92 protein-coding genes (2 of these 92 cut by a window edge) are annotated in these 115,343 nt (G+C 60.9%); 46 read left to right on the top strand and 46 right to left on the bottom strand.

The window, feature by feature from the left end; genetic code table 11:
- Positions 1-111, bottom strand: the 5' portion of a protein-coding gene (locus DCO57_RS23240) for a hypothetical protein (protein ID WP_133192610.1). It extends 96 nt beyond the left edge of the window; the window shows 111 of its 207 coding nt (coding positions 1-111); its start codon is at positions 109-111; the stop codon falls past the left edge of the window.
- Positions 112-153: 42 nt separating this feature from the next.
- Positions 154-498, bottom strand: a complete 345-nt coding sequence (locus tag DCO57_RS01750; RefSeq protein ID WP_133192609.1) for a hypothetical protein — start codon at positions 496-498, stop codon at positions 154-156.
- Between the two features lie 136 nt (positions 499-634).
- Between DCO57_RS01750 and phaC the strand changes: the two genes are divergently transcribed.
- On the top strand, positions 635-2,440 hold the full coding sequence (gene phaC, locus DCO57_RS01745; RefSeq protein ID WP_116697108.1) for a class I poly(R)-hydroxyalkanoic acid synthase: 1,806 nt from the start codon (positions 635-637) through the stop codon (positions 2,438-2,440).
- A 138-nt stretch (positions 2,441-2,578) separates the two neighbouring features.
- Here the strand turns inward: phaC and DCO57_RS01740 are convergent, their stop codons facing one another.
- A complete protein-coding gene (locus DCO57_RS01740) occupies positions 2,579-4,918 on the bottom strand; it encodes an EAL domain-containing protein (protein ID WP_116697107.1) in 2,340 nt (779 codons plus the stop codon).
- Between the two features lie 400 nt (positions 4,919-5,318).
- On the opposite strand from DCO57_RS01740, the gene DCO57_RS01735 reads away from it, so the two are divergent.
- A complete protein-coding gene (locus tag DCO57_RS01735; RefSeq protein ID WP_133192608.1) occupies positions 5,319-5,846 on the top strand; it encodes a DUF6653 family protein in 528 nt (175 codons plus the stop codon).
- Between the two features lie 71 nt (positions 5,847-5,917).
- Here DCO57_RS01735 and speB read toward each other — a convergent pair whose 3' ends face one another.
- A complete protein-coding gene (gene speB / locus DCO57_RS01730; RefSeq protein ID WP_116697105.1) occupies positions 5,918-6,880 on the bottom strand; it encodes an agmatinase in 963 nt (320 codons plus the stop codon).
- A 286-nt stretch (positions 6,881-7,166) separates the two neighbouring features.
- Between speB and DCO57_RS01725 the strand changes: the two genes are divergently transcribed.
- Positions 7,167-8,096 (top strand): cation diffusion facilitator family transporter, encoded by a 930-nt coding sequence (locus tag DCO57_RS01725; protein ID WP_208977735.1) that lies wholly within the window; start codon positions 7,167-7,169, stop codon positions 8,094-8,096.
- Between the two features lie 190 nt (positions 8,097-8,286).
- Positions 8,287-9,609 carry a guanine deaminase gene (gene guaD / locus DCO57_RS01720; RefSeq protein WP_244287854.1) on the top strand — a complete coding sequence of 441 codons (1,323 nt, stop codon included), beginning with the start codon at positions 8,287-8,289 and terminating at the stop codon, positions 9,607-9,609.
- A gap of 197 nt (positions 9,610-9,806) precedes the next feature.
- Here the strand turns inward: guaD and rpsI are convergent, their stop codons facing one another.
- Both rpsI and rplM read right to left on the bottom strand, forming a co-directional pair.
- On the bottom strand, positions 9,807-10,283 hold the full coding sequence (gene rpsI / locus DCO57_RS01715; protein WP_116697103.1) for a 30S ribosomal protein S9: 477 nt from the start codon (positions 10,281-10,283) through the stop codon (positions 9,807-9,809).
- Between the two features lie 2 nt (positions 10,284-10,285).
- The gene (rplM, locus tag DCO57_RS01710; protein ID WP_116697102.1) at positions 10,286-10,753 is read right to left on the bottom strand and encodes a 50S ribosomal protein L13; all 468 of its coding nucleotides are present in this window, start codon (positions 10,751-10,753) and stop codon (positions 10,286-10,288) included.
- A gap of 316 nt (positions 10,754-11,069) precedes the next feature.
- Between rplM and DCO57_RS01705 the strand changes: the two genes are divergently transcribed.
- Positions 11,070-12,278, top strand: a complete 1,209-nt coding sequence (locus DCO57_RS01705; RefSeq protein ID WP_116697101.1) for a GGDEF domain-containing protein — start codon at positions 11,070-11,072, stop codon at positions 12,276-12,278.
- Between the two features lie 60 nt (positions 12,279-12,338).
- Here DCO57_RS01705 and DCO57_RS01700 read toward each other — a convergent pair whose 3' ends face one another.
- Complete coding sequence (locus DCO57_RS01700; RefSeq protein ID WP_208977734.1) at positions 12,339-12,770, bottom strand: PaaI family thioesterase; 432 nt, start codon at positions 12,768-12,770, stop codon at positions 12,339-12,341.
- 181 nt (positions 12,771-12,951) lie between these two features.
- On the opposite strand from DCO57_RS01700, the gene DCO57_RS01695 reads away from it, so the two are divergent.
- A complete protein-coding gene (locus DCO57_RS01695) occupies positions 12,952-13,455 on the top strand; it encodes a hypothetical protein (protein ID WP_116697099.1) in 504 nt (167 codons plus the stop codon).
- A 3-nt stretch (positions 13,456-13,458) separates the two neighbouring features.
- Here the strand turns inward: DCO57_RS01695 and bmt are convergent, their stop codons facing one another.
- Together bmt and DCO57_RS01685 are read right to left on the bottom strand one after the other, a co-directional pair.
- On the bottom strand, positions 13,459-14,487 hold the full coding sequence (gene bmt, locus DCO57_RS01690) for a betaine--homocysteine S-methyltransferase (RefSeq protein WP_116697098.1): 1,029 nt from the start codon (positions 14,485-14,487) through the stop codon (positions 13,459-13,461).
- A 193-nt stretch (positions 14,488-14,680) separates the two neighbouring features.
- Complete coding sequence (locus DCO57_RS01685; protein ID WP_116697097.1) at positions 14,681-17,242, bottom strand: FAD-dependent oxidoreductase; 2,562 nt, start codon at positions 17,240-17,242, stop codon at positions 14,681-14,683.
- 463 nt (positions 17,243-17,705) lie between these two features.
- On the opposite strand from DCO57_RS01685, the gene DCO57_RS01680 reads away from it, so the two are divergent.
- The 3 genes from DCO57_RS01680 to DCO57_RS01670 all read left to right on the top strand — a co-directional run bounded on the left by DCO57_RS01680 (position 17,706) and on the right by DCO57_RS01670 (position 28,836).
- Positions 17,706-19,244: a trimethylamine methyltransferase family protein gene (locus DCO57_RS01680; protein ID WP_116697096.1), complete on the top strand. Its 1,539-nt coding sequence runs from the start codon at positions 17,706-17,708 to the stop codon at positions 19,242-19,244.
- Between the two features lie 590 nt (positions 19,245-19,834).
- Positions 19,835-27,436: a type I polyketide synthase gene (locus DCO57_RS01675; protein ID WP_208977733.1), complete on the top strand. Its 7,602-nt coding sequence runs from the start codon at positions 19,835-19,837 to the stop codon at positions 27,434-27,436.
- Between the two features lie 41 nt (positions 27,437-27,477).
- Positions 27,478-28,836, top strand: a complete 1,359-nt coding sequence (locus DCO57_RS01670) for an aminotransferase class I/II-fold pyridoxal phosphate-dependent enzyme (protein ID WP_116697095.1) — start codon at positions 27,478-27,480, stop codon at positions 28,834-28,836.
- A 30-nt stretch (positions 28,837-28,866) separates the two neighbouring features.
- Here the strand turns inward: DCO57_RS01670 and DCO57_RS01665 are convergent, their stop codons facing one another.
- The 5 genes from DCO57_RS01665 to DCO57_RS01645 all read right to left on the bottom strand — a co-directional run bounded on the left by DCO57_RS01665 (position 28,867) and on the right by DCO57_RS01645 (position 35,485).
- Positions 28,867-29,682, bottom strand: a complete 816-nt coding sequence (locus DCO57_RS01665) for an SDR family NAD(P)-dependent oxidoreductase (RefSeq protein ID WP_208977731.1) — start codon at positions 29,680-29,682, stop codon at positions 28,867-28,869.
- 215 nt (positions 29,683-29,897) lie between these two features.
- Positions 29,898-31,628, bottom strand: a complete 1,731-nt coding sequence (locus DCO57_RS01660) for a hypothetical protein (RefSeq protein WP_116697094.1) — start codon at positions 31,626-31,628, stop codon at positions 29,898-29,900.
- The gene (locus DCO57_RS01655; protein ID WP_116697093.1) at positions 31,625-32,947 is read right to left on the bottom strand and encodes a capsular biosynthesis protein; all 1,323 of its coding nucleotides are present in this window, start codon (positions 32,945-32,947) and stop codon (positions 31,625-31,627) included. Before DCO57_RS01655 ends, DCO57_RS01660 begins: the two co-directional genes overlap by 4 nt.
- The gene (locus tag DCO57_RS01650; RefSeq protein ID WP_208977730.1) at positions 32,931-34,280 is read right to left on the bottom strand and encodes a capsular biosynthesis protein; all 1,350 of its coding nucleotides are present in this window, start codon (positions 34,278-34,280) and stop codon (positions 32,931-32,933) included. Before DCO57_RS01650 ends, DCO57_RS01655 begins: the two co-directional genes overlap by 17 nt.
- A gap of 74 nt (positions 34,281-34,354) precedes the next feature.
- Positions 34,355-35,485 (bottom strand): polysaccharide biosynthesis/export family protein, encoded by a 1,131-nt coding sequence (locus DCO57_RS01645; RefSeq protein WP_165814597.1) that lies wholly within the window; start codon positions 35,483-35,485, stop codon positions 34,355-34,357.
- 230 nt (positions 35,486-35,715) lie between these two features.
- On the opposite strand from DCO57_RS01645, the gene DCO57_RS01640 reads away from it, so the two are divergent.
- From DCO57_RS01640 to DCO57_RS01615, 6 genes are all read left to right on the top strand, one after another.
- Entirely contained in the window at positions 35,716-36,894 is a 1,179-nt protein-coding gene (locus DCO57_RS01640; RefSeq protein ID WP_116697091.1) for an AGE family epimerase/isomerase, read from the top strand.
- Positions 36,895-37,039: 145 nt separating this feature from the next.
- A complete protein-coding gene (gene folD / locus DCO57_RS01635) occupies positions 37,040-37,951 on the top strand; it encodes a bifunctional methylenetetrahydrofolate dehydrogenase/methenyltetrahydrofolate cyclohydrolase FolD (protein ID WP_116697090.1) in 912 nt (303 codons plus the stop codon).
- A gap of 394 nt (positions 37,952-38,345) precedes the next feature.
- Entirely contained in the window at positions 38,346-40,199 is a 1,854-nt protein-coding gene (locus tag DCO57_RS01630; protein WP_116697340.1) for an autotransporter assembly complex family protein, read from the top strand.
- Between the two features lie 5 nt (positions 40,200-40,204).
- Positions 40,205-44,551, top strand: coding sequence for a translocation/assembly module TamB domain-containing protein (locus tag DCO57_RS01625; RefSeq protein WP_116697089.1), 4,347 nt, complete (start codon positions 40,205-40,207; stop codon positions 44,549-44,551).
- Positions 44,552-44,769: 218 nt separating this feature from the next.
- A complete protein-coding gene (locus tag DCO57_RS01620) occupies positions 44,770-45,123 on the top strand; it encodes a helix-turn-helix domain-containing protein (RefSeq protein ID WP_208977729.1) in 354 nt (117 codons plus the stop codon).
- A 341-nt stretch (positions 45,124-45,464) separates the two neighbouring features.
- Complete coding sequence (locus tag DCO57_RS01615) at positions 45,465-46,922, top strand: NAD-dependent succinate-semialdehyde dehydrogenase (RefSeq protein ID WP_116697088.1); 1,458 nt, start codon at positions 45,465-45,467, stop codon at positions 46,920-46,922.
- Positions 46,923-47,138: 216 nt separating this feature from the next.
- Here DCO57_RS01615 and DCO57_RS01610 read toward each other — a convergent pair whose 3' ends face one another.
- On the bottom strand, positions 47,139-47,858 hold the full coding sequence (locus tag DCO57_RS01610) for a glycerophosphodiester phosphodiesterase family protein (RefSeq protein WP_116697087.1): 720 nt from the start codon (positions 47,856-47,858) through the stop codon (positions 47,139-47,141).
- Between the two features lie 426 nt (positions 47,859-48,284).
- On the opposite strand from DCO57_RS01610, the gene DCO57_RS01605 reads away from it, so the two are divergent.
- The 5 genes from DCO57_RS01605 to DCO57_RS01585 all read left to right on the top strand — a co-directional run bounded on the left by DCO57_RS01605 (position 48,285) and on the right by DCO57_RS01585 (position 52,913).
- Positions 48,285-48,863: a YceI family protein gene (locus DCO57_RS01605; RefSeq protein WP_116697086.1), complete on the top strand. Its 579-nt coding sequence runs from the start codon at positions 48,285-48,287 to the stop codon at positions 48,861-48,863.
- 63 nt (positions 48,864-48,926) lie between these two features.
- Complete coding sequence (locus tag DCO57_RS01600) at positions 48,927-49,511, top strand: cytochrome b (protein ID WP_116697085.1); 585 nt, start codon at positions 48,927-48,929, stop codon at positions 49,509-49,511.
- A 24-nt stretch (positions 49,512-49,535) separates the two neighbouring features.
- A complete protein-coding gene (locus DCO57_RS01595) occupies positions 49,536-50,093 on the top strand; it encodes a YceI family protein (protein WP_116697084.1) in 558 nt (185 codons plus the stop codon).
- 189 nt (positions 50,094-50,282) lie between these two features.
- On the top strand, positions 50,283-51,920 hold the full coding sequence (locus DCO57_RS01590; RefSeq protein WP_116697083.1) for a fumarate hydratase: 1,638 nt from the start codon (positions 50,283-50,285) through the stop codon (positions 51,918-51,920).
- 420 nt (positions 51,921-52,340) lie between these two features.
- Positions 52,341-52,913: a L,D-transpeptidase gene (locus DCO57_RS01585; RefSeq protein ID WP_347876544.1), complete on the top strand. Its 573-nt coding sequence runs from the start codon at positions 52,341-52,343 to the stop codon at positions 52,911-52,913.
- 119 nt (positions 52,914-53,032) lie between these two features.
- Here the strand turns inward: DCO57_RS01585 and DCO57_RS01580 are convergent, their stop codons facing one another.
- Positions 53,033-53,401, bottom strand: a complete 369-nt coding sequence (locus DCO57_RS01580) for a DUF971 domain-containing protein (RefSeq protein ID WP_116697081.1) — start codon at positions 53,399-53,401, stop codon at positions 53,033-53,035.
- Between the two features lie 66 nt (positions 53,402-53,467).
- Complete coding sequence (locus DCO57_RS01575) at positions 53,468-54,904, bottom strand: deoxyribodipyrimidine photo-lyase (RefSeq protein WP_116697080.1); 1,437 nt, start codon at positions 54,902-54,904, stop codon at positions 53,468-53,470.
- Positions 54,905-55,196: 292 nt separating this feature from the next.
- On the opposite strand from DCO57_RS01575, the gene moaA reads away from it, so the two are divergent.
- Positions 55,197-56,186: a GTP 3',8-cyclase MoaA gene (moaA, locus tag DCO57_RS01570; protein WP_116697079.1), complete on the top strand. Its 990-nt coding sequence runs from the start codon at positions 55,197-55,199 to the stop codon at positions 56,184-56,186.
- Between the two features lie 55 nt (positions 56,187-56,241).
- On the opposite strand, the gene DCO57_RS01565 is transcribed toward moaA, so the two are convergent.
- Together DCO57_RS01565 and apbC are read right to left on the bottom strand one after the other, a co-directional pair.
- Entirely contained in the window at positions 56,242-57,480 is a 1,239-nt protein-coding gene (locus tag DCO57_RS01565) for a multidrug effflux MFS transporter (protein WP_116697078.1), read from the bottom strand.
- A 366-nt stretch (positions 57,481-57,846) separates the two neighbouring features.
- Positions 57,847-58,998, bottom strand: a complete 1,152-nt coding sequence (apbC, locus tag DCO57_RS01560; protein ID WP_116697077.1) for an iron-sulfur cluster carrier protein ApbC — start codon at positions 58,996-58,998, stop codon at positions 57,847-57,849.
- A gap of 362 nt (positions 58,999-59,360) precedes the next feature.
- Between apbC and DCO57_RS01555 the strand changes: the two genes are divergently transcribed.
- The 7 genes from DCO57_RS01555 (at position 59,361) to glp (ending at position 65,460) form a co-directional block, all read left to right on the top strand.
- Positions 59,361-60,041, top strand: a complete 681-nt coding sequence (locus tag DCO57_RS01555) for an SDR family NAD(P)-dependent oxidoreductase (protein ID WP_116697076.1) — start codon at positions 59,361-59,363, stop codon at positions 60,039-60,041.
- A 91-nt stretch (positions 60,042-60,132) separates the two neighbouring features.
- Positions 60,133-60,723, top strand: a complete 591-nt coding sequence (locus DCO57_RS01550; RefSeq protein WP_116697075.1) for a GNAT family protein — start codon at positions 60,133-60,135, stop codon at positions 60,721-60,723.
- Between the two features lie 204 nt (positions 60,724-60,927).
- On the top strand, positions 60,928-61,386 hold the full coding sequence (locus DCO57_RS01545; protein WP_116697074.1) for a BLUF domain-containing protein: 459 nt from the start codon (positions 60,928-60,930) through the stop codon (positions 61,384-61,386).
- A gap of 132 nt (positions 61,387-61,518) precedes the next feature.
- Complete coding sequence (locus DCO57_RS01540) at positions 61,519-62,715, top strand: benzoate/H(+) symporter BenE family transporter (protein ID WP_279629125.1); 1,197 nt, start codon at positions 61,519-61,521, stop codon at positions 62,713-62,715.
- A gap of 320 nt (positions 62,716-63,035) precedes the next feature.
- The gene (gene mobA, locus DCO57_RS01535; RefSeq protein WP_165814615.1) at positions 63,036-63,668 is read left to right on the top strand and encodes a molybdenum cofactor guanylyltransferase MobA; all 633 of its coding nucleotides are present in this window, start codon (positions 63,036-63,038) and stop codon (positions 63,666-63,668) included.
- Positions 63,665-64,186 (top strand): molybdopterin-guanine dinucleotide biosynthesis protein B, encoded by a 522-nt coding sequence (gene mobB, locus DCO57_RS01530; RefSeq protein ID WP_116697072.1) that lies wholly within the window; start codon positions 63,665-63,667, stop codon positions 64,184-64,186. Before mobA ends, mobB begins: the two co-directional genes overlap by 4 nt.
- Positions 64,183-65,460 carry a gephyrin-like molybdotransferase Glp gene (gene glp, locus DCO57_RS01525; protein ID WP_116697071.1) on the top strand — a complete coding sequence of 426 codons (1,278 nt, stop codon included), beginning with the start codon at positions 64,183-64,185 and terminating at the stop codon, positions 65,458-65,460. Before mobB ends, glp begins: the two co-directional genes overlap by 4 nt.
- A 60-nt stretch (positions 65,461-65,520) precedes the next feature.
- Here glp and DCO57_RS01520 read toward each other — a convergent pair whose 3' ends face one another.
- Positions 65,521-66,168 carry a glutathione S-transferase family protein gene (locus DCO57_RS01520; RefSeq protein WP_116697070.1) on the bottom strand — a complete coding sequence of 216 codons (648 nt, stop codon included), beginning with the start codon at positions 66,166-66,168 and terminating at the stop codon, positions 65,521-65,523.
- A 574-nt stretch (positions 66,169-66,742) separates the two neighbouring features.
- Here DCO57_RS01520 and DCO57_RS01515 point away from each other — a divergent pair.
- The 4 genes from DCO57_RS01515 to DCO57_RS01500 all read left to right on the top strand — a co-directional run bounded on the left by DCO57_RS01515 (position 66,743) and on the right by DCO57_RS01500 (position 70,407).
- Positions 66,743-67,519, top strand: a complete 777-nt coding sequence (locus tag DCO57_RS01515) for an ABC transporter substrate-binding protein (RefSeq protein WP_116697069.1) — start codon at positions 66,743-66,745, stop codon at positions 67,517-67,519.
- 132 nt (positions 67,520-67,651) lie between these two features.
- Positions 67,652-68,365: an ABC transporter permease gene (locus tag DCO57_RS01510; RefSeq protein WP_116697068.1), complete on the top strand. Its 714-nt coding sequence runs from the start codon at positions 67,652-67,654 to the stop codon at positions 68,363-68,365.
- Positions 68,362-69,189, top strand: a complete 828-nt coding sequence (locus tag DCO57_RS01505) for an ABC transporter permease (protein ID WP_116697067.1) — start codon at positions 68,362-68,364, stop codon at positions 69,187-69,189. Before DCO57_RS01510 ends, DCO57_RS01505 begins: the two co-directional genes overlap by 4 nt.
- 51 nt (positions 69,190-69,240) lie before the next feature.
- Complete coding sequence (locus DCO57_RS01500) at positions 69,241-70,407, top strand: PLP-dependent transferase (RefSeq protein WP_116697066.1); 1,167 nt, start codon at positions 69,241-69,243, stop codon at positions 70,405-70,407.
- A 7-nt stretch (positions 70,408-70,414) separates the two neighbouring features.
- Here the strand turns inward: DCO57_RS01500 and DCO57_RS01495 are convergent, their stop codons facing one another.
- Positions 70,415-71,305, bottom strand: a complete 891-nt coding sequence (locus DCO57_RS01495) for a LysR family transcriptional regulator (RefSeq protein WP_116697065.1) — start codon at positions 71,303-71,305, stop codon at positions 70,415-70,417.
- Between the two features lie 382 nt (positions 71,306-71,687).
- On the opposite strand from DCO57_RS01495, the gene DCO57_RS01490 reads away from it, so the two are divergent.
- Positions 71,688-72,569 (top strand): NAD(P)-dependent oxidoreductase, encoded by an 882-nt coding sequence (locus tag DCO57_RS01490; RefSeq protein ID WP_116697064.1) that lies wholly within the window; start codon positions 71,688-71,690, stop codon positions 72,567-72,569.
- A 35-nt stretch (positions 72,570-72,604) separates the two neighbouring features.
- Here DCO57_RS01490 and DCO57_RS01485 read toward each other — a convergent pair whose 3' ends face one another.
- The 4 genes from DCO57_RS01485 to DCO57_RS01470 form a co-directional block, all read right to left on the bottom strand.
- Entirely contained in the window at positions 72,605-73,105 is a 501-nt protein-coding gene (locus DCO57_RS01485; RefSeq protein WP_116697063.1) for a DUF302 domain-containing protein, read from the bottom strand.
- Positions 73,106-73,208: 103 nt separating this feature from the next.
- Entirely contained in the window at positions 73,209-74,282 is a 1,074-nt protein-coding gene (locus DCO57_RS01480; RefSeq protein ID WP_116697062.1) for a hybrid-cluster NAD(P)-dependent oxidoreductase, read from the bottom strand.
- A 4-nt stretch (positions 74,283-74,286) separates the two neighbouring features.
- Positions 74,287-75,522 (bottom strand): aromatic ring-hydroxylating dioxygenase subunit alpha, encoded by a 1,236-nt coding sequence (locus tag DCO57_RS01475; RefSeq protein ID WP_116697061.1) that lies wholly within the window; start codon positions 75,520-75,522, stop codon positions 74,287-74,289.
- Positions 75,523-75,667: 145 nt separating this feature from the next.
- Positions 75,668-77,704, bottom strand: coding sequence for an NADH:flavin oxidoreductase (locus DCO57_RS01470; protein ID WP_116697060.1), 2,037 nt, complete (start codon positions 77,702-77,704; stop codon positions 75,668-75,670).
- Positions 77,705-77,874: 170 nt separating this feature from the next.
- Between DCO57_RS01470 and DCO57_RS01465 the strand changes: the two genes are divergently transcribed.
- On the top strand, positions 77,875-78,525 hold the full coding sequence (locus tag DCO57_RS01465) for a TetR/AcrR family transcriptional regulator (RefSeq protein ID WP_116697059.1): 651 nt from the start codon (positions 77,875-77,877) through the stop codon (positions 78,523-78,525).
- A 73-nt stretch (positions 78,526-78,598) separates the two neighbouring features.
- On the opposite strand, the gene DCO57_RS01460 is transcribed toward DCO57_RS01465, so the two are convergent.
- From DCO57_RS01460 to DCO57_RS01450, 3 genes are all read right to left on the bottom strand, one after another.
- Positions 78,599-79,138 carry a hypothetical protein gene (locus DCO57_RS01460; protein WP_116697058.1) on the bottom strand — a complete coding sequence of 180 codons (540 nt, stop codon included), beginning with the start codon at positions 79,136-79,138 and terminating at the stop codon, positions 78,599-78,601.
- 526 nt (positions 79,139-79,664) lie between these two features.
- Positions 79,665-80,150 carry an Lrp/AsnC family transcriptional regulator gene (locus DCO57_RS01455; protein ID WP_208977757.1) on the bottom strand — a complete coding sequence of 162 codons (486 nt, stop codon included), beginning with the start codon at positions 80,148-80,150 and terminating at the stop codon, positions 79,665-79,667.
- Between the two features lie 174 nt (positions 80,151-80,324).
- Positions 80,325-80,963: a uracil-DNA glycosylase family protein gene (locus DCO57_RS01450; protein WP_116697056.1), complete on the bottom strand. Its 639-nt coding sequence runs from the start codon at positions 80,961-80,963 to the stop codon at positions 80,325-80,327.
- Between the two features lie 132 nt (positions 80,964-81,095).
- Between DCO57_RS01450 and DCO57_RS01445 the strand changes: the two genes are divergently transcribed.
- Positions 81,096-82,652 (top strand): ATP-binding protein, encoded by a 1,557-nt coding sequence (locus DCO57_RS01445; RefSeq protein WP_116697055.1) that lies wholly within the window; start codon positions 81,096-81,098, stop codon positions 82,650-82,652.
- A 30-nt stretch (positions 82,653-82,682) separates the two neighbouring features.
- Here DCO57_RS01445 and cobT read toward each other — a convergent pair whose 3' ends face one another.
- Complete coding sequence (gene cobT, locus DCO57_RS01440) at positions 82,683-83,708, bottom strand: nicotinate-nucleotide--dimethylbenzimidazole phosphoribosyltransferase (RefSeq protein WP_116697054.1); 1,026 nt, start codon at positions 83,706-83,708, stop codon at positions 82,683-82,685.
- Between the two features lie 131 nt (positions 83,709-83,839).
- Here cobT and cobS point away from each other — a divergent pair, with 131 nt between their 5' ends.
- From cobS to DCO57_RS01420, 4 genes are all read left to right on the top strand, one after another.
- Entirely contained in the window at positions 83,840-84,712 is an 873-nt protein-coding gene (gene cobS, locus DCO57_RS01435) for an adenosylcobinamide-GDP ribazoletransferase (RefSeq protein WP_116697053.1), read from the top strand.
- A 33-nt stretch (positions 84,713-84,745) separates the two neighbouring features.
- Positions 84,746-85,933, top strand: coding sequence for an alpha/beta hydrolase (locus DCO57_RS01430; protein WP_165814596.1), 1,188 nt, complete (start codon positions 84,746-84,748; stop codon positions 85,931-85,933).
- 71 nt (positions 85,934-86,004) lie between these two features.
- On the top strand, positions 86,005-86,187 hold the full coding sequence (locus DCO57_RS01425) for a DUF1289 domain-containing protein (RefSeq protein ID WP_116697052.1): 183 nt from the start codon (positions 86,005-86,007) through the stop codon (positions 86,185-86,187).
- Positions 86,184-86,897, top strand: coding sequence for a TIGR02281 family clan AA aspartic protease (locus tag DCO57_RS01420; protein ID WP_116697051.1), 714 nt, complete (start codon positions 86,184-86,186; stop codon positions 86,895-86,897). The genes DCO57_RS01425 and DCO57_RS01420 overlap by 4 nt, the downstream gene beginning before the upstream one ends.
- Positions 86,898-86,920: 23 nt before the next feature.
- Here DCO57_RS01420 and dusA read toward each other — a convergent pair whose 3' ends face one another.
- The 6 genes from dusA to DCO57_RS01390 all read right to left on the bottom strand — a co-directional run bounded on the left by dusA (position 86,921) and on the right by DCO57_RS01390 (position 93,877).
- Complete coding sequence (dusA, locus tag DCO57_RS01415) at positions 86,921-87,925, bottom strand: tRNA dihydrouridine(20/20a) synthase DusA (RefSeq protein ID WP_279629126.1); 1,005 nt, start codon at positions 87,923-87,925, stop codon at positions 86,921-86,923.
- Positions 87,926-88,400: 475 nt separating this feature from the next.
- A complete protein-coding gene (locus DCO57_RS01410) occupies positions 88,401-89,588 on the bottom strand; it encodes a thiolase family protein (RefSeq protein WP_116697050.1) in 1,188 nt (395 codons plus the stop codon).
- Between the two features lie 63 nt (positions 89,589-89,651).
- Positions 89,652-90,413 (bottom strand): SDR family oxidoreductase, encoded by a 762-nt coding sequence (locus DCO57_RS01405; RefSeq protein WP_116697335.1) that lies wholly within the window; start codon positions 90,411-90,413, stop codon positions 89,652-89,654.
- A gap of 350 nt (positions 90,414-90,763) precedes the next feature.
- Positions 90,764-91,828: a TRAP transporter substrate-binding protein DctP gene (gene dctP, locus DCO57_RS01400; protein WP_116697049.1), complete on the bottom strand. Its 1,065-nt coding sequence runs from the start codon at positions 91,826-91,828 to the stop codon at positions 90,764-90,766.
- Between the two features lie 19 nt (positions 91,829-91,847).
- Positions 91,848-93,404, bottom strand: coding sequence for a TRAP transporter large permease subunit (locus DCO57_RS01395; protein ID WP_116697048.1), 1,557 nt, complete (start codon positions 93,402-93,404; stop codon positions 91,848-91,850).
- Positions 93,401-93,877, bottom strand: coding sequence for a TRAP transporter small permease subunit (locus DCO57_RS01390; RefSeq protein WP_208977728.1), 477 nt, complete (start codon positions 93,875-93,877; stop codon positions 93,401-93,403). Before DCO57_RS01390 ends, DCO57_RS01395 begins: the two co-directional genes overlap by 4 nt.
- A gap of 412 nt (positions 93,878-94,289) precedes the next feature.
- On the opposite strand from DCO57_RS01390, the gene DCO57_RS01385 reads away from it, so the two are divergent.
- A complete protein-coding gene (locus DCO57_RS01385) occupies positions 94,290-94,832 on the top strand; it encodes a peroxiredoxin (protein ID WP_116697047.1) in 543 nt (180 codons plus the stop codon).
- Positions 94,833-95,006: 174 nt separating this feature from the next.
- On the opposite strand, the gene cydX is transcribed toward DCO57_RS01385, so the two are convergent.
- The 6 genes from cydX to DCO57_RS01355 form a co-directional block, all read right to left on the bottom strand.
- Positions 95,007-95,126 carry a cytochrome bd-I oxidase subunit CydX gene (gene cydX / locus DCO57_RS01380; protein WP_116697046.1) on the bottom strand — a complete coding sequence of 40 codons (120 nt, stop codon included), beginning with the start codon at positions 95,124-95,126 and terminating at the stop codon, positions 95,007-95,009.
- 12 nt (positions 95,127-95,138) lie between these two features.
- The gene (gene cydB / locus DCO57_RS01375; RefSeq protein WP_116697045.1) at positions 95,139-96,296 is read right to left on the bottom strand and encodes a cytochrome d ubiquinol oxidase subunit II; all 1,158 of its coding nucleotides are present in this window, start codon (positions 96,294-96,296) and stop codon (positions 95,139-95,141) included.
- A 5-nt stretch (positions 96,297-96,301) separates the two neighbouring features.
- Entirely contained in the window at positions 96,302-97,906 is a 1,605-nt protein-coding gene (locus tag DCO57_RS01370; protein WP_116697044.1) for a cytochrome ubiquinol oxidase subunit I, read from the bottom strand.
- Positions 97,907-98,206: 300 nt separating this feature from the next.
- Positions 98,207-99,874, bottom strand: coding sequence for a thiol reductant ABC exporter subunit CydC (gene cydC, locus DCO57_RS01365; protein ID WP_116697043.1), 1,668 nt, complete (start codon positions 99,872-99,874; stop codon positions 98,207-98,209).
- Positions 99,871-101,661 (bottom strand): thiol reductant ABC exporter subunit CydD, encoded by a 1,791-nt coding sequence (gene cydD / locus DCO57_RS01360; protein WP_116697042.1) that lies wholly within the window; start codon positions 101,659-101,661, stop codon positions 99,871-99,873. The genes cydC and cydD overlap by 4 nt, the downstream gene beginning before the upstream one ends.
- Positions 101,662-101,904: 243 nt before the next feature.
- Entirely contained in the window at positions 101,905-103,404 is a 1,500-nt protein-coding gene (locus DCO57_RS01355) for a CoA-acylating methylmalonate-semialdehyde dehydrogenase (protein WP_116697333.1), read from the bottom strand.
- A 275-nt stretch (positions 103,405-103,679) separates the two neighbouring features.
- Between DCO57_RS01355 and DCO57_RS01350 the strand changes: the two genes are divergently transcribed.
- Positions 103,680-104,561 carry a LysR family transcriptional regulator gene (locus DCO57_RS01350; protein ID WP_116697332.1) on the top strand — a complete coding sequence of 294 codons (882 nt, stop codon included), beginning with the start codon at positions 103,680-103,682 and terminating at the stop codon, positions 104,559-104,561.
- A 40-nt stretch (positions 104,562-104,601) separates the two neighbouring features.
- On the opposite strand, the gene DCO57_RS01345 is transcribed toward DCO57_RS01350, so the two are convergent.
- Positions 104,602-105,207, bottom strand: a complete 606-nt coding sequence (locus tag DCO57_RS01345; protein ID WP_116697331.1) for a thiamine phosphate synthase — start codon at positions 105,205-105,207, stop codon at positions 104,602-104,604.
- A 207-nt stretch (positions 105,208-105,414) separates the two neighbouring features.
- On the opposite strand from DCO57_RS01345, the gene DCO57_RS01340 reads away from it, so the two are divergent.
- A complete protein-coding gene (locus tag DCO57_RS01340; RefSeq protein WP_116697330.1) occupies positions 105,415-106,341 on the top strand; it encodes a pirin family protein in 927 nt (308 codons plus the stop codon).
- A 4-nt stretch (positions 106,342-106,345) separates the two neighbouring features.
- Here the strand turns inward: DCO57_RS01340 and DCO57_RS01335 are convergent, their stop codons facing one another.
- Positions 106,346-107,302 carry a DUF6030 family protein gene (locus DCO57_RS01335; protein WP_133192607.1) on the bottom strand — a complete coding sequence of 319 codons (957 nt, stop codon included), beginning with the start codon at positions 107,300-107,302 and terminating at the stop codon, positions 106,346-106,348.
- A gap of 380 nt (positions 107,303-107,682) precedes the next feature.
- Here DCO57_RS01335 and DCO57_RS01330 point away from each other — a divergent pair, with 380 nt between their 5' ends.
- Positions 107,683-108,576, top strand: a complete 894-nt coding sequence (locus DCO57_RS01330; protein WP_116697040.1) for an ROK family protein — start codon at positions 107,683-107,685, stop codon at positions 108,574-108,576.
- 34 nt (positions 108,577-108,610) lie between these two features.
- Here DCO57_RS01330 and DCO57_RS01325 read toward each other — a convergent pair whose 3' ends face one another.
- A complete protein-coding gene (locus DCO57_RS01325; RefSeq protein WP_116697039.1) occupies positions 108,611-109,588 on the bottom strand; it encodes an EamA family transporter in 978 nt (325 codons plus the stop codon).
- A gap of 228 nt (positions 109,589-109,816) precedes the next feature.
- Between DCO57_RS01325 and DCO57_RS01320 the strand changes: the two genes are divergently transcribed.
- Both DCO57_RS01320 and DCO57_RS01315 read left to right on the top strand, forming a co-directional pair.
- Positions 109,817-110,392 carry a MarR family transcriptional regulator gene (locus tag DCO57_RS01320; RefSeq protein WP_116697038.1) on the top strand — a complete coding sequence of 192 codons (576 nt, stop codon included), beginning with the start codon at positions 109,817-109,819 and terminating at the stop codon, positions 110,390-110,392.
- Positions 110,393-110,480: 88 nt separating this feature from the next.
- The gene (locus DCO57_RS01315; RefSeq protein WP_208977727.1) at positions 110,481-110,972 is read left to right on the top strand and encodes an FKBP-type peptidyl-prolyl cis-trans isomerase; all 492 of its coding nucleotides are present in this window, start codon (positions 110,481-110,483) and stop codon (positions 110,970-110,972) included.
- Between the two features lie 105 nt (positions 110,973-111,077).
- On the opposite strand, the gene DCO57_RS01310 is transcribed toward DCO57_RS01315, so the two are convergent.
- The gene (locus DCO57_RS01310; RefSeq protein WP_116697037.1) at positions 111,078-112,499 is read right to left on the bottom strand and encodes an 8-oxoguanine deaminase; all 1,422 of its coding nucleotides are present in this window, start codon (positions 112,497-112,499) and stop codon (positions 111,078-111,080) included.
- 251 nt (positions 112,500-112,750) lie between these two features.
- Positions 112,751-114,151: a Si-specific NAD(P)(+) transhydrogenase gene (gene sthA / locus DCO57_RS01305; protein ID WP_116697036.1), complete on the bottom strand. Its 1,401-nt coding sequence runs from the start codon at positions 114,149-114,151 to the stop codon at positions 112,751-112,753.
- 401 nt (positions 114,152-114,552) lie between these two features.
- Here sthA and DCO57_RS01300 point away from each other — a divergent pair, with 401 nt between their 5' ends.
- On the top strand, positions 114,553-115,343 hold the 5' portion of the coding sequence (locus DCO57_RS01300) for an anthranilate synthase component I (protein WP_116697035.1). 1,390 nt of this gene lie beyond the right edge of the window; only the first 791 of its 2,181 coding nucleotides appear in the window; it begins with the start codon at positions 114,553-114,555; its stop codon lies beyond the right edge, outside the window.

Genomic DNA, 115,343 nt, shown 5'->3' with positions numbered 1-115,343 from the left:
TAGGGCAGGCGGTAAAAATCGATGTGTCGGCGCAAGAACGCAACGCATACTTTCCCAAGGGTCAGGCCAATCAGAACCATCCATGCGATCCGGCGAAATCGTTGCATGCACAAAACGCGCACCCGGCTTCGTGAAGGAAGCGGAACGGAGGATCTATTGCCCGGCGAGACTTTCCAGATATTCCTCGGTTGCCTTTCGTTCCGTCGGGTTGATCAGCCCGGACGATTCACCGGCATAAACCGTCGGGCCGTAGCCTTTCGGCCGGGAAACGCTCGTGCTTCCTTTCCCCGGGCCGGTCTTCAGTGCATCAATCAACGGCGTGCCGGGTCCGACCGCGCAACCTGCAGGCGCAAGAAGCAGCGGCAGACCGCAGATCAAGACCAAAACCTTCAACAATATCGACAAACGCCTCTCCTCCACACCGTTCACACCCACGCGATTGTCACAGGCCTTCGATAACCCGAGGCGCCGACGGCCATGGAATCCAATCGACGCCAACAGAACCTTGTGTCATAAATACCTGATAGTTCAATATATCAGCGGAAATATAACAAGATAACGCATTTGAACGAATAGGGCTCTCTGGCCGCACCAGGGCCGGACGGGGCAGGAAAACCGGAGGAATTCCCAGCTTATGGCTGATGACCGCCAGCATCCCGTGTTGCAATACATCATCAACAATCCGGAAGCCTTCGCCCAGAATCTGGCAAAAACGCTGGAGCAGGCAGGCAAGGCGATGGCTGCATACATCGAGCCCCGCGAACAGGGCAAGATCTCCCATGAATCGACCGATGAACTGACCGGGATCATCAAAACCCTCGCACAGGTGGGGGAATACTGGATCTCCGATCCGCAACGGACGATCGAAGCCCAGTCGCGGCTTTGGGGCGGCTATATAGACCTGTGGAATTCCTCCCTGAAGCGCATGATGGGCGAAACGGTGGAACCTGCGGTGCAGACGCCGCCGAAGGACAAAAGGTTCGCGGATCCCGACTGGGAGAACAACCAGTTCTTCGACTTCATCAAGCAGCTCTATCTCATCACCAGCAAATGGGCCGAGGACATGGTCCACGAGGCCCAGGGGCTGGACGAACACACCCGCCACAAGGCGGAATTCTATGTCACCCAGATCGCCAATGCGGTCTCGCCGTCGAACTTCGTTCTCACCAACCCGGAACTGCTGCGTCTGACCCTTGAGAGCAATGGCGAGAATCTGGTCAAGGGCATGCAGCATCTGGTCGAGGACCTGAAATCCGGCAAGGGCGAACTCAAGATCCGCCAGACCGATCCCTCGAAGTTCAAGTTTGGCGAGAACCTGGCCACCACACCGGGCAAGGTGATTTCCCAGAACGACGTCTGCCAGGTGATCCAGTATTCGCCCGCCACCGAAGAGGTGCTCAAGCGGCCCCTCCTGATCGTGCCACCCTGGATCAACAAGTTCTACATTCTCGATCTCAACCCGGAAAAATCCTTCATCAAATGGGCTGTCGACCAGGGACACACCGTCTTCGTGATTTCCTGGGTCAACCCGGACGAACAGCAGGCGCAGAAGAGTTTCGAGCACTACATGAAGGAGGGCATTCTCAATACCCTCGACGTGATAAAGCGGGCAACCCGACAGGAAGAAGTCAACACCATCGGCTATTGCGTCGGCGGAACACTGCTGGCCGTGACGCTGGCCTATATGGCGCGCAAAGGCGACGAGCGGATCAAGACCGCAACCTTCTTCACCACGCAGGTAGACTTCACCTTCGCCGGCGACCTCAAGGTCTTTGTCGACGAGGAACAGATTTCCCTCGTGGAAAAGCGCATGGCGGAATGCGGTTACCTTGACGGATCTAAGATGTCCTCCGCCTTCAACATGCTGCGTTCCAACGACCTGATCTGGTCCTATGTGGTCAACAACTACCTGAAGGGCAAGGAACCCTTCCCCTTCGACCTGCTGTACTGGAATTCCGATTCCACCCGGATGCCGGCGGCGAACCATTCCTTCTATCTGCGCAATTGTTATCTCGAAAACAAGTTGTCCAAGGGGGAAATGGAAATCGCCGGCGAGAGGCTCGACCTGTCCAAGGTGACGATTCCGATATTCAACCTGGCAACGCGCGAAGACCACATAGCACCGCCGAAATCCGTTTTCCTCGGCTCCGGCTGTTTCGGCGGACCGGTGGAATATGTGCTGGCCGGCTCCGGCCATATCGCCGGTGTCGTCAATCCACCGGCAAAGAACAAGTACCAGTACTGGACGGGTGGAGACCCCAAGGGGACGCTGGAAAACTGGCTCAACAACGCCGAAGAGCATCCGGGCTCCTGGTGGCCGTACTGGGACGAATGGATCCGCGCGCAGGACTCCACCAAGGCAAAGGCCCGCAAACCGGGTGCCTATCGGGTAAAGCTCCTGGAAGATGCGCCAGGATCATATGTGATGAAAAAGGCCTGATCCGGGTAACCGGATCTTCGATCTTCCGGCGGAACGCGAGTGGACGCCCGGGAGCTGTCCGGCTTCGCGGTGCCGGCGCGTCCCCCTCACCTGCAACAGACCACCGCCCGTGCGGGTTGGGCTGGGGAAACGGCGACTTCAGGCGCGTCTTTCGACCGACCCGAAATGGGCATCCAGAGGTGTCAGGGTCATTGCCAGGAGTTTGCCGAACCTATCCGCGTTCATCGGCCGCCCGAAATGGAAACCCTGCACGGTTTCACAACGGCAGCTTGCCAGAAACGCCTGCTGTTTGGCGGTCTCGACCCCTTCCGCGACCACATCCAACCCGAGCTCCCGGCCAAGGGAAATGATTGCTCGTGCTATGCAGCGGTCCCTTTCATCGAAATCGAGGTCGCGGATGAAGCTGTGGTCGATCTTCAAACGGGTCAGCGGAAAGTTCTTGAGCGCCGCGAGGCTGGAATAGCCGGTGCCGAAATCGTCGATCGCGAGCTTCAGGCCGATCTGGCGGAATCTCTCCATGATCTCGACGGCCTGATCGGCGTTCTGCATCAGCAGACTTTCCGTAACTTCCAGTTCAAGATACCCGGCCTCAAGCCCGGTCTCCTTCAAGGCCGCCGTCACGTCGGAGATCAGTCCCGCATCGCGAAATTGCCGGACTGACACATTCACACCCATTGTTATCGGTGTCAGGCCGGCCTCCTGCCATGCCCTGTTCTGGCGGCAGGCTTCGTTCAGGACCCAGCGCCCCAGGGGCGCGATCAGACCGCTTTCTTCCGCAAGCGTTATGAACTCACCGGGCATCATGCGGCCAAGGACGGGATGCTGCCAGCGGACCAGAGCCTCGGCACCGACAATCCGGCCGCAAACAAGGTTGTACTGCGGCTGGTATTCGAGAAGGAATTCGCCGTTTTCGATGCCTGTGCGCATTTCCTCCAGCAAGGTCAGCTTGTTGAGCGATTTCTGCGGCCGGGTCTCTTCGTATATCTTGAACCCGTCCCGGCCGGAGGATTTCGCTTCGAACATCGCCTTGTCAGCGTTTTTCAGAAGCTCCGCCGCGTCTTGCGCATCCTGAGGATAGGAGGCCGCCCCGATGCTGCAGGTCACATGGAAAGACAGATCACCGATATGAATGGTCTTGGTGATGTCCTCGCGCAGAACCGTCATCAGCTCGTGAAGTTCCGAATGGTGGGCCGCATTTCCCTCGGCGATCAGAACGAACTCGTCCCCACCGAACCGGATGGCCTCATGGCTCTCGGAGAGAACCGATTTAATCCGGTCGGCAATAATCGCCAGAACCTGGTCCCCGATCGTGTGGCCGAAACTGTCGTTGACGAATTTGAAGTTGTCGACATCCACAAACACCACCGCCAGCGGATTGCCCGACGTCCTGCTGGTCTCAACCTTTTTTTCAAGCTGGTGCTTGAATTCCTGCCTGTTTGGCAATCCGGTCAGGACATCGTGGTGAGCGAGATAGCGGATCTTGCGTTCCGCGTGATCGCGCTCGACCGCTATGGAAGCGAGACGGGCAGCTTCCGTTGCCAATTTCTCTTCGTGTTTGCTCGGCAGACGAGCTTCCCTGGAATAGAGACCGAATGTTCCAAGGACCCGTGAATCCTTGCTGAAGAACGGCACAGACCAGCATGAGCGCATATCCAGGTCGCCGATGATGTTCTGGTGGTCTTTCCAGAATTCATGCGTGCAAATGTCGTCCACGAAGACGCTTTGACGGGTATGGACAGCCGTGCCGCAGGATCCCATCGCGGGACCGACCGGCAATCTGTTGGTTCGCTCCACATAGGCCCGGGGCAGATTTGGCGCCGCGCCGCGCAAAAGCAATTTGCCGCTTTCATCCACCAGCAAGACCGATCCGACCACGCCGTCCAGCTGGTCCTCAATGGTGAGAACAAGGGTTTCCAGAACGTCGAAAAGCGGCTTGCCGCCGGCAATCTCCTGCAGGATCCGGTTCTGCCCCTGCTGGAGTATTTCCGCCTTCTTGCGCTCGGTAATATCCCGGCAGATGCCGATGATCCCGACGACTTCGCCCTTGGTGGAGGTGACGGGAAATTTCGAGGAGGAGAACCACTTTTTGCACCCGGTCGGCAAAATCAGGAATTCTTCTTGATCGATCTGGGGGACCTTGGTCGCCATCACGGTTTCTTCGATTTCCATGAAGCTGGAACCGACGTCGTGCGTGTGAAGTTCCATATCGGTCTTGCCGAGCAATTCCGAGAACTCGGTGAAGCCGATGTCGAACGCCACCTGGCGGTTGGCCATCACGAATCTGGACTTGCGATCCTTGACAAAAATGTAGTCGGGAACCTGGTCTACAAGCGACTGCAACCATTCCCCGGTCAGATAGAGTTCATCGCCCCTGCGCAGGTGGGGAATGTCATTCAGACGGGTGAGTTCCGAAGCCAGAGACGCTTCATCTTCCGGCCCGATGAGATCCGCCAGTTGCTGACTCCAGTTTAAAACCATCTATCTGCCCTATCCAGTAGATCCGGCGGCCTCCGAAAGTCGCATATATTTACCAATTTCAAGCTAAAAAACCATGAAAACAATTATTCGGATACTCGTGAATACGTTCATGATTAATGGTTTTCCTGCAAGAAACCCGGCCTGCCATCCCGATTTTATTTGAACCGGAAACCACAAGATACGACTTACTGGAATTTCTCCCCAAAACCTTTTGCCCCTGGGGAAGGAACGTCTTCAAATCGCGAAGACCTTACGAAGTCGTTTGCAATATGCCCGGACACCCGGCTAATATAATTTCCTGTCCGTGAGCCAATTCCTGAACATGCAACCGTCTCAGCGTCAAATCCTCCCAAGAACCGGTCCCGGGCAGCTCAATGCCTTCGGGAGCAACACGCGTCTTTTGCGTCGGACCGGTGGCACGGGAAAGTCGCCACGCTTTGTCTCCCCTTACGTGAAACTCGCCGCGCCGGTGCTGCTCACGGCTGCGCTGTGGAGCCACCTCTGGCTTGGCCACACAGGCGCGGTGCTGCTGGCAATCGCAAGTGCGCTTGCGCTGCTGCTGATCCCGAAACCATCCATGGTTTCACCGCGTCGGAACGGCTGGGCAAGACTTGTCGGTTTCGGCGAGAGGATCTGGCTGAACAGACTGCTCGTACCCGTACCGCAAGGTCTGAACCGTCGTCTGACAACACTGTATCTGGTCTTCTGGACCGGGGCGCTTGTTGCCGGCCTCGGAGGCCTGACCGCCTCACCGATATTGACGGCGACGGGACTTCTGGTCGCCTATTGCGCCCAGATCACCGGCTTTCAGAAACTTGTCCAGCTCTACCGCACGATGAAGGACAGCGACCCGCTCTATCGGTCCTGGACCCTTATGGCGGTAAACGACAACCGACGCACCGCCCCGGAGCGCAAGAAAAGCGTCTGATGCCGGAGCAAGGGCATTCGCAACCGCCCCGCCGGACATTTCATTTTCCGTGAGAAGTCCGGGATACGGCCTCAGGCCCGTTTCACCCGTTTTTCCGCCAGAAGACCGATATAGGTCAGGGCAACGCTCGCGCCGGCAATGGAAGTAATGTCGGCGTGATCATATGCGGGCGCCACCTCGACGACATCCCCGCCGACAAAATCGATCGCCCCCAGTCCCCTAAGAACGGAAAGCGCTTCGCGGGAGGACAGCCCCCCGGCCACCGGCGTGCCCGTTCCCGGCGCAAAGGCGGGATCCAGGCAGTCTATGTCGAAGGTCATATAGGCCGGTCCCGGCCCCACCCGGCTGATGATCCGCTCGACGGTCCCCGCGATACCCAGATCATCCATCTCGTGGCCGTAAACAATATCCAGGCCGCAGGTCTCCGGGGCATGCGTGCGAATGCCGATCTGAATGGACCTTTGCGGATCGATGAGCCCTTCGCGCACCGCGCGTCCGGTGAAGGTGCCGTGATCGATCCGGTCGCCCTGGTCCGGCCAGGTGTCCTGATGAGCATCGAACTGCACGAGCGCAAGCGGGCCGTGTCTGGCGACATGGGCCTTCAGCAGTGGATAGGTGACGAAATGGTCGCCGCCGATGGAAAACAGGTGCGTGTCGGTGGCCAGGATTGCGGCAGCCTGGGCCTGGATATGGCCCGGAATATCGCCATTGCGTCCATAATCGAAAACGCAGTCGCCGTAGTCCACGCAGGCGAGCTCCTCGAACGGATCCATGTTGAACGGATACTGTGGATCGCCATCGAAAATCGCGGAGGCACGCCGGACACCCTGCGGACCGAATCTCGCGCCCGGCCGGTTCGAGACCGACGCATCAAAAGGAATGCCCCAGACTGCCAGATCCACCCCGTCAAGGTCGCGGCTGTAGCGACGGCGCATGAAGGACAAGGCGCCGGCATAGGTCGGCTCATGCGAACCGCCCTTCACGGACGAGCCCAGAAAGGCGTTATCGGTTGGACGCGGCAAATCTGATGACATTGCGATGTTCCCTGAAGCTGCTTGATGCGAACCATATCGCGAAACGGCTCTGCAGCGGAACACCAAAGAACGGTGATTGCCCCCATCCGATGGACCGTCCCACCGCGCCGTTCGGCGATTGGGCAGCTTTGCCCTGCCCGTCCTTCCATATGGACCGGCATTTTTACGGTGGACCGGCGCAGTCCGGTCTCACTTATTCGGGGTGATGTCATTGAAATGCCCTGTCAACTCGCCAAAACTCGGCTTCCAGTTCGATTTCCGGGCAAATGACAGGAAGATGAGTCTGATGGGCGAGCCTCACGATGGCGAAAGCGGCCATGTGCATGAGCATTCTCATGCACATGGGCACGATCACAGTCCCAAGGTGAACGATCAAAATGCCCGGGCGGTGGCCTGGGCGGGATTGCTGATCGCAAGCTTCATGGTCGCCGAACTGGTCGGCGGCTGGCTGGCGGGGTCGCTGGCCCTGATGGCCGACGCCGTTCACATGGTTACCGATGCGGCATCCCTCGGGCTGGCCTGGTGGGCGTTCCAGCAGGCAAACAAGCCGGCCGACGCGCGCCTGACCTATGGCCGCGACAGGCTTCCGGTCCTGATCGCCTATTCCAACGCCATTTTTCTGCTGGTCGTGAGCGCCTGGATCTGTATCGAAGCGGCCGAACGGTTCGCCAGTCCGGAACCCGTTCTGGCCGGTCCAATGCTTGTCATTGCCGTGATCGGACTTGCCGTGAACATCGGCGCCTTCCTGATCCTGCAACGTGGGGGCGACGGCTCGCTCAACATCCGATCCGCGATCCTGCATGTCCTCGGGGATCTTCTGGGATCCGTCGCCGCCATTGTTGCCGCCGTGGTCATCTCTTTCACCCGATGGTATCCGATCGACCCGATCCTGTCGGTTTTCGTCGCGCTGCTCATCCTGCGCTCCGCCGTCACGATCCTGCGGCAGTCGTCGCATATCCTCCTGGAGGGAGCACCGCCGGAGATCGACCGAGAGGCCATGAAGGCCGATCTCCTCGCGGCCATTCCGGGTCTCACGGACGTCTATCACATTCACATGTGGTCCCTCGCCGAGGGCAAGGTGAACGCGACCATGCATGCCGTGGTATCTTCCGCAGATCTGACCGAAACGGTCCTTCAGAAGATGCGCGCCCGGCTCAACGACGAATACGGCATCGCCCATGTGACCATCGAGGTTTCCATCGGCGCCTCGCGCTGACAGTCCGCCCCTCGGGCCGGACCGCAGCAAGGCACACGGTGCGCCTGCCCCGATTCTCAAGCTATTGCATTGGCAGGTCAGCTTTTCCAATTCGGCAAAGATGATCCATTGTTCGTTTCGCCCGGCAGACGTAATAGTGACAGGTGCCGGACCGGCGCTTTACAGTCCTCAGGATCAGGAATTTCGTTTCGTGGCAGACCAGAACATCAAGATCCTGCGCGGCAGGCTGCTGAGTTTTTCCGCCGCTCCCCAGGGGCCGGAAGATGTCGACGCCTATTGGTACGAGGAAGACGGCGCCCTGCTGGTCAGGGACGGCAGGATCGCCGCCAGAGGCTCTTTTGCCGAGGTCAGGGCAGCAGCCCCCGAAACTGCCGAAGTCACCGATCACAGGCCGCATCTGCTTCTGCCGGGTTTCATCGACACCCATATCCACTTTCCGCAGGCCGAGATCATCGCCTCCTGGGCGGACCAGCTGCTGGACTGGCTGAACGACTATACGTTTCCGACCGAGCTGAAATTCGAGAACAAGGCACATGGCAAGCGAATCGCCGGAGAATTCTACGATGCGCTCCTGGCCCATGGCACCACTACCGCCGTTGCCTATTGCTCCAGCCATCCAAATTCCGTCGACGCCTATTTCGAGGAAGCGGAGGCGCGCGGCATGCTGATGCTGGGTGGAAAGACCATGATGGACCGCAACGCGCCCGAGGCGCTTTGCGATACGGCCCAGAGCTCCTACGACGACAGCAAGGCGCTGCTGGCAAGGTGGCACGGTCGCGGCCGGGCGCACTATGTGATCACGCCGCGCTTTGCCATTACCTCCACGCCGGAGCAACTCGCGGCGGCCGGAACACTGTTGAAGGAACATCCCGACTGTCACCTTCAGACCCATATCAACGAAAACCACAACGAGATCGCCTTTACCCGGGAGCTCTATCCGGATGCGGGGCATTATCTCGGCGTTTATGAAAGTTTCGGACTGCTCGGCCCCAAATCGCTTCTCGGTCACTGCATCCACATGACGGGGCACGAAATGCAGGTGATGCGCGAGACAGGATCGGTTGCGGTTTTCTGCCCAACGTCGAACCTCTTCCTGGGCAGCGGTCTCTTCGACAAGGCAGCAATGGAAAGCGCAGGCATCCCGACGGCGATCGCAACGGATGTCGGTGGCGGGACAAGCTATTCCATGCTGCGCACCCTGGACGAAGGCTACAAGATCCTGCAACTTCAGCGCCAGCGCATGCACCCGCTGACAAGCTTCTACTGGGTCACGCTCGGCAACGCCGCGGCCCTTTCCATGACCGACAGGATCGGCACCCTGGACGCCGGCACGGACGCTGATCTGGTGGTTCTGAATGCCAGGGCAACGCCACCGATGGCGCTGAGGATGGAAACAGCCGACTCGCTTTCCGACGAACTCTTCATCCTGCAGACCCTCGGCGACGACCGCGCCATTGTCGAAACCTATGTGGCCGGGGAAAGACGGAAGCCCGGTTCGATCAAAGAGCATTGATCGCTCGCCTCCCGGCAGCACAGAAATCCAATTTGCGGACTGGAGCACCGGCAAGGTCCATTGCATTCGCGCATGCCGTCGCAGGGTTCGCTCGCTGCCGGTCCCTCTTCCCGCGAAGATGTACGCGTTCCGGACGCAAAAAACCCGCCGGATCGCTCCGGCGGGTCTTTCGAATTGCCAAACCAGTTTTCCGGCGATTAACGCTTGGAGAACTGGAAGCTCTTGCGGGCCTTGGCGCGGCCGAACTTCTTACGTTCCACGACACGGGAGTCGCGGGTCAGGAAGCCGTTCTTCTTCAGAGCGCCACGCAGCTCCGGCTCGTAGTAGGTCAGTGCCTTGGACAGACCGTGACGTACGGCGCCGGCCTGGCCGGAGAGACCGCCACCGGTAACGGTCGCGATAACGTCGTACTGACCGGACCGGTTGGCCACCATCAGCGGCTGCTGAAGGATCATCTGAAGAACCGGACGAGCGAAATACTCGGTGAAGTCCTTCTTGTTGACGATGATCTTGCCGGTGCCGGGACGGATCCAGACGCGCGCGATGGCGTCTTTCCGCTTGCCGGTTGCATAGGCCCGGCCCAGGCTGTCCAGCTTCTGGACATGGACCGGAGCTTCGGGGGCTGCGGTTTCGACCGCGCCGCCCAGTTCTTCCAGGGATTGCAGCTCAGCCATTGTTAAGCCCTCTTGCCGTCGTTTTTCACGTTGAGGCTCTTCACGTCGACCATTTCTGGCGTCTGAGCTTCATGCGGATGGTTCGGACCAGCGTAAACCTTGAGGTTCTTCAGCTGCTTGTTGGACAGCGGACCGCCCGGCATCATGCGCTGAACAGCTTTTTCCAGAACGCGTTCGGGAAAACGGCCTTCCAGGATGGCGCGCGCAGTGCGCTCCTTGATGCCGCCCGGGTGACCGGTGTGCCAGTAGTACTTCTTGTTGTCGTACTTGCGGCCGGTCAGCACCACCTTGTCGGCATTGATGACGATGATATGGTCACCGGTGTCAATGTGGGGCGTGTAGGTCGGCAGATGCTTGCCACGCAGATGGTTGGCGATGAAAGCGGCCAGACGACCGACAACCATGCCTTCTGCGTCAATCAAGATCCACTTTTTCTCGACCTCAGCCGTTTTGGCAGAGAAGGTCTTCATGAGATTGATCCGTATTGGTCAGTTAAGGAAAAGGTCCGCGCGGCCTGAGCCAGCGAACGGACCCTGAATTCGTTCGGATGCGCTTATACGCCGGGGCCAATGCAGCGTCAAGAAGGTTCTTTATCATCATGCATCATTTTTCTCAACAAAATCAATATTTTAGAAAAACGGTATTCTGTTACCGCATCTTATTCGCTATTTCCCTCACCGCCTCAGGTTCCACAGCCGCAGGAAGTTTCAATTCCCCATCGGTATTTTACCCAAGCTTAAAGAGAAACATGTACTCCTCGGCTGGAAAAGCTTGAAAGTCCGGTAAATGCAGCTGTCCGTTTTGAAAAATCGCCTGAGTGTTCCCTCGGTGATCGTAATCCTTCTGGGTGCGATCCTGTTTATTGCGCTGGCCGGGGCGCTGCATTTTCTTCTCGATCGGCAAGTCAGGTCGTCGATCCTGCGGCATGCCGAAACCAAAGCCACCGAATGGTCCAGCCAGTTCTTCGGCAATATTCCGGAGGCCGAAAAGATTTTCAAGGAGGGGCCTCTCCCCGAAGCCGAGATCAGCCGCCTGAAAAAATCCTTCGCGATGGTCGATATATTGCGTCTCGAGTTTTACGACGAAAAGGGCAAAAGCACTTTTGTCTCGAACACTCCCGACCTCGGTCCGGATGCGATCGGCGAAAGCGTGGCGCAGAGGGTCTATCGGTCCGGGCAGCCGGCATTCGAAATCCACCGCAATGAAGGTGGCAATCAGCATGGCGGGCCGGACACATACGTGGAGGCCATTTTCCCGGCCACTTTACCGTCCGGTGAACGCATCGGCGCCTTCGAGGTCTATGTTGACGTCAGTGTCCTTGAAGACGCGCTTGAGGACTCGTTTCGGGAAATCAGCTGGATCCTGATCATCTCTACCACCATCATTCTGGCTATTCCCGCTGCTGCCTACGTGATCAGGACGCAGCAGCTCCGCAACCGCGACATGCGTCTGCTGGAATTGACGAAATACGATCAACTGACAGGAATCCTGAACCGCAATTCCATGTCGGAAACGATGCATGAGCTTTTCGAAGAACAGGAATCTCCCGAAAACATCGGGGTTCTGTTCGTGGACGTCGATTTCTTCAAGCAGGTGAATGACCGCTTCGGCCACGCATGCGGTGATCTTCTGCTCAAACACATCGCCGACATCCTGCGGCAAAGCGTCAGAAACTCCGATGACGTCGTCGGACGGTTCGGCGGAGACGAGTTCATCGTGCTTTGCCGCAATATCGACAGAGCGGATTTCGAGCGTCTCTACGGCCGTCTCATGGACAAGGTAAACACGCCGCTCCACTATCTGGATCAGACCTACACGCCGAGTCTCAGCATCGGCGCCTATCTGACCCAGCCTGGAGATACACAGAAAACCGCCCTGCACCGCGCCGACCTTGCCGTCTATGCCGCAAAACGTGGGGGGCGCGGTCAGGTCGTCGAATATTCAAACGAGCTTGAAGGACTGTTCAAACAGGACGAGTCCCGGCGAAGGGCCTGAGTTTCCGCAGGAAACGCGCGGTCAATGCGCGTGGACCCGGGCGGCCGCATGCGCCGGGTTTCACCTCGGCGGCACCGAGTAGGTGGCGGTCGCATGCGCGACCAGATCGTCGTCATCTTTCCCGGCCAGACTGCATTCGACGACGGCGAGCCGTTTTCCCAGCTTCAGCAGCCGGCAGGTGCACAGCAGATCACCCTGCCCCGGCTTGCGCAGGAAATTGATGTTCAAACTGGTGGTGACCGCCAGTGCGACCGGTCCGATATGGGCAAGGATCACCACATAGGCGGCAAGATCGGCAAGCGCCATCATGGCGGGGCCGGAAATTGTTCCGCCGGGCCGCAGATGCAATTCGTTGGCGCTCAGCCGCACCACCGTTTGCCCCGGTGAAATGCTGTCGATGGCATAGACCCTCCCCCCGGCATGGATCTGCGGAAATTCCCTGTCCAGCATGTCCATGACTTCCTGGGCATTCATAACCGGCTGCATTTTCACCACAACTCCTCAGGTCAAAGGCTGTTTTTCAGCTCGCCTTACGTAAACGTCAAACCCGGAGAAATGCAACAGGGATCCGTTTTTTCACGCTGCAGCCCATGTCAGTAAGGTCGTGACAACCAATTGGCAGCAATGCTTGCAGAAATTACGAACGCAATCGTTTCTCAACAAGGAGGGTCGGATGATCCAGCTTCCGCGTTTTCGCCAATTCCTTGCCGTTGCCGTGGTTCTGACCACGGCGCTCTCTCTCGCACCAGCCAGAACACTGGCCGATGACTGGTCCTATATGGACGACCGGTCCACGCCGGAAAAACTGATCGAAAGCTACTACTACGCGATCAACAACAAGTTCTATGTTCAGGCCTACAGCTATTTCCAACCGGATATGGCTCCAGCCGATTTCGGAAAATGGGCCAAGGGATATGCTGATACCGAGACTGTATCGGTGAAACTCGGCAGCGCGGATGCCGACCCGGGTGCGGGACAGATCTACTGGAATGTGCCCGTGGTGCTGTCCGCCAGGAAGACAGACGGCTCCAGCAAGGTCTTCACCGGCTGCTACAGGATCCACATGACCAATCTCGGCATGCAGACAGATCCGCCCTACCAGCCGATGGGCATCGTCTCCGCGACCTTGAAGGAAGCCAACACCGCCTACGACAAGGCGGCGCCTGGAAGCTGCTGAGTCTCAGCCTCTGCGGCGGCCGCGTCGGCGACCTGAACCGCTCGCTTCGCTTTCGGCACGCGCCGCATCGGCTTCCCGGTTGGGAGGTGACACAAGCGGGCCGATTTCGGCGAGGACCTGCTCCAGCGCCGGCCGTTGACCTGCCTGATGGGTGTCAAGCGCCCGGCGCATGGCCGCCAGATGGACCGGCGACGTGCCGCAGCATCCGCCGACGATCCGTGCGCCCGCATCCAGGGCCATATGGGCATATCGGGCCATGAGGTCGGGGGTGCCGGTATAGACGACTTCCTCGCCCCGGATCTGCGGAATGCCGCAATTGGCCTTGGCGACCACGATCGCCTCCGGATAGGCTTCGGTGATGTCCATGATCGCCGCCAGCAGATCGGATGCCCCGACCCCGCAATTGGACCCGATGGCCACCGGCGTGCAGGCGAATTGTGTCTGAAGGTCACCGAGTCCTTTCGGGGACAGGCCCATCATGGTCTTGCCTGCCGTGTCGAAGCTGGCGGTGATCACCAGCGGCAGGCCGACGCCCTGCGCGGCTTCCGCTGCGGCCTTCATCTCCTCGACCGCTGACATGGTTTCGACCCAGAGAATATCCACGCCGCCTTCCGCAAGAGCCTCGATCTGTTCCCGGAATGCGGCAACGCCTTCCTCGTAACTGAGTGCTCCGAGCGGCTGGAAGAGCTCACCCGTGGGACCGATGGAGCCGCCGATCAAAACCTCCCGGTCGACGGTATTGGCGACTTCGCGGGCAAGTTTCACGGCGGCGACATTCAGTTCCTTCACCCGGCCCTGCGCATTGTGCAGCTTCAGCCGGTGACGGTTGCAGCCGAACGTGTTGGTCAGGATGATGTCGGATCCGGCATCGACGAAGGACTGGTGGAGCGCCCTGATCCTGTCCGGTTCGTCCGTGTTCCACAGTTCCGGGGCGTCCCCGGACACGAGCCCCATTTCAAACAGGTTCGTCCCGGTTGCTCCGTCGGCAAGGAGGGCGCCTTTTCGGGCCAGAAGATCTTCCAGCTTGGACATGGGTTCTGGTCTTTCGCTTTTCATTGGTCGCCCGCCTCGGGCATTTTTCCCTGCATAGGCAGACCCCGTACGGATGTCCACACGGGGCCCTGCCATTCTGTCCGAAGGGGCCGGACACGTCTTCGTCTGTCCCCGTCCCCATCGCCAGCACGCGGCTTCCGGCCGGCAGTCGAAGCTTTCCCCTGGGCCGCGGTCAGCTTCTCGGCTTCAGGTTCTCCGGATCGTAGAGCGGCCTGTAGCCGACGGCGACCACTTCAACCGGATAGGTTTCGCAGAAATATTCCACAGTCAGCTTCCGGCCGACCTGACAATAGTCCTGGGGCAGATAGGCAAGCGCGATGTTTTTTCCGATCGTCGGGCCGTAGGCAACCGAGGTCGTGTAGGAAATGCGCCCGAGGCTGTCGACCAGTGTCTTGCCGGTCTCCGGGTCGATCACCGGCATGGCACCGACCGGATAGCGTGCGACGCCGGTCGAATCCGTGTTTTCCGTCATCACAAGGGTACACAGCATGGCCGGCTGATGCGCGCGCGCCCTGTATTCCAGATGTTTGGCCTTGCCGCGGAAGTCGGCTTCCTTGACCTTCGGACGGGCCAGATCCGCCTCATAGAGATTGTATTGTGTCAACAGATCGGCGTTCTGCAGACGCAGGCTCTTTTCCAGGCGGCGTGAGTTGGCATAGGTCTCCACACCAACGGCCATGACGCCGATCGCGCGCAGGGCATCCCAGACCGCAAGACCGTCCTCGTATTTCATGTGCAGTTCCCACCCCTGCTCTCCGACATAGGAAAGCCGCAGGGCGCTGACCGGCTTGCCGGCAATCTCGATCTGCCGGATGGCCGCAAAGGGGAAGTTCTCCGGATCCAGCGCCGACGGATCCGCGACCACCTTCTTGAGGTTTTCACGCGCGTTCGGTCCCCAGATGCCGATGGTCGTGAATTCTTCGCTGACATCGGTCACGGTGACGTCGAATCCCCTGTCCTGCGCGACGCGCTGCACATAGCGATAATCGCGCGGCCCGGCGTCGGCGCCGTCGACGATGCGGCAGCGGTCGGCCATGCGGAAGACGGTCAGGTCGGCACGGACATTACCCTCGTCATCGAGGAAATGGGTATAGATGCCCTTGCCGACACTGGCATCACCGCCGATCCTGGCCGCGCACAGCCATTCGAGCAGTTCGACATGATCCGGCCCCTCGACGTCGAACATGTAGAAATGAGACAGGTTGATGAGGCCGCAATCCTCGCTCAGCGCCAGGTGTTCGGCGTTGGACACGCGCCAGAAATGGCGACTGTCCCATTCGTTTTCCCGCACCGGCACCCGGTCGCCGTATTTCTCGAGCAGATGCTCGTTGGCGCGATACCCGTGGGCGCGCTCCCAGCCGCCCAGCTCCATGAAATAGCCGCCCAGCTCGACTTCGCGCTCATGGAAGGGAGAGCGCTTGACGTTCCGGCCCGAGGCATAGGGCTCACGCGGGTGGATTGCCGGGAAATAGATCTTCTGTGCGGCCTCATAGCAGCGGCCAGCGATGAAGTCTTCGGTGAGCTGGTGCGGGTAGAAGCGGGAATAGTCGATGGAAGCGTGGTCGATTTCTGTGCGGCCATCGGTGATCCAGTCGGCGATCAGCTTGCCGTAGCCCGGGCCGTCCTTGACCCAGATGGCGACGCAGTACCACAGCCCGCGCACCTTCTGGCTTTCGCCGCAGGAAGGGCCGCCGCCGGCGGACACCTGCAACAGGCCATTGAAGGAATGGCCTTCATTATAGCCGATTTCACCGAGGATCGGCGTCAGTTCCATGGCCCGTTCGAGCGGCTCGAGAACCTGCTCCATCTCCAGATCGCGCTGCGATGGAGAAAGACGGGCCTGTTCCTTTTCCTGAAGGTCGCGCGGATGGCACATGCGCGGCTCGGTGGTTTCGTAATAGCCCCACTCGATCTGGCCGCCTTCGGTCGTCTTCGGATCGCCGGTGTCGCGCATATAGGCGGAATTGCCCTGATCGCGCAGCAGGGGGAAGCCGATTTCCTTGCCGGTGCCTTCGAATTCATTATAGGGGCCGAAGAAGGTCAGCGGATGATCGACCGGCATCACGGGCAGGTCCTCGCCGACCATGTCAGCAATCAGACGCCCCCAGAGACCGGCGCATACGATGACATGATCGGCCATGATCGTGCCGCGATGGGTGACGACCCCCTTGATGCGACCGTCTTCGACGAGAAGCGATTTGGCTGGCGTATTTGCGAAAACCTTCAGCTTTCCGCTTTTCTCGCCCGCGTCGACCAGCTTGCCGGCGACTGTCTGGGAACGCGGAATCACGAGCCCGGCATCCGGGTCGAACATGCCGCCCTGGACCATGTCTTCCTCGATCAGCGGAAACTTTTCCTTGATCTCGGCGGGAGTGACCAGATGGACGCGTGTGCCGAAGGCCTTGCCGGAGGTCACCTTGCGCTTGATTTCCTCCATCCATGCATCGTCGCCGGTTCGCGCGACTTCCAGGCCGCCGACACGGGCGTAGTGGCCCATCCTGTCGAAGAAATCGATGGAATACTGAGTGGTCCAGACGGAGAGATAGTCGTGACTGGTCGTGTAGCAGAAGTCGGAGGCATGCGCCGTCGAACCGATGTCGGTGGGAATGCCGGACTTGTCGATGCCGACGATATCGTCCCAGCCGCGTTCGATGAGATGATGGGCCACCGAAGCACCGACAATGCCGCCCAGGCCGACGATGACGACTTTTGCCTTGTCAGGAAATGCTGACATTTTTCATTCCTTTTCAATGGCCTGGCGCCAAGCGCCGACCTCACGCCCCCGCCGCTCCTGAACATCCGCGACGGGTCTCCCGGTCCGACCACCACCTCCCCGTGGGGTGGCATCGGCATCCCTGTTTCGAAGGGCAGTATCGCGGCAGCGCACCCGGCAAAATAGCTCAATTGCGTCATGGTGCATTATCACCACGACACGCCGGACCAAATTACCGCTGCCGGTGAAATCCCCCGCCTGCCGATCAGGGAACGGCGCACACCGCTTGTCATTGGCGCCAGGGCGCGAAGAGGGTTTCACGGAGGCAGGCGTACCACGGCCATGACAGCGCGCGGCGATAACAGGGATTTGCTTCGGGACGCCCATGACGGAATTAGGGTAGGTTAAGACGCATCTGAACCCGGATCACCGCATAAGCTGGTGAAGACTGCGATACACGAAATTCCATCTTGGGAGCCCCAGAATGTCAGACGTCGCCACCTCAGGCCGCCGTGGAAGAAACGCCCGCCGCGAACGGCGGCAAGCCGGCCCGGGCGGCCAGGCCGTTCCCTATATTTCCAGAAACATTCCGGTCTACGACGTGCTCAGCGATGAAGGCGCGGAACTGATCGAAGCCAATGCCGACCGCATTCTCGCGGAAATCGGTCTGGAATTCCGCGAGGACCCGGAGGTCCTCAACCTCTGGAAGATTGCCGGAGCCGAAGTTGACGGCGAACGCGTCCGATTCCCCAAGGGGATGCTGCGCGAGATTCTCAAGACGGCACCGAGACAGTTCACCCAGCATGCGCGCAACCCGGCCCGGAACGTCGAGATCGGTGGCAACAATCTGGTCTTCGCTCCGGTTTACGGTCCGCCCTTCGTTACCGATCTGGACCAGGGGCGCCGGTACGGCACCATCGAGGACTTCCGGAACTTCGTGAAGCTCGCATATATGTCACCATGGCTCCACCATTCCGGCGGGACCGTGTGCGAACCGGTGGATCTGCCGGTGAACAAGCGCCATTTCGACATGGTCTACTCCCATATCAAATATTCGGACAAGCCGTTCATGGGATCCGTGACCGCGCCTGAGCGGGCGGAAGATTCCGTCCGGATGGCCGAGATCACCTTCGGCGAGGACTTCGTCGACCAGAACTGCGTGATGATACAGCTGATCAACGCCAATTCCCCGCTGGTGTTCGACGCGACCATGCTCGGCGCGCTGAAGGTCTATTCCCGCCACAACCAGGCCTGCATCGTCTCGCCGTTCATCCTGGCCGGCGCCATGAGCCCGGTGACCGTGTCGGGCACGCTTTCGCAGGTCCTTGCGGAGGCGATGGCAGGCTGTGCACTCACGCAGCTCGTCCGGCCGGGGGCTCCGGTTGTTTTCGGCGCGTTCGTCAGTTCCATCTCCATGCAGTCCGGCGCGCCGACTTTCGGCAGCCCGGAAGGCTCGCTGCTCCTCAACGGTGCCGCCAAGCTCGCACGGCGCCTGAACCTGCCGTTCCGGTCCGGCGGTTCCTTCACCGCTTCAAAACTGCCCGATGCTCAGTCGGCACAGGATTCCGCCCAGACCATTCTCGCGACCGTACAGTCGGGTGTGAATTTCGCCCTCCATGCGGCAGGCTGGCTGGAGGGCGGCCTGTGTTCGTCCTACGAGAAATTCGTCATGGACACGGACCAGCTCGGCATGATGCACGTTCTGGCAAAAGGCATCGACCTGTCCGACGAAAGCCTCGCCATGGACGCGCTGCAGGAAGTCGGGCCGGGAGGTCACTTCCTGGGCGCGGCGCATACCCAGCGCAACTTCGAAAGTGCCTTCTACCGCTCCGCCATCGCCGACAACAATTCCTACGAACAGTGGCTTGCCGACGGCGAACTCGATGCCTCCCGGCGTGCGAATGCCCGCTGGAAGGAGCAACTCGCGGCCTATACCGGCCCCGAGCTGGATCCCGGCATTGACGAAGCGCTGCAGGCGTTCATGACCGAACGCAAAGCCTCGTTCCCGGACAGCAATGTCTAGGGTGCCAATTCATACATATGGCCCCTGTCCAACCCGGAAATCGTGAAACACCGTTAAGACGCGGACATTTTGCGATGACATGGGTCAAAGCCCCGACAGAAACCGTATCCAGCGCCTCCCGTGTTCGATATGAACACGGGAGGCGCTTTGGTCAGAGGGGCTGCCGGATTGCACATCGCGCTATTTTTCGGCAATAGAGGCTGCGCGCTGCGGTTCCTGTCCGGCCGAACGGAGCCGGGATCCGCATTTTTTTAGGTGCGCGCCGGGGAGGCCGTCAGGCAGGAGGCGCCCCTCATTTTTACCTCGATTGCCATATAAATTAGGTATGCTGAACGGAAAGCATGCTCTTTTTGCGCTAAATGCCTTCCACAAAAATGGTGCTTAGGCTAATGGTTCCCGGATTGGAATAACTCCAGCCTGTGGAATCGGGCCGGGGCATGGGGTAAGCTTGCGGTCGGCGTTTTGCAGAATCGACCGGACACAAGTGGTTCTGACGTTGAGGGAGCGTTGAGAAATGAGTATTCTCTGACCATTATTCTGTTAAAACTCAAAAGCTTGATCGATCTTAACCAATAAAAACAGGTTGTTCTGTGGCGTCGCTTACCTCCAACATCGATATTTTAGGTTATTCCAGTCGGCTTCCCGGAGCCAATGATTCTGATGAATTCTGGACGCTTTTGAAAAACGGCGATTGCGCTGTTACATCGGTTTCTCCTGACCGTTGGCCGCTGGCGCGATTCGGACATCCTCTTCAGTCCACGTCCGGAAAGACCTACACTTGGGCAGCCGGTCAGCTGGACAGTGTCTGGGGTTTCGATCCGGCCTTCTTCGGCATTTCACCGCGTGAAGCCGTACAGATGGACCCGCAGCAGCGCCTGCTGCTCCAGCTGGTGTGGGAAGCGCTGGAACACGCCAATATCCGGCCGAGTGACCTTGCCGGAACGTCGACCGGTGTCTATGTCGGCGCTTCTTCCCTGGACTACCATCACCGCTTTCTGGTCGACCCGGCCATGGCGGACATGCAGTTCATGACGGGCAATACCCTGTCGATCGTCTCCAACAGGATTTCCTATATCTACGACCTGAGAGGCCCGAGCTTCACGGTCGACACCGCCTGTTCTTCTTCGATCGTGGCGCTCCATGAAGCCGCAACGGCGATTGAGAGCGGCCAGATCGACACTGCAATCGTTTGCGGCGTCAGCCTGCTGCTCAGCCCCTTCGCTTTTGTGGGTTTCTCCCGCGCGACCATGCTGTCACCGACCGGACTTTGTCAGGCATTCGACGCCAATGGCGACGGATATGTTCGCTCCGAAGGCGGCGCTGTCGTCATCTTGCGCTCCGCGCGCGCTAGCTTGCCTGAAGGCGCCAAAAGCCATGGCAAATTGCTGGCCACCGGCATCAACGCCGACGGACGCACCGTTGGCCTCTCCCTGCCCTCGCCCTACGCACAGGCCGATCTGCTGCGCGAGATTTACGACGGACTGGAAATCGATCCGACCAGCCTGGCCTTTATCGAGGCGCACGGCACCGGAACCCGCGTCGGCGATCCGGCCGAAGCCGATGCGCTCGGCAAGGTCATCGGGCAAAAACGAACCGATGCTCTGCCCATCGGGTCAGTGAAAACCAATGTCGGCCATCTGGAGCCGGTGTCCGGGCTGGTGGGGCTTCTGAAGTCCCTCATGGCCCTCAAGGAAGATCTGTTTCCGAAGTCCCTTCACTTCAACACGCCCAATCCGGATATCCCCTTCGAAGATCTCAATCTGAAGGTCGCCGCCGAAGCCATTCCGCTCGAGACCTCGAAGGACCGCCGCCTTGCCGGCGTCAATTCCTTCGGTTTCGGCGGCACCAACGCCCATGCGGTCATCGGCGATCCGGATCCCGTTCCGGCCAAGGACACAGGCGCACCGGAAGATGCGCCGCTCATTCTCAGCGCCCGCTCCAGGGAAGCCCTTCAGGAGCTTGCCGGACGTTACCTGAACCGGCTGGACTCCGCCGATGCGGCGGCTGCCGGCAATCTGATTGCCACGAGCGCCCATAGCCGCGACCTGCTTTCCGAGCGCCTGGTCGTTCTCGGCAAGTCCCGGCAGGAAAAACTCGACGCCTTGCGCGCGTTCGCCGAAAACGGCGAAGAACAGTCCGATCTCGTCTCGGGGAGTGTCATCAAGGCGAACGCAAAGGTCGGCTTCGTCTTTTCCGGGAACGGATCGCAATGGGCCGGAATGGGCCAGGAAGCCTACCAGGCGGACGCGGCGTTCCGGGAGGCATTCGACAAGGTCGACAGGATCTTCATGGGCCTGAGCGGCTGGTCGCTGGTCACCACACTGTTCGCCGAAGATCTTGAAACCGATCTTGAACGCTCCGAAATCGCCCAGCCGCTGCTGTTCGCAATTCAGGTCGGTATCGTCGAGTCCCTGCGCAAGCGCGGCATCACCGCGGCAGGCACCGCAGGTCATTCCGTGGGAGAAGTCGCGGCGTCCTGGTGCTCAGGCGCGCTCGATCTCGAGCAGGCCGTGCGTGTGATCCGGGCCCGGTCGAGCGAACAGGAAGTCATCCGGGATCTCGGTTCGATGGGAGCCCTGCTGCTGCCGGCGGACCAGGCGGTTGCCGCCCTCAAGGAAAGCGGTCTGCCGCGCCTCGAACTGGCGGCCGACAACAGCCCGCGCAGTGTGACCATTTCCGGCGACAGCGACAGTCTGGACGCCTTCGCCAAGTTCGCCCGCAAGAAAAAATGGGCGATGCGCCGGCTGAATCTTGCCTACCCGTTCCACAGCGCGCTCGTGGACCCGATCAAGGAACCGCTTCTGGCGGCTCTGGAAGGCCTCGCACCAGGGGACGCAAACCTGCCGTTCTATTCGACCGTGACACCTGACGAAGAAAACGTCAGCGTTTCCAGCGAATACTGGTGGAAGAATGTCCGCCAACCCGTTCTTTTCTCCGCTGCCATAGAGAACATGGCCGCCGACAATTTCAGCGTTCTGGTGGAAATCGGCCCCAAACCCGTTCTGGGAACCTATATAAATGACGTTTTGAGGGCCAAGGGCAAGAAAGCCAAGTTCCTCGAAACACTGAAGGAACCGTCCAAGACTGCCGGGCCGGCGGACGGCAATCCGCTTGAGCGGATCGCCGCTGCCATTCTTGCCCATGGCGGCGAGACGGATCTTGAAAAATACGTCGGCCCGAAACCGGCACAACGAAGCGACCTGCCTTCCTATCCCTGGCAGAATTCGGAATTCCGGCCGGAAAGCACGCCCGAGCAGGTCGATTTCATGTTCGGTCAGACCTGGCCGTTGCTGGGGTACCGGCTGCGCCGGGACACGGCCGAGTGGTTCAACCATATCGACAGCGGTTCCCTGCCCTTTCTTCATGACCACAAGGTCGAAGACAGCGTGGTGTTCCCTGCCGCCGGCTATATCGAGATGAGCCTCCGTGCAGCCTTGCGCTGGACGAATGGTGATCAGGTCGAGCTGCGCGATTTCGACATTATCCGCCCGCTGGTGATCGACGGCGACGAAGTCTGGGAAACACAGGTCCGGATCTCTTCGGACGATCATGTGGTCGAGATCCTGTCCCGCCCCCGGTTGTCGGACAACGACTGGTCCCTGAATGCCCGCGGGACCTTCATCACGCCCTCGACCTCCTCCAGAACCCCGTGGCTGAAGACCGGCAGCGGTCAGGTTTCCGTTCTGGATCATGACACCCTTTACAAGGTTACAGAAAGCTTCGGCCTGAACTACGGCCCCGCCTTCAGGCGAGCCCGTCAGGTTGTCAAGCACTCGAAGACGACCGCCACTGTCGAGCTCATGGGCCAGGACGAACGCCTGGAGAAACTGCCTTTCGCTCTCTGTCCGACGCTCGTCGACGCCGGTTTCCATGGCCTGTTCGCACTTCTCGACGGTGTCGATGGTGTTCCCAAGAATACGTCCTTCCTGCCGATCCGCCTGGGCAGCCTGCGCCTGCTGGCGCCTGAAACCCACCCTGAATCTGTTCGTATAGAGGTCACAAAGGCTTCGCCGCGCTCGATCGAAGCCAGTTTCGAGTTCCTGGATGCGGACGGACAGACGATCGCCCGTCTGAACAAGGCGCGGTTCAAGGCGGTCACGCTCGGCCAGGACACCCGGCCCGACGATCTCGTTTACCGCCAGATCGCAACGATTCTTCCCGACCCCAACCGCGTCTCCCCGCTGCAGAAATCTTTCGACGGGCTCGCCGAGCTCGCGAAAAGGCTCGATCTTGCAGGTTCAGAAGATCAGGAGCCGGACGACAGCCGGGTGCTGATCGAGGCACTTGGCCGATCGATCGCCCATGTGTCGCTCTTCGGCATTTTCGGCGAAAAGCCGGTTCAAGTCGCCGAACTCGTTTCCTCGGGTGACCTGCATGAGAGCGCCGCCCCGCTTGCGGCGGACATGCTTTCCTGGCTGGTCGAGAGCGGTCATTGCGAGGAAACCGAGGCAGGTTTCCAACTCAACGACCCTTCGGAACATCCTTCTGCCCACGACCTGCTGCAGGCACTCACGGACGGTGGCGGCGAACACATTGCCGAAGCGGCCCTGCTTGCCAGACTTTGGACGGGTCTTCCCGATATCCTCACATCCGGTCTCGAGGATACCGCCGCGAAGATCTACGCATCCAGCCTGTTCGACGCCTATCGGTCGTCCTCACCCGGCAAGAGGGAATTGTCCGCCGCCCTGCTGAGCAGCGCACGAAGCATTTTCAAAAGCTGGTCTCCGGATCAGGCTTTCCGGGTACTTCTCGTGGGTGCAGGCGGCGGTCTCGCTGCCCATCTCGACAAGGAACTTGACCCGACCTACATGGCATTGACGGTGACGGACGCGACACCGGCCGCCGTCGGCCGCGGAGAACGGCTCTGGCAGGGAAGTTCCGCCACGACCTTCGTTGAACCCACCGAAACCGCATTCGATCTGGAGCGGTATTTCGATCTGGCGCTGTTCGATACCTCGCTTGCCGAATTCGACACGGAAACGCTGAAGCGGATCGTCCGCTCGCTTGCGCCCGGTGCGGTCGCTCTCGCCGCCGAGCCGCTGCCGCATCCCCTGACCGACCTGATCATGGGTGTCGGGGCTGCCTGGTGGGATGAGCATGCAACCGCCGATGCTCCCCTCACCAAACAGCTGACCGACTGGACGAAGACACTTGAAACCGCCGGCCTCGGAGAGGTCGAGACCGTCCCCTTGAAGAGCACGCTGATCGAAGCGGATCTCATCTGTGCCCGTATTCCTGAAAATGCGGCGCTTCCCGATACGGCGGAAGACGAAGATGCAGCGGAAACCGCACCGGAAACGAAGGCCTTTCTGCTGCTCACCGATGCGGAGGGACCGGCCTATCGACTGGCGGAAGGTCTCAAGTCCTGCATGGAACGCCAGGGCCACACCGCAACGCTTCTGGTCCCCGGAGAAGTCACCGAAGAGCTTGGCGACGGCATCTGGAGCGGCGCGCTGGAGCAGGCACAGCCGGACGAGGCTCTCGTCAAACTGCTTGCGGCCCACGATTACCGTCTGGTGCATCTGCGCGGTGCCTATGCGGACCCGGACGATGCGCTGAGCTCCGTCGATAGCCGCGCCTACAGCCTGATGACCCTGCTGAAGGCACTCGGAGCTGAAAAAGGCGAGTTCACACTGCTGGCACCGGCCGGTGCCCAGGACATCGCCGGTGGAAAGGCCCCGTCTCCCGACCAGGCCGGCATCTGGGCCTTCGGCCGCGTGGTGATGAATGAGTTCCCCGATTCCAACCTGAAGCTGATCGATGTCTCTCCGGATCTGGAGCCGGGCATCGCAGCGGCCCGTGTCGCGGAAGAAATCCTGATCGCGAATTGCGAGCGGGAAATTGTTCTCGACAGCGAAACCCGTTCCGGCCTGCGCCTGCTCAAGGGCGGCGTGCTTTCGGATGCGGCACTTCCGGACGGCGCCCGGCCTGCCATGAAACTCGACATTTTGCGCCAGGGGTCCCTGGACCAGCTGGCCTGGAAGGCAATCGAACGCAAAACGCTCTCCGGCAGGGATATCGAGATCGCGGTCGAAGCCAGCGGTCTCAATTTCCGCGATGTCATGTGGGCGCTCGGCCTGTTGCCGGAAGAGGCCCTTGAAGACGGGTTTGCAGGTCCCACCCTCGGCATGGAATGCTGCGGTCATGTGGTTGCCTGCGGTCCCGACGTCACCCGGTTCAGACCCGGAGACAAGGTCATCACCTTCGCGCCGGCCTGTTTCGCGTCCCATGTGACGGTCGATGAAAGCGGATGCGCGCCGATGCCCTCGACTGTGTCTGCCGAGGAAGCGGCCACCATCCCGGTGACCTTCCTCACCGCTTTTTATGCGCTTGTTCACCTGGCACATGTTTCCGAAGGAGAAACCGTCCTGATCCATGGCGGCGCGGGCGGTGTGGGTCTTGCGGCCCTGCAGATCGCGAAATGGCGCGGTGCGAAGATCATCGCCACAGCGGGGTCGGAAGACAAGCGCAATACGCTGAAGCTTCTGGGCGCCGATGTGGTTCTGGATTCCCGCAGTCTGGCGTTTGTCGATGCGGTCATGGAAGAAACCGGCGGAGAAGGTGTCGATGTTGTTCTGAACTCTCTTTTCGGAGAGGCGATGGAACGCAGCATCGAGGTGCTGAAACCGTTCGGCCGGTTCCTCGAGCTCGGCAAGCGGGACTACTACGGCAACACCCGGATCGGCCTGCGTCCGTTCCGTCAGAACCTCACCTATTTCGGCATCGACGCCGACCAGTTGCTCACCCGACAGCCGAAACTGGCCGTCGATCTGTTCGTCAGGCTTGTCGAGCTGTTCGAGGACGGCACGCTGCGGCCCCTGCCGCACCGCGTATTCGAAGCCTCCGACGTTGTCGATGCCTTCCGGCTGATGCAGCAGGCCGGGCATATCGGCAAGATCGTTATCCGTCCGCCAGACGTTCCCGCAGCCGTTCCTGCGGTCGAAACAATCTCCTTTGATGGCGATGCGGTCTATGTGATTGCCGGCGGGTTCGGCGGGTTCGGAGCGGCCCTGCTGAACCGGCTTGCCGATCACGGAGCGAGGAACCTTGCCGTTCTGAGCCGCCGGGGCGATGCCAGCGAGGAAGCTCAGGCCCTCATCGGGCAGTTGACGGAACGCGGCGTGACCATCAAGGGCTATGCCTGCGATATCACCGACGAAAAGGCCGTGAAGTCAACGCTGGCCGAGATTCGCACTCTTGGCAAACCGATCAAGGGCGTGTTCCACACGGCCATGGTGCTCAACGACGTTCTGATTGCCAATATGGATCATGAGGGCCTGACCCGGGTGCTCGCTCCGAAGATCCGCGGCGCGGAACTCCTGGACCGCCTGACCGCCGATGATCCCCTGGATCATTTCGTTCTCTATTCCTCGGCGACCACACTCGTCGGCAATCCCGGCCAGGCCAATTATGTGGCTGCGAACGGCTATCTGGAAGGTCTGGCCCGCAAGCGGCGTGCCGAAGGCCGGCCGGGCCTTGCCGTGGCATGGGGAGCTATCTCCGATGCCGGTTATCTGGCCCGCAACGAAGACGTCAACGATCTGCTGTCACGCAAGCTCGGCCGGCATGCGCTGACGGCCAGGGAAGCGCTCGATGGCCTGATGTCACTGATGGCGCAACCGGAGCAGTCGAAAGACGTCCGCTTGGCCGCGCTCGGTTACGCCCGCATCGACTGGCAGGCCGCGCGCAAGGACCTTGCGCTGGTTGGAACGCCCTTTGTCGGTCTGCTTGGTCTTGGTGATGAAGACGACACCGGCTCGGACGGCATGATCGACCTTGCCGCCATGCTGCAGGGCATGGACCCGGTTACCGCGGCCCAGACGGTTGCCAAGCTTCTGGCGGCGGAAATCGGCAAGATCCTGAGGATAGCTCCGGAAGAGATCGATCCGCACAAGCCGCTGTCGGATATCGGCATGGACTCGCTGATGGCACTGGAACTGCGCATGAGCGCGGAGAGCCAGCTTGGCATCGATATCCCGCTGATGTCGCTTGCCAATGGGGCGACACTGATTGACTTGTCAAGCCGTGTGGCCAATCGTGTGCTTGGAGAGGAAAACGCCTCCGGCATGTCCGACGAGAGCCAACAGCTCGCCAGCCTGCACATGGATGACGCACGATCCGAAACGGAAGACCTTTCCGATGTCGCAGCTGAAGTCGAGAGCAAGAGCCGACAACTCGGCTCCTTCCTCTGACAGGCGAACAGCAAGACCGGATGTAACAAGGAATGACAGGAATGGCCTCAGATGATCGGGCCAAGCTTATGGACAGCTTGAAAGCGAACCGCCGGTCCGCGCGCGGGCGGTCTGCGTCAGCGGCCACTCGCCCGCAGACAACGTCCCCCAAGCGCAAGGTATTCGATTTCAAGGAATTGCCGCAGGTCAAGCAGTTGCAGATGCACCGGGCCGCCGCGGACATGATGGGAATCGAAAACCCGTTTTTCAGACCGCATGACGGGCTGGCGGTGGAAACAAGTGTCATCGGCGGACAGACCTACGACAATTTTGCTTCCTACAACTATCTGGGTCTCAACGGCCATCCGCGGGTAAATGCGGCAGCAAAGGCGGCCGTGGACCAGTACGGCACCAGCGTGTCGGCCAGCAGAATCGTTGCCGGCGAAAGGCCATTTCATAACGAACTGGAATCTGCCCTCGCCAGCATTCACGGTGTCGAATCCGCCATCGTCATGGTCTCCGGACATGCCACGAATGTCACCACCATCGGCCATCTGATGCACAAGGGGGATCTGGTTCTCACCGATTCCTTCGTGCACAATTCGATTGCCGAAGGTGTCAGGCTGTCCGGGGCAACCCGCATGAATTTCCCGCATGACGACCTCGATGCGCTGGAAAAGATGCTGGCCGATCATCGGCACAAGTTCGATAAGGTCCTGATCGCCGTTGAAGGCCTTTATTCGATGGACGGGGATTTTCCCGACCTCAGGAAACTCGTCAAACTCAAGCAGGCCTATGATGTCTGGCTGATGGTCGACGAGGCGCATTCCATCGGCGTCCTCGGCAAAACCGGGCATGGAATATCGGAGCATTTCGGGATCGACCCGACCGAAGTCGAGATCTGGATGGGCACGCTCAGCAAGACCTTCTCGTCCTGCGGCGGCTATATCGCCGGCTCGAAGGTCCTGTGCGACTATCTGAAGGTATCGGCGCCAGGTTTCGTGTTTTCCGTGGGCCTGTCCCCCGCTCTGGCCGGCTCAGCCATCGCTTCGGCGGAAATGCTGAAACAGGAACCTGAACGGGTTGAACGGCTGCAGAAAAACGGCTCCCTTTTCCTGAAGCTCGCAAAAGAGGCCGGGCTGAATACCGGACCGAGCACCGGATATGCGGTCGTACCGGTCATCGTCGGCGATTCTGCGGGTGCGGCAATGCTTTCCAACCGTTTGCTCGCAAAAGGAATCAATGCACTGCCAATCATTTTCCCGGCCGTGCCGGAGAAATCCGCACGCATTCGCTTCTTCATAACGAGCGAGCACACGGAAGAGCAGATCATCCGGGCCGTCGAAACGACAGCCGCTGAACTCGATGCCATGCGCGCGGACGGAACGGCTGTCGACAGACTGATCAAGGCTTCCCGGTAACCCTGCGGGCTGCGCCCGGCGGTTTGGGAACTACGTATCCTTTGGATTTCCGTAGCGCGGATCGTCCTCGATTTCCGCTTCAAATCCCCCCAGGAACAGGTCGCCGAGGATGGGGGGCAGCAGGTTCTGCAGCCGGATACCGAAGGCCAGCAGGAAGGGGAATGCGTAGAAGGCACGTTTGCGCTCTATTGCGCGCCGCATCAGCGTGGCAGCCTTGTCAGCCGGCATTTCAAATGGTTTTGCACCCTTGTGCCGCGCGGACATCGGCGTTGTCACGAAGCCCGGACATATGATGGTCACCGAGACGCCGAAAGGTTTCAGCCAGCCGCGCAGAGAATGGCCATAGGCGATGATCGCGGCCTTTGTCGCACTGTAACTCGGCATATCCGGAAGAGCGCGCATTCCCGCCAGAGACGCCACCAGAACGATCTGCCCACGCCTGCGCTTTTGCAGGGCATCGACGATGCCGGAAACCGTATTGACGACGCCACGGTAATTCACGTCAATCTGCCGGTCGCTGTCCGCATCGCTCTCGCGGGTCCGGTTCGGCCCAAGCCCGGCAGTCACGCCTGCATTGGCGATGACAAGATCGACGGGATGCCGCGTGTCGAGTTCCGCGAGATAGGCCTGCAGCTTTTCCCGGTCACGGATATCGATCGCCGCAACTTCCCCTTCGGCGCCCTGTGCGCGTATGTCCGTCATCACCGGTTCGAGCCGTGCCTCGTCGCGCGCAATCAACGCAAGATAGGTTCCCGGGCCGGCAAATTCCCTGGCCAGCGCCTGGCCGATACCGCCGCTGGCCCCGGTCAGCACGATGACCCTGTCATATCGGTCCGTCATCCCCATTCCTTTCTCCAGATCGTCCTGCTTCCAACATACGGAAATCATATCGAACGTATCTCGTTGCCGTGAAGTCCAGTAGCTGCCTGCGTCAAGTCCGGCCCCATTGGCCGTGTTGTCGTATTCGCACTCCCGGGAGCCGTTCACCGCCCGATGCGCGGTGCAGCTGACCGGTGATTTGTCAGGTTCCGCCAACCGGCAGGAATCGGCTCCCACCGATCTTACAGACCCAGCTTGCGCCCAAGCCAGGATGAATGTCTCTTGATCGCCGTGACAAGAAGATGCCTCCGGTCCCTGCGCTGTTCACTCAACCGTGCCACAAGGAATTCCGGCGTGCAGGGCAGCAGAGAGACCGGATCCACCGTGCGGGCGTATTTCACCAGCGCCAGATAGACCAGTTCCGCCAGGCTGCGCGGGCGCCCCCTGCCCGGAATCTCCGTCAGATCCTCGCATAGTCCCCAACCGGCATAGAATGGTGCGCCATGAACCGTGACCTTGCAGCCACGCAGAAGAGCCTCGAAGCCGGACAGTGAGGAGAAGGTCTCAACCCTGTCGACCGCTTCGATCAGGTCGATGATGTTGGCGTCTTCGGCAATTTCATCGGCATGGATCAAGGCCGTTTCCCGCTCGACCCTGCCTTTGCGCAAACCCGTTTCCACGTCCGGATGCGGCTTGAAGATCAGATAGGCCTCCGGATTGCGGGCCCGCACCAGTTTCAACAGATCCAGATTGACATTCGGCGTGTTGGCGCAGTCAATCGTCGCCGACCTGGACTTGCGGATGGCCGCATCATCGGCGACCTGTCCGGGAACCAGGATTGTTGTCCTGCCCGCCGGAAAGGAGAAGGTTCTGGACTTCCCGAAGTTGTATTTCGACACGCGTGCGGCACGGATCAATTCCACCAGGCCCCGGCCGCGTTCCAGTTCCGTCTCGGTGAGGTCATGGTCTTTCAGCAGGACTTCCAGACGGCTCGGGCGGGACGGGTCGTAGTAGATCCCGAGGTCGTCAACGGCCAGCATCGCACCACGGGCAAGACCGGCCCCAAGCCCCACCGATCGCAGAAAACCATCCTCGATCCGCAGAAGTGCAATCCCTGCGTCCGAGCAGGCCTTTTCGAACGCCGCATCCGTGCGTCCGGCCCAGGAAAGGATCTGTCCACCGCTTCGGGCCGCCGCCGCAATCGCTTCTTGCTGCGTTTCGTGAAACGTGACGTCACCGGTGGGACCAGAGAATGTGGCCCGAATCGACGGATGGTTCCAGTATTGCGCTCCATAACAATGGCTGGCGCGGCTGTTCTGCTGCCAGCTCGTGCGGAGCGTGCTGAAGATCTGCAGGGCCTCGGACCAGTCAACCGGCTTTCCGGTATAGGGTGAAAACCAGACCGTATTGCGGGTCAGTACCCGGTCGAGCAGGGCTTGGGGGGCGATATCCCGTTCGGCGGCAGCCTCTTCGATATCGTTCTGGAGCCGGCTGGCCTCTTCCTCTTCGCATGCGTTGCCCGACAGAAGGTGTTCCAGATCCCGGTGCCCCTGGTCAGGACTGTCAGGCTCTCCGGCTGCGCCGCAGGACAGTTCAAGAGACCGCCAGGTGCTGACGAAACCGGGTTTCGACGGGTCTCCCTTTCCCGCGGACGCGTCCGCCAGAAGCCGCCAGGGGTTGCCCGCCTCTCCGTCGCCGGGATTGACCAGCGGCAGCAGGACGAGGCTTGCCGGAACGCGTTTGGCGTCGACCGGGGTCGGTCCCGGAAGAACCAGCAGAAGTGTTGCGCCCCTTTTCTTCGCCAGTTTCACAGCCGGGGAAAGCTCCTCCGCTCCGGAGACGACAAAAAGACGCCCCTGTATCTCCCCTTTCCCCTGCAGCGTTTCAATCGCGGTCCTGATGAGGGCCTTCCTCGCGACAAGCGAAGGGTCTGCACCGAAGAGAACCGCGGGCGGTTTGGAGCGCGTTTTCACAGGCGCACCCCGAGTTTGCGCGCTTTTTCGAGCCTCGGCGGCGGTTCCACAAAGGCTCCCAGAGGATTGAGCTCACGCCGCGCTATGCGATCCGCAATGTTCCGGGCTGCAACGATGACGCCCTGGCGGTTATGGATCGATCCGCGCACCTGGGTCGTCGCGGCGAGCGCATGTATATAGGCCTCCAGAAGCGACTGGTCCGGCTTGTGGGGTTCATTCCAGAAACTGGACAGATCCCCCTGGTGGGTCAGCCCCTCAATGTCGTAATGGGCGGGAACCAGGGTTTTGACCGGGACCTGTGCCTGCAGGGCTTCCAGGCCTGCCGTCGAATTGAGCGTCACAACGCCTGTAGCTGCTTCAAAGGGTTTCGACAGACCTCCGCCGTCGAGATAATGCATGCGGGCACTCAGGCCATGTGTTCGTGCCAGGGCGCTGGAGACCCCGAACCAGTCCTCGAACCCCACATCCAGCGGGTGGCTTTTCAACACCAGATGCGCCTCTTCGGGGGCCGAGTCTGCAAAGGAATGGAAGATGATTTCCAGAACCTGGGAAAAGCTTCGATAGGGCGAATGCCTTCGAAGCTGGAAGTCGCCCTCAAGCTGGATCGGCACCACAAAATAGCTACTGCCCGTTTTTCGAAGCGCCTCCATCTCGCGCTCCGCTCTGGCAGTACGCTTCTTTTGCCGGAGAAGCCGTGCGCCCCCCCGCAGATACTCTTCTATCGGCGGATAGATCGTATGTCGCTCATAGCGGGGGAAAAGCGGTTTCAAGAAGACATTCGTCAGGTTGTAGGCCACGTCTGGAGCCGTCTGAAGCCAGAAGGACGACGGAAACTGCGGGCTCAGGTCCACCTCCCCCGCCCTTTCCGAAACGGCCCGGATAGCCCCTGGCTCGACCGGAAAGCGGCTCAGGGTCGACAACCCGTTCCGCTCCAGGGTCATCCAACCTGGCCGCAGCGCTCCCAGTTCGGTCACGGCGATCTGGATGCCTCGTGGCAACGCCTTTTCAATGGCGATCCTGTGGTAGATCCTCTGGTCACCGTGCAGCACCAGATCCGTAATCTGGTGCGCGGCCAGAAAGCGCTCGATGAACTCCGGCCAGTCTTGCGGAGAGCCCCTGAAACTGAAGCATTCCTTGCCGTGCCACTGCAGCCAGTCACCGGCACAGAAATTGATCCGGAACACCTGGCATCCGAATTCTCTCAAATGCTCTCCCGCCATCCTGAAGAGCGGTGCCAGGGGCCCCTGAAGAAAGAGTATCCGCCGGCCGGAGAGATCACCGTCCGCCTCTTCCCCGGAGGGCTCAACCGGGCCAGACATGAGTCCACCGCTCCATCTTGCCGCGCCCCTTGATCTGCTCGGAAAAAGTCGTCGTAATGCCCCGTGACCGGGCCTTTTCCAGCCTGGGAGGCGTGTCGCAAAGGGCACCGGGCAGGTTGACCGTGCCGGCCACGATGCGCTCCGCCATCAGTTCCGCTGCGGCTTCTCGGCCTTCCTTCGTGTAAAAACAGCCTTTGACCTGTATGGAGGCTCCCAGCAGTCTTTCCAGCGCTTCCAGCAGATCCTGGTCAGGTGCGGTGGCATTGCGCCAGAACCTGTCCAGCGGCTTCTGGCAGGTCAGACCCTCGATGTCATAAAGCGCAATTCCGAGAACCTTCGTGGGACAATTCGCCCGCAAGGCGTGCAGACCGGTCGTGCTGTTGATGGTCAGGGACCCGGCGGCATGGCTCAACAGCTTGTTCAGATTCCCGCCATCCACCAGCAGAACGCGTTTCTTGACCCCATGCCTTTTGGCGATCGTACGCAGGATGCGCGGCCAGGGCTCGATCCCGTTGTCAAGCGGATGCACCTTGAAGACCAGCCGTGCGGAAGATGGCGCGTGGAGCGCGAAGGACTGAATGGCTTCTTCCGCGGCTTCAGCGATATGTCCGTATTGGGAATTGTAACGGAGCTGATAATCGCTCTGAAGCTGCAACGGGAAAACGTAATAGGGAAGCCCGGTGGCGATGATGTCGTCAATGACATGGTAGGCGTGACGATTCCGGCGACTGGCCAATGCAAACCGGGGGATGTTGCTGAGATAGTCAATGATCGGATGGTAGAGCTTGTCTCGCACATACCCGGGGAAGGCCCATGCGAACAATACGTTGGCCATGTTGTAAGTGACCTCGTTCACCGCCTCGTTGATGAACGGGTACTTGTACAGGGGCTGCCGGTCTATTTCCGGAAGCGCCGCACCGGTCTTGCGAATGAGATCGGCATCCTCCGGAAAGAGGGAATGCGCCGACATGCCGCGATGTTCCAGCGTAATCCAGTCTGGCCGCAGATATCCGTTTTCAAAGGTCAGGCAGATCAGCCCCAGATCGGCACCGACCTCGGCCGCCGCGACGTGATAGGGCACGCGGTCGGCGTAATAGACAATGTGGGTGACCATGTTCTGCCGGCAATACTCGCGCAGCCACTCCGGCCAGTTCTCGAGGCTGCCGCGATAGGCGCTGCATCGCCGATCATGCCAGCCAAGCCAGTCCCCTGCCGACAGATTGATACGCAGCGTTCGCACGCCCCGTTTTTCGAGACTGTCCGCTATGGTGCGTGCAAAGACCCCGGGCGGACCTTGCAGAAAAAGCACCACCATGGAGCTGTCTGGAGTCATTGCGTTTTGCCAACCTGCTGGCTTGGGCGGCTCGAGAAGCCGGACGAACCGCCGAATGTTGCGATCAGCAATCTTTAATCGTAAATTCCCTGTACCGTCGAGTAATTGCTGATCAGCGGCGCTATGATCTGAAGGAATTTCCCGAGTTCCGCAGTCGGATGATTCGAGACATAGATGATGTCCCTGTCCCGCATCTCGAAGTTCTGGGCCAGGAAGAAACCCTTGGGGTCCCTGAGACTCAGCTTGTAGACCATCGGAACGGCCGTACTTCCGGTAAGCTTCCTGTCGAGTTCCGGCTTCAGCTGGCGGACAAGGGCAGCATCTTCATAGCGGAACAGGAACACCCCGTTGGCATCGGCGCGCTCGTCACGCAATCCGCCGACCGTTGCCAGGGCCTCGGCCATGGTCACCGTCTTGGTCTTGAACGGAACAAGCTGATTGGCCTTCACTGCACCAAAAGCTGAATATGTGCGAGGACGATGTGACAGGAGGATGTTGTCGCCTGGCGAAACAACAACGTTGTTTTCCGGATAGTCGATCAGATCTTCCATCCGCGTGGTGCCGGCGCGCTTGCCCCGCTTCAGTGTCACGACCGTCTCGTAAGTGGCTTCACGGGATCCGCCTGCCTGGGCAACGAGATCCAGCAGACGTGTATTGCGCAGAGGCAGCGGATAAACGCCCGGCTTCGCCACATCCCCGACGACCACCGCCGTCGTGCTGAGCTTGTCCTTGAGCGAAACCAGAACCTGCGGCTCGACCGCCTTGCCGACCAGCTTTTTCTGAATTGACTGGCGCAAGCCTTCGATGCTCAGACCTGCGGCCCGGATGCGACCTGCGTAGGGAATGAATATATAGCCGTTTTCGTCGACAACGGAGGGTATCTGGCTCGATCCCCCGCCTTCACTGGAAAACAGCCCGTCAGGAGACGCTTCCCAGATTGTGACGACCAGAGTGTCCCCGACACCGAGCAAAGTCGGCGAGCCGCCGCTGCCGACGCCATGAAACTGGTTCGCGAATGCGAGCGGACGGTAGGCTTTCACTTTTTCAATATTGGTGGCGTCCAGCACGACGACGGTGTAGTCACCAGCCTTTGCGCTATCCTCAACATCTTGCGAAGTGATATTGATTGCGGCCGGACCGTCTCCGGGCAGAGCGGAACACCCAAACAACGCCCCCGCAAGCACCAGTACTGACAAAATTCGCATTAGACCCCGTTCCACCCGTTTGCTGTCCGTCTGGTAGCACCCCCGCGCCGCCTTGTCCAAGAGTCAACGCTCTTATTCCCAGGAGAAACGTCGCACCTGTGACTTTGCTGTAACAGTAGACCCTTTATTCCTAGTGAATTGATTAATTTCCGATTTATCGCCCTAAGTTAGGCATATGAACACCGTTCGTTTCCCGGGTTTCCACGATTTCGATGAGGCTATCGACGACCATGAACGACCTGACCAAAATCAGTGAAACATTGCAGAAATGCTCGGAAGATTTGACAAGCTGGCTGACGGAAAAAGCGCTTCCGGCCTGGTCTGCCACAGGCCTGGACCGGGAAAGCGGCGAATGTTTCGAAGCGATCGATCCGGCGACCCGAAAGGCCGTTGAGGTTCCGCGCCGCGCGCGTGTCGTTCCCAGGCAGATATATTCTTTTCTGGAGGGTGAAAAACTTGGCTGGGCAGGTCCGGCGGGCGAAATTGTGACCGGGTTGTCGGATTGGCACGTGAAGGCATTCCTGACGGACGCCGGATATTTCGCCGGTGCCGTGGACGTGCAAAACCGGATCACGGATCCGGCCTTTGACCTCTACAATCAGGCCTTCGCCCTGTTCGGCTTCGCACAGATCGCGGCAGCGATTCCCGAACGCAAGGCCTGGGCGGTCGAACAGGCTGCGGACCTTCTGAGATTCCTGTTTGAAAATTACCGTCATCCGGAAGCCGGCTTCCGCGCTGCCAATCCGGACATGGCACCGCTTGGCTCCAATCCGCACATGCACCTGTTCGAAGCCTGCCTCGCCTGGGAAAAAATATCCGACGAGCCGGTTTGGCGCGATCTGGCGGATGAAGTCGCCGAACTCGCCCTCACCCGTTTCATCGACCCGGTGAACGGCGGTCTGCGGGAATTCTTCGACCTGGACTGGTCACCGATGCCCGGCGACCAGGGCCGGGTAATGGAGCCCGGACATCAGTTCGAATGGGCATGGCTGCTGACAAGATGGGGCTGCTCGCGACAGGATGCGGGGGCACTGGTCGCCGCCCGGCGCCTGTATGACATCGGCTGGACCTACGGCATCGACGAAACCCGGAATGTGACCTTCATGGCGCTGAACGACGATTTCACCGTCCGCGATCCTCTTGCCCGGCTTTGGGGACAAACCGAATGGATCAAGGCGGCGATCGCACTGGCGCAGATCTCGACCGGCGTCGAGAAGGAGTCCTATCTCGCCGACATACCCGACGGGGTGCGGGCGTTGCAGACCTTCCTGGAAGGCGTGCCGGACGGCCTGTGGCGCGACAAGCTCACGCCACAGGGCACATTTGCCGAGGAACCCGCTCCGGCCAGTTCGCTCTACCATATCGTATGTGCAATTTCGGAGCTGAACGCGTTCACGAAGTCTCTTTGACCAACCGTGACCGCCTTGTTCGGGCGTTCGTGACGAAACCGGAGCAGGAAAAGACGCAAACCGCCTTTTTCATTTCCGCATGGCATTCTATAGCTTGTCGCCGAATCCGGATTTCAGCTCATGGATACAGCAACAAGGAAGCGGAATGCCCGAGGCAACAATCATTGACGGCAAGGCGATCGCGGAATCGGTGCGCGACGAAATCACCCGCCGGGCGGCGACGCTGCTTGAGACCAGTGGCGCACGGCCAGGTCTGGCCGTCGTTCTGGTCGGGGAAGATCCGGCAAGCCAGGTCTATGTGCGCAACAAGGACCGGGCAGCAGAAGCCTGCGGGTTTCATTCGGTCAAACATACCCTTCCCGCCACGACCAGCGAAGACGATGTTCTCTCGCTCGTCGACAGCCTCAACAACGATCCCGACATTCACGGCATTCTGGTGCAATTGCCGCTGCCCGACCATATCGACGAGAGCAAGGTCCTGCGCCTGATCCGGCCGGAAAAGGATGTCGACGGGTTCCACCCGGTCAACGTCGGCCTCCTCACGGCGGGGGAACGGTCCAGCGCGCTGGTTCCCTGTACGCCTGCCGGGTGTCTGGTTCTGCTGAAGCGCACGCTCGGAGACACGCTTGCCGGGCAGAACGCCGTCGTGGTCGGCCGCTCCAACATTGTCGGCAAGCCGATGGCCAGCCTTCTTCTTCAGGAAAGCTGCACGGTCACGATCGCCCACAGCCGTACGAAAAACCTGCCCGACGTGGTGCGCGCGGCCGATATTGTCGTCGCCGCCGTCGGCCGCCCCCAGATGATCAGGGGCAACTGGATCGGACAGGGTGCGACGGTAATCGATGTGGGCATCAATCGCATACCCGCCCCTGAGCGTGGCGAAGGCAAAAGCCGGCTTGTCGGCGATGTCGCCTTCGAGGAGGCCCTGGGCCATGCGGGTGCGATCACGCCGGTTCCCGGAGGTGTCGGACCGATGACCATCGCCATGCTGATGGTCAATACGCTGACGGCCGCACGGCGCCTGCTTCATCTCCCCGACGAGCAATCGCTGTTCTAGGCTAGCCGACCAACTCCCTGATGGTGGTGCCTCCCGGCCTTCCCGGGGTCCGCTTTCCGCCACCTCTCCGGCCTTGCCGGATGAGAGGAAATCATTGTTGCGCCTGTGCACTTGCGCTGCCTGCGCCGCCATGATCTATCGTGTTGAGAGTACATTAACCGTAGTTGACCTAACGTGAGATACGTAGGGAACACGTATACAGTTTGGCTCGATTGCAACAGGACTCACTGAGGCAATCCGGTCATGCAAAACAGACTGGCGGCAGTAAGTGAAGGGTCTACCGTCCTGCAAATCCGGGCTTGTTTCGGGTTCGCGTCATTTCGCATTGACGACACTGGCCGGCTTGCCGGCAGACGGTGCGTTTTGTGCTGCCCGCCTCCTTCGGACCGGACTGATGTGCGCCGCACTGACGATGGTACCGCAAGCCGCGCATTCCTTCGAACTCTTCGGATGGAAACCCTTCGGATCCTCCAATGACAATCCGGAGGCGGTTCCCGATCCCATTTCCTACAAAACCGAACTTACCGTCACGAGCGGCAATGAACATCTGACCGCCGGACTGGAGACGGCATCTCTGCTGGTACAACAGCAGGACAGGATGCCTTCCGGAGAGGCCGGACTGCTGGCACGTGCCCTCTCCGACCGCGAACGTCTGGTCGCCCAGCTTTATTCCGCAGGCCGTTACGGCGGGACGGTCGACATCACGCTCGCGGGCATCCCGCTGGAGACCGCCCTTGACCAGTCCAGCTTGCCCCCGGCCCGGCCGGTCGATGTGGTCATTCTGGTCAATCCCGGTCCCGTATTCACCCTGGGGGACGTGTCGATTTCCGCGCGTGGCGCGGAACTGTCGTCAGATCCTGCCTTTTGGGGCCTGTCTCCCGGCGACGTGGCCGCCTCCGATCATATCCTGACAGCGGAAGGCCGCATTGTTTCCGTGCTGCGCGGACGGGGTTATCCGAAGGCGAAAATTGCCGAGCGGCGGATCACGGCCGATCACAGCACAAACCGTCTCGCTGTCACCCTGATCGCCGATGCGGGGCCGAAAGCCCATTTCGGCGCCGTGTCCGTCAGCGGAACGAAAGTGACCGATCCGGCATTCGTCATTCAGCAGGCCATGCTGCCGCAGGGAGCCGTCTATTCTCCCGAGGACCTCGCACGGACCCGCAAACGTCTCAACGACCTCGGCATCTTTTCCTCGATCCGGCTGATCGAAGGCGAAATCACCGGCCCCGATGGCACAATGCCGATCACGATCGAAGTCACCGAGCGCAAACGTCATGTGATCGGTGCCGGAGCCTCCTGGTCCAGCACGGAAGGCTTCGGTGTCGAGTCCTACTGGCGGCGCAGGAACCTGTTCGGCCGTGGAGAACTTCTTTCGATCGAAGGATCGGTTGGCCGGCTTGGAAACGAAAGCCTGGAGAACCTCGAGTATTCGACCCGCATTGCCTTCGAAAAGCCGGGGGTCTTCGGACCGCTGACCAGTTTCTCGACCAGTCTGGGCGCCAAGCAGGAAAACCCGGACGCCTATTTAAGCCGCTCGATCACCTATGATGCCTATCTGAACCGTCAATTCTCCGAACACCTCAAGGGGCGTGCGGGCGGGGAAGTCTTCTTTGCCAACGAAGAGGACGCTTTCGGCGACAATGATTATCTGCTGGTCGGGTTGCCCGGCGATCTGACTTTCGACAACAGGGACAATCCCCTCAATCCGTCCAAGGGCATCTTCGCGGCGCTCTTTGCGGAGCCCGCCTATGACACGCTGAATTCCAACGCGATGGGCTTCCTGAAAGGCACGGTGTCCAGCTACTACGCGCTGGATAAAGCCAAACGCTTCATTCTTGCCGGCAAGGTTTCCGCTGGCTCCATTTTCGCTCCCTCGGTCGAATCCGTACCGGCAAGCAGGCGTTTCATTGCCGGAGGCGGCGGTTCGATTCGCGGCTATGCATACCGCAACGTCGGCCCGCGGGTGGATGGTGAGGTTGTAGGAGGCAGATCGTTGATCGAATTGTCCGGAGAGGTTCGCGTTCAGGTGACAGAAACGATCGGTGTCGTCGGGTTCGTGGATGCCGGAAACGCCTATGAGGACAGTTTTCCCGACTTTTCGGAGGGGCTGAAGGTGGGCGTCGGTGCCGGCCTGCGCTACTTTACTCCGATAGGACCGCTTCGGATCGATGCGGCCGTCCCGCTGGATCCGGGTAAGGACGACCCGGACTTCGCCCTTTATGTCGGTTTGAGCCAGGCGTTTTAGCGCACATGCGTCTTTTAAAGCTTTCAATACGGACCCTCGGTGTCCTGGTCGCGCTTGCGATCGCCCTTCCGTTTCTCGCGATTGCGGTGATGCAGGTTTCGGCCGGCCGTGCATTTGTGTCGGGCATCGTCAGCAAGCTCGCTTCCACGGACGCACGGGTCGTCAGGGTGGAAGACCTGTATGTCGGCTTCAATCTCGATGGCCGGCTGGATCACGTGTCGGTTGCCGATACGGCAGGGGTCTGGCTGAGCGCAGACGATATCTCCCTGGACTGGAATCCCTGGAAGCTGCTTTCGCGCGAGCTGGATATCGTAGCCGTGAAGGCAGAGCGGATCGACCTGGAAAGACAGCCTTCCTCCCCCGAGGACGATGCCTCGTCTGCCGGCGCCGACGATACCGGTTCTGCCGGTTTGTCACTGCCGCTGGACGTCTCTCTGGATCAATTCCGCCTGGAAGAAGTCAATCTCGGGCAGGCCCTGCTCGGGACAGCCGTTTCCCTGAAAGCATCCGGCTCCGGTGCATTTGCCGCCGACCCCGCCCTCCTGACCGCTGAACTGGACGTTCACCGGATCGACGGTGTCGATGCGGGCCTGACGGCCACGGCGGAATTCGAGCCCGCTGCCGAAAAGCTTGCCTTCGACATAACGGTCTCGGAGCCACGCGGCGGGCTTGCGGCCCGGCTGCTCGAGGTCCCGGACCTTCCCGCCCTGCGCCTGGCGCTGAAGGGCGACGGTCCTCTGACCAATTGGGCGGCCAACCTGGATCTCGCGCTCGACGGACGGACAACCGTGACCGGGGCGGCACGGATCGAGGAGGCAGCCGGCGAACGGCATCTTTCCTTCGATCTGGACGGCGATCTCGCTCCCCTGGCCCCGCCCGAAGCCCAGGCCTTTTTGCTCGGCACCACAAACGCTTCCGGTGAAGCCCGGTTTTCAGCCGATTTCATCCCGCAATCGGCCGATCTGTCGCTCAAGACCCGGACAGTCTCCCTGCAAGCCAGCGCCGGTCTGACCAGCACCGACCTCAACGCAACCGCAAAGCTTTCCATCAGTGCGGGCGACAACGCCCTGATTGCCGTTGATCTGGCCGACCGCCGGATTGCCTTCGGTCCGGTGGAGGCCGATTTTGCCGTTTCCGGTCAGCGCGCTGCCGCGGACTGGTCCGGCGACATACATATTGCGTCGTTTCAAACGACCGAAGTGCGGACGGGCAAAACGGATTTCACCGTTTCCGGCACTGGCGCCAATCTGACGCCCGAGGTCCTGACGTCCCCCATGCGCTTTTCCCTCGCGATTGCCGATCTTGAGGGGTTGACCCCTGAAACCGCACCGCTGTCAGGGCCGGTGTCCATCCGGGGAACCGGAACGGGAGACGGAAAAAGACAGTCCGTGCAGTTCGCCGACCTTTCCGTCAGCACCTCCGCCGGGCAAGCCACGTTGACCGACACGGAAATTTCCGCCAGCAGGGTCGATGCCCGGGGCCGCGTTTCCATGCCGGATCTGGCCAAATTTTCGCGCCTTGCCGGGCGTGATCTCGGCGGAAGCGTTTCAGGAACATTTTCCGCCGACCTTGCGCCGGACACCCTCACGGGTTCGGCAACGGCAGCGATCGTTCTCGATGAGCTGGAAACCGGCGTGTCCCAGGCTGACGCACTGCTGGCGGGCAAGAGCAACATCGACCTGACGCTGGACATGGCCGGAGCAGACGATGTTACAATCGATAGCCTGTCGGTGAAGAGCACTGCCCTGGATGTTCGCGGTAACGCGGCTTACCGGAAAGGCTCCCTGACGTCGGATCTGACTGCCCGTCTCGAGGATCTGTCCAGGGTTGACCCGCAACTGGACGGCGGCCTTGAGCTGGACCTGAGTTCATCCGGTCCGGTCAACGCTCTCGAGGTCCAGGCGACTGCTACCTCCCGGCAGATCCTGCTTGCCGGAACACCTCTCGACGACCTTAGCCTTTCAGCGGACGCAACTGCGGACTTTGCCGCTCCGACTGCGGACATCAAAGGATCGGCGTCTCTCAAGGGGCAGCCTGTTGCCATTGATGTAAAGCTGACGAGCAAGGATGGCGGTGCCGACGTCGAGCCCCTGTCGATCCGTGTTGCCGGAAACACGGTGACGGGAACCCTTTCCATCGCGAATCTGGACAAACCGGTCGAAACGCTGAAGGGCGATCTGACGATCGACGCTCCCGATCTCGCCTCCCTCTCCCCCCTGCTGCTCACCGAGATCAGCGGCCGTTTGCAGGGCACGCTTTCCGCCGACCCGCAGGATCGGACACTGGCGGTTGACGTGACCGGTGCGGAGATCGGAATACCGTCCGTCAGTATCAGCACATTGACGCTGAAAGCCCAGGTGGCGCCGCCCTATGCTCCGGAAAACATCACGGCGGATATCAGGCTTGCCGGCCTGCTTACGGATGCGACTCCCATACACGCTGCCGACATCAGCGCAACACCTGACGGTGACGGCACCGCCGTTACGGCTCAGGTGAGCATGGACAAGGACAGCCGCGACGGACTGTCCCTCAAGGCACGTATCAGCGAACCGGAAAGCGGAGCCTATCTTCTGGCCCTTCAGGAACTTGCCCTCACCTATGAGGGTGTTGCCAGCGCGCTGATGCAGCCGACCTCAATCTCCTATAGCGGCGGTGAAGCGACGATCGCGCCCCTCGCACTCAAGCTTGGGGACGGATCGCTTTCGCTGTCGGGCAAAGCTGGGCAATCGCTGGATCTGGCCGCCAATCTGAAGTCCGTACCACTGAATCTCGCAAATGCCTTTCTGCCCTCACTGGGCCTCGGAGGCACCTTGTCTGGCAATGTGGCCGCCAAGGGCAGCGCAGCCTCTCCGGAAGCGGAGTGGAAGATCACCGGCGCTGCGCTCACTGCAAGCGAACTTCGCAACAACGGTCTGGCGGCTCTCGACCTGACCTCGTCCGGATCCCTGAAATCAAATCAGATAACACAGACGACCCGCGTCAGCGATCCGAACGGATTGAACCTGACCGCCACGGGCACCATCGGCTTGTCCGGCCCCACCCCGCTTTCCGTCTCGCTGGAAGGCACTGTCCCCACGGAAGTCGTGCGGCGTCCCCTGCTGGACGCGGGCCTCAGGGGCGAAGGGTCGATTTCCCTTCAGGGCAAGATTACGGGAAGCGCGACCAACCCGGCCTATCAGATCACGGCAACACCGTCCGGCCTGAAAATCACCAGTCTGACGACCGGCCTGACCGTGCAGAACATCCGCGGAAACGTATCGGTTTCGCAGGATCAGGCCGTGCTGAACGGCATAGCGGGCGAACTGGCGGCCGGTGGCACGTTTTCTGCCGGCGGAACCGTCGGCATGAATGACGGCTTGCCCGCCAACCTTGCCCTCAAGCTGAGCAACGGCCGATACATCGACCCCGGCCTCGTTACGGCGGATATCAATGCGGATCTGAAAATCACCGGACCGCTCGCCTCGCCAAGCAGTGGCGCATTGATCGACGGGAAAGTCACGATCAACAAGGCCGACATTTCAATTCCCGAAAACCTGCAGGGCGCCATTCCTCCCGTGGATGTGCGGCATGTGAATGCCTCCAAGGCGGTTCAGCTCCAGGCAGCCGAACTGAGCGGCGGCTCGCGAGAAACCGGGACGCAGGAACCGCGTTTTCCGCCACGTCTCAACGTTCTGCTTTCCGCCCCCGGTCGTATATTCGTTCGAGGCCGCGGTCTCGATGCCGAACTTCAGGGCAATCTCAGGATCGTTGGAACGACAGTCGATCCGCAAGCTATCGGTGCTTTCAGCCTCAGACGCGGCCAGCTCGATATCCTGACGCGCCGGCTGTCCTTTTCTCGCGGCACCGCGACCTTCGAAGGATCGCTGACACCAATTCTGGATTTTGCGGCAACAACAACCGTCAGCGACACGACGATAACCGTAACCGTCAGCGGCTCGGCAAGCGATCCGCAGATCGCCTTCACCTCCTCTCCAGAGCTCCCCCAGGACGAAGTTCTCGCGCGCCTGCTTTTCGGCAAAAGCGTCGGCAATCTTTCGGGAACGCAGGTGGCGCGGCTGGCAGCCGCAATCACCACCCTGACCGGCGGAAACGACAACGGTCCCCTTGCCTCGATCCGCAAGTCTCTTGGACTCGACGCGATCGACGTCAATACCAACGGTGAGAACGGACCATCGGTATCGGTCGGCAAATATATAAACGACAACATCTATCTGGGTGTGGAACAGGGAACCGGGACAGGCTCAAGCCGCGTCAAGGTGGATATCGACCTGGATCGGGGACTGAAGGTGCGTGGGGAAGTCGGCGCGGACGGGTCGTCGAAAGCCGGGATTTTCTTCGAGAAGGAATACTGATTCCTGCTCCGCTCCCTGATATTTTTATCACTGTCACCGCAGGAACCCGCCGTTGACAACTCTCAAACCGACAATTTCCCGGCCAGCGGTTGCGATACACGGTCCTGACGTGCGAGGTTGCGGGCATGACCCACATATTCAGGAAAAACTCCCCGTTGGGACCGGCGGGGACCGTTTATCTGGCGGCGGAGACGATCGTCAGTAACGGGAGTGCAACCATGTCGAACAACAGCACCGACTACACCCTGGGGGAACGGATCTGCAAGGCACGGGATGCTTCAGGTCTTTCAACCGCGCAGCTGGCACGCCGGCTCGGTATCAAGACGGCCACAATGCAAAGCTGGGAAAGCGACCGCTCCGAGCCCCGCTCCAACAAGCTGGTTCTGCTGGCCGGCGTCCTGAATGTCAGCCCGACCTGGTTGCTCGTCGGCCGCGGCACGCCACCCATTTCGGAAGACGCAGCCGGTGCGGACCTGGACAGCATGCGTGTTGCCCTTGACCGCATCCAGCGGCAGGCTCAGGCCCTTGCCGACGAAATCGGGGCTCTGCAAGAGCGGCTCAACGGGCAATAGAGGCCTCGCGCGCGAGTGACTTCGGCCGGACAACCGGGCAGAATCCGCCGCGGAACGGGGTTTTCCGGCCGCCCCGGACAGTGGGTACCAGACCACCGCATTCCCTGGGAATGTCGCCGGGCAGCAAACCGGTACCGGACAGGCACGGGCGGAACTTGATCCGGTATCCCGCCTCTCCTGCCGCAGACAGGCGCACAGCTGTCCCCGCAGCGGTTTCGATTCTGTCGCCCCCTTCGGAAAACCCTTGCATGAGCCTTTGCCTGCCCCCTATCTCTAGGGTGTGAACTCATTCAGGGGCGGGACCTGCCTTCCACCTCATTCCAAGATTCAGGAAGCCTTCCATGTCATTGAATACTTCGCTCTTGAAACAACAGGTTTTTATTGACGGCGCCTGGCTGGATGCCGATAGCGGCGAAACGATCGAAGTGACCAATCCGGCAACCGGTGAAACGATCGGAACCGTGCCCAGGTGCGGCCGCGCCGAAACCGCCCGGGCCATCGCGGCCGCGGATGCCGCTCTTCCAGGCTGGAAAGCCCTGACCGCCGAAGCCCGTGCCGGGCACATGCACAATCTGTGCGACACCATCATGGAAGAGATCGACGATCTGGCGGTCCTTCTGACGACGGAGATGGGCAAGCCCCTTGCCGAGGCCAAGGGCGAGATCGCGCTCGGCGTCAAATACATCCGCTTTCTCGCAGAGGAAGGCCGGCGCGTTTACGGTGACACGATTCCCTCCCCCTGGGCGGACCGACGCATTCTGGTGACCAAGGAGCCTGTGGGCGTAGCCGGGTCCATCACGCCGTGGAACTTCCCGAACTCGATGATCGCCCGCAAGCTCGGAGCCGCCCTTGCCGCCGGCTGCACGATGGTCATGAAGCCTGCCGAGTTCACGCCCTACTCCGCACTGATCTACGGCGTGATGGCTGAAAGATCCGGCCTGCCCAAAGGCGTCATCAACATCATTACAGGGGACGCTCCGGCCATCGGCGAGGAAATGTGCGAGAACCCGGCCTTGCGCAAAATCACCTTCACCGGTTCCACCAGGGTCGGCAAGCTGCTTGCCGGAAATGCGGGCCGGAACATGAAGAAGATCTCAATGGAACTGGGCGGCAATGCGCCGTTCATCGTCTTCGACGATGCTGACCTCGATCGCGCGGTCGAAGGCGCGATCGCCAGCAAGTTCCGCAATTCGGGCCAGACCTGCGTGTGCGCCAACCGGATTTATGTCCAGACCGGTGTCTACGATGCTTTCGCCGAAAAGCTGAAAGCCGCGATGGCCAGCCAGCTGAAAGTGGGGAACGGCCTGGAAGAGGGAGTAACCCAGGGACCGCTGATCAACGAGGCTGCGGTCGAAAAGGTCTCCGCGCATGTTCAGGACGCTCTTTCCAAGGGCGGCGTACTGGTGACCGGTGGCCATCCCTCGAACGGTCCGGGAACATTCTTCGAACCGACGCTGATCACCGAGGCCAGCAAGGACATGAAAGTGGCCCGGGAAGAAACCTTCGGCCCGCTTGCCGCCCTGTTCAGGTTCGAGACGGAGGAAGAAGCCGTCAAGCTTGCCAACGACACGGAATTCGGTCTGGCCTGCTATTTTTACACCAAAGATCTCGGCCGCAGTTTCCGAATGATGGAAGCGCTGCAATACGGCCTCGTCGGCGTCAATGAAGGGGTGATCACCACCGAGGTCGCTCCCTTCGGCGGTTTCAAGGACAGTGGCGTGGGAAACGAAGGATCCAAATACGGTCTCGACGACTATCTGAACGTCAAATACAGCTGCATCGGCGGCCTGGGCAAGTAACAGGCGCCTGCCGTGCGGGCGGCTTCCGGCTGCCAAGGAGGCAGCAGCGGCTCGCCCGCCGGGATCCGTCACGCGCCTTCCGCCGCCCCTCCGGGGGCAGCGGCCGTTTTCACGGTACGAACGCTTTCCCGGCACGGCCGCACAGGCCGGGCCGAGCCACAACACGCCGGTAGATCCTGGCTGTTCTCCTGCGCTGCGTCGGCGGAATGACTGGCCTCAGACCAGACTCATCAGCTCCCGTTCGACGGACCGGAAGATATCGACGTGATCGATATTCATCTGCTCGACACCGCAGCGGACTGCCTTTTCGAAGACGGCGCGGTCCGTGCCGGCATAGAACATCTGGGTGATGAGACCGGCCTGTCTGGCGCTGGCCACAAGGTCTTCATCGAGATTGTCCGCATGAAATTCCAGTATGCTCGCGTCCTGGGCAACGGCACGGTCAACCGAACCGACATGCATGTACAGCACCATGCGTCTCAAGTCGGGGACCTTGGCACGGGCTTCGGCACGGATCGCCTGGTCGAAGGAAAATGTCCAGGCATCGTCGAGCATGCCACGCACTGCCAGCATGTCGCGGATCTCGGCCGGATCCCCTTCCTTGATCTCGACATAGGTGGCGATCCTTCCGCGGCAGACATCCAGAAAGGCGTCAAGGCGCGGCACCCGCTCGCCGGCAAATTCCTCCCCGAACCAGCTTCCCGCATCCAGGGCATCGACGTCCGTCGAATTCATGTCGGCAATCCGGCCGGTTCCGTTGGTCGTCCGGTCGACCTCTGCATCATGCATGACGTAGAGGATGCCGTCCCTGGAAGGCCTGACATCAAATTCAACCACGTCGGCGCCAAGATCTATCGCCTTCTCGAGAGACGCGATGGTGTTCTCCGGAGCGACGAGGCTTGCGCCCCGGTGGCACACAATGACCGCTTGTTTCACGTTTCAATCTCCTGTGTCTCCAAACCGGATGTCTGGAGCTTGCCGGGGCTGACGGCCCGCCGTTCTAGAAGGAAGTTGCCAGTACAGGTGCCTGAAATTCTTGATGAATTGATGACACCGAAACTTTGTTCATGATTCCATTCACTTAAATGTTTCGCCAACCGGCAGTTGATTGCAAACCAATCCGGTTGTCAGGCAAATCCCGGTACGCAGATCTTGATTCGACCATCACGTTACCGGCAATGATACGGACAAGGCACTGGAATTTATACTTACAACTGACTTTAACAGAACCCGGTCAGCCTTGCTGACATTGTTCAATGACACCGAACAGTCAGTCAAATAGCGCTTCGGCCGAATTAGCCTATGTAGGGACAACAGCGTTCATGAGCGAACGCTCCAGACAACGCCATTTGAGGTTTGATCATGATCCGTATCGCCGCTTCCGCATTCGCCCTTTCCTTGCTGGCCGGCTCCGCCGTCGCAGAGCCGGTTGCCTTCGACTTCGACAAGTCGCATGCAAATCTGGCCTTCTCCTACAATCATCTCGGCTTTTCCACGACCGAGGGCCGTTTCGGCAACTGGGACGGTGTCTTGCTCATCGACAAGGAAACGCCGTCAAATTCCTCCGTCGAGTTCACGATCGACATCAAGAGCATCGACACCTTCTTTGCCGATCGCGATGCGCATTTTCTCGGCCCGGACTTTTTCGATGCGGAAAAATATCCGCAGGCCACCTTCAAGAGCACCAAGGTCGAACAGACTGGCGAAAACCAGCTTGAAGTGACCGGCGACCTGACCATCAAGGACATTACCAAGCCCGTGACCCTGACGGTCAATGTCACCACGCTCGGCGAACATCCGATGTTGAAAAAGGAAGCCGCCGGCTTTGCGGTTTCCACGGTCGTGAAACGGTCCGACTACGGCATGGACATGTTCGCGCCCTATGTGAGCGATGAAGTAGCCGTGACGTTCAACGCGGAAACCTTCAAGGCAACCAACTGACAGGCAAATGCCTGACCTGCGGCGGGACCGGTCACCCGGTCCCCGCATTCCAAGGAACGTGCCATGCTGCGCAATACCAAATCGGGCTACGGGTGGGTCGCCATCGCCTTCCACTGGACGATGGCCATCCTGATCGTCGGCATGCTCGCACTCGGGCTCTACATGCATCAGCTGCCACAGACCGAGCAGGCCACCTTTCAGCTGTTTCAGCTGCACAAGTCCATCGGCTTCGTGGTGCTGACGCTGGCGGTGCTGCGCCTGTTCTGGCGGCTGATCAATCCCTCTCCGCGGCTGCCGCACGGCATGCATCCCCTTGAAAAGGCCGCCGCGCATCTCGGTCATGCAGGCCTCTACGCCCTGATCTTCGCCCTTCCGGTCACCGGCTGGTTCATGGTGTCCGCCTCGCCCTGGGGCATCCCGACAATCCTGTTCAACGTGCTTCCGGTCCCGCACCTGCCTGTCCCCGGGGCTCTTGGCAGCCAGGAGCAGGCAGAAAGCTTTTTCAAGCTGCTGCACGAATACGGCGCCTATCTGCTGATCACACTCGTCACGGTGCATGTGGCGGCCGCGCTCAAGCATCATTTCATTGCCCGGGACGATACGCTGAACCGGATGATTTCCCCTGCGCCCACAAAGACGGACAATTGATTTTCAACTTCAGGAAACTCTCCCATGACACTGAAACAAATCGCTTATGGCCTGCTAGTAACTGCCGCTGCGTCACTTTCAACTCCAGCTGTCTCGGACACATGGACTGTGGACCCGGACCGCAGCAGCCTCGGCTTTGAGGTCAAGCAGGGATCCGGCACCCTGAAAGGGGTTTTCACCACCTGGGAAGCGGACATCGACCTTGATCCAGAGGCGCCGGAAAGCGCCAAAATTTCCGCAGAAATCAAGCCGCTGAGCGCCTCCACCGGAAATCCGCAGTTCGACGGCACCCTGCCCGGTACGGACTGGTTCAACGTCGAGGAATTTCCGACCGCCGAATTCACCTCGCAAAACGTCAGCCGTATCGAGGGCAACAGCTATCGCGCCGACGGTCAGCTGACGATCAAGGGCGTCGCACAGCCGGTGACGCTGGCGTTTACTTTGGATATCGATGGCGACACGGCGACCGCCACAGGAACCGCGAGCGTGAATCGTCTCGATTACAAGCTCGGCAGCGGTGTCGGTACGGATACGGTCGGCGATATCGTGACAGTGACCCTGGACCTGACGGCAGTACGGTAGCTCTTCCGCATACAGCCCACCGGTCCGCCAGGACTGGCTGCCCGGCAGCTCACAGGTCATTCAGACGAACGGCGAAGGCCCAGGCACTTGGCGTGCGGGGTCTTTTTGCCGTATGAGAACGGCACACAACGTTCCAGCGCTTCCGGCAGCCCGTCAGACCGGAAGCAGCCAGATCAGGAAAACCGTCCGATGAACGCTCCCGTCACGCCTCCCGCCTATCATCACAGCGCCCTTTTCCCGCAGGGGCCCGATCAGACGCCTTACCGCAAGCTGACCTCCGACTTTGTCAAAACTGCGGAATTCAACGGCGAAGAAGTCCTGATGGTGCAACCGGAGGGGCTTCGCCTGCTGGCGGAAGAAGCCTTCAAGGACATCAACCACTACCTGAGGCCCGGTCATCTGGCCCAGCTCAGGAAGATTCTCGATGATCCGGAAGCGACCGAGAACGACAAGTTCGTGGCCTTCGATCTGCTGAAGAACGCCAACATTGCCTCGCATGGTGTCCTGCCCATGTGCCAGGACACCGGCACGGCCATCATCATGGGCAAGAAGGGACGCCGGGTCTGGACAGACGGCACCGACGAAGCCGCCCTCGGCGAAGGCGCGCGCGATGCCTATTTCAAGAAGAACCTGCGTTATTCCCAGCTGGCCCCGCTTTCCATGTTCGAGGAAAAGAACACCAGCAGCAACATGCCGGCGCAGATCGAGCTCTATGCGGAAGGCGATGACGCCTACAAGTTCCTGTTCATGGCAAAGGGTGGCGGATCCGCCAACAAGACCTTCCTGTTCCAGGGAACACCGTCGCTGCTCAGTCATGACCGCATGATCGATTTCCTGAAAGAGAAGATCCTGACCCTGGGCACGGCCGCCTGTCCTCCCTATCATCTGGCGATCGTCATCGGCGGCACATCCGCGGAAATGAATCTCAAGACCGCCAAGCTCGCATCGGCGCGCTATCTGGACGGCCTGCCGGCCCAGGGGTCAGAACTCGGCCATGCGTTCCGCGATCACGAGATGGAAGAAGAAATCCTCAAGCTGACGCAGGCCACCGGTGTCGGCGCCCAATTCGGCGGCAAGTATTTCTGCCACGACGTGCGCGTCATTCGTCTGCCGCGCCATGGTGCCTCGCTGCCGATCGGGCTGGCGGTCTCCTGCTCGGCAGACCGGCAGGCTGTCGGCAAGATCACCCGGGACGGAATTTTCCTGGAGCAGCTCGAGATGCACCCGGAAAAATATCTGCCGGAAGTCACCGACGAACATCTTTCCGACAATGTGGTCAAGATCGACCTTACCCGGCCGATGTCGGAAATTCTCGGCGAACTGTCCAGACATCCCATCCGAACCCGCCTGTCACTCACCGGACCGCTGATCGTGGCGCGCGATCTGGCCCATTCCAAGCTGCGCGAGCGGCTGGAAGCGGGGGAACCCCTGCCAGACTACTTCAAGAACCATCCGATCTATTATGCCGGCCCGGCAAAGACGCCGGAAGGGATGCCGTCAGGCTCCTTCGGTCCGACCACGGCCGGGCGCATGGACGCCTATGTGGATCAGTTCCAGGCGGCCGGCGGCTCCATGATCATGCTGGCCAAGGGCAACCGGTCCGCTCAGGTCCGCCGCGCCTGCCAGGCACATGGCGGCTTTTATCTCGGCTCCATCGGCGGTCCTGCCGCACGTCTGGCGCAGGACTGCATCAAGAAAGTTGAAGTGGTCGAATTCGAGGAGTTCGGGATGGAGGCGATCTGGAAGATCGAGGTCGAGGACTTCCCGGCCTTCATCGTGATCGACGACAAGGGCAATGACTTCTTCAAGGAACTGAATCTGGGCTGAGGCGAAGACGTCTCGCCCGCATCTAGCCGGGCGGGACGCCAAATTCCCTCCCGGAACGCCGAGAGGGCACATGGACTTGTCTCTTCTTGGCGGGATGGCTGTTTCTCCCATGACTGCTTCCGGTAGACTTCGGACGGGAGAATTGCACGCCGCCCCGGGCCGGGACGGCAAACAACAGCAACCGTGACGGGAAGCTTCGGCAAAAGCGCTTCCCGAAACGGGAAAATCGTTGCAATTTCAGCACATTTGAGTAGGGTTTTCGAGCGCTCACATCATCGTGAGATTTCTTTTTGGACTTTTTTACGCCATGATTATTAACCGCGCGGCAAGGATAATTTCCTAACGTCACTTTCCGCAGACAGCATCAAGCAGGCATGAGCCGGTGCTAAGGGGATTAGAATGAAGAAACTTTTATTTATAATGATTGCAGTGATTGCAGGCTCATTCGTGCTGACGGCGCAGGCCGCGCCGCGTTACGGCTTTTTCGATCACAGCACAAACAAATGGGTCACTCCGAAATACCATCCGGGCGGCTCCTCTCCGATCAAGCGCAAGCGCGTCAGATATGATGGGCCCTACAAGCCGGGCACAATCGTCATCGACACCTCCGAGCGCCGGCTTTATCACGTGCTGCCGGGCGGCAAGGCGATGAAATATGGCGTTGGCGTCGGCAAGGAAGGCTTCCAGTGGGCCGGAACGCACCGCATCACGCGCAAGGCAGAATGGCCGGGCTGGACACCGCCGCCGCAGATGCGTGTTCGCGAACGCCGCAAGGGCCGTATCCTTCCGGCTCACATGCCGGGCGGACCGAACAACCCCTTGGGAGCCCGGGCGCTCTACATCGGATCGACCCTCTACCGCATCCACGGAACAACCGAGCCTTGGACAATCGGTTCCGCTGTGTCTTCCGGCTGTATCCGTCTTGCCAATGAAGACGTGATCCACCTCTACAACAATGTGAAGGTCGGCTCGAAAGTCATCGTGGTCCGCTGAGCAGCGTCACACGCAAACCAGGAAAGCCGGGCCGCAACGCCCGGCTTTTTTGTTGCCGATTCCTCGTCGCGACAATTTCTGCGTGGCTCAGAAATTGGTACTTCTCGCAGCAGCAGGTATTACCGGTCCCGGCTCAATCCCTTTTCCTCAAGCTCCCGCAGATAGCCGCCCCAGTGCTTGTCCCGCTCCTGACCCAGCTCGTGCAGATAGGCCCAGGTAAAAATGCCGGAATGATGCATGTCGTCGAAATGGATGCGGACCGCGTAGTTGCCCACAGGCTCGACCTTGATGATTTCGACGCGTCTCTTGCCGGGAACAGTCCGTTTCTGCGACGGGTCGTGTCCCTGAACTTCCGCTGAAGGCGAGCAGACCCGAAGATATTCCGCCGTCAGCTCATGGCGCGTACCGGTGTCGAACGCCACGGTCAGTGTCTTTCTGTCACCGGAAACGCGCAGTTCCGTCGGCCACGGAGCGGATTGGTCGGTCATGGTCGGATCCTTCGTGATTGCTGCAGGAGCGTGCAGTGATGCCTCACCACGCCGCGGCCCTCCCCGTCAAGACGCGTTTTGTCCCGCCTGCTTCACGACCTCATATCCGTCCAGCGCCGCCTGGCGGGCGCGGGCATGATCCACGAGCGGCTGCGGGTATGTCTCGCCGAGCACGACGCCTGCCTGCTCGAGAACGGCGGCGGGCGCCTCGAAGGGTGCGAAAAGATGCGCCGTGGGAAGCCTTTCAAGTTCGGGAACCCAGCGGCGGATATAGGCCCCGTCCGGGTCGAATTTGCGTCCCTGGGTCATGGGATTGAAGATCCTGAAATAGGGCGCGGCATCAGCCCCCGACCCGGCGACCCACTGCCAGCTGGCGGAGTTGCTGGCCAGGTCCGCATCCACAAGCGTGTCGCGGAACCACGCTTCACCGTGGCGCCAGTCAAGGCGCAGATGCTTGATCAGGAAACTGGCCGCAACCATGCGCACCCTGTTGTGCATATAGCCGGTCTGCCAGAGTTCGCGCATGCCCGCATCGACGATCGGGTAGCCGGTCCGCCCCTCCTGCCAGCGCATCAGGTCGTCTCCCGCCTCTCGCCAGGGATAGGCGTCGAATACCGGCCGCCAGTTCTCGGTCGGCAGGTTCGGGAAATGATACAGCAGGTGGTGGGAGAATTCGCGCCAGACAAGTTCGGAGAGAAACTTCATGCCGTCTTCGGCCGGCGCTCCCTCCTGCGCCATTCTTGTCCGGGTTTCGTGCCAGATCTGTCGCGGAGAAATATCGCCACAATGAATATGAGGGGAAAGCCGGGATACATTCGGGAGGTCCGGGCGGTTGCGCAGCTCGCCGTAGCCCTCGAGCCGGTCTTTCAGGAAGGTCTTCAGCCGGACATCGGCCCCCTGCTCTCCCGGCTCCCACAGATCCTCCCAGCCGGCCGCCCAGTTCGGTTTTTCCGGCAGCAGGCGCAGGTTGTCCAGATCCTCTCCCTCTTCGAAGGCTAGGAATTCAAGGTTCCGGGGCGCCGGAAGCGGAAGGGCGATCTCACGCAGACGCACGGATTTCCAGAAAGGAGAATAGACCTTGAAGGGGCCCCCTGATTTGGTCTGAACCTCCCATGGTTCAAAAAGCAGCGAAGCCTTGAAACTTCTGGCCTGGAGACCGTCTTCCTTCAAGCTGTCCTTGATGTCCCTGTCCCGTTCGATGGCATGGGGTTCGTAGCAGCGGTTCCAGTAAACCGCCTTGACGCCGGTCTGCCTGGCCAGTTGCGGGATCAGATGACGGGCGTTGCCGCGCAGAAACACCAGCCCCGGCAGACACCGCTTGAGCGCGGCGAGACTGTGATGCAGCCACCAGCGGCTGGCGCCGCCGGGGGGGTGGTCGTCACCGGACCGGTCGGGGTCCTCCCATATGAAAACCGGCAGAATCGGCCCCTGTCTGGCAGCTTCATGAAGCGCGGGATTGTCCCCGGTGCGTAGATCCTGCCGAAACCAGACGAGTGTGGTCATGCTGCCTCTTTATTCCTTGTTCGAAACACATACGTTGCAGGCAGCAAGCGGATCAGTCAGGGAGAAGCGTTCTCCGGGACGGGCCGACCTTCTGCGGACAGGAACTGGCAAAAGCAAGCAGGCCTGTTTCCGGTACGCAAGAAACCGGAGTGTGGCGACCCGGTTTCATTTGATATTTTCGGCCGCGCCGTCATATGATCAACGGAAAGACGCGTTTGAGGGAGAGCGAGACGTGAAGGACGGTGAAACTGCGAGGCAGGTGAAAAGCGATGGACACGGCGCTCTGGGCCCGATGATCGATCCTTTCGGCCGTGCCGTGACCTATCTGCGCGTCTCCGTGACCGACCGGTGTGACTTCCGTTGTGTCTATTGCATGGCGGAAGACATGACCTTCCTTCCCAAGCGTGAAGTTCTGAGCCTTGAAGAGCTTGACCGTCTTTGCACGGCCTTCATTGAAAAGGGCGTACGCAAGCTTCGCCTGACAGGCGGGGAACCGCTGGTGCGCAAGGGCATCATGAACCTGATCCGTGGTCTGGGCCGCCATCTGGACAGTGGCGCCCTGGAGGAATTGACGCTTACCACCAACGGATCCCAGCTGTCCCGCTTTGCCGAAGAGCTTTACGACTGCGGTGTACGCAGGATCAATGTGTCCGTCGACACGCTCGATACGCAGAAATTCAAGGCCGTCACCCGCTGGGGGGATCTCGGCAAGGTGATGGACGGTATCCGCGCCGCCACTGCAGCCGGTCTGAAGATCAAGATCAACATGGTCGCTCTCAAGGATGTGAACGAGCACGAGATCGTTCCCATGCTGAAATGGTGCCACGATCAGGGTCACGATCTTACCCTGATCGAGACCATGCCTCTCGGCGAAATAGACGGCGACAGGACCGACCAGTATCTGCCGCTGTCGACGGTGCGCGCGCGGCTGTCCGAAACGTTCACACTGACCGACATTCCCTACAAGACCGGCGGTCCTGCCCGTTACGTCACGGTCGAGGAGACCGGTGGGCGGCTGGGCTTCATCACGCCGATGACCCATAATTTCTGCGAAAGCTGCAACCGGGTACGGGTCACCTGCACCGGTCAGCTTTACATGTGCCTCGGTCAGGACGACATGTCCGACCTGCGCGCCCCGCTTCGCGCGTCGGAAGGCAATGATTTGCTGAGTTCCGCCATCGACGAAGCCATCAGCCGCAAGCCGAAGGGACATGATTTCATCATCGACCGCGACAGCCGGCAGCCGGCGGTTTCCCGCCACATGAGCGTGACCGGCGGCTGAACCAGCCTGTCCCACCTTCGCGGGCGCGACAGGTCACATGCATGGCCACAGGCGCTCATTCCGCCGGCTGAAATCCCTGGCGCGCAGAGACACGCCGAATGGACAGGGCGGCGGCCAGACTGAGGCTGCTTCCCAATACCATCACAAGAATCATGCCCCATGCGGAACCGGCGAGAAGTCCGTGGGCAAACAGCCACGCCACGAGCGAGCCCGCGATGGCCCCTGTCCCGACCTGCAGGGACGCGGTCAAGCCCGAGGCGGAGCCCGCCAGCTCAGGGCGAACGCTGATGGCGCCTGCCAGAGCGCTGGGCAGGCAAATGCCGTTGCCGAGGCCAAGCAGGAACATCGGCAGGAACAGCCCCAGAGGCGTGAGTGCACCGAAAGCCGCGATACCGGTGAGAATCAGAACCGACAGAGCCGCCGTGAGCGCGCCGGTCAAAACCATCGGAAACATGCCCACGCGTTCGGCAAACTTTCCGGACAGGAAATTCCCGGCCATGTAACCGACTGCCACGAACATGAAGTAAAACCCCATCTCCGCCGCGCCGAGGGAAAGATTCCCGGAGGCGATATAGGGGGCGCCGCCCAGATACGCGAAATAGGTCAGCGCATTGAATGCCGGGATCAGGGCAAAGTTCCAGAAAAGAGGCTCCCTGAGCAGGGAGCCGTAGGATCTGAGAATCTGTCTGGTGCCAACGGCAGTGCGCTCCTTGTGAGTTTCGGGCAGCGAGGAAATGCTGACCCATAAAACCCCCACACCGAAGACCAGCATCAGCACAAAGCCACCCTGCCAGCCGTAAAACTGGTCGAGAACACCACCGATGGCCGGCGCGATGGTCGGGATCACGGCCATGCCCATGGTGACAAAACCGATCATGCTGGCGGCCTGTCTCGGACCATAGAGATCCCGCACGATCGCCCGGCCGAGCACCATTCCTGTACAGCTGCCCGCCGCCTGCAGCACACGGGCTGCAATAAGCGCCTCGATCGTCGGCGCGAGCAGACACAGCACGCTGCCGATGACGAACAGGACCATGCCGAGGATGATGATGGGCCGGCGTCCATACTGATCGGACAAGGGCCCCCAGAAAAGCTGCGAGATCGCCACGGCAACGAAAAACGCCGACATGGAGAGCTGGATTTCACCGGCGGTGGCGGAAAAGACGTCCATCATCCCGGCAAGCGACGGCAGGTAAATCTGCATGGCCAGCGGTGTGACGGTCGTGACGGCAATCAGGGTAGCGAGCGAAGGCTTTTCATCAACCACACTAATCGGAGACGGTCGGGTAGCCATGCCCGCAAAAAGCCCTTGTTGTTTCTGAGGAGACCGATCGATAGCCTGATAGCTTTCACGCATAAGCACCTTGCGTGATCCAGCCGTGAAAAATTCAATTATCTCAATGACTCGTAATATGACCATGCCCCTCATCCGGACATGGCAGCCGACATTCGGGGATCGGCGGAGGAAGCTCTCGCCAGATATCACGTTGCGGAAACAGGATATTGCAACCGTGACTGCCGGATGTACGGTGTTTCGTGCCGTTCGGGAGGCGTGATTGCCTGCACCGTACCGCAGTACCCTTTCGTTCGGGTGACATGCGGTCTCCGACGCCGCGGAAGCCCCTCTCGGCCCTCCGCGGCATCGGCTCAAGCTGTTCGCTCAGTCAAAAACGATCTGCGGAGCCGCCCGTTCAGCCTTTTCGATAGCGTCATATACACTTGCGCCGATGTCCCTGTAGACCGCGGCGACCGCGCTGTCGGGATCCGAAACCACGACAGGCGTACCGGCATCGGATGTTTCGCGGATTTTCGTGGTCAGCGGGATCTCGCCAAGGAAGGGCACACCGAGCCTCTCGGCTTCCGCACGCGCGCCGCCATGACCGAAAATATCATGGCGGCCACCGCAATCCGGGCAGAGAAAATAGCTCATGTTCTCGATGATACCGAGGACAGGCACATCGACCCGCTTGAACATGTTGAGGCCCTTGCGGGCATCTATCAACGCGAGGTCCTGGGGGGTGGAGACGATGACCGCGCCGGCGAGCGGAACCTGCTGGGCCATGGTCAGCTGGGCGTCTCCTGTGCCCGGGGGCATGTCCACCACAAGAACGTCCAGCTCTCCCCAGGCGACTTCTCTCAGCATTTGCGTCAGGGCGGAAATGACCATCGGTCCGCGCCAGATCATCGGCGTTTCCTCTTCGACGAGGAATCCCATGGACATCACCTTCACGCCGTAGTTTTCCAGCGGCTTCATGAGTCTGCCGGAGACCTGTTCCGGTCGGCCGGAAACCTTGAACAGACGCGGAATGGACGGTCCATAGATATCGGCGTCCAGCACACCGACCTTCTGGCCGTTTGCCGCCAGCGCCAGCGCCAGATTGGCGGTTGTCGTCGATTTGCCGACGCCGCCCTTGCCCGAGGCAACGGCAATGATGTGCCGGATTCCCGGCACACCAGGTTTGGCAGGTGCTCTCTCCTCGCGGGCGGTGGCCGCAGCCTGCCCTCGCGGTTGGGGCCGGACAGGAGCGCCCTGCGGAGCGGAGCCCCCTGAAGTTCCCGGTGCCCGTTCCGCCGTCAGCGCCACCATGGCGTTTTCCACACCCTCGATTTCCCTGACAACTTTTTCGGCGGCCTGCCTCAGGGGTTCGAGATCCCTGGCCCGTTCCGCCGGAACGGTTATGGAAAACGCCACGCGGCCATCGGACACAAACACCTCAGATACCAGCCCCAGCGAAACGATATCGCCCTCCAGGTCGGGTCCCTTGATCTGCCCGAGGCGCTCAAGGACTGCGTTTTTTATGCTGTCGCTCATATTTCATCCCGTTGAATTCACCAGCTCGTGCGCACCAGTGACCTGATCCTGTGACCCGCCATATACCGGGATCTCCGTTCATGCGACCTGTCAAAAGGCAGCAGGTCACCGGCCCCTGCCCGAACCGTCACTTGTCACGGAATGTCGGACACACGGCACAGGAAGACAAGCCGTTCTCCCGGTATCTGTCAAAGACCTGTCGCCACGCGGCTTTCTACGAACCGGCTGCCATTTCAATCACATTGTCACGTTCTGATATAGGGACAATGTTTGCCTTGCACGCCCCTTTTCGCAGGTTACCCTGACAAACCGCCTACCCTTCCGGCCGTGCCGGCAAACTCCACATGTCGAGGACACCCCATATGCCCAGATGTCTTGTCACCGCGACGAATCGCGGGATCGGATTTGAACTGGCCCGTGCAGCGCTGGAACAAGGCTGGACCGTATTCGGCTCCGTCCGCTCCGACGCGGCTGCCCGGGAAACGGCTGCCAAACTCGGCACCGGTTTCGAACCGCTGGTTTTCGACGTGCGGGATCGCAAGGCCGTCGCGCGCGCCGCCAACGCGCTTTCGGGAAGCCTCGATCTTCTGGTCAACAATGCCGGCATCATCGGCCCGGAGCGCCAGACCCCGACCGACATGGATTTTGGCGGGTTCGCCGAAACGCTTGCCGTCAATACGATTGCGCCTCTGGCAGTGTCGCAGGCGTTTCTTCCCCATCTGAGGCTATCGGGCGCGGGCAAAATCCTGACGATATCCAGCCAGATGGCCTGGATGGGCTATCGCAAGCCCGACACTTTGGCCTACCGGGCATCGAAAGCCGCGGTAAACAAGGTCATGCAGGGACTGGCCACAGCGCTTGAACCGGAAGGCATCCCGGTGGCACTGATCGATCCGGGCTGGGTGCAAACCGATATGGGCGGTCCCTCTGCGGACAACTCCCCGGCCGACGTTGCCGATGGTGTCCTGAAGATTGCTGAAACCCTGCCCCTGTCCGATACCGGCAAGTTCTTCAAGTGGACAGGAGAAGAACGATCCTTCTAGGGTCGCCTTTCGCATGGTTACAATCGAGACGGATATCCCGTTCCGTCGCGAACGGACGTCCTGTCCGCATGAATACTGGTGGAGAAAACCCATGAGCTGGCCCCTGCCCGTCACCCTGACCGGAAACAGTGCAATTCTGGCACCGCTGTCCCGAAGCCACGCCGCGGACCTGGCGGAAGCTGCCGCGGAGGGAGACCTGTGGAAGGTCTGGTACACTTCCGTTCCCGAGCCGGGCGCGGTTCCTGCGGAAATCGAACGGCGTCTCGGCCTGCAGGAAACGGGTTCCATGCTCCCCTTCGCGGTGCTGACCCCGGACGGCAAGGCGGTCGGCATGACGACCTACATGAATATCGACCCGGTGCATAAACGGGTGGAGATCGGGTCCACATGGTACCGCAAGGCGGTTCAGCGCACGCGAGTGAACACGGAGTGCAAACGCATGCTGCTGGCGCATGCCTTCGAAGAGCTTGATTGCATCGCGGTGGAATTCCGCACCCATTTCATGAATCGCCAGAGCCGCGCCGCCATCGAACGGCTGGGGGCGAAACTCGACGGCGTGTTGCGTTCACATCAGCGCACCGCGGACGGTGCTCTGAGGGACACTGCCGTCTATTCGATTCTGCCGCACGAATGGCCGGCCGTTAAAGCCGGTCTGGATTTCAGGCTGGCGGAGGATCGCTGATGTGCCTATCCTGATGACGAAGAGTATTCGTAGTTTTACACAGCTTTGTTTATCACCCGGCAGGACGACAAAGCACATTTTTTCGAAGAACCAAGAAATTTTCGCGTTTCTTCGCAGGAAATGCTTCCAAATTGAATCGGATTTTAAGCAAATGTGAGGAATTGGCGCGCAGGCTGGATACATCGGCTCAAGGATGAACACGCCATGGAACTCTACCGCGCCTGCTACCGAAGCAAGATCAGATGGGACAAGATGCGCTTGCCCCTGACTGACGAGATCGACAAGACGTTGTTGCGCATTCGCCGCATCAACCGGAAAGCCGGTGTGACCGGAGCTCTGCTGCTTGTCGACCAGCACATCATTCAGGTTCTGGAAGGCCGGACCGGCCCGGTGCTCGACACGGTCTATTGTGTCATGAACGATCCGCGTCTTCACGCGATCGAAGGCATCGTCCACGAACCGGCTGATTTCAGGCTGTTCCCGAACTCGCTGATGTTCTTCCGCGACCTGACCGACGGCATTGCCGCCTCCCGGCATGCGGTGCTTCGTCCACTTCTGGACCATCCGGCCGACGTGAACCGCGAAGAGGCCTATAAGGCCTTCGGGCATTTTGCCACGGAACTGCAGGAAGGCCGCCTGACCAACGACATGCTGATGATCTGATCCGGGACCGGAGCGCGACCTTGTCGCAGCTCCGCCCTCTAAACCGGGACGGCCGACACAACGCCTGCCTGCGGCCCGGCCGAACCGGCTTTCCTTTCGCAACCTGTTCCCTTTGTCCGCAAGACGGATATTGTGTGCCCGGTTTTCAAGGAAGCACACATGTCTCTACGCGCGCCCGCCCTCCAGTCTCTTTCCGCCGGTCTGCTTGCCGCCATCGTCGGCTTTGCGAGTTCCTTTGCCATCGTGATCCAGGGACTTGCCGCCTCCGGCGCCAATGCGGCCGAAGCGACGAGCGGCCTGATGGCTCTGTCGATTTCCATGGGCCTGTGCGCCATCGTGGCATCCCTGCAGACCCGAATCCCCGTGAGTATTGCCTGGTCCACGCCGGGAGCGGCCCTTCTGGCTTCTGCCGGTACGCCGGACGGCGGGTTTGCCGCGGCTGTCGGCGCTTTCATCGTGTGCGCCTTTCTCATCGTGCTTGCCGGCCTGATACGCCCTTTCGGCAGAGCTGTGGCCGCCATTCCGGCTCCTCTCGCCAACGCCATGCTCGCCGGTGTCCTGTTCGGATTGTGTCTGGCGCCAGTGCGGGCCGTCGCGGAACTGCCGGCAAGCGGTCTGGCAATCATCGCGACATGGGCAATCGCCTTTCGCTTCGCACGGCTTTACGCGGTGCCTCTGGCGATGATCATGACCTTCGCGATCGCCCTGGCGATCAGCGGCCCCATCGACCTTTCCTCGGCCGAGCTGATCAGCACACCGATCCTGATCCGGCCGGTGTTTTCATTCGAAGCGATGATCAGCATCGCCCTGCCGCTGTTCATCGTGACCATGGCCTCGCAGAACATTCCCGGTATCGCTGTTCTGAGGGCCTATGGCTATCACCCCAGGAGCGGCGCGCTTTTCACCCTGTCCGGCATCTTCAGTCTTCTCTCCGCGCCGTTCGGCGGTCATGCGGTCAATCTGGCCGCGATCACGGCAGCAATGTGCGCCGGGGACGATGCGCACAAGGATCCCGGCCAGCGCTACTGGGCCGCTGCGGCGGCGGGCGCTGTCTATATTCTCTTCGGCCTGTTCGCCGGACTGGTCATGACCTTTGTCGCGGCGACGCCCTCGATCCTGATCGAGGCGGTCGCAGGCCTTGCCCTGTTGAGCGCCTTTGCCTTTTCCATCAGCGAAGCCACCAAATCGGCAGGCACCCGGGACAGTGCGATCATCACCTTCGCGGTTACCGCATCCGGGGTTGGTTTTTTCGGTGTCTCCGGAGCTTTCTGGGGGCTTCTTGCCGGCGGCGCCTTCATGGCACTGACGAAATTCCGCACGGACAGCTGATTCCCTGTCAGGCATCTGCCTGACAGCGGGGCGGTCTATCGACCGGGCCGAAGCGCGAAAGCATCTCGCCGGACCGTCAGGCGGCCCGCCAATGTCGCTGTGCGGCCCATCGGAGAGTCCTTTTTCACGGCCGCCGGATTCCCGCCTTGCCCTCGGACAACTCTCTCTCCTAGGCTACGGTCTCGTCACTGACTGCTTCGGGCGTCACTCCGGATGCAGAACACGGCGTCATGCCGACGGCCTTGTACCGGCCCGCCCCGAACCGTCATGACGAAGCGCGGAAGGAGTTTACCGGCGGAATGAATGCGGAAAGCGGAGCGTTGAGCCGGGACCGGGTCCTCGGCTGTATTCTGGCGGGAGGTCTGTCAAGACGCATGGGCGGCGGTGACAAGAGCCTGATGGATCTCGGCGGCAGGACAATGCTCGAAATGATTGTCGAGCGATTCACGCATCAGGTTCCGGAACTGATTCTGAATGCCAATGGCAATCCCGGCCGGTTCGCAGCCTTCGGCCTGCCGGTCATCGCCGATCCGGTCGGGGACTACGCCGGCCCCCTCGCCGGCATACTGGCCGGCCTGACCTTCGCCAGGGACCACCGCCCGGAGGTGACGCATATCGTGTCTGTCGCCGGGGATACGCCGTTCTTTCCCCTTACACTGGTGGACCGGCTTTGTTCCGCCGTTCCGACCGAGGGTTCGGTGGTCGCCCTCGCCTCGTCCCGCGACCGGCTGCACCCGGTCTTCGGCCTGTGGCCAGTTGCCCTGTTGCAGGATCTGCACGGTTGGCTGACAAGTGGTCAAAACGGCAAGGTGCTGGCATTCGTCGACCGACATGACAGTGTGGAAGTCTCCTTCGGCACGGATCCGGCGACCGGTCTTGACCCGTTTTTCAACGCCAACAGACCCGAGGACCTGGTAACGGTCCGGGAAACAATGAGCCAAAACTCGCCATGAACGACACACCCGTTTTCGGCATCACCGGCTGGAAGAATTCCGGCAAGACCGGTCTTGTGACCCGCCTGGTGGCTGAACTCACCCGCCGGGGCTTCCGGGTCTCGACGGTCAAGCATGCCCACCATGATTTCGATATCGACCGGCCGGGCGCCGACAGTTACCGGCACAGGGAAGCAGGCGCCCATGAAGTCGCGCTGGTTTCCGGCCGCCGCTGGGCCCTGATGCATGAACTTCGGGGCGACGAGGAACCGCCTCTGGAAGAGATTCTTGCCCGCATCGCACCATGTGACCTCATCCTGATCGAGGGATACAAGCGCGAATCCCATCCGAAGATCGAATCCCGGCGCCGGGAATCGGGCGACCGGGAACCGCTTTCGGCGTCCGATCCCAACATCGTCGCGATTGCAGCCGATCACAACGTCCCGGAGGAAGGTCTTCCGGTCTTCCATCTCGACGACGTGGAGAAAATGGCCGACTTCATCCAGGAGCATCTTGATCTGAAAAGACCCGTGCAATGACCGGAAATCCCGTCCTCGACGACTGTTTTGCTCACGACAGGAAGACACTTACCCACCATGAGGCCCTGACAATCCTCAAGGAGCGCGTCCCGGTGGTGGCAGCGCCGGAAACGGTCCCGCTGGAAAAGGGGCTGGAGCGCATACTGGCCCAGGACATCACGGCGCCGCGCGATGTCCCCCTTGCCGACAATTCCGCCGTCGACGGCTATGCCTTCCGTCATTCCGACTTTGACCAGGCGGGAGGTTTTTTCCGGCTGCACCAGAGGATCGCCGCCGGACATGCGAGCAACGCCCGACTGGCCCCCGCGTCCGCGGCGCGGATTTTCACCGGCGCCGTCATGCCGCAAGGCGCCGACACGGTTGCCATGCAGGAGGATTGCGAACCCCACCGGCAGGACGGGCAGGACTTCGTGATCGTGCCTCAGGGACTGCACAAAGGCGCCAATTGCCGCAAGGCCGGCGAGGATGTCGCGGCGGGGACGACCATCCTGGACTCAGGTCATCGCCTGCGCCCTCAGGATCTGGCCGCGATTGCCTCGACAGGGCAGCCCGACGTCAGCGTCTTCGGCAAACTCAAGGTGGCCCTGCTGTCGACGGGCGACGAATTGCGGCGCCCGGGGGACCCGATTGCGCTTGGCGACGTTTATGACGCCAACCATTTCCTGCTGCGGGGCCTGTGCGCCGGGCTGCCGGTGGAGGCGGTGGATCTGGGGATCATCAGGGACGACGCAGCCCAGGTCGAAGCCGCAATCGGTGACGCCGCGAGCCGGTTCGATGTGGTGCTGACCACCGGGGGCGCCAGCCGTGGCGAAGAGGACCATATCCACAAGGCACTGGACCGGCTTGGGCAGCGGGACATGTGGCAACTGGCGATCAAGCCCGGCCGGCCCATGATGTTCGGCAGGATCGGCGAGTGCACGTTCCTCGGGCTCCCCGGCAATCCGGTCGCCGCGATGGTCAGTTTCCTGCTCTACGCCCGTCCTGCAATCAGCGCGATGGCCGGTGGTGGTTTTCCGGAACCGCAACGGTTGCAAATGCCCGCGGCCTTCGAGGTCGCGAACAAGAAGCCCGGCAGACGGGAATTTTACCGGGGATTCCTGGAAAAGGACGCCAACGGACGCACGGTCGTCTCCAAATTCGGCCCGGACGGCTCGGGCCTGATTACGGGGCTGCGCAAGGCCGATGGCCTGGTCGAGATCCCAGAGGACATAACGTCGATCGGCAAGGGGGATCCCGTGACCTTCCTGCCTTTCAACGGCTTCGGGATCCGCTAAAGCGTATCGCGATCAGTCACGGCAAGCCGTTGTGAGACCGCATCGTCGAGTCCCTTCCCCCTAAACCTCGTCCACATCCACGACCCAGGTTTCCTTCAGGGCATCGCCTTCCCAGGCCTTCCAGGCAGGTGTCGACATCATCACATCCGAATAGCGGCGAACCACGGGAGCGTCGGAGAGGCAGTAGGTCGCGAAGCGGCTGACGACCGGCGCGAACATGGCATCGGCGATGGTGAAGTCGCCAAACAGGAACGGCCCGCCGGACTCTTCCAGGGTCTCTGTCCAGACCTGCACAATCCGGGCGACGTCCGCCTCGACGCCTTCATCGACCTCGAGCTTGCGGACAGGACGGCGCATGTTCATGGGACAGGCGCTGCGCAGGGAGACAAATCCGGAATGCATTTCCGCCGAAACGGCTTTCGCCCTGGCCCGGGCGTTCAGCTCTTCCGGCCACAGCTCCTTTTCAGGGTAGATCTCGGACGCATATTCCAGAATGGCGAAACTGTCCCAGACCGTCAGGTCGCCATCCTTGAGCACCGGAACCTTCATGTTCGGTGAAAAGGCGGCAAACCGGGGGTTTCCCCGTTCGAAATCGAATGGGACCAGATGTTCCCGGAACGGGATCCCCTTCTGTTTCAGTGCGATCCATGGCCGGAACGACCAGGAAGAGTAGTTTTTGTTACCGATGAACAGTTCGAACTCTGCCATTTCATGCCCCTGTCATTAGGAAGTCCGGCACGCTTTGATCCCGGTGGAAGAGCATCCGGCCGGGTCGCGACCCTAAGGAGTTCTACCCATTGCAACAAATTCAATAAGTTCATGAATTTCAAGAAATATCTTGATGGATCGGTAGCTGGTGACGCCTGTTCCACCGGATATTCGCGGCGTGAAGATACTCGGCGGCACCGATCTCGTTTCCCGAAAAGCGTGTCCTGCGCACTGTTTACATGTTTTCCGGGCCGATTGCTGCGAGAAAACCGTCCGACTCGCGCGCTCCTGCCTGCCAGTGTGCATGTCCGGCAGGGTGCGTGCGATTTTCCACAGCCTGACGATGTCCTGCCCGCCGGCAGGCCGGAGCAACATCAGCCAAAGTTACACGGGAACCATGTTGTGGATGCAGGGCAACGTCGGAATGACCCGAACACGAAAAACATATATCCGGTCTGTGTTTTTTTTCTGGGCATGCTTGAAATTCAGGCCGAAGTGTATGGAATAGGGTTATCGGGCAAAAAGGCGGGAAGAACCCGTCTGCGCCGCGAAGAAAATAGTAGGGGAACCGAATATGCGTGTATTGCGGATGGCTGCGGCCACTGTGGCAATTCTGGCTGTCGTTGGCGGCGCCGAGGCGAAAGACTGGACCAAGGTGCGCATCGGCACCGAAGGCGCCTACCCTCCCTTCAATTCTCTGACGGCCGATGGCGAACTGATCGGCTTCGACGTCGACATCGCCAAGGCGCTTTGCGAAGAGATGAAGGTCGAGTGCGAATTCGTCACCCAGGATTGGGATGGCATGATTCCGGCTCTTCAGGCCGGCAAGTTCGACGCCGTGATCGCGTCCATGTCGATCACCGAAGAGCGCAAGCAGAAGGTCGACTTCACCAACAAATACTACAACACCCCGCCGGCCATCGCCGTACCGAAGGACTCCAAGATCGCCGGTACATCCGATGCGGACCTCAAGGGCGTTGCCCTTGGTGCCCAGTCCTCCACCACTCACTCCAACTATGCCGAAGAGAAGCTGCCCTCGGCCGATCTGAAGCTCTATCCGACGCCTGACGAATACAAGCTAGACGTTGCCAGCGGCCGTATCGACGCCGTGATCGACGATGTCGTGGTGCTGTCCGACTGGCTGGCGACCGATGACGGCGCCTGCTGCAAGCTGCTGGGCACCCTCACCCCGGATCCGGTCATCAACGGTGAAGGCGCAGGCATTGCCATCCGCAAGGAAGACGGCGACCTCAAGGAGATGTTCAACACGGCCATCGAGGGAATCCTTGCAAACGGAAAGTACAAGGAAATCAACGACAAGTACTTCACGTTCGACGTCTACGGCGGCTGATCAGTCCGCTGTTTGACCCTGTCACGGGCACGGCGCATGAATAGCGCCGTGCCCGGCTACCGGACATTTTCCGCAGCACGGCCGAAGGGGCGACCGGACCAACAACGATAAGCAAGAAAGAAGCGCCGGCTTATGAATGAAGCTTTGACGCTGCTGTCCTTTGGCGAGGGCGGCTGGGGCGACACCATAGCACGCGGTATTCTGGTGACCGTGTCCCTGGCAATCGCCACATTGCCATTCGGCCTGATCCTCGGCTTCCTGATTGCGCTTGCAAAGAACTCCTCCGAGCCGAGCCTCAAGCTCGCCGCCAATATCTACACCACGATCTTCCGGGGCCTGCCGGAGCTGCTGACACTCTTTCTGGTGTATTTCGGTGTCCAGATCGGCATCCAGCAGGGTCTGAAACTGATCGGTTTCGACGCCTATATCGAGGTGAATTCCTTTGTCGCCGGCATGGTTGCCCTGGCGCTGGTCTTCTCCTCCTATGCCTCCGAAGCCTTCCTGTCCGCCTTCCGCGGCATTCCGGTCGGCCAGTACGAAGGCGGGAACGCGCTCGGGCTTTCGCGTTTCAAGACAATGAGATTCATCATCCTGCCGCAACTGATCCGGCTTGCCCTTCCCGCTCTCGGCAACCTGTGGCTGATCCTTGTGAAGGAAACCTCCCTCGTCTCCGTCATCGGCCTGGCCGATCTGGTCCGCGAGGCCGGGATAGCCGCGCGGGTGACGAAGGAACCTTTCCTGTTTTTCGGAGTCGCCTGTTTGGTCTACCTGGTGCTGGCAATGATCTCCTCGATCGGGCTTGCCTGGGTTGAGCGCTGGTCCAAACGGGGAGAGGCCGCACGATGACCGCAGCCACCCCCGCCTCCGAAGCCAAACGCCCTCCTGCCCCACCACGCCGCTGGACGAATACCCGGGTACTCGGACACGTGCTGATGGCGCTCTGGATCGTGTCCGGCGTGTCGCTGGTCTATTACCTGGGGTCCAACGTCGCGAGCCCGTTCGTCCTGAAATACTGGCCGAATTACATCGACGGCTTTCTGGTGACGCTGCAGATCGTGGGGCTCTCGCTCCTGATCGGCGCCCTGCTCAGTGTCCCCATCGCCGCCGCCCGGTCCTCAAAATGGATCATCTTTTCCGCACCGGCCTACGGCTATGTCTATTTCTTTCGCGGCACACCGCTTCTGGCGCAGACATTCCTGATATATTACGGCGCGGGATCGTTTCGCACGGAACTGGAATCGGTCGGCCTGTGGGGCTTTTTCCGGGAAGCCTGGTACTGCGTGATTTTCGCCTTTTCGCTCAACACATCCGCATACCAGGCGGAAATCCTGCGCGGGGCGCTACAGAATGTGCCGAAAGGCCAATGGGAAGGCGCCCTGGCGCTCGGGCTGTCCAGACCGGTCACATTCTTCAAGGTGATCCTGCCGCAGGCGATGATGGTGGCGCTCAGGCCCTACGGCAACGAGGTCATCCTGATGATCAAGGGTTCCGCCATTGCGTCGATCATCACGATCTACGACCTCATGGGTGAAACGAGACGCGCCTATTCCAGATCCTACGATTTTCAGGCCTATATCTGGGCCGCAGTGCTGTATCTCATGATCGTGGAAGTTCTCCGCCGTGTCTGGGACCGGTTCGAGCTGCGTCTCACCCGCCATCTGAAACGGTAAGCACCACCGTTTTTCCGCAGTCTCCTCGCCCTTCAAACCGGATCATCCGTCATGTCCAAGTCAAAGTCCCCTGCTTCCACACTGCATGTCGACAGCCTGCTCGCCCATGGCGGCGGCGGTTTCGATCAGGCAACCGGAGCGGTGGTGCCGCCGATCCCGACGGCGACGACCTTCGTGCGGGATGAATCCTATGAACTTCGCAATCCCGGCCACCTCTACAGCCGTGACGACAATGACCTGTTCCTCAAGACCGAAAGCCTCATCGCTGCGCTCGAAGGGGGGGCCGACAGCCGGCTTTTCGCTTCCGGCATGGCGGCAATTGCCGCAGTCGCCCGTCTTGTGAAGCCCGGCGGCACCCTGTTGGCCCAGTCGGGCATCTACTGGGGCACCACGCTCTTCCTGCGCAAACACTGCGCACGCAACAACATCGCCCTGGTGGAGGCAGACGCCAGCGACCTTGAAGCCTTTCAGGACGAGATCGCCGTGACGCGGCCGGACCTTGTCTGGCTCGAAGTGCCGAGCAATCCGTTTCTGAAAGTTGCCGACATCGCGAAGATCGCCGCTCACTGCAGACAGGAAAACGCCCTGCTTGCGGTCGATGCGACCGCAGCGACACCGCTCATCCTCCAGCCCCTGTCCCTGGGGGCTGACCTGGCGGTTCATTCGGCCACCAAGGCCCTCAATGGCCATTCCGATCTCCTCGGCGGGGTCGTCACCACCACCGATGCGCACAGCGAAGCCTGGGGACTGATCTGCGAGGAGCGCAAGCTGGCCGGGGCGGTTCTGGGCTCCTTCGAATGCTGGCTGCTCCTGCGCGGTCTCAGAACCCTTTCCCTGCGCGTCGAACGCATGAACGGGAACACCATCGCGCTGGCGGAATACCTGGAAAAGCACCCGAAGATCCAGACGGTTCTCTATCCGGGACTTGCCAGCCATCCGCAACACGCACTCGCTCAATCCATGATGTCCGGCGGCTACGGATCACTTCTTTCGGTGCAGTGCAAGGGCGGCAGGGAAGAAGCGCTGAAGGTCGTGGGGGCGCTCGGCCTGTTCCAGCGGGCAACATCTCTCGGCGGCACGGAAAGCCTTGTCGAACACCGGTTCACCATTGAGGGGGAAACCTCCGGCATTCCGGAAAACCTGCTGCGGCTTTCCATCGGCATCGAGCATATCGATGACCTGACCGCGGATCTCGACCAGGCCCTGTCGGTGATCTGAGGCCCCGTCAACAGGCCTCCGGATCCGGCTTCATGCTCCGCAACCAGCTCATGAAGGCCTTCAGGGGCGGGCGTTTGACACCGGGGCGTGTCACCAGATGATACCCGGTTCCCGGATAAACGCCTTCTTCGAACAGGATCTGCAGATTGCCGGCGGAAATATCGGCTTCGATGAACATTTTCGCCGTTGCCGATATCCCTTCACCTCTGCGCACCCCTTCGAGCACCATATAGCCCGGGAGATGGGTGATGTTGAGCTTGCCGGTCGGAATCACTCCCTGACGCTCCATCCAGATCGCCATCTCGTTCGTGCCGTATTCGGAAAGCCACGGGAACTCGAGAATGTCTTCCGGCTTCTCGATGCACTTGTCTCCGATCAGACATCTTGCGCCGACCACGGCAAAATTGGTGCTGATGAAGTGCTCCGCCTCAAGGCCGGACCAGTCTCCCTTGCCGAACCTTATCGCCAGATCGACGCCGCCGGGTTTCAACTCGACCACTTCCGCAGTCGGGTTGAGCATGAGTTCGATATCCGGATGCTTGAGGCGGAAGTCGTTGAGGCGCGGCATCAGCCAGCTGATGGCAAAGGACGGCGTCACGGTTATGTTGAGCGGGCGGGCGATGTCCTCGCGCAGCAGCTCGTCGACCGTTTCCAGAATCGCTCCGAAGCCCCGGCTCAGCCCCTCGAAGAGTTGCTCGCCTTCCGGAGACAGGGCGATCCCGCGCCCTTCCCTCATGACAAGCTGCAGCCCGAGAAAGCTCTCCAGGCTCTTGACCTGTTGGCTGACGGCCGCATGCGTCACGTTCAGCTCACGTCCCGCGGCGGATAGACTTCTTGTCTCCGCGACGGCGGCAAAGGTTTTCAGACTATTCAGCGACGGCAGGGAACGCCAATCCATATGTAACCTCACCTTACATTTCGAAAATCTTCCTGAATGGTATCACTCGCAGAAAACAGCCACATTCTCATTTCACACACAGGAGAGGAATGTAAGGCGATGTTGAATATCTACGCACGCAGCTTTCAGGAAGCAACCCGCTTTTCCGCAAACACCCGCCCCGACCCGTTCACCCGGCGCTGCCTTGAGGCCGCCACTGCGGGAAAAACAGGATCCATTTTCCGCCTACTGCGGCGGTTCCTTCGGCTGCGGTCCCTGAGCGACTGATCCGTGCCAGCGTTCCTCCGGCTGACAGACAGCGACGAATGTCATAGAATCGCGACGAACAACTTATTCACGGCCCGGTGTTCACCGGGCCTTTTTCTGAAAAGGGAGCGTCTTGATGGCAAAGGTTGCATTCATCGGTCTGGGAGTCATGGGATATCCGATGGCCGGTCACCTGAAAACCAGGGGCGGCCATGACGTTACCGTCTATAACCGCACCACCGCGAAGGCGGAAAAATGGGCGAAGGAATTCGACGGCGGTTTTGCAAAAACACCGAAGGACGCCGCCACGGATTGCGATTTCGTTTTCTCCTGCGTCGGCAATGACGACGACCTGCGTTCCGTCACCACCGGTCCTGACGGGGCCTTTCACGGCCTGAAGAAAGGTGCCGTGTTCATCGACAACACCACCGCGTCGGCCGAAGTCGCGCGTGAACTCCACGCAGCGGCCGGAGAAAAAGGTTGCGCCTTCATCGACGCACCGGTGTCCGGCGGTCAGGCGGGGGCCGAAAACGGTGCGCTGACGGTCATGTGCGGCGGGGACCAGGAAGCCTTCGACAAGGCCAGACCGGTGATCGAATGCTTCGCCAAATTCGTCGGCCTGATGGGGGACGTTGGCGCCGGCCAGCTGACCAAGATGGTCAACCAGATCTGCATTGCCGGTCTGCTTCAGGGGCTTTCGGAAGCCATTCATTTCGCCAAGAAGGCCGATCTGGACGTGGAACGGGTCATTGCCGCGATCCGCGGTGGCGCGGCACAGTCCTGGCAGATGGAAAACCGATGGGAAACGATGAGCGCCGGCAAGTTCGACCATGGCTTCGCCGTCGACTGGATGCGCAAGGACCTCGGCATCTGCCTCAAAACGGCGAATGACACCGGCGCCCGCCTGCCGGTCACGGCCCTGGTCGATCAGTTCTATGCCGAAGTCCAGGCGATGGGCGGGAAACGCTGGGACACTTCCAGCCTGATCGCCCGTCTGGAAAATGCCGACAAGACATGATCCCGCCGGCCGCCCTGCCTGCCCACCGTCGTTCGTTATTGCCCGGCAGCTTCCCGGGCAATCCCGTCGAGCAGCGCGTTGACTTCGGCAATGGCGGCCTGCGATTCCTGCGAACCGGTGGCTGAAAGCTGCCGGAAGCCGACAGTGATCTTGCCCGCCTGCTCCGGTGTTTCGTAGACGAATACGGTGTAGGGGCAATAGGCGATATTCGCGGCATCCGCCTCCATCACCTTTCGCGACAGATTGGCCGAACAGAACAGCATCGCCTGGGCATTTGCGAAGATCTGCTTCTTGCCGCCGACGTCGTCGCCCGTGCGGGCGAGCATGTCGCTGATATGCGAGACGTAATCGATCACAAGACCGCGGTTGACGATGGCGTTTTCCAGATCGAAACGGATATCCTCGAAGGCGCCATCAACCTCATAGGCGGTCACGCCTTCAGGAACGCTCTGGGCCGATGCGACCACCGTCATGCCGGTCATCATGGCGGTTCCCAGAACCAGTGCCCGGCCGGTCTTTGCAAACTTGTTCAACATGCGCTGTCCTCCCTTGAAGCGGCCGCAAGAATACCCTTATCGCAGCCGGGGGCAATTGACATATCGCATTTCTTGCATATTTCCGCCGCTCAGGCAGCAAATTCTAGACGTCCACCTCGACCGTCCCGATCGGGTTGGAGCAGCAGGCCAGAATGTAACCGGCATCGACGTCGTCCTCGCTGATACCGCCGGAATGGACCATATGCACGTCGCCGGACAGCTTCCTGACCTTGCAGGTGCCGCAAACCCCGAAGGTGCAGCCGGACGGTATGTTCAGCCCAGCGCCCTTGGCGACCGCCAGAACGGTATCCGTTTCGGAGCACCACGCGGAGACCTTCGAACCGGCAAAGACGATCTGCGCCTTGACGTCCTCCTGCGGGACGACATCGTCGAATTCGGTCAGTTCCGCGCTGGTTTCCGCCGGCGCCTGGAAACTTTCCTGATGATAGCGGTCCATGTCGTAGCCCAGCGCATTCAGGATTTCGCGCACCGCCTCCATGAACGCCTCCGGACCGCAGCAATAGACCTCCCGCTCCAGATAGTCGGCACACATGAGACCTAGCATCAACTGGTTAAAATGGCCGCGATAGCCGGTCCAGACCACATATGGATCGCTCCTGCTGACGACGAAATGAAGCTGCAGCCCGCTCACGCGGCTGGCCATGTACTCCAGCTTCTTGCGGAAGATGAGATCGACCGGGCGAGTGGCGCACTGGATGAAACAGATATCCGGGTCTTCCCCCCGTTCGAAGAGCGTCGTTGCCATCGACATCATCGGCGTCACGCCGGACCCGGCCGAAATGAACAGATATTTGCCATCCGGATCGACCGGCAGATGGAAAAGTCCCGCCGGCCCGAAGGCCCGGACCCGCATTCCGGGCGTCAGGTGATCCAGCATCCATCTCGTACCGACGCTTCCGGGCTGCGCCTTCACTGTCACGGAGATATACGCATTGGTCACAGGCGACGAGGAAATGGTGTAGGTACGCTGCACGTTGCCGCCCGGGACAGGCAGGTCCAGGGTGATGAACTGACCCGCCTTGTAGACGAAGGTTGCGCCGGAGGGCGGGCGAAAGGTGAAGGTCTTGACGTCCGGCGCTTCCGGCAACACGTTGACGCATTCCAGCAGTTCGCTGTCTGTCCAGACCGGCGTGTCGCGCCCGGGCATCGGGATCATGGGGCTACTCCGCCGCAATGCGGAAGCGGCCGATCAGACGCTTCTCGAGCGCGCGCGCATACCAGTCGACGAACTGGATGACACCGCTTTCCTGGGTCGGGGAATAGGGACCGGGTTCATAGGCCGGTGAGTTGATGCCGACCTGGTTTTCCTGGACGATGCGCCGGTCCTCGTCGTTGGTATGTATCCAGACCTCGGTCAGGCGCTCTAGATCGTAATCGACACCCTCACGGGCATCCTTGTGCACCAGCCAGGTGGTCGTGACTTCCGTTTCCATCGGCCCCACAGGCAGCATGCGGAATGTCAGCACCTGATCGGACAGGAAATGGTTCCAGGTGTTCGGATAGTGGAAGAACAGGCAGGTGCCGGCGTCATCGAAGGGGACCGTGCCGATGCGTCTGGAAACGGCCGCCGTCCCGTCCATCGTGTAGCTGACCGCCTTCCCCAGGAAGGGAATGCGCACGAACCGCCACTGATCGGTCGGGGCGATCGTGAATTTTGCCGGGAGCCCGGCCTTTTCGCAGCGCTCCACATGCGCCTTGCCGACGTTGGAACCAGCGGAATCGTCACCGCCCACCAGGAAGGGGTCGTCCGGGAAGGTACGGCACAGGGAGGGGTGGGACCCTGAGCAATGATAGCATTCCCGGTTGTTCTCCATCACCAGCTTCCAGTTGGCCTTCTCGATGATGGTCGAGCTGTGGGCGACCTTCAGATTGGCCAGGTCGTGCGGTCCCATGTAACGCGCGGCCTGTGTGCGCAAATCCGAAATGTCGGGCGCGACATCTGCCAGACAGATGAACACCATGCCGGACAGGTTCTCGCAGTGGACCGGTTTCAGTCCGTGATCATCCGGCTGGAACTCCGGCCCCATCTCGCGCGCGAAAAGCAGCTTGCCGTCGAGTTCATAGGTCCACTGGTGATAGGGGCAGACCAGCTTGGGCGCGGAGCCTTTCGAGACGGAGCAAATGCGGCTGCCCCGGTGACGGCAGGAATTGTGGAAGGCGCGGATGGTGCCATCCGCCCCCCGGACGACGATCACCGAATAGGCGCCGATCTGCAGCGTGACGTAATTTCCGGTTTTCGGAATTTCCGCTGACGGCACGGCGAAGATCCATTCGCTGTGCCAGATGTTTTTCATATCCGACTGGAAGATATCACCATCGGTATAAAACGCCTGCGGCAGGGAATGCCCTTGCCGACGGCCCATCAGGAGAGAGAGAACATCTGCATCACGTAACATGGGGACACATCCTATCCAGCCGCCTCTTGCGGCCCAATTCAAGCCCGGAAGTTATGCGCTCCCATCGCCTGTGCCATAGCCAAAAACGGCATCGGCTTATGCAGGTTGGACGCGTCCACCGAAAAATGCGTGCAATGCAGCATTTCTAGATGTCCTTGACCAGCCGCAGGGCGTCATAGACTGCCGCATGGGTGTTGCGCGCCGAGACCGCGTCACCTATGCGAAAAAGCGCGAACGCCCCGTCCGGATTGGCCTCGATCGGCTGCGGCCGGCCGGAGAGCAGTGCCTCCTGGTCGACGGCACCGAGATTTTTCGAGTCCGGCTTGAGATCGAAATAGAGGTCGTCCATCGGCACCGTGCCGTGATTGACGACAATCTGGTCGAACTCCCTTTCTTCCGTGTGGTCGGAATAATCCGTACCGACCACCGCGGTGAGCAGATTGCCCGAACGCCGAACCGCCTTCAGCCGGTAGGTGACCGTGAAACGGACATCCCTTTCCTGCAGGGCGCGCATATAGGGCACGAGGTTCATGGCCATGATCTCGGGCGCGAAGGTCCGGTCCGGCGTCATGACCTCCACATGGGCGCCGGTCGCCGCGATGAGTTCTGCCGCCTGGAGCGCCGGATGATCGCCGGCATCGTCGTAGATCAGCACCCGGTTTCCGGGTTTCACATCTCCGGCGAGAATGTCCCAGGAGGACACCACGAGCTCGTTGCCCTCGCTGAGAACTTCAGTGTGCGGCAATCCGCCGGTCGCGACAATGACCACGTCCGGATTTTCCGCCAGGACATCCGCCGATTCCGCGAAAACGTTGAAGCGGAAGCGGACACCGCGCGCAAGGCATTGCTCCATGCGCCAGTCGATGATCGATATCATCTCGCGGCGGCGTGCCGACTGGGCCGTCAGACGGACCTGCCCGCCCGCATGTGGCGCCGCTTCCAGGACCGTGACGTGGTGACCGCGCTCGGCCGCCACGCGGGCTGCCTCCATTCCGGCCGGCCCCGCCCCGACGACGACGACGCGCTTGCCGATATCGGCCGGTTCGATTTCCTGCGGCATCGTCAGTTCGCGGCCCGTTGCCGCATTGTGAATGCACAGTGCCTCACCACCCTGATAGATCCGGTCGAGACAATAGGTTGCCCCGACACAGGGGCGGATGTCCCCTTCCCGCTTTTCCTTGATCTTCCGGACGATCAGGGGATCCGCAATATGGGCGCGGGTCATGCCGACCATGTCCAGAAGACCTTCGGAGATGGCATGTCGCGCGGTTGCCACATCCGGGATTTTCGCCGCATGGAAAGTCGGCAGGCCGGTCTCCTTCCGCACCTTCCCTGCGAAGTCCAGATGGGGCGCGTTGCGCATGCCCTGCACCGGAATGACATCCGTCAGTCCCGGATCGGTATCGATATGGCCGCGAATGACGTTCAGAAAGTCGATCTGGCCGGTCGCCTTGAGACGCCGGGCAATTTCCAGCCCCTCTTCCGGCGATATCCCCCCGTCCAGGTTCTCATCGGCGGTGAACCGGATGCCGAGAATGAAGTCTTTCCCGACCCGCTCGCGAATGGCGTCGATCACCTCGAGCGAAAACCGCATCCGGTTTTCCAGCGAGCCATTGTAGGGAGCGTCCAGCGTATTGGTCAGGGGCGACCAGAACTGGTCCATCAGGTGACCGTAGGCCTGCAGTTCGATACCATCCATGCCGCCGGCCTTCATCCGTTCGGCGGCACTCACATAATCCTCGATGATCCGGCTGATGTCCCAGTCTTCGACTTTCTTCGGAAAAGCCCTGTGGGCGGCTTCCCGTGCGTGGCTGGACGAGACGGCCGGCAGCCAGTCCCCCTTGTTCCAGTTGGTGCGCCGGCCAAGATGGGTGAGCTGGATCATCACCGCGCAGCCGTGTTCATGGCAGGCGTCCGTCAACCGCCTGATCCAGGGAACGACCTCGTCCTTGTAGGCCAGGATATTGTTGAAGACGGGGGGCGAATCCCTTGAGACCGCGGCCGATCCCGCCGTCATCGTCAGCGCGACCCCTGCCCTGGCGCGTATCTCGTGATAGGCACGGTAGCGGTCCTTGGGCATGCCGTCTTCCGGGTAGGCCGGTTCATGAGAGGTAATCATGATCCGGTTTTTCAATGTCAGGGACTTCAGCTTGTACGGCTGCAGCAACGGATCGTTTGACATGCGTCTTCCCTCTGAACGCGGCCTCTCGCAATTCCCGGGCCGGGCTGACCACAAGACTAGTTCCCCGGCACGCCCGGTGGAAAGTCGCAAAAGCGACATTCGTGTCGCTTTTGAAAACACATGTGTCAATTCCGATTGCGACCGAACCGGCCGATTGCTAGTAATCTGGCATGAAAGAGGCTTTGATCGACAAGACAACCGGCTGGCGCGGGACGCGGGACATATGGATCCGGGCAGCGTATGAAGCATTGCTGGAAAACGGGATCGATGCCGTCAAGGTGATGCCTCTGGCGGAACGGCTCGGCCTGTCACGCACAAGTTTCTACGGTCATTTTTCCGATCGCAACGACCTTCTGAACGCCTTGGTCACCCACTGGCAGGCCCGCAACACCGGCAACCTCGTCCGGCGTACCGAGGATTATGCGGAAACCATCACCGAGGCCGTTCTGAATGTCTTCGACCTCTGGCTGCGGCCGGACCTCTTCGACTCGCGTCTTGAATTCGCGGTGCGCAACTGGGCCCACACCGACGCGGAGCTTGCCGGTTTGCTGGAGGAAGCGGACCGGGTGCGGATCGAGGCGCTCCAGGCGATGTTCGAACGCTTCAGCTATGAGGCAGCCTATGCCAATATCCGGGCCAACACGGTCTATCAGACGCAGATCGGCTATATCTCGATGAAAAAGGACGGTCCGGAGGAGCCGCTTGCGCCGCGCCTGAAGCGCATGCCCCATTATGCGGAGATCTTTACCGGCCGGACGGCAACAGAGGCTGAAATCGCCCGCTTTCTTGCCCGCCATTCGCTGCCGGAAGGGACCGGATAGGGTTATTCACGACAGATTGACTTAATCCGCAACGTCGGCCCTTGCCGCGTTCATACGAACACATACAAGAGGCTTAGGGCTGGGCTGGCGCGGGTTGAGCGCTCTCGTTCATGATCAACAGCGAACGATCATATTTGAAAATATTCGCGCAAATTTCTCCAAAGGCTTCAGATGCAATATTGAACGTAAGAGCATTCTCGATAACATCGTGATTGCTATATATTTCAACGCAATGCGTTCTCCAAAACAGGTACCTCTCCGGTGCAGCGCGTCGGTTGGACGCTTCGAAATACGCCACAAACAGCGACAGCGAAAAGGCTAGGACGCATACCGATACGATCGTACCAGAATTGGTTCCCTTGCTCATATCTGTAGCAAAAATCCAGACCACCAAGCCGGAAAGCAGTCCGAGAGAAGCCGCCATTATTTCACCGACCGCGGCCTCCCGGCTCAAACCGCCGAGTGTACCTACTGTAGCGCCAAGTGAAGTCAAACCGAGAAGCACTACAAAGACCTTGGAACGCATCTTTTTCTCAAGGAAAAAGACCACCAGAATCCAAACGAATCCAGCGGTACCCAGACACACCGCAGGCCAAAGAAAAATAGTTGTCATACTCAAATTCCGCTATCCCTATAAAAGATAGATTCCTAATTTCTGAACGACCTAAAATATTCCCTAGGAACTTCATGAGAAGTATAATTTTCCGCCGAACGAATACTAACTTGAGGCCTACACAAATTCGACGTAAATGCATTTAGAGTTCCATTTTTCCTATGCCTATTTATACAATCATCGAGCTCATGTTCCTCCTGCAGATCATTCTCGTCGGCCTGGTTGGAAAATACATTATTCTGCCCATCCGAAGATGCATCAGATGTGCCGGTCAAGCTTTCTTGGGACCACGCATGTGGTATTGTCACCTGCTGGAAAATCGTGCTGACCACTAAAACAACCAGGAATGAAAACACTTGATAGTTCATTGGCATCACCTCCCACGAAGGTGACCAATTTATCATAGGTTGCCCCATGTGAAAATCGCGCCCATGAGATGAATAGTGGCGCAGGCACGAATTTTCAGATCCAAAACCCAACCTTCGAAACTGGCGGTTTCAGGCCGACTGGGTGTCTCTGCCGAATCTTACGTATCCGACTTAGACTTTTCCGTCGCCACATAGGCAAGCGGCAGGGCCGTGGTGTTCTTGATCTGCTCCATGGCGAAGGTCGTGGAAACGTCGGAAATGTCGATCTTGGAAATCAGCTTCTTGTAGAAGACATCATAGGCCTCGATGTCCGGCACCGCGACGCGCAGCAGATAATCGACCTGACCGGCCATGCGATAGAATTCCATCACCTCCGGCAACTCGCGGATCACGTCTGCGAATTTTTTCAGCCAGTCCTCGGAATGCTGGTTGGTGGTGATGGCAACGAAGGCGGTGACCTTGGCATTGATCTTCGCAGGATCGAGCAATGCGACCCTGCCGGTGATAACGCCGTCTTCCTCCATCTTCTGAATGCGACGCCAGCAAGGGGTCGTCGACAGGCCGACGCGCCGGCCGATCTCGGCCACGGGTACGGTGCAGTCCTCCTGCAGGATGGACAGGATGCGGCGGTCGATGCGGTCAATCATGAGCTATTATCCAGCGCTCGCCAGCAGAACCGACAGCTCATGCAGGCAAAGAAATTTGGGAAATCATTTCTCCATTCTGGTAAAACTCGTATCTGAATTTCAATAGAGTTGTCAATTCACGCTGATTTGAGAATTTTATTCGAATTCACTCAAGCGCCCCGCTACGAACGCTCAAATCAGACGGGCGACTTCCGCTCTCAGGACCGGAAGCAGCTCGCTGCCGAACCAGGGGTGTTTCTTCAGCCAGGAGTTGTTGCGCCAGGACGGATGGGGAAGCGGCAACACCGAGTGTTTCCCGGGCTCCGGCTCCGCCTCGAAATACTCCCGCCAGCCGGCTACCGTTTCGGTGAGCGTTTTCCGCCGACCCGCACCCAGGTGATAGGCCTGGGCATATTGGCCGATCGTCAGCACGAGCTCGATCTGCGGCATGGCGGCGAAGAGCCGGTCATGCCAGGCCTTCCGGCACTCGGGCCTCGGCGGCAGATCGCTGCCCCTGGCATCCAGGCCGGGAAAGCAGAACCCCATCGGGATGATGGCCAGACGCGCCGCGTCATAGAAGACATCCTCGCCGATCCCCATCCAGTCTCGGAGCCGGTCGCCCGAAGGGTCGGTGAAGGGCCGACCGCTGAGATGCACCCGCGTTCCGGGCGCCTGCCCGCATATGCAGATCCGGGCGGTGGAAGACACCTGCAGAACCGGCCGCGGCTCATGCGGAAGCGGTGCTTTCAGCGGATTTTCGACACAGATCCGGCACGCGCGGACCTGCTTGGCCAGCGTCTCAATGTCTTCGGTTTTCTTCTTCCCGGACAACTAGTTACACCTTTGATCCGCTGCTTAACCTTTCGCTTACCACGATCCTGAGGACGATCTTAAGGAATGGTGAGTCAGTCTACCCAAACAAGCAGTAACGCGATAACGAAATCAATACCCTCCGGGCGGCTAATGGAATCTCTTTCGTCAGACGGCGGCGAAGACAAATTCGCCATCAACGAGCAGCGGGCCATGCGGCGCAGGGAAATGGCGCGCGGCATGAAAAACGTGCGCAGCCGCCTTGGCACTCCGGAATATCGCCACAGCACCTTCGATCTCGACCGTCAGCACCTTTTCGCCGACACCCGCATCAATGCCGCCTATGCCGTCCCGCTGCTGGCGCTGATCGTGGCGGCGATATCCGTTCTGTGGATCAACCCGGTTCTCATCGGCGCATGGTTTATCGTGACCCTGTGCACCCATGTGGCGATGGTGGTCGCCAGCCATGCATATGAGAAGGCGCCCTCGGAGCAGAAGGCACGGATCTACTGGCGCAAGCGGTTCACGCTCGGCGACTTTGTCTACGGTTGCAGCTGGGCCTCCTTCTTTCTGCTGCCCCAGACCGCTGAAGCCGGCGAAGGTTTCGTGATCTTCCATTTTGCAACATTGCTGATCGTCGTGGCGATGAACACGATGCAATCGGCCACCTTGCCCAGATGCCTGCTGGCCAGCACCCTGCCGATGACCCTCGTGGTCACATTCAGTTTCCTCAGGCAGGTCGACCCGATCCATTACACGCTGGCGGCGATGGCGATCGGTGCTCAGGGGTTCTTCTTCATTCTCGGCAACCAGCTTCTCAAAAATGCCAATACCATGCTGGAATACCGGGCCGAGAAGGATCACCTCATCGCTGAGCTGGAAACGGCGAACGCCATGTCGGACGAAGCCCGCCGGCGGGCCGAATCCGCCAATATCGCCAAATCCCGTTTTCTGGCGACCATGAGCCACGAGTTGCGCACTCCGCTGAATGCGATCCTCGGATTTTCCGAGATCATGAAGGATGAAGTGCTCGGGGTGATGCACAACAAGAATTACCGCTCCTACGCGGAAGACATTCACGGCTCCGGTCAGCACCTCCTCAACCTGATCAACGAAATCCTCGACCTGTCACGGATCGAGGCCGGCCGGCACGAACTGCATGAGGAAGCGCTGTTTCTGGACGATGTCGTCGAGGAATGCGGAAGCATGATGAAGGTGCGCGCCCAGGCGAAATCCATCCAGCTGCGTCACATCCACGAACCGGACCTGCCGAAGGTCTGGGCCGACGAACGCGCGCTGCGTCAGGTGGTGCTGAACCTCATGTCGAATGCGGTCAAGTTCACGCCGTCCGGCGGCAAGGTGCAGATCAAGGTCGGCCTGACTTCCGATGGCGGACAATTCGTCTCCATCACGGATACCGGTCCAGGGATCCCGGACGACGAAATCCCGACCGTTCTGGAGGCTTTCGGCCAGGGGTCCCATGCGATCAAGAGTGCCGAACCGGGCACCGGCCTCGGCCTGTCCATCGTGCAGGCGCTCATCGCCATGCATGACGGCAATTTCAACCTGAAATCCAGACCCGGCGAAGGCACCGAAGTGATCGTCACCCTGCCGCGCGCCCGGGTGATGAACTATTCGCCGGATGTGGACTGGGTGGATCCGGACGATCAGGCGCCGGCCCGAGGCGACCGGACGACCCGCACGGCCTGACGGCCCCGGGGGGGTGCCCCCCGTTTCATCTCACTCGGCTTTTGCGGAAACGCCTGCGTCGGCGAATGTGGCCATGCCGGAATGCATTTCGGCGGCCGCCCTGGCGACACCCGCCGCTAGGGCCGCTCCGGTTCCCTCACCCAGCCGCATGCCGAAATCGAACAGGGCTGTCTTGCCCATGTGCTCCAGCACTTTCGCATGGGCCTGTTCCGCCGAGACGTGGGCGAACAGGCAGTGATCCAGTCCGGCCGGATCCATCGCATGCACCACCGCCGCCGCTGCGGTGGTCACGAAGCCGTCGACGATCACGGGCACGCGCTGCAGACGCGCGGCAATGATGAGGCCCGCCATGGCGGCAATTTCCCGCCCGCCGATCCGGCGCAGGATTTCCAGCGGGTCTTTCTCGCCGTTCAAGCGATCCACCGCCTTTTGAACGGCCTCCCGTTTGCGGGCCAGTCCCTCATCGTTGACGCCGGTTCCGCGGCCGATCCAGTCTTCGGACCTGCCGCCGAACAGACCGTTGAGTACGGCAGCGGCAACCGTGGTGTTGCCGATGCCCATTTCTCCCAGGCAGATGAGGTCTATGCCACCGGCGAGGGCTTCCATGCCATAGGCCATGGTCGCGGCACAATTGGCCTCGTCCATGGCGTCTTCGCGCGTGATGCTCGGGGTCGGCATCTCGACCGCGAGATCGAAGACCTTCAGCCCGATGTCATAGGCCCGGCAGAGCTGGTTGATGGCCGCGCCGCCGGCAGCGAAATTTTCCACCATCTGCTGGTTGACCGAACTCGGAAAGGCCGACACGCCCTCTTCCGCGACACCATGGGCGGTTGCGAAAATCGCGACCAGCGGGCGGGAGATCTTCGGCGGCGCATTGCCGGACCAGGCCGCCAGCCACTCGGCAATATCCTCAAGGCTTCCCAGCGAACCGGCAGGCTTGGTCAGCTGCGCGTCGCGGGCCTTTACTTTCCGCACCGCCTCTTCATCCGGCCCCGGCATCGACCTGACCAGGTTGCGGATATCTTCGAAGGGAAGCGCGGCGTCGGAAAGAGACATGGATTTCGGGTTCCCGGGCTGGATATTAAAGTGTTAGAGCCTGCATGGTCCGGCATCTGCCGGTCATTGGTCTCGCCAAGTTGCTGATCTATAGTCAGGCCTTGCAAAAACTCAAGCGCAGGACCGTCCCTATGCCCCCAGAAACCGACCAAACGCCTGATTCCGGAAGCAAATCCGGCGCAGACAAAGCTTGGGATCAGTTCGGCAACGGGCGGGACTATCTGTCGGATTTCGCCGTGGACACTGCGGCCTGCGTGCGATTCTTCTCCCGGTTGCCCCTGCCCCGGATCAATGCCGTGGACGACACCGAAGCGGCACCGGATTTTTCCCGCATCGCCCGGGCGGCACCGCTTGCCGGTTTCCTCATCGCACTACCCGCCGCCGCCTGCGGCATGCTGCTGGGCCATACCCACCTGCCCGACCTTGCCGTGGCCACGATCATCGCCGCGCTGCTGGCGATCACCACCGGTGCGCTGCATGAAGACGGGCTGAGCGATGTCGCCGACGGATTTTTCGGCGGCGCCAGCCGGGAACGGCGTCTGGAGATCATGAAGGACAGCCGCATAGGCGCCTTCGGAGCGCTGGCGCTGGTGCTTTCCGCCATATTGCGCGTCGCGCTTCTGACCGCCCTCTGGCAGCGTTTCGGTCCGGCCGGAGCGGCGCTCCTGTTTCTGGGCGGCGAAGCGCTCAGCCGTATGCTGCTCGTCTGGCAGTGGCAGATCCTGCCACCGGCACGGCCGGAGGGGCTGGCGGCGGCCTTCGGCAAACCGGCCGAAAAAACGGTCCATCAGGCCCTTCTTGTGACAATCCCGCTGCTGATTCCCGCAGCTCTATTACCTTCCTTAACGGCATTTTCTCTCGGCTGCCTGTTTGCAGCCGGTGCCGCCTATGCTACCGGTCGTCTGGCGCGAGCAAAAATCGGTGGCGTCACCGGTGATGTTCTGGGCGCCATGCAACAACTCGGTGCCCTCGGGTTTCTGCTGGGACTGCTGATGGTTCCGTGAGCCCTCCCCTCCGTTTCGAGACAGACCTTGCCCATGGTATCGATTTTCCCGCTCCCGACGATACGTGCCCTGATCGTGCTGACGCTATCGGCCGTTCTGCTCGGCGCCTGTTCGGGCCGGCCGGAGATCGGCGCACTGGCGCTCAACAGCGCGCCTGCCGAAGGCGCCAAGGCCCATGACATCTTCATTGTGGCCACGCGGGCGCGGGACGAGCGGCCGGACACCTATTTCAGCGGCGAGCGATCGGACGAGATCAACTATGCCGAAGCGCGGATTTCCGTTCCACCCGTCCACAAGCCCGGTGTCATTGAATGGCCAGCCAGCCTTCCGGGCAATCCCGAGGCAGATTTCGTCGCCCGAAGCGCGGCGTATCTGCCGTCCGCCAACGCCTTCAAAACACGGCTCAATCAGGAACTCGCGACGCGGCCCCGGGGAAAAAGGGAAGTTTTCCTGTTCATCCACGGCTACAACACGCTGTTTGCCGAGAGCCTGTATCGCCTCACCCAGTTCGTTCACGACGCGAACAGCGATGCGGTGCCGGTACTGTTTTCCTGGGCCTCACGCGGCAAACTCCGGGACTACCTGTACGACCTGAACAGCGCTGCCATTGCCCGCGACGCCCTGGAGAAGACCCTCACCGACCTGGCGCAGAGCGACGCGGACGAGATCAGCATCCTTGCCCATTCGATGGGGAACTACCTGCTGATGGAAACCATCCGCCAGATGCCGCCGTCCCTGCGGCAAAAGATCCAGAAAAAGGTCCACTACGTGGTTCTGGCGGCTCCCGATATCGATATCGACCTGTTCAAGTCCCACCTGCGCAGGCTCGGCCATTTCCAGAAACCCTTCGTCGTTATCGTTTCCACCGACGATCGGGCCCTGCGCCTGTCGCGCGCCCTGTCCGGCGGGGTTGATCGCCTCGGGGCCTACTCGGACGACGAGGAACTGGCGAAACTCGGGGCCATCGTCATCGATGTCACCGACCTTGAGGCCGGGGATTCGGCCCATCATTCCAAATTCGCGATGCTGGCCGAATTCGCCCCCGAACTTCAGAGTGCCTTCGCCAATGGCAGCCTGACCAGTGAGTCGAGCCTCGACGGCACACGCACCTTCGGCGGCGATCTGGGCAGTTTCGTCGGGACCACCGCGCAAACGGCACTCACCCTGCCGATCCGGATCATCGCCGCACCTGTCGTACTCGCCACGGGCGGCAGTCTGTGACGCCTCCTTTTCCGCAAGTTTGAGCCATCTTCCGTCTTGGCAAAGCCACATTCAAACGCCATATCCGCCTGATGCAGTCGCCTTGTATCAACATCTGCCAGATCGACCGGGAAAGCCGCCTGTGCACAGGCTGTTTGCGCTCGCTCGATGAAATCGCCGGCTGGGCCGGGTTCAGTGAAGGGCAGCGCCGCGAGATCATGGCGGATCTGGACAGGCGCCGCGAAGGCGCGCGTCCGCTGGACAGCCGCCGATGAAGCACCCGAGACAGTTGCGCGGTCTGGTCGTCGCAGTGCTGGTGATCATCATGGGCGCCATGGCCTTCTATGCCTTTTTCGGCGATCCGACCGATCCGGAAAACATCAACTTCGACAGCAGCGGTCCGCGGATCGTGGCGCTGTCCACCCTGGCCTTCGTATTCCTGGCAAGTTTCCTCTTCGGTCAGCCCAAGGTCCGCGAGATCATCCATGGCACGATCTTCTGGGGCGGGCTGGGCGTCGTTCTTATCGTCGGCTACACCTACCGGGCCGATCTGGTGCAGGCCGGTTACCGGGTTCTGGGCGCGCTGGCTCCGGGGATGGCGGTCTCGCAGCCGGATGGCTCGATTCTCATCGTGCGGGATGCCACCGGACACTTCGTGGTCGACGGGCGCACCAATGGCGCGGGAACGCAGTTCCTGCTGGACACGGGCGCCAGCGCCGTCGTGCTGACATATGAGGACGCACGGCGCGCCGGATACAGGGCCGAGGATCTGTCCTTCACCGTGCCCGTCTCCACGGCCAACGGCCGCACGCTGGTCGCACCGGTCAAGATCGACACGATCACCATCGGCGATCACAGCCTGCGGGATATCCGCGGTTTCGTCGCCCGCGAGGGAACGCTGGACGGCAGTCTTCTGGGCATGAGTGCGCTCGACAGGCTGCGCAGCTGGCGGATCGAGGGCGACAAGCTGATCATCACGCCCTGACGCCGGCCTCCGGACCGGCGGCGCTATTCCGCCGCTTCGGCCGCCACATCCGCCGGGCTGACGGCGGCAAGCGCCCTTTCCACGACCTCCAGCCCCGCACCGGACCGGATCGCCTCCACGGTGAGGATCCGCCGCCAGGAGCGTGCGCCCGGACGGCCATGAAACAGACCCAGCATGTGGCGGGTCATGTGGGCAAGCTTCACGCCCCGGCCAAGCTGGTCGTCCATGTAGGCCATATGTGCCCGGACGGCTTCGAAGGGCGAGACATCCGGCAAGGTGCCGTCATAGAGCCGCCGGTCGACTTCGCCGAGCATCTGCGGCGTGTGATAGGCGGCGCGGCCGATCATCAGGCCGTCGACCGTCTCAAGAAAGGGAGCCGCCTGATCGAGGCTCTGCAGACCGCCATTGAGTCCGATGAACCGCTCCGGGAAGCGGGCCTTGAGCCGGAAAACCCGCTCATAGTCGAGCGGCGGAACATCGCGGTTCTGTTTGGGGCTCAGCCCCTGCAGCCAGGCCTTGCGGGCATGGACCCAGAGCGCATCGCTACCGGCGCCAAAGACCGCTTCGGCCATCCGGTCGAGCGCCTCTTCCGGGTCCTGATCGTCGACACCGATACGGCATTTGACCGTGACCGGAATATCCACCGCCGCCTTCATGGCCGCGACACAGGCAGCCACCAGCTCCGGCTCCAGCATCAGGCAGGCGCCGAAACGGCCGGACTGAACCCGGTCCGACGGGCAGCCCACATTGATGTTGACCTCGTCATAGCCCAGCCCGGCAACGATCCGCGCCGCCTCGGCCATCTCCGACGGATCCGATCCGCCGAGCTGACAGGCCAGCGGATGTTCGAGCGGCGAAAACCCCAGCAGATGGTCCCGGTCGCCATGGATCACCGCACCGGTGGTCACCATCTCCGTATACAGCAGCGCATGCCGGGTCAGCTGCCGGTGAAATGCCCGGCAATGTCTGTCGGTCCACTCCATCATGGGGGCGACCGCCAGTTTCATTTTCTTGTCGTTGTCGTCCATGGCTGCAACATTCACGCGGCAGGATCCCTTGTGATCACTCATCTGTCCCGGGCACCGTATTAATCGATATTCCGGCAGAAGTACGTCAAAAACGTATCACAATCTCAGGGCACCGGCGCGTGACACAGCTGCCGGCGATCGGGCTGTGGCTGACAACAGCAAGATGCGGACGGGATGTCCGGACGTTTTCACGGCATTCAGCAGATACTCACTCTCCAACGGCTGCGGCGTGGCCTGCCCCGTGTCCGAGTGTTCTGACAACCGGCAGGGCGCCCGTCAGAAGTGCGATCAGCCGCAGGTACAAAGCAGCTCATTCCGCCCATGCTTCGCCCTGCCGGAACATCTGCCGGTCTGAAAGGGCCTCCCCTGACGGCACGCCGTCAAAGCATTCCCGCGGCAGGCACGCCTGCGCCTTGCAGGGAAAACGGCGCAGTCCCGCAGGATCCTTCAGGTCCTTTCGGGACTGCGCGGTTGTTCAATTCAGCGTTTCCAGTGCCAGCGCAATGCCCTGACCGCCGCCGATACAAAGCGTAACCACACCGCGCCTTATGCCGTCGCGCCGCATAGAATGCAGCAGGCGGGTTGTCAGCACGGCCCCGGTCGCTCCTATCGGGTGTCCATGGGCGATCGCTCCGCCTTCGACGTTGACGATATCCTCGGACAATCCCAACTCGCGCGTCACCGCCAGGACGATGGCGGCAAAGGCTTCGTTGATCTCGATGCGCTCGACATCGCCAATGGTCCAGCCGGCGCGCGCCAGCGCCTGCTTCACGGCAGGGACCGGTCCCAGTCCGAACATTCCCGGCTCCACGGCTCCGATGCCGTAGGACACCAGCCGTGCAAACGGTTCGAGTTCATGGACTTCGGCCCAGCCCCGCTCGGCCACCACCATCGCCGCCGCGCCACTGTTCAGTCCCGGGGCATTGCCTGCCGTGATCGTGCCATCCTTGCGAAAGGCCGGTTTCAGCCTGGCGAGGCTGTCCAGGGTGGTGTCGGGTCGATTGTGCTCATCGGTGTCGAAGATCGTCGGCCCCTTGCGGCCGGAAAGTTCGACACCGACGATTTCATTTTCGAATTTTCCCTCTGCCTGAGCGGCGGAAAAGCGCCTCTGCGAGCGTTCCGCCCAGCGGTCCTGATCTTCCCGGGAAATGTCGCATGCCTTCACGAGATCCTCGGTGTGCCAGCCCGAATGCTCGCCCGAAAACGCGTCATTCAGACCATCCCGCAACATGCTGTCAAAAAGCTGCGCGGTGCCCATCCGGTATCCCCAGCGGCCGCCCATCGCCAGGTAAGGCGCCATGTCCATGTTTTCGGTGCCTCCGGCAACCGCGCAATCCAGCATGCCCGAAAAAATCTCCGCTGCTGCCGATGCGACCGCCTGAGCGCCGGAACCACATACCCGGTTGACGGTCATGGCCGGAACAGCAACCGGAATACCGCCGTTGATGGCACATTGCCGGGCCGGGTTCATCTTGTTGCCGGCCTGAACCACATTACCCATCACGACGCTGTCCACCGCCGTGCCGTCAAGTTTCGACCGGGTCATCACGGCCTTCACAGCGGTTGCCCCGAGGTCGGTAGCCGGTGTCGATTTGAGGCTGCCGCCATATGTCCCGATCGCGGTGCGAACAGGATGGCACAGAACGACTTCACGCGTTTCCATTGTCTTGCTCCAAACTTGTCCTGACAGCCGGTCCGGTCATACGCCGGATCGTTTCTCCGTGGATCAAAGGCGCATTCCTCCATCGACCTCCAGAACGCGTCCATTGAAGTAGTCATTCTCCAGTATGAACAGCACGGACCGGGCGATTTCTTCCGGCCTGCCGAACCGGCGGGCCGGGATCATCGAAGTGATGCGGTTCTGGATTTCCGGCGGGATGGCGGCAACCATATCGGTGTCGCAGAACCCCGGCGCAATGCAGGCTGCACGGATGTTGTGGCGCGCGAGTTCCTTGGCCCAGGTCACGGTCATCGCCGCGACACCCGCCTTGGCGGCCGTGTAGTTGCTTTGCCCGATATTGCCGGCCCGCGAGATGCTGGAGATATTGACGATCACGCCGCCCGCTCCGCTTTCGATCATCTGCACCGCGGCTTCGCGCCCGCACAGGAACACGGCTTTCAGATCCACGTCGATCACCTTGTCGAAGTGGGCCAGCGACATCTTCCTGAGGATCTTGCCGTCCTTGGCCTTCACCAGAAGGTCGTCATTGGTGATGCCTGCGTTGTTGACCAGGGCCTCTACCGCACCTAAGTCCTTCCTGATGGCGCCGAACACGGTTTCCACCGCCGTTTCGTCGGTGACATCGACCGGATAGGCCTTTGCCTGGCCACGAGTCCCGGCGCAGAGGCGAACGGTTTCCTGGAGACCTTCCTCGTTCAGATCGAGCAAGGCCAGCTTCGCCCCATGCGCAGCAATTTCCCTAGCCATTTCCCGCCCCAAACCCCGGGCCGCGCCGGTAATGACAACTGTCTTGTCTTTCAAATCCATCATAGGTCTCCTGAAGAGCTTCGCTTTCCAAGTTTCGCGTCGTCGCGCACGACACCGTGCGTCCGACCAAACTAATATTGCGGATTTGAAGGGCCATGATGCAGGTCAACGAGACGCCATCGCCGCCGGGAACGTGTGCCGACGGCGGAGCAACGGCCATGCATGTGGCGTGTTTTTTGAGAAAGCTTCGAGCCCGACCGGGAGGTCGGCCATGGTGGCGATATGCCCCGGGAGGGGAACCGCACGTGCAGCCGAACGCCGTCCTGCGCGGGGCCATCGCGGCTCGGCCGCAGCGGCCCTGCCCTGACTCATGCAGGGCGAGGCAGCCGCGGCCGTGCCGGTTTCTTGCGTCAGAGCCTTTGGGTAAAGGTCGTGGCCTTCACCAGGGATGCATAGTCCTTGGCCAGGTCCAGGAACGCATCGTAGCTTTTCTGCACTTCGGCGAAAGTGGGGTTGGCCGCTGCGTTTTCGGCCATCACTTCGGCGACCGCCGTTTTCAGGGCCTTGACGACATCGTCCGGGAAGGCGGTAAAGGTAACACCATCTTCCTTCAGTTTGCGCATGGCAACGGCGTTGTAATAGTCGAATTGCGCCGTGGTCTCGGTTGCGGCCGCGTCGGCCGCATTGGCGATGATCGCCTGCAGATGGGCCGGCAGGCTGTCATAGGCCTCCTGGTTGACGACGATTTCCAGTGCCGCGGACGGCTCGTGGAAAGCCGGGACATAACAGTATTTGGCAACCTTCTGCAGACCGAAGGCCTGATCCAGCATGGGGCCGACCCATTCGGCCGCATCGATGGCGCCGGACTGGAAGGCCGGGAAGATTTCCGGGGGCGGCAGCAGAACGGCATTGACGCCCAGCTTGCGCATGGCTTCCCCGCCGAGGCCGGCGATGCGCATGTTGAGGCCCGCCAGATCGTTCAGGCTCTCGACCGGGTTCTTGAACCAGCCAGCCGCCTGCACACCGGAACTGCCGGAATAGAACGGCTTCAGGCCGCGGTCGGCGTAGATGCCATCCCACAGGTCCTGGCCGCCGCCATAGCGCAGCCAGGCGGTGGTTTCCACCGCCGTCATGCCGAAGGGCACGGCGGAGAAGTAATGCAGGGCCGAGTTCTTCGAGGCCGCGTAGTAAGGCGTGGAATGACCTATCTCAGCGGTCCCCTGCTCCACGGCATCCTCCACGCCGAAGGGTGGGACAAGTTCGCCGCTCGAATAGACCTTGAAGGTCAGCTGACCGTCGGACATGGCCGCCACCCGCGCGGCGAAAGTGGTCACATTGGTGCCGACCCCCGGCGCCTTGGCCGGAAAGGACGTCGGCAGCTTCCACTCGAACTTGCCCTGGGCAATCGCCGGCGCCGCCAGCATGGTCGCGGGCGCGGCAACGGCGCCCGCCTTCAGAAAGTCACGTCTTTTCATTTTTCTTCTCCCAGTTTGATCAGAACAGTATGGCGGGCAACCAGGTGGAAAGCGCCGGAAATGCGGCGACAAGTGCCAGTGCCAGCAATTGAATGGCGACAAACGGAATGACCGCGACATAGATATCCCACGTCCTGATCTCCGCTGGCGCGACCGACCGGAAATAGAAGAGCGCGAAACCGAACGGCGGTGTCAGGAACGACGTCTGCAGATTGAGCGCGATCAGTACCGCGAACCAGACCGGGCTGATGTCCGATTGCAGGATGATCGGTCCGACGATGGGCACGACGATGAAGATGATCTCCACGAACTCCAGGATGAACCCGAGCAGAAAGATCACCAGCAGGGTCAGCAGCAGCATGCCGTAGGCTCCCCCCGGCAGGGACTGCAGCAGCTCGGCGACATGTTCGTCGCCGTCGAAACCGCGGAAGACCAGCGACAGGATCCCGGCGGCAATCACGATGCCGAAGATCATGCCGGTGATGGCGACGGCCTCGCGCAAGGCCGGCAGAAGCACGCCGCCGCGCAGAAGCGAGAACATGGTGCCGAGCAGCAGCAGGAAGGCGCAGACCGTCAGCGCGACGCAGATGACCGTCGTGAGCGACCAGACTATGTGACCGCCGGAGAAATTCAGTCCGAACAGTCCGGCCTGGCGCAGGCCCAGAAGCAGGACGACCAGCACGGCACAGGTCGACGCGATGCGGAAGGTTGCGGGGCCTCTTCCCGCCGACGCGATCAGGATGGCTCCGGCGACACCGACACTGGCCGCCTCCGTAGGCGTGGCGATGCCGATCAGAATGCTGCCGAGCACGGCGACGATGAGCCCCAGCGTCGGAGCGATGTTCAGGAAAAGCTGCCCGGCGGAAATCTCGCTCCGTACAGGTGCCGTGCGGTCCCCGGAGGGCGAGGTGCGCAGCTTGAGGAGAACATAGACGGCATAGAACGTCACCAGCAGCAGGCCGGGAATGAGCGCTCCGGCGAAAAGGTCACCGACGGTAACGGGATCCGGTGCGAAGTTCCCCGCTTCCTGCTGCGCTTCGAAATAGGCGTTGGAGACCTGATCGCCAAGCAGGATCAACACGATGGACGGCGGGATGATCTGCCCAAGGGTGCCGCTGGCGCAGATCAGGCCGCTGCTCATGTGCTTGTTCACGCCCGCCGACAGCAGCGCCGGCAGCGTGATCGTTCCGAGCATGACGATCGTCGCGCCGATGATGCCGGTAGAGGCGGCAATCAGCGCGCTGACGAGAACGACCGACAGGGCCAGAGCCGACTGATTGCCGCCAAGGGCAGCGGTGAGACTTTTCAGCATGCGTTCGGCCTGGCCGGATTTTTCCAGCAGCAGGCCCATGAGCACGAAAAGCGGCACGGCAAGGAGCAGCGGGTTGGTCATCACCCCGTAGACCCGCTGAGGCACGGCCTGGAAGAAGACCAGATCGAAATCCCCCGCCGCTGCCGCGAGAAGAGCAATCAGTGTAGGCGCACCGGCAATCGCCAGGAGAACCGGAACACCGGACAGGATGGCGCCGAAAACGGCCAGAGCCAGGAAGGCAAGCCAGACAAGATCAGGGTTCATCTGGTGGCAATCCGCCGAATGAGACCGGCAAAGCGGTGGAGAACAAGCACAACAATCAGCAGCGGAAGGATCAGCAGGCAGGACTTGACGATGAACAGGCCCGGCAGCCCCCCCGTTTCCGGAGAGCCTTCCAGAATGCCCCAGGAGCTTTTCACCAGCGGGAACGCCGACCACGCCATGAGAGCGAAAACGGGTAATGCCAGCAGCAGATCGCCCAGCAGGTCGATCCGGCGGTTGGTGATCGCGCTCCATCTCTGGCGCAGGACATCCACACGCACATGTCTGTCCGCATCGAAGGAAACGGCGACCGACAGGGCAACGAGCGCCGCGAAGGCGTAGTTGACCGCGTCCTGTATTTCCAGGAATCCGACACCGAGCAGATAGCGCATCAGCACCATGCCCAGCTGGCCGAGGAAGACGATGACGGCCAGCCCCATGCAGACCGACCGCACGGTAACAAACACATTCCGCATAAAAAGCCCGTTTTGCGCAAAATTCCGATTGTTCGATCCGAAACCGAAATCAAGCGACGGCAGCTCCGGAGCCGCCAACTTAATCGGCGGAATTGCTCATGTATACAATGATTTGCCACAATTCATGCGGGACATTCATATTTCCTGTTTGCGCAACGCTGCCCCGGGGACAGACCGGATCGTACGGATCTGTTGCCACGAAAGGCTGTCGCCGCCGTCCAATCGCATCGGCGGCGTGCGGAATGTGTGAGATTGCATTGCAAAATGGATTGCGGCAGCGCAGCAAATGCGGTAGGCGGAAAACTGCTTTTCGCCTTCAGGGCGCAGGCGCCCGACCCGTGTCCTCCCTCGGCAAAGGCGTCTTCCGGCGGCCTGAAAGTCCTGTTCAACTTTCCTCTCCAAGGAGTGACCGATGCTTGGCAAAAAAGTTCCTTCCGTTACCTTCCGCACCCGCGTACGCGACGAGTCCATCGAAGGCCCGAACCCCTTCCGCTGGGAAGACAAGACTTCGGACGACTATTTCAAGGGCAAGAAGGTTGTGCTTTTCTCGCTGCCCGGTGCCTTCACACCGACCTGCTCCAACTTTCAGCTGCCGGATTTCGAAAAGCTCCATGAGGAGTTCAAGTCGGAAGGCGTCGACGAGATCTACTGCATCTCCGTCAATGACGCCTTCGTCATGAATGCCTGGGCCAAGGCCCAGGGCGTCGTGAACGTCAAGGTGATCCCGGACGGGTCCGGCGAATTCACCCGCAAGATGGGCATGCTCGTCGCGAAGGACAATCTCGGCTTCGGCATGCGCTCCTGGCGCTACGGAGCCGTCGTCAACGACGGCGTCGTCGAGCAGTGGTTCGAGGAGGAAGGCTTCTCCGACAATTGCGAAAGCGACCCCTACGGCGTCTCCTCGCCGCAGAACATCCTGGAAAACCTGCGCGCCTCGAAGTCCGCAGCCGCCTGAGGCACTATGGCCTGCCGGTGACAGACCGGCAGGTCTCGCGGGCCATGGCGCCTCTCGCGCAGACAGGCTCCCGCTTGCGGCGATTGAGTTACCTGCCGACGAAAAAGCCCCGGACCTCAGATCCGGGGCTTTGTTTTTCAACCATTGCGCGGTCAGGACCGGCGCGCTCCCGTTTCAGGGCTCACCTTCCCGCCGCCTGCGTGCGTCGTCGGACCGCATCTCCAGCCACATGGCGTTCATGATCGCCATGCAACAGGCAAGAGGCATACCGAGCGCCCAGGCAAAATACCACATTCGTTCGTCTCCTCAGTAAGCCGTATGGTTGTCGCGTTCGATTGTTTCCTCATCCACCTTGCCCCAGAGCACCTTGTAGACCCATGCGGTGTAGACAAGGATGATCGGCAGGAAGATCGCTGTTACCACCAGCATGTTGAACAGAGTCCGGTGGGTGGAGGATGCGTCCCATACCGTCAGGCTCGCTTCCGGCTGGATCGAGGATGGCAGGATGAAGGGAAACATGGACACGCCGACGGTGGATATGATGCCGAAGATCGCCGCTTTGGAGAATGCGAAGATCGGCATTTCCATGCGGGTCTGCAGCAGGATCAGCGTTCCGAAAAGACCGATGAATCCCAATGCGGGCGCCAGCCACAGAACCGGATGGGCTGCAAAGTTGCGCATCCACGCGCCCCCTTCAACCACCACCTGCTTGGCAAGCGGATTGGCCGCCATGTTCGGATCGACCTCCGAGGTGATCCGGAAGCCTTCGACGAAGCCGGTGGCCACCAGATAGCCGCCGAGCGCGAAGAGCACGATCCCGAAACCGGCGGCAACCGTGCCCGTCCGGCGAGCCCGCTGCGCAATAACACCGCTGGACCGCATGACCAGCCAGACGGACCCGTGCATCACCAGCATCGACACCGACATCAGGCCGCACAGCAGCGAGAAAAGCGAGAACAGCCCGAAGAAGGACCCGTCATATGTCATGCGCAGATCCGGATCGAGCTTGTAGGGCACGCCCAGCAGAACATTGCCCACAGCGACGCCGAACACCAGAGCCGGAACGAAGGACCCGGTGAACAGGGCCCAGTCCCAGGCGGACCGCCAGGCCGGATCGGGCCGCTTGGACCTGTACTTGAAGGCGACCGGCCGCAGGATCATGGCAGCCAGCACCACAAACATCGCCAGGTAGAACCCGGAAAAGCTGATCGCATAGAGCGGCGGCCAGGCCGCGAAGATGGCCCCTCCCCCGAGAATGAACCAGACCTGGTTACCCTCCCAGGTCGCGCCGATGGTGTTGATCACGACACGTCGCTCGATATCGGTTTCGGCGATGAAGGGCAGCAATGCGCCGACCCCCATGTCGAAACCGTCCATGACAGCAAAACCGATCAGCAGCACGCCGAGAAGCAGCCACCAGATCATTTTCAGCGTCGAGTAATCGATCAATTCATAAAGAACCATGAGTTTTACTCCGCAGGAACCGGGGCTGCGCCGGAAACCGGACGCGGGGATGTATCAGGCGCGGGGTCCGACGGGGCCTCGTCGTCCGGGCCGATCCTGATGTATTTGATCATCAGGGCGACCTCGATCACCAGAAGCGTGCTGTAGAGGGCGACGAAGCCGGCCAGCGTCAGGAGCACTTCCATCACGCTGAGGCTCGAGACCCCCACCGCGGTCGGCAGCATGCTCTCGATGATCCATGGCTGACGACCGTATTCGGCGACAAACCAGCCCATCTCGCAGGCGATCCACGGAAGCGGGATCGACCAGACCGCAATATACAAAAGCCAGCGCCGCTTTTCCCGAAGCGCATCAAGTTGTCCCGAAGAGGCATAGTAGAAAAAGACCGCCGTCATCAGGATGAAGAAGAACCCGCAGGCGACCATGATCCGGAATGCGTAGAACATCGGCAGGACCTCGGGCACGGTCGACCATGCCGCAGCGTCCACCTGTTCGGCCGTCGCTTCCATCGGGTTGTCGGTATAGGGCAGCAGCAGATAGGCATAGCCAAGCGAGGACGCATTCCTGGCGAAGGTCGCGCGCACATCTTCACCGACGCCTTTCGGGTCGCTGCGGATCTTCTGCAGGGCCTCCCAGGCGACGGCGCCCTGCCGGATGCGGTCTTTCGATTTCTCGACCAGCTCCTTGATGCCCGGGATCACCGTATCGAGCGACCGGGTGGCGATCAGCCCCATCACATAGGGCACTTCAATCGCAAAGACGTTGTCCCGGTTCTCCATGTCCGGCCAGGCCACGATGTTGAAGGACGCCGGCGCCGGTTCGGTTTCCCACATCGCCTCGATGGTGGCGAGCTTCATCTTCTGGTTCAGGTTGGCCTCATAGCCGCTCTCGTCTCCGAGAACCACAACCGACAGGGCCGCGGCGAAACCGAAGGCGGAGGCAACTGCCATCGACCGTTTGGCAATCCGCACGTGCCGGCCCTGAAGCATGTACCAGGCGGATATGCCCAGCATGAACATGGCGGCGGTGATATAGCCGGCCGAGACCGTATGGACGAATTTGGCCTGGGCAACCGGATTGAACAGCACGTCGTAGAAGCTGGAGACCTCCATGCGCATGGTGTCCGGATTGAAAACGGACCCCACCGGATGCTGCATCCAGCCGTTGGCGATCAGGATCCACAGCGCCGAAAGGTTGGTTCCGATCGCCACCGCCCAGGTGGCCGCCAGATGCTGGCGCCTGGAGAGCTTGTCCCAGCCGAAGAAGAACAGGCCGACGAAGGTTGCCTCGAGGAAAAACGCCATCAGGCCCTCGATCGCGAGCGGGGCGCCGAAGACATCGCCGACATACTGACTGAAATAGGCCCAGTTCATGCCGAACTGGAATTCCATCGTGAGGCCGGTGGCGACCCCCAGCACGAAATTGATCCCGAAGAGCGTGCCCCAGAACTTGACCATGCGCTTCCACATCTCACGGCCGGTCATCACATAGACCGTTTCCATGATTGCGAGCAGAATGGACAGTCCGATCGTCAGCGGCACGAACAGGAAATGGTAAAGCGCCGTCATGGCAAATTGCAGCCGGGACAGGTCGACAACGTCGAATTCCATTTTCTTCCCCTTTTCAAGTCATGACCGACTTGAGCGCGATGCGCATGCATCCAAGACGTGAAAGTTTACATGCGGTACAGGTTTCCGGCGGACAGGCCTACCGGCTCCAGACCGGCCTCATCAGGGCTACCCGAAGAGATAAACCGGCTAAAGTCATGACCTTACACCATGAATCTCCACATACCGATGTTGACCCAGCGGCCGCATAAGGTCAATGCGACAGATGGTGACCCAAACCGGGAACATTCCCGACACCCAGCATTCCCCTCAGGTTTCCTTTCAGGCCGTGTCCAGAGGTTATCAGCCGGATGACAGCTCGGGCAGATGCAGGATCCGGTCCGCGGCTTCAAGCTCAAGCCGCTTGTGAGCGATCATCAGAACCGAAGCGTTTCCCCTGAATTTCAGGAAGCGGGCCAGAACATCGCGCGCCGTCTCATCGTCGAGACCCTCGGTCATCTCGTCGAGAATGAAAAGATCCGGGTGGCTCAGAAACGCGCGCGCCAACGCCAGCCGGCGTTGCTCGCCGCCGGACAGACCGAGCCCGCCTTCCCCCAGAACAGTGCCGAGACCATGCGCACTTTCCTCGATCCGGTCCGCCAGGGCGGCCTGCTCCAGCGCGATCCAGAGGTCCGCGTCTGTTGCTTGTTCACTGGCAATACGCAGATTGGCGGCCACCGTATCGTTGAAGAGATAGGCCCGCTGGCTGAGCACCGAGATCGACCGGCGCAGCGCCTGCTCCTCGATGCTTCCGATCTCCCGGCCGCCGAGAAGAATGCGGCCGCCAGCGGGACGGAGCAGACGCGAAGCCAGGGCCGCGACGGTACTTTTGCCGCAGCCGCTGCGCCCGGCGATCGCAACCACTTCTCCCTGCCCGACATCGAAGGACAGTGCTTCGAGCACGTTCCGCGCCGCGCCCGAGTACCGGAAGCTGACGTTCTCAAACTGAAGCACCGGGAGGTCGCCGGCCTCCTGCCTCGGGCGCCCGGCAACACATGTTTCGTTTTTCTGCACCGCCTGGACGGATTTCAGCGCAGACACCCGTTTTGCCGCCAGAGCCGTGCGCGGCAGGCGCGCCAATCCGGGCAGAACCATGGAAAACAGCTCCGGCAGAGCGACGACAACCAGCACCAGGCCGACGGCCAGCGCCGGACCGAAGGCCGCGTCCCCTGCCCCCCGGATGGCCACGGCGAGGGAAACGGCAAGAAAGACCTGGCCGATGAAGGCCGAAAGACAAATCAGGCGGGTTGCGCGGCGTTCTTCCGCATCCTCTGCCACAGTCAGCCGGTGGTCGGCGGACAGGACCGTCTGCGCCGCAGCCTCCACGCCGCCATAGATGGCAAGGTCCTTGCGGCCGGCAACCAGATCGGCCGCGCGCAGTCTGATTGCATCCGAGGCGGCATCGGCGCGGCGCGCGGCCCCGGCATCGGCCCGGACAACCGACATCAGAGCCAGTCCGGCCCAGGCCCCCAGAAACACGGCACCGGTTGCGAAAACCGGAAGGGATATGATCTTCCAGCCACACAAAAGGCCGATGGCGGTGAAAACGCACAGACACAGCGGTACAACGATCCGCAGGTAAACCGTGTCCAGCGCAGTGATATCCAGCGTCAGCCGGTTGAGAAGAACGCCCGACCGGCGGCGGCGATCCCTGCCTGCGACGAAAGCGGCGAAAAGCTGATTGCGCAACGCGGTCAGGAAGCGGAATGTGGCATCATGGGTCAGGACCCGCTCACCATATCTTCCCGCAGTCCGGATGATGGCAAGTGCCCGGATGATCGCGCTCGGCGCGAAAATATTCAGGAACGCCCCGCTCAGGCCGGCCACCGCCGCAGCGGTGATGAACCACCCGGAGACCCCGAGCAACAGGATACCGGCGGTCGCCGGGAGGATGGCGGCTAGAATTCCGAGCCAGAAATGGACCCGGGCGTGCCTGTGCTGGGAGGCAACGATCTGCCATATGGCCTTCATGGCGCCACTCCCTCCCTTGCCCCTGCCGAGAGCGTGACAAGATCAAGGATCCGTCCCGGCATCTCCAGGACGGCCGCGTCATGGGAGGCAATCAGCGACGTGCGGCCGGCGGCGAGCGTTTTCAGGCCACGGATGACGTCGGCGGCGGTATCTTCGTCGAGACCTGCGGTCGGTTCGTCGGCAAGGAGCAGCGTGGCAGTGCGGCGCATGGCGGCGCGGGCCAGCGCCACGCGGCGAATTTCGCCGACCGACAGGCCGAAACCGTCCTCGCCCAGCGGTGTCGCCAGTCCGCGCGGCAGGCGCCTGACAAGGCTTTCCGCGCCGGCCAGACGCAGTGCCTGCCAGAGATCGTCCTCGTCCACCGCCGTTCCGGGATCCACTCCCTTGAGCAGATTGGCCTTCACACTGCCGTGGAAAAGCCGTGGCGCCTGACTGAGCCAGATCACGTTCCGGCGCAAAGCGCCCGCAACCATGCGCGCGCTCTGTCCACCGATCCAGATCTCCCCTTCGCAGGGTTGATGAAACCCGAGGAGGCAATCCATCAGGGTCGTCTTGCCGCTGCCGCTCGGTCCCGTCAGAAAAACCGTTTCTCCCGCCGCCACCTCAAGGTCCATATTCGCGAAGACCGGTCGTCCCGACAGCGCAAGAGACACGCCGGAGAACCGGATTGACGGCGGCACGGCAAGGCTTTCCGCAGCGAAAACGTCTGAATCCGCTTTGAAAATGTGCTCGGGATGCGCAGAGCCATCCGGTCCGATTTGCCCGCTCAGAACGGCTATCTTCTCCAGTGCAGCAATGCCGGCCGCCCGATCGTGGTAAGCCGCCGCATAGGCCCTCAGCGGCGCGAAGAACTCCGGCGCCAGCAACAGGACAAACAGACCGGCCGAATAGGTCAGCGGGGCGCCCCATGTGCCGAAATCGATGTCTCCGAGGAGCGAAAATCCGACATAGACGGCGCAGAAGGCGATCCCGAGAGCGGAAAACAGTTCCAGGACAGTGGACGACAGGAAGGCGATCTTGAGAACGCGCATGGTTCCCTGCCGGAACCGTTCTCCGGCAACGCGAATGTCCTCCTGGGTCCGGCCGGCAGCGCCGAACAGGATCAGGGTTTCCAGACCCCGGATGCGGTCCAGAAGAATGCCGCTCAACCGGGTCAGCTCCTCCTGTTGCTCTGCGCTGGCCGCTTTCGCCTTCATGCCGATGAGCGCCATGAACACAGGGATCAGCGGCCCGCAGATCAACAGGATCAGCGCTGCCAGCCAGCTGAACCAGGCGGTGACCAGCACGATCGCCGGCGGCACCAGTTTCAGGCGCACGACTTGCGGGACATAATTGCGGTAATAGGGTCCGAGAAGATCAACCTGCTCGGTGATCTGGGCAGCGAACACTCCCGATGCCGGGAAATCGGCAGCGGGAGAACGCTGCACGGCTACCTGCAACAGATCCGCCCGTGCCCGGCTCTGGATTTTCCGTGCGGTGCGGCGGGCGCTGTTGAGGGCATGGTTCTGCAGCGCGGTTCTGAGTACGGCAAGGCAGATCAGGCCCGCGACACTCACAAGGAGATGGACAGACGAGGTTTGCGGCAAGGCGGTGGCGACCGGGATCAATTCCGCGAGCATGGCGCCGAGCGCCACCGAGATCAGGCCCGCCTGCGGGATCCACAGGAGATCGGAGACCCCGAGGATCTGGCCGGCCCGGCGCAGGGTGCGTCCTTCGCTCTCAAGCGGATGGCCGATCGCGGGCCTTGCTTCCAGCTCCGCCGTGTCTGAAGATAATCTCTTGAGCATCGGAATTGTGATGTCGCGCCCCCCCGGCAAATTCAAGGGGCACATTGCCACGGCCCCCCTCTCCCGTCTTACCGCGCCCGCTTTTCAAGTTCCACCGGCAAACGGATTTTCAGATCCCGGCGCCCCTGCCGAAGATAAGGGACGGAACCGCATCCGACGCTCCACGCGCCAGGGTACCGTGGCCGTGGCAAGAAAAAAGGCGGCGCAAACGCACCGCCTTTTCCCATGAATTCCGCTGTCGATCTATTTCATCGTCGGAATGGAGAACTCGGCCCCATCCTTCAGGCCGGAAGGCCAGCGGGAGGTGACTGTCTTGGTGCGGGTGTAGAACTTGAACCCGTCCGGACCGTGCTGATTGAGATCACCAAAGCCGGATTTCTTCCAGCCGCCGAACGTGTGATAGGCGATCGGCACCGGAATCGGCACGTTGATGCCGACCATGCCGATATTGATGCGCGCAGCAAAGTCCCGCGCCGTATCGCCGTCACGGGTGAAGATCGCCGTGCCGTTGCCGTATTCGTGGCTCATCGGCAGATCGAGGGCTTCCTCGTAGGTCTTGGCACGGATCACGGACAGCACCGGACCGAAGATCTCGGTCTTGTAGATCTCCATCTCTTTGGTGACATTGTCGAACAGGCAACCGCCCATGAAGAACCCGTCTTCATAACCCTGCAGGGAGAAGTCACGGCCGTCGACGACCAGTTTCGCGCCTTCCTTGACGCCTTGCTCCACAAGTCCCTTCACACGCCCAAGGGCTTCCTTCGTGACCAGCGGACCGAAGTCCACATCGTTTCCGGCCGTATAGGGACCGATCTTGAGCGCCTCGACCTTCGGGACGAGCTTTTCGATCAGGGCGTCGGCGGTGCTTTCCCCGACCGGAACCGCGACGGAAACCGCCATGCAACGTTCCCCGGCAGCGCCATAGCCTGCACCGATCAGGGCATCGGCGGCCTGATCCATGTCGGCGTCCGGCATGATGATCATGTGGTTTTTCGCACCACCGAAGCATTGTGCCCGCTTGCCGTTTGCGGTTGCACGCGAATAGACATACTGCGCAATCGGCGTGGAGCCGACAAAGCCGACGGCCTGAATGGTCTCGTCGTCGAGGATGGCATCCACAGAGCCCTTGTCGCCGTTGACGACGTTCAGGATACCCGCAGGCAGACCGGCTTCGATCATCAGTTCGGCCAGCATGATCGGCACGGAGGGATCACGCTCGGAAGGCTTCAGGATAAAGGCATTGCCGCAGGCGATCGCCGGGCAGAATTTCCACATGGGGATCATGGCCGGAAAGTTGAACGGCGTGATCCCGGCGACGACGCCGAGCGGCTGGCGCATGGAATATACGTCGATGCCGGGACCGGCGCCTTCGGTGAACTCGCCCTTGAGCAGATGCGGCGCGCCGATGCAGAATTCGGCGACTTCCAGGCCGCGGATCACGTCGCCCTTGGCATCCGGCAGGGTCTTGCCGTGCTCGCGCGACAGCGCTTCGGCAAGCTTGTCCATGTCCCGGTTGAGCAGGTCGACGAATTTCATCATCACGCGGGCGCGGCGCTGCGGGTTGGTTGCTGCCCAGGCCGGCTGCGCGGCGGCGGCATTGGCAACGGCCGCATCCATTTCCGCCTGACTGGCGAGCGCGACCTGGGCCTGGACCTCGCCGGTGGCCGGATTATAGACATCCGCGAAGCGGCCGGACGTGCCCTCCACGTGCTTGCCGCCGATAAAATGACCGATCTTCTGCATTTTGCGTTTCTCCCATACGTCCTGCCGCATGCAGGCCCTGTTCCTGGCTCTTAATCCGCAGTCTTTTTGACTTTTATTTTTGCGATAAACAAGCCGCAGTATTCCGGATCTGTTGTGCATTTTTTATAGTTATGGCATTTGAAACCCATCGAATGAATTTCAGTGCCGGAACGATAGGTCCAATTCCCCTCCTTGTCATGCCGGCCGGAACGTCCGGAAGCCCCGGTCACCGCCTGCGCGGAGAGGGCCGGTGCAGGACGGGAAAGTGGTATCCGGTGAACTGGGACGATATCCGCATATTCCTGGCGATCGCACGCACCGGGCAGATACTCGCGGCGGCGCGGCGGCTGGGGGTGAACCATGCAACGGTTGCCCGGCGGCTCACCGCCCTGGAAGAAAGTCTCGGCACCCGCCTGTTCGACCGGTCCACCTCCGGATGCACCCTGACCGACAGCGGCAGCCGTTTCTTTGAACGGGCCGAACGGATGGAAGCGGAAGCCATCGCCGCGCGGGCGGAACTGGGGGGAGATACGCCGGGCATTTCCGGCACGGTGCGCATCGGGGCGCCCGATGGCTTCGGCGTGGCCTATCTGGCACCGCGTCTCGGCAAGCTCACCGCGAAACATCCCGGCCTGACCATCCAGCTCGTGCCCATGCCCCGTTCCTTTTCCCTGTCACGGCGCGAAGCCGACATCGCCGTGACCATCGACCGGCCGGAAACCGGGCGCCTTGTCGCGGGCAAACTGGTGGACTATGCCCTCGGCCTTTATGCCTCAAGGAGTTATCTCGAGCGGCGGGGCACTCCGCGCAATTCAGGCGATTTAATCGAGCACGATCTGATCGGCTACGTCGAGGACATTCTCTATTCTCCCTCGCTCAGCTACGGCACGGAAATCACCCGGGACTGGTCGGCCCGCTTCGAAATCGCTTCCGCCCTCGGTCAGACGGAAGCTGTGCGCGCAGGCTCGGGGATCGGCATCCTGCACGATTTCATCGCTCGCGGCGACGAAGGCCTTGTTGCGGTTCTGCCGGACATCCGGATTCACCGGGCCTACTGGATGGTGACCCATGAAAGCTCCCGCCCCCTGCGCCATGTCGCGGCCGTCCAGGACTTCCTGCGCGATCAGGTCGCGCACGACAAGGCGATATTCGCGTGAAGGGTTGCCGGAACCGGAAAGCGGTTCGATCAATCCGCTCCTACCGCCATTGTGCCGTGAGCGACAGCCATGCCCGTGTCCGGGCTTCCGGATCCGGATTGCCGGTCACGTCGGAAATGACGGCCGCGGCATCGGCGCCGTTTTCGAAAACGCCGGATACCCGTTCCAGCGTCAGACCGCCGATGGCAACCAGCGGCAGTCCGCCGATCTGCCGTTTCCAGCCAGCAATCCTGTCCAGACCCTGCGGCGCCCATTTGAGGTCCTTCGACCCGGTCGGATAGACCGGTCCCAGCGCGACATAGTCGGGCTCCACGGACAGCGCCGTTTCCAGTTCCTCGCCGTCATGGGTGGAAACGCCCAGACGGAGACCGGCCTTGCGGATGGCCCTGACGTCCGCCTCGGCAAGATCCTCCTGGCCCAGATGAACAAAATCGCATCCCTCCTCGATGGCGAGCTGCCAGTGGTCGTTGACGATCAACTGGCAGCCATGATCTTCGCAAACCGCTTTCGAAGCGGCGATTTCACGGCGCAGCCTGTCTTGCGGCGCGTCCTTGATGCGGAGTTGAACCAGCCTGACGCCGAGCGGCACCAGCCGCGCGATCCAGTCGGAGCTATCGACGATGGGGTAAAACGGATCGAGGTTCATTGAAAACATCCAGAGGGCTGAAATCCGGTCGGCCGGACTGTTTGCGGCCGAAGGGACCGTTCAGTCAATCCCGCATCCGGATTTGCCTTGCCCACCCGATGAAATCCGCATCAAGCGGCGAGATGGAAACACACTGTTCAATGGACTTTGTTGCACGGAGCGCCCTATCTGATTTCCGGACGCACGTTGATACTCAAGGAGAGGCAGATGAGCTGGTTGAATATACCTGACCCCGTTCCCGGGAATGCGGCAAGCTGCGATCCGATTGAGACGATTATCGTGCCGCGCACATCAGATCTCGGCGGCTTTTCGGTTCGCCGGGCCCTGCCCTCCGCGCGGCGCCGCATGGTCGGCCCGTTCATCTTCTTCGACCAGATGGGTCCGGCCGAACTGCTTGTCGGCGGCGGCATCGATGTGCGCCCGCACCCGCATATCGGTCTGGCGACGGTCACCTATCTGTTCGAAGGGGAAATGTATCACCGCGACAGTCTCGGAACCGAGATCGCCATCACGCCCGGCGCACTGAACTGGATGAGCGCAGGCAAGGGCATCGTGCATTCCGAACGCGAACGGCCGGAACGTCTTCTCGAGAAGCGGCCATTGTTCGGCCTGCAAAGCTGGGTGGCCCTGCCGAAACACCTGGAGGAAGGCGCCCCGGCCTTCCAGCATTTCGGTTCGCAGGCTCAGCCGGAACTGTCCGACAAGGGCGCTTCCGTCAAACTGATCGCCGGCGAGCTCTACGGTCACAGGGCTCCGGTCGAAACCGCTTCGGACATGTTCTATGCCGATGTCTCCCTGGAGCCCGGGGCCAAGATTCCGCTCGACGCGGGCTGGGAGGAACGCGGGCTTTATACGGTCAGCGGCCAGATCAGCATCGCCGGTCAGAGCTTCGATCCGGCCCAGTTGCTCGTCTTCAAGGCGGGCGATCACCTTGTGGTGGAGAACAGCTCGCCGGAACCGGCCCGCTTCGTCGTTCTCGGCGGTGCGCCGATGGACGGACAGCGGTACATCTGGTGGAACTTCGTTTCCTCCTCCAGGGAGCGGATCGAACAGGCCAAGGAAGACTGGCGGCTCGGTCGGTTCGACACGGTGCCGGGCGACGCGGAAGAATTCATTCCGCTGCCGGACCGCTGAGAGGTCATCGCGTTCCGGCCGGCTCAGCCCCCCAGCCGCTTTCGAGCGGCGGCGCCTTTTCGAAACGATCGGCGGGCCGGATCAGATCCGGCTCGCCGAAATTCAGGATGATGTTGAGCCGCCGGCTGGCCAGCGGATCGCCGGTCAGTTGCGGATCCTCCGGGGCAACGGACAGTCTGACACCGCGATGGATGGTCTCGAGACCCTTGAACCGGGATACGGCCTCCCGGAAGCTGTCCGGAACCGTCCAGCCGTAACGGCCGGTGAGCGCGTCGATGACCAGCCAGACCGCGTCCAGACCGATCTGCTTCTGTTTCGGGTCCTCGACCACCAGTTTGAGGCGCAGATAATCGATCCTGTCTTCCGAAGGTCCACGAAGCAGAAAAAACAGCGTCGTGGAACCGTAGTCGACACTGGGCGTGGTCAGCGGCACCAGTTCGGAGGCGCACTGCCAGCGGTCCTGCCGGAAAGGCGCTTTTTTCCAGCCCGGGTTTTCCAGCCCGAGACCATGCAGTTCGGCGCAGAGCGCCGCAGGTTTTCCGTGAAAGCCGCTCTTCAGAGTCGCGCCCAGTTCCGGGGAGGGATCGAGCAGTTCTTTCCGCTCCCGGTCGCCCAGCGGCAGGAGCGGGTCACCAGGGCGCGGTCCGGCCACTTCCGTATCCGTGCCTTGAGCTGGCCGCCAGACCAGCACGAAGGCAGCGGCGCCCATTAGCAAAAGCGCCAGCGTGCCCCAGACGTAATAGTAAGTGACAAACGGCGGTTTTCGGGGATGTCCGGTCGTCTTCTCCGCTACCGCGAACGGACCCGGATCGACCGTTGGATCGCTCTCTTCCACAGCCCAGTGCGGCGCCTTCGTCCTCGCCCCGGTTCTGCGGATTGGCCGTTGTTTTTCCTCCGGAGCGCGCTGCCTTGCCGCATCCCCGGAAAACCACTGCCTTAGCCTGTCCGTCCAGCCTGTCATTCAGTCCGCTTCCGCCGCACCACCTGTTGCCGGGGCAAGGTTCGGGATATATCAAACCAAAGTCTTGAAAACGCAACCCGACCTCTGTCAATTAGGTTGCGAACCGAGAAACCCGGGCCGGCTGGCCCGGTCGTTGCCGAATTCAGTCTGAAGGGTCAATGTCCGAAAACTCCTCCGATCCCGCCGACAGCCCGGACCTGCCGCGAGAGATCATGAACTCCGTCAGTGCACGCCCAAATTCCGGTTTTCTGGTGACGTCATCCAGAATGAAGCGGAAATGACGGATATACTTGAAACCTTCAAAATCTCCGGCAAACAGCCGGACGAGTTGGAAGACGGACAGGCAGCGGCTTTCGAGCTGACGAAACAGGTGAGATAACATGCGGCTGGGAATTGACTGGGGCGGTACGAAAATCGAGATCATCGCGCTTTCGGATGCGGGAGAAGAACTCTTCCGGCAGCGCGTCGGCACGCCCAAGGGAGACTATGACGGCTGCCTCACCGCCGTGAAGACTCTTGTCGATACTGCCGAACAGGCCACCGGGCAGACCGGCACACTGGGCCTCGGCATTCCCGGCTCCCTCTCGCCCAGGACCGGGCTGGTCAAGAACGCCAATTCCACCTGGATGAACGGAAAACCGCTGGACCGGGATCTCGAAGACGTTCTCGGCCGGCCGGTGCGCATCCAGAACGATGCCAACTGTCTGGCGGTTTCCGAAGCCACGGACGGGGCCGGCGCCGGAGCACATGTGGTGCATGCGATCATTGTCGGCACGGGATGCGGATCGGGCATCGCCATAGACGGCAAGGCCCATCTGGGTGCGAACGGCATCGGCGGTGAATGGGGCGCCATCACCGTTCCCTGGCTGAAACCAGAGGAATTTCCGGGACCGGACAGCTGGATCGGCCACAAGGGCGTGATCGACCGCTGGTGCTCGGGCACCGGCTTTCAGCTCGATTACAAGGACAGGACCGGAGAACTTCTCAGGGGACACGAGATCATGGAGCTGAAACGCTCCGGCGACTCGGTGGCCAACGAGGTCTATGACGCCTATGTAAGTCGCCTCGCCCGATCGCTTGCCATGAGCGCAAACCTGCTGGACCCGGACGTCTTCGTGCTCGGCGGCGGCATGTCGAATATCGACGAGCTCTATGACGACCTTCCCCCGGCGATGCTGCCCTTCATCTTCTCCGATACCTTCGAGACACCGATCCGCAAGGCCGTTCACGGCGACAGCTCCGGCGTGCGCGGAGCCGCATGGCTCTGGGGCTGACAGACCTCGAAGAACGGGGCTTGCCAGCGAAAGATCAGGGCGTTCGCGGCCGCCCCATGGTCACCAGCACGATCCCCGCTCCGACGCTGAAGACCGCCCCCAGCCTTGCAAGATCGGGGATTTCTCCGAAAATCAGATATCCGAGCCCGAGGCCGGTGACCGCCGCGACGGATCCGATCTGGCTCAGATAAACCGGACCGGCCGTTTGCTGCAGCCGGAAATACAGGCCGTACTGAAGGGTAAAGATCGCGATCTGCGCGACAAGCAGCCCGATGGCACCGCTCGTCCAGGAGACCGGAGCGGCCGGCGTGTCCATGGCTGTATTAAAGACGACAAGCGCGACAAACCCGACGGCCATCATCCCCACGGCCAGATCGGCCGGACCGGCACCTTTCGGCCATTTCAGCGTCCGGTAGATGTTTCCGGCCGCCAGGAACACCGGTATGGACAGCGCGAGGATCGACCACCACGATGCTTCGATGGACAGGTGCGACCCGGAGACGGCAAGCAGGACCGCGCCGGCAAGACCGGCCAGAACCCCGCCTCCCCGCAACAGTTGCAGGTGCTCCAGCCGCAGGAGCACGGCGATTGCGTAGGTCAGGACCAAGGGAAAGGCGTAACTCAGCGACACGAAGCCCGCACCGACCTTTGAAGCGGCGACCACCGCGATCATGTTGGGCACGACGAACAGCAGACCGCTGCAGCCGAGATAGACGGCAAATTTCCTGCGATCGACCGGTTCGCCGGTTCGCGCGCCCTTGAGGGTGGAAATCCGGGTCAGGGCAAAAAGGCCCGCCGCACCGCCCAGTATGGACCATTGCAGCAAGGCCAGAGGATGCCAGCCCAGGACCGGCGCCGCCTTGGCGATGATGGTGGAGAGTGCCAGAAATCCGCCGACGACGAGCAACAGGGAGACCGGCCTGTCAAGCAATCGCGCCGCGGCATTGCCCGCAGGCAAGGAGCCGGGGCTTACGGTTCCGTGCCGCTGCCCGGGTCCGGTGGTGTCCGCCATTGGATGTTCCTTTTCTTCCAGCCTAGGGCCTGTGTCCGCTTTCGGGAAGAGATAGCAACATATATCTTTATTTCAAGATACTTTATATCAAGATTCTTGAGTCAGGTTGAATTTCTTTGTAAGGAAGGAACGCATCTCCTCATCGCGGTCACCGGAATGGCGTGTCTTTTCCGGACCTTGAACAGATCGACCTGACGCGTGCAGCCAGGGTCTTTCGGGAACCAGAACATGACCATCAAATCCAGAGATCCAGGCAAGCCTACTCCACACCTCTTCGGTGACCCGGCGGAGCTGCTGCTCGACCGCGCCGAACGGGCGCGCCGGCAGTGGCTGGAAGAAATGCCCGAGCTTGCCGGAAAACTGCTGCCGATGGTGGTGATCGGCCGTCTGAATGAAGCGGCCCATATGATGACCCGGGATTATCTGGTGCCGTCCTATGCGGATATCGGCCTGAAAGCCGGTGAATTCGACGTGCTGGCGACGCTTGTACGCTCCGGGCCGCCCTACAAGCTGACGCCGACCGAACTCTACCGCACCACCATGATGAGCTCGGGCGGCATGACCGCACGGCTCGACAGGCTGGAAAAAGCCGGACTGGTCGAACGCTGTCCGCATCCGGAGGACCGTCGCGCCCTCTCGGTCTGTCTGACCGAAAAGGGGCTCGGACTGATCAAGGGAAAGATACCCGACTACGTGGAGACCCTGCACGCGGCCGTGGACGGCCTCACGAAAGACGAGCAGAGCGAGCTCTCGCGCCTGCTTGAAAAGCTGATCCGCTCGGCGGCAGAGAAAAAGACCCCTTGATTCATCTGCGCCGGGCTTGCCTTCAAGACTTGCGTGACCCAATTTGCCGTCAAGACAGCCACACCCTGGCTGACCAGAAAGGAACGCCATGCTCAGACATCTGCTCACATTAGCCTTCTCTCTCGTCCTCGCGGTCTCCGCTTCCGCGCAGGAAGACCTGCAGATCCGCGACATCGAGAAAGGCACCGGCGAAGAAGCCAATGTCGGCGAGACGGTGGTGGTGCATTACACCGGCTGGCTGATGGACGGCACCAAGTTCGACAGCAGTGTCGACCGCGGCACGCCCTTCTCCTTCACCCTTGGCGAGCGCCGGGTCATCCCGGGCTGGGAAAAGGGCGTTGAAGGCATGCAGGTCGGCGGCAAGCGCGAACTGATCATTCCGCCGGGCATGGCTTACGGCTCCCAGGGTGCTCCCGGCGTCATTCCCCCCGATGCCACCCTGAAATTCGAGATCGAACTTCTGGACGTGAAGGGAAAGAAATTCTCCGGGATCGGCAAGAGCACGCTGATGGAGGACCGTGAAGTCGCCGTTCTCCGCCACCCGGACGAATGGCGCGCAACCGGTGTCGTTTTCGGATAGCCGGAGGCTGATCTTGCGGGCGGCGAAGCAGGCGACATAAACGCGGCAGCAATGCCCGGACACTGTCGGCTCGACCGGGCTTCGGAAAGACCTTTGCCGCCCGCCTCACGCCCCGGCCGCCAGCTCCAGGCTCATGCGGTTATGATCCCGGATCACCGGCTCCATGTCCATCGTGACGATACGCCCGTCTTCCACGATCACCCGCCCGTTGATGACCGTGGTTTTCGCCGCCTGCGGTGCGCAGAAGACCACGGCAGCGACGGGATCGTGAAGAGCGCCGGCGAAAGGGAGCGTGTTCAGGTCAAGGGTGAAGAAATCCGCACACTTGCCTGTTTCCAATGACCCTACGTCATTTCTTCCAAGAACCGATGCCCCGCCGAGGGTTGCCAGTTCCAGCGCTTCGCGCGCGGTCATCCACTCCCGGGATCGCGAAGGGTGCGCCAGCGGTGGAAGCGCATTGCCTTGCGGGTCCGTTTCCGGCTGAAGGCCCAGGTTGAGCCGCGCCAGAAGCATCGCCTGGCGGACCTCCATCAGCATGTTGGAGCCGTCGTTGCTGGCGGAACCATCGACGCCGAGACCGACCTTGACCCCGGCGGCCATGTATTTCTTCACCGGTGCGATGCCGGAGGCAAGACGCATGTTCGAACACGGGCAATGGGCGGCGCCGCATCCGGTCGCGGCAAAGAGACGGATCTCGTCGTCATCCACGTGGATCGCGTGGGCGAACCAGACATCCGGCCCCATCCAGCCGAGATCCTGCATCCATTCCACCGGACGCTTGCCGAAGCGCTCCTTCGTATAACGCTCCTCGTCCAGCGTTTCGCACAGATGGGTGTGAAGCATCACGTTCTTGTCGCGCGCCAGCAGCGCGCTTTCCCGAAGCAGATCTTCCGAAACCGAAAACGGCGAACAGGGCGCCAGGACAACGCGCGTCATCGCACCGTGCGATGCGTCGTGATAGCGATCGATCACGCGGACGCTGTCGCTGAGAATATGATCCTCGTCTTCCACACACACATCCGGCGGCAGACCGCCCTTGCTCTCGCCGAGGGACATGGAGCCACGGCTTGCGTGAAATCTCACGCCGAGATCCCGCGCGGCCTCGATCTGGTAGTCGACCTTGTTGCCGCTCTGGAAAAGATAGGTGTGATCGAAGACGGTGGTACAGCCGGACAGGGCCAGTTCCGCCAGACCGATCAGGGCGCTGGTTCGCGAGGCCTCCGGACCGGTTTTCGCCCAGACCCGGTAATGGGCCTGCAGCCAGGGAAACAGATTGTTGTCCTGCGCCGCCGGCAGATTGCGCGTCAGCGTCTGGTTGAGATGGTGATGGGTATTGACGAATCCCGGAAGAACGATCTGTCCGGAAGCGTCGATCACCCTGTCGGCGGTCTGCGGCAGTTCGCCGGACGGGCCGACCTGACTGAGGATGCCGTCCTCCGCGTAGAGACCGCCACCGGGGATTTCCCGCCGCTCCCCGTCCATGGTGACGAGCATATCGGCATTCTTCAGGAGCAGGCTTTGCGGCATCGGCGGACCTTGGGAGAGGATTCGAGATAATTTTCTGCAAACTACCCGTTCGCAGGCGCTTGCGCCATTTTTCAAAAGTTGAAGCTGCTGGTCGGGAAGGACGACAATGCGATGCTCCGTCAGTCATGACACCTGCCACAGAGTGTGCACCGATCCGGACGCTATAGGCGACAAGGCCCCGCCCCGGACTTGATCCGGGACCTCTTGCACAATAGCCACCTCGAGGCCGGGCGGCAGAGGCAGAGAAGTCTTCACTCCTCCATTGGCGGCATGCGGTTCCAGGCGTCGAGGGCGGCGATCTTGTAGGCTTCGGCCAGGGTCGGGTAATTGAAGGTGTTTTCGACGAAGTATTCCAGCGTGCCGCGCAGGTTCAGAACCGCCTGGCCGATATGGACAAGCTCCGTCGCCCCCTCCCCGACGATGTGGCAGCCGAGCAGGCGCCGGGTCTTGAGCGAGAAGATCATTTTCAGCATGCCGCTGTCGAGACCCATGATGTGGCCGCGCGAGGTCTCCCGAAAGCGGGCGACGCCACATTCATAGGGGATGCCGCGCTCCTTGATCTCTTCCTCGGTCATGCCGATCGTGGATATTTCCGGCACCGCATAAATGCCATAGGGGAAATATTCCGGCGGATCGTAGGCTGTTTCACCGAGCGCATGGCAGGCGGCGATCCGCCCCTGCTCCATGGAGGTGGAGGCGAGGCTCGGGAAGCCGATCACGTCGCCCGCAGCGAAGATATGCGGCACATCGGTCTGGAAGGTCATCGGGTCCACCTTCAGCCGTCCCCGATGATCGACCACAAGCCCGCAGGCTTCCAGATTGAGTGAGGGTGTCGCCCCCATCCGGCCGGCGGCAAACAGAATGACGTTGGAGCGGATAGAGCGTCCGCCTTCCAGCGTGATTTCGCATCTGGCGGCGCCATGCTTTTCGATCTTTTCCACCTTGGCTCCGAACCGCAGGGCCATGCCGCGGTCGCGCAGCTGGTGGGTAAAATCGGCGACGAGCTCCTTGTCGAGAAAATCAAGCATGGAATCGCGCGGCTCCACAAGGGTCACATGGACATCGAGGGCGGAGAAGATCGACGCATATTCGACACCAATCACGCCGGCGCCGATGATCGCGATGGATCGCGGCAGGTCTGCCAGATCGAGAATGTCGTCACTGTCGAGAACATATTCGTCATCGAAGGGGACATAGTCCGGCCGGAAGGGTTTGGTGCCGACGGCGACGATGAACTTGTCGGCGGTAAATTTCAGCACCTCGCCGATCTCGCCCTCCACCTCAATGGTATGCGGATCCGTGAATCTGGCCTGGCCGCGCATGGTGTCGACCTTGTTGCGGGCGAACTGGTGTTCCAGAACCTCCACTTCGTGATCGAGCGTAATATGCATGCGCGCTCTCAGGTCCGCGGCGGTTATGTCGTCTTTCACCCTGTAGGAACGGCCGTAAAAACCTCTCTCGCGCCACCCGGTGAGATTCAGCACCGTCTCGCGCAGTGTCTTGGACGGGATCGTGCCGGTATGAACGGAGACGCCGCCGACACGGCCGCCTTTTTCGACCACCAGAACGTTGTGTCCGAATTTCGCCGCCTGGATCGCGGCCCGCCGGCCCGCCGGGCCGCTGCCGATCACAATAAGATCGTATTTATCCATTTTGCCCCTCACTGCCGTTTCCCGATGCTGCGCCGCAAAACAGCATCAAGGGTAGAGGGCCAGGTTGGCAAGGGCAAATTGCACGGGAGGACCGGCGGAGTGCGCCAACGCCTCCCCCGCAAGCCGCCTGCCGGTACGTTTCGACGCAGTGGACGCAAAGATTTGCCGGCAGATGACCATTGCCATCGCTCTCCTGTTCCGTTATCCCTTTTTTCATGAACATGATCCTGAAAGCAGCATGGTGGTGGCGCGGCGCAAAATAGGCGGCCGACGATCAGTCATGCTTTGAATGGATCACAGATCAAACCAAAGGCCGCCGCGGGATACCGCTGGCGGCCTTGGTGCATTATAAGGCCGCCATCCCATCGCAACGCGGCCACCAGTACGGGACCAGAAGAACCATGTCGGCGCCGGCAGACCAGACCTTTGAAACCCATGGCGGGATCACCATCCTGCGCACGTCACGCCCTTCCGACTACGAAACCGGAACGTCCGAGTGGATCGACCGGCTGGACGGCGAACTCGGCGCGGTCCTGGCCTCGTCCTACGAATATCCAGGACGCTACACCCGCTGGGATATGGCCATCGTCAATCCGCCGCTGGTTCTGGAAGCCGCCGACCGACGGGTGGAGATCCGGACGCTGAACGATCGTGGCCGGATCCTCCTGCCCGCCATCGTCGATGCGCTGAAGTTCCATGCGGATATCGAGACCTTCGAGGCAACGGATGGACGGATCAATCTGACGGTCAGGAAACCGGACCGGCTTTTCAACGAAGAGGAGCGCTCGCGCCAGCCTTCGACCTTCTCCATCGTGCGCGCCCTGAAGGAGCTGTTCGCCTGCGACGACGATCAGCTCGGGCTCTACGGAACCTTCGGCTATGATGTCGCCTTTCAGTTCGAGCAGATCGACCTGAAACTGCAGCGTCCGGACGATCAGCGCGACGTCGTGCTGTTCCTTCCGGACGAGATCCTGATTGTCGACCATCACGGCAAGCGCGCCCATGTGCTGGAATATGACTTTGTCGTGAACGGCAAGACCACGCGGGGACTGGAGCGGACGGGCGAGGTGCACCCGTATGCGCCCGCCAGTTCGGATCCGGGACGCGGCGACCATGCGCCGGGGGAATACGCAAAGCTGGTGGAGAAGGCCAAGGACTATTTCCGCCGCGGCGACCTGTTCGAGACCGTGCC

Origin of the sequence: Labrenzia sp. 011 (genome assembly GCF_003075075.1) — a bacterium.
Classification (GTDB): domain Bacteria; phylum Pseudomonadota; class Alphaproteobacteria; order Rhizobiales; family Stappiaceae; genus Roseibium.
The sequence above is the reverse complement of the archived record's forward strand: the minus strand, read 5'-3'. Positions and strand labels throughout refer to the sequence as shown.

Excerpts from the sequence above, each read along its gene's own strand:
- DCO57_RS01725 (WP_208977735.1), top strand. The coding sequence starts at position 7,167 with ATGGGCGAGCCTCACGATGGCGAAAGCGGCCATGTGCATGAGCATTCT.
- DCO57_RS01465 (WP_116697059.1), top strand. The coding sequence starts at position 77,875 with ATGAAAGAGGCTTTGATCGACAAGACAACCGGCTGGCGCGGGACGCGG.
- DCO57_RS01490 (WP_116697064.1), top strand. The coding sequence starts at position 71,688 with ATGGCAAAGGTTGCATTCATCGGTCTGGGAGTCATGGGATATCCGATG.
- dctP (WP_116697049.1), bottom strand. The coding sequence starts at position 91,828 with ATGAAAAGACGTGACTTTCTGAAGGCGGGCGCCGTTGCCGCGCCCGCG.
- DCO57_RS01595 (WP_116697084.1), top strand. The coding sequence starts at position 49,536 with ATGACACTGAAACAAATCGCTTATGGCCTGCTAGTAACTGCCGCTGCG.
- dusA (WP_279629126.1), bottom strand. The coding sequence starts at position 87,925 with ATGGACGACAACGACAAGAAAATGAAACTGGCGGTCGCCCCCATGATG.
- DCO57_RS01470 (WP_116697060.1), bottom strand. The coding sequence starts at position 77,704 with ATGTCAAACGATCCGTTGCTGCAGCCGTACAAGCTGAAGTCCCTGACA.
- cydC (WP_116697043.1), bottom strand. The coding sequence starts at position 99,874 with ATGAAGGCCATATGGCAGATCGTTGCCTCCCAGCACAGGCACGCCCGG.
- DCO57_RS01420 (WP_116697051.1), top strand. The coding sequence starts at position 86,184 with ATGAAGCACCCGAGACAGTTGCGCGGTCTGGTCGTCGCAGTGCTGGTG.
- DCO57_RS01370 (WP_116697044.1), bottom strand. The coding sequence starts at position 97,906 with ATGGAATTCGACGTTGTCGACCTGTCCCGGCTGCAATTTGCCATGACG.
- DCO57_RS01585 (WP_347876544.1), top strand. The coding sequence starts at position 52,341 with ATGATTGCAGTGATTGCAGGCTCATTCGTGCTGACGGCGCAGGCCGCG.
- DCO57_RS01605 (WP_116697086.1), top strand. The coding sequence starts at position 48,285 with ATGATCCGTATCGCCGCTTCCGCATTCGCCCTTTCCTTGCTGGCCGGC.
- DCO57_RS01520 (WP_116697070.1), bottom strand. The coding sequence starts at position 66,168 with ATGGCAGAGTTCGAACTGTTCATCGGTAACAAAAACTACTCTTCCTGG.
- DCO57_RS01430 (WP_165814596.1), top strand. The coding sequence starts at position 84,746 with ATGGTATCGATTTTCCCGCTCCCGACGATACGTGCCCTGATCGTGCTG.
- DCO57_RS01670 (WP_116697095.1), top strand. The coding sequence starts at position 27,478 with ATGGCCTCAGATGATCGGGCCAAGCTTATGGACAGCTTGAAAGCGAAC.
- cydB (WP_116697045.1), bottom strand. The coding sequence starts at position 96,296 with ATGGTTCTTTATGAATTGATCGATTACTCGACGCTGAAAATGATCTGG.
- DCO57_RS01680 (WP_116697096.1), top strand. The coding sequence starts at position 17,706 with ATGTCAGACGTCGCCACCTCAGGCCGCCGTGGAAGAAACGCCCGCCGC.
- DCO57_RS01355 (WP_116697333.1), bottom strand. The coding sequence starts at position 103,404 with ATGCAGAAGATCGGTCATTTTATCGGCGGCAAGCACGTGGAGGGCACG.
- DCO57_RS01460 (WP_116697058.1), bottom strand. The coding sequence starts at position 79,138 with ATGACAACTATTTTTCTTTGGCCTGCGGTGTGTCTGGGTACCGCTGGA.
- DCO57_RS01335 (WP_133192607.1), bottom strand. The coding sequence starts at position 107,302 with ATGACAGGCTGGACGGACAGGCTAAGGCAGTGGTTTTCCGGGGATGCG.
- DCO57_RS01505 (WP_116697067.1), top strand. The coding sequence starts at position 68,362 with ATGACCGCAGCCACCCCCGCCTCCGAAGCCAAACGCCCTCCTGCCCCA.
- phaC (WP_116697108.1), top strand. The coding sequence starts at position 635 with ATGGCTGATGACCGCCAGCATCCCGTGTTGCAATACATCATCAACAAT.
- DCO57_RS01405 (WP_116697335.1), bottom strand. The coding sequence starts at position 90,413 with ATGGATTTGAAAGACAAGACAGTTGTCATTACCGGCGCGGCCCGGGGT.
- DCO57_RS01575 (WP_116697080.1), bottom strand. The coding sequence starts at position 54,904 with ATGACCACACTCGTCTGGTTTCGGCAGGATCTACGCACCGGGGACAAT.
- DCO57_RS01645 (WP_165814597.1), bottom strand. The coding sequence starts at position 35,485 with ATGCGAATTTTGTCAGTACTGGTGCTTGCGGGGGCGTTGTTTGGGTGT.
- DCO57_RS01685 (WP_116697097.1), bottom strand. The coding sequence starts at position 17,242 with ATGTCAGCATTTCCTGACAAGGCAAAAGTCGTCATCGTCGGCCTGGGC.
- DCO57_RS01325 (WP_116697039.1), bottom strand. The coding sequence starts at position 109,588 with ATGGCGGACACCACCGGACCCGGGCAGCGGCACGGAACCGTAAGCCCC.
- DCO57_RS01555 (WP_116697076.1), top strand. The coding sequence starts at position 59,361 with ATGCCCAGATGTCTTGTCACCGCGACGAATCGCGGGATCGGATTTGAA.
- DCO57_RS01545 (WP_116697074.1), top strand. The coding sequence starts at position 60,928 with ATGGAACTCTACCGCGCCTGCTACCGAAGCAAGATCAGATGGGACAAG.
- DCO57_RS01655 (WP_116697093.1), bottom strand. The coding sequence starts at position 32,947 with ATGTCTGGCCCGGTTGAGCCCTCCGGGGAAGAGGCGGACGGTGATCTC.
- sthA (WP_116697036.1), bottom strand. The coding sequence starts at position 114,151 with ATGGATAAATACGATCTTATTGTGATCGGCAGCGGCCCGGCGGGCCGG.
- DCO57_RS01500 (WP_116697066.1), top strand. The coding sequence starts at position 69,241 with ATGTCCAAGTCAAAGTCCCCTGCTTCCACACTGCATGTCGACAGCCTG.
- DCO57_RS01485 (WP_116697063.1), bottom strand. The coding sequence starts at position 73,105 with ATGTTGAACAAGTTTGCAAAGACCGGCCGGGCACTGGTTCTGGGAACC.
- DCO57_RS01475 (WP_116697061.1), bottom strand. The coding sequence starts at position 75,522 with ATGTTACGTGATGCAGATGTTCTCTCTCTCCTGATGGGCCGTCGGCAA.
- bmt (WP_116697098.1), bottom strand. The coding sequence starts at position 14,487 with ATGTCCAAGCTGGAAGATCTTCTGGCCCGAAAAGGCGCCCTCCTTGCC.
- DCO57_RS01640 (WP_116697091.1), top strand. The coding sequence starts at position 35,716 with ATGAACGACCTGACCAAAATCAGTGAAACATTGCAGAAATGCTCGGAA.
- DCO57_RS01390 (WP_208977728.1), bottom strand. The coding sequence starts at position 93,877 with ATGCGGAATGTGTTTGTTACCGTGCGGTCGGTCTGCATGGGGCTGGCC.
- DCO57_RS01590 (WP_116697083.1), top strand. The coding sequence starts at position 50,283 with ATGAACGCTCCCGTCACGCCTCCCGCCTATCATCACAGCGCCCTTTTC.
- DCO57_RS01410 (WP_116697050.1), bottom strand. The coding sequence starts at position 89,588 with ATGGAAACGCGTGAAGTCGTTCTGTGCCATCCTGTTCGCACCGCGATC.
- DCO57_RS01705 (WP_116697101.1), top strand. The coding sequence starts at position 11,070 with ATGCAGCTGTCCGTTTTGAAAAATCGCCTGAGTGTTCCCTCGGTGATC.
- rpsI (WP_116697103.1), bottom strand. The coding sequence starts at position 10,283 with ATGGCTGAGCTGCAATCCCTGGAAGAACTGGGCGGCGCGGTCGAAACC.
- cydD (WP_116697042.1), bottom strand. The coding sequence starts at position 101,661 with ATGCTCAAGAGATTATCTTCAGACACGGCGGAGCTGGAAGCAAGGCCC.
- DCO57_RS01425 (WP_116697052.1), top strand. The coding sequence starts at position 86,005 with ATGCAGTCGCCTTGTATCAACATCTGCCAGATCGACCGGGAAAGCCGC.
- moaA (WP_116697079.1), top strand. The coding sequence starts at position 55,197 with ATGATCGATCCTTTCGGCCGTGCCGTGACCTATCTGCGCGTCTCCGTG.
- DCO57_RS01340 (WP_116697330.1), top strand. The coding sequence starts at position 105,415 with ATGAGCTGGTTGAATATACCTGACCCCGTTCCCGGGAATGCGGCAAGC.
- folD (WP_116697090.1), top strand. The coding sequence starts at position 37,040 with ATGCCCGAGGCAACAATCATTGACGGCAAGGCGATCGCGGAATCGGTG.
- speB (WP_116697105.1), bottom strand. The coding sequence starts at position 6,880 with ATGTCATCAGATTTGCCGCGTCCAACCGATAACGCCTTTCTGGGCTCG.
- DCO57_RS01510 (WP_116697068.1), top strand. The coding sequence starts at position 67,652 with ATGAATGAAGCTTTGACGCTGCTGTCCTTTGGCGAGGGCGGCTGGGGC.
- rplM (WP_116697102.1), bottom strand. The coding sequence starts at position 10,753 with ATGAAGACCTTCTCTGCCAAAACGGCTGAGGTCGAGAAAAAGTGGATC.
- DCO57_RS01315 (WP_208977727.1), top strand. The coding sequence starts at position 110,481 with ATGCTCAGACATCTGCTCACATTAGCCTTCTCTCTCGTCCTCGCGGTC.
- DCO57_RS01495 (WP_116697065.1), bottom strand. The coding sequence starts at position 71,305 with ATGGATTGGCGTTCCCTGCCGTCGCTGAATAGTCTGAAAACCTTTGCC.
- DCO57_RS01310 (WP_116697037.1), bottom strand. The coding sequence starts at position 112,499 with ATGCCGCAAAGCCTGCTCCTGAAGAATGCCGATATGCTCGTCACCATG.
- DCO57_RS01625 (WP_116697089.1), top strand. The coding sequence starts at position 40,205 with ATGCGTCTTTTAAAGCTTTCAATACGGACCCTCGGTGTCCTGGTCGCG.
- cobS (WP_116697053.1), top strand. The coding sequence starts at position 83,840 with ATGCCCCCAGAAACCGACCAAACGCCTGATTCCGGAAGCAAATCCGGC.
- DCO57_RS01600 (WP_116697085.1), top strand. The coding sequence starts at position 48,927 with ATGCTGCGCAATACCAAATCGGGCTACGGGTGGGTCGCCATCGCCTTC.
- DCO57_RS01345 (WP_116697331.1), bottom strand. The coding sequence starts at position 105,207 with ATGAACCTCGATCCGTTTTACCCCATCGTCGATAGCTCCGACTGGATC.
- DCO57_RS01580 (WP_116697081.1), bottom strand. The coding sequence starts at position 53,401 with ATGACCGACCAATCCGCTCCGTGGCCGACGGAACTGCGCGTTTCCGGT.
- DCO57_RS01385 (WP_116697047.1), top strand. The coding sequence starts at position 94,290 with ATGCTTGGCAAAAAAGTTCCTTCCGTTACCTTCCGCACCCGCGTACGC.
- apbC (WP_116697077.1), bottom strand. The coding sequence starts at position 58,998 with ATGAGCGACAGCATAAAAAACGCAGTCCTTGAGCGCCTCGGGCAGATC.
- DCO57_RS01320 (WP_116697038.1), top strand. The coding sequence starts at position 109,817 with ATGACCATCAAATCCAGAGATCCAGGCAAGCCTACTCCACACCTCTTC.
- cobT (WP_116697054.1), bottom strand. The coding sequence starts at position 83,708 with ATGTCTCTTTCCGACGCCGCGCTTCCCTTCGAAGATATCCGCAACCTG.
- DCO57_RS01550 (WP_116697075.1), top strand. The coding sequence starts at position 60,133 with ATGAGCTGGCCCCTGCCCGTCACCCTGACCGGAAACAGTGCAATTCTG.
- DCO57_RS01565 (WP_116697078.1), bottom strand. The coding sequence starts at position 57,480 with ATGGCTACCCGACCGTCTCCGATTAGTGTGGTTGATGAAAAGCCTTCG.
- DCO57_RS01445 (WP_116697055.1), top strand. The coding sequence starts at position 81,096 with ATGGAATCTCTTTCGTCAGACGGCGGCGAAGACAAATTCGCCATCAAC.
- DCO57_RS01695 (WP_116697099.1), top strand. The coding sequence starts at position 12,952 with ATGATCCAGCTTCCGCGTTTTCGCCAATTCCTTGCCGTTGCCGTGGTT.
- cydX (WP_116697046.1), bottom strand. The coding sequence starts at position 95,126 with ATGTGGTATTTTGCCTGGGCGCTCGGTATGCCTCTTGCCTGTTGCATG.
- DCO57_RS01395 (WP_116697048.1), bottom strand. The coding sequence starts at position 93,404 with ATGAACCCTGATCTTGTCTGGCTTGCCTTCCTGGCTCTGGCCGTTTTC.
- DCO57_RS01515 (WP_116697069.1), top strand. The coding sequence starts at position 66,743 with ATGCGTGTATTGCGGATGGCTGCGGCCACTGTGGCAATTCTGGCTGTC.
- DCO57_RS01620 (WP_208977729.1), top strand. The coding sequence starts at position 44,770 with ATGTCGAACAACAGCACCGACTACACCCTGGGGGAACGGATCTGCAAG.
- DCO57_RS01650 (WP_208977730.1), bottom strand. The coding sequence starts at position 34,280 with ATGACTCCAGACAGCTCCATGGTGGTGCTTTTTCTGCAAGGTCCGCCC.
- DCO57_RS01630 (WP_116697340.1), top strand. The coding sequence starts at position 38,346 with ATGTGCGCCGCACTGACGATGGTACCGCAAGCCGCGCATTCCTTCGAA.
- DCO57_RS01480 (WP_116697062.1), bottom strand. The coding sequence starts at position 74,282 with ATGATCCCGATGCCCGGGCGCGACACGCCGGTCTGGACAGACAGCGAA.
- DCO57_RS01740 (WP_116697107.1), bottom strand. The coding sequence starts at position 4,918 with ATGGTTTTAAACTGGAGTCAGCAACTGGCGGATCTCATCGGGCCGGAA.
- DCO57_RS01615 (WP_116697088.1), top strand. The coding sequence starts at position 45,465 with ATGTCATTGAATACTTCGCTCTTGAAACAACAGGTTTTTATTGACGGC.
- mobB (WP_116697072.1), top strand. The coding sequence starts at position 63,665 with ATGAACGACACACCCGTTTTCGGCATCACCGGCTGGAAGAATTCCGGC.
- DCO57_RS01665 (WP_208977731.1), bottom strand. The coding sequence starts at position 29,682 with ATGGGGATGACGGACCGATATGACAGGGTCATCGTGCTGACCGGGGCC.
- DCO57_RS01330 (WP_116697040.1), top strand. The coding sequence starts at position 107,683 with ATGCGGCTGGGAATTGACTGGGGCGGTACGAAAATCGAGATCATCGCG.
- glp (WP_116697071.1), top strand. The coding sequence starts at position 64,183 with ATGACCGGAAATCCCGTCCTCGACGACTGTTTTGCTCACGACAGGAAG.